This is a genomic window from Saccharothrix tamanrassetensis, assembly GCF_014203665.1.
GTDB classification, from domain to species: Bacteria; Actinomycetota; Actinomycetes; order Mycobacteriales; family Pseudonocardiaceae; genus Actinosynnema; species Actinosynnema tamanrassetense.
The window spans coordinates 1-115,343 of sequence record NZ_JACHJN010000012.1 but is presented as its reverse complement, the minus strand read 5'-3'; the positions used below and the strand labels follow the sequence as shown (position 1 = coordinate 115,343).

At 68.2% G+C, this 115,343-nt stretch carries 79 protein-coding genes, 1 tRNA gene and 1 pseudogene (1 of these 81 running past the window's edge); 32 read left to right on the top strand and 49 right to left on the bottom strand.

Annotated features, from left to right (window positions below):
- Positions 1 to 514 carry the 3' portion of a TetR-like C-terminal domain-containing protein gene (locus tag FHS29_RS31035; protein WP_184696843.1) on the top strand. It extends 74 nt beyond the left edge of the window, so 514 of the gene's 588 nt are visible here — the last part of the coding sequence; its start codon lies off the left edge, out of view; its stop codon occupies positions 512 to 514.
- Between the two features lie 137 nt (positions 515 to 651).
- Here FHS29_RS31035 and FHS29_RS31030 read toward each other — a convergent pair whose 3' ends face one another.
- Complete coding sequence (locus FHS29_RS31030) at positions 652 to 2,289, bottom strand: cation:proton antiporter (RefSeq protein WP_184696841.1); 1,638 nt, start codon at positions 2,287 to 2,289, stop codon at positions 652 to 654.
- 318 nt (positions 2,290 to 2,607) lie between these two features.
- Between FHS29_RS31030 and FHS29_RS31025 the strand changes: the two genes are divergently transcribed.
- Positions 2,608 to 4,806, top strand: a complete 2,199-nt coding sequence (locus tag FHS29_RS31025; protein WP_184696839.1) for an RICIN domain-containing protein — start codon at positions 2,608 to 2,610, stop codon at positions 4,804 to 4,806.
- 172 nt (positions 4,807 to 4,978) lie between these two features.
- Here FHS29_RS31025 and FHS29_RS31020 read toward each other — a convergent pair whose 3' ends face one another.
- From FHS29_RS31020 to FHS29_RS31005, 4 genes are all read right to left on the bottom strand, one after another.
- Entirely contained in the window at positions 4,979 to 5,374 is a 396-nt protein-coding gene (locus FHS29_RS31020; protein WP_184696837.1) for a hypothetical protein, read from the bottom strand.
- Positions 5,375 to 5,861: 487 nt separating this feature from the next.
- Positions 5,862 to 6,053 carry a DUF2795 domain-containing protein gene (locus tag FHS29_RS31015; protein ID WP_184696835.1) on the bottom strand — a complete coding sequence of 64 codons (192 nt, stop codon included), beginning with the start codon at positions 6,051 to 6,053 and terminating at the stop codon, positions 5,862 to 5,864.
- A 70-nt stretch (positions 6,054 to 6,123) separates the two neighbouring features.
- Positions 6,124 to 6,432 (bottom strand): DUF3140 domain-containing protein, encoded by a 309-nt coding sequence (locus FHS29_RS31010; protein WP_184696833.1) that lies wholly within the window; start codon positions 6,430 to 6,432, stop codon positions 6,124 to 6,126.
- A complete protein-coding gene (locus FHS29_RS31005; protein ID WP_184696831.1) occupies positions 6,429 to 6,644 on the bottom strand; it encodes a hypervirulence associated TUDOR domain-containing protein in 216 nt (71 codons plus the stop codon). The genes FHS29_RS31010 and FHS29_RS31005 overlap by 4 nt, the downstream gene beginning before the upstream one ends.
- A 188-nt stretch (positions 6,645 to 6,832) precedes the next feature.
- On the opposite strand from FHS29_RS31005, the gene FHS29_RS31000 reads away from it, so the two are divergent.
- Positions 6,833 to 8,551 (top strand): amidohydrolase, encoded by a 1,719-nt coding sequence (locus tag FHS29_RS31000; RefSeq protein WP_184696828.1) that lies wholly within the window; start codon positions 6,833 to 6,835, stop codon positions 8,549 to 8,551.
- 39 nt (positions 8,552 to 8,590) lie between these two features.
- Complete coding sequence (locus FHS29_RS30995; RefSeq protein WP_184696826.1) at positions 8,591 to 9,220, top strand: TetR/AcrR family transcriptional regulator; 630 nt, start codon at positions 8,591 to 8,593, stop codon at positions 9,218 to 9,220.
- A gap of 46 nt (positions 9,221 to 9,266) precedes the next feature.
- Here the strand turns inward: FHS29_RS30995 and FHS29_RS30990 are convergent, their stop codons facing one another.
- From FHS29_RS30990 to FHS29_RS30975, 4 genes are all read right to left on the bottom strand, one after another.
- Positions 9,267 to 10,571: a glycosyltransferase 87 family protein gene (locus tag FHS29_RS30990; RefSeq protein WP_184696824.1), complete on the bottom strand. Its 1,305-nt coding sequence runs from the start codon at positions 10,569 to 10,571 to the stop codon at positions 9,267 to 9,269.
- Complete coding sequence (locus tag FHS29_RS30985; protein ID WP_312865178.1) at positions 10,561 to 11,805, bottom strand: mannosyltransferase; 1,245 nt, start codon at positions 11,803 to 11,805, stop codon at positions 10,561 to 10,563. Before FHS29_RS30985 ends, FHS29_RS30990 begins: the two co-directional genes overlap by 11 nt.
- Positions 11,798 to 13,420 (bottom strand): polyprenol phosphomannose-dependent alpha 1,6 mannosyltransferase MptB, encoded by a 1,623-nt coding sequence (mptB, locus tag FHS29_RS30980; protein ID WP_184696820.1) that lies wholly within the window; start codon positions 13,418 to 13,420, stop codon positions 11,798 to 11,800. Before mptB ends, FHS29_RS30985 begins: the two co-directional genes overlap by 8 nt.
- Positions 13,421 to 13,995: 575 nt before the next feature.
- The gene (locus FHS29_RS30975) at positions 13,996 to 14,211 is read right to left on the bottom strand and encodes a hypothetical protein (protein ID WP_184696818.1); all 216 of its coding nucleotides are present in this window, start codon (positions 14,209 to 14,211) and stop codon (positions 13,996 to 13,998) included.
- A 748-nt stretch (positions 14,212 to 14,959) separates the two neighbouring features.
- Here FHS29_RS30975 and FHS29_RS30970 point away from each other — a divergent pair.
- Positions 14,960 to 15,100: a hypothetical protein gene (locus FHS29_RS30970; RefSeq protein WP_184696816.1), complete on the top strand. Its 141-nt coding sequence runs from the start codon at positions 14,960 to 14,962 to the stop codon at positions 15,098 to 15,100.
- Positions 15,101 to 15,779: 679 nt separating this feature from the next.
- On the opposite strand, the gene FHS29_RS30965 is transcribed toward FHS29_RS30970, so the two are convergent.
- The 5 genes from FHS29_RS30965 to FHS29_RS30945 all read right to left on the bottom strand — a co-directional run bounded on the left by FHS29_RS30965 (position 15,780) and on the right by FHS29_RS30945 (position 21,821).
- On the bottom strand, positions 15,780 to 18,269 hold the full coding sequence (locus FHS29_RS30965) for an excinuclease ABC subunit UvrA (protein WP_184696814.1): 2,490 nt from the start codon (positions 18,267 to 18,269) through the stop codon (positions 15,780 to 15,782).
- Between the two features lie 174 nt (positions 18,270 to 18,443).
- Positions 18,444 to 19,886, bottom strand: coding sequence for a hypothetical protein (locus FHS29_RS30960; RefSeq protein ID WP_184696812.1), 1,443 nt, complete (start codon positions 19,884 to 19,886; stop codon positions 18,444 to 18,446).
- Entirely contained in the window at positions 19,879 to 20,391 is a 513-nt protein-coding gene (locus tag FHS29_RS30955; RefSeq protein ID WP_184696809.1) for an RNA polymerase sigma factor, read from the bottom strand. The genes FHS29_RS30960 and FHS29_RS30955 overlap by 8 nt, the downstream gene beginning before the upstream one ends.
- Positions 20,392 to 20,472: 81 nt before the next feature.
- Positions 20,473 to 20,823: a VOC family protein gene (locus FHS29_RS30950; RefSeq protein WP_312865177.1), complete on the bottom strand. Its 351-nt coding sequence runs from the start codon at positions 20,821 to 20,823 to the stop codon at positions 20,473 to 20,475.
- Positions 20,824 to 21,005: 182 nt separating this feature from the next.
- Positions 21,006 to 21,821 (bottom strand): DUF6597 domain-containing transcriptional factor, encoded by an 816-nt coding sequence (locus FHS29_RS30945; RefSeq protein ID WP_184696805.1) that lies wholly within the window; start codon positions 21,819 to 21,821, stop codon positions 21,006 to 21,008.
- A gap of 411 nt (positions 21,822 to 22,232) precedes the next feature.
- Between FHS29_RS30945 and FHS29_RS30940 the strand changes: the two genes are divergently transcribed.
- The 3 genes from FHS29_RS30940 (at position 22,233) to FHS29_RS30930 (ending at position 26,883) form a co-directional block, all read left to right on the top strand.
- On the top strand, positions 22,233 to 24,839 hold the full coding sequence (locus FHS29_RS30940) for a glycoside hydrolase family 3 protein (RefSeq protein ID WP_184696803.1): 2,607 nt from the start codon (positions 22,233 to 22,235) through the stop codon (positions 24,837 to 24,839).
- A gap of 390 nt (positions 24,840 to 25,229) precedes the next feature.
- Entirely contained in the window at positions 25,230 to 25,694 is a 465-nt protein-coding gene (locus tag FHS29_RS30935; protein WP_184696800.1) for a cupin domain-containing protein, read from the top strand.
- 124 nt (positions 25,695 to 25,818) lie between these two features.
- The gene (locus FHS29_RS30930; protein WP_184696798.1) at positions 25,819 to 26,883 is read left to right on the top strand and encodes an ABC transporter substrate-binding protein; all 1,065 of its coding nucleotides are present in this window, start codon (positions 25,819 to 25,821) and stop codon (positions 26,881 to 26,883) included.
- Here the strand turns inward: FHS29_RS30930 and FHS29_RS30925 are convergent.
- From FHS29_RS30925 to FHS29_RS30905, 5 genes are all read right to left on the bottom strand, one after another.
- Positions 26,867 to 27,370, bottom strand: coding sequence for an allene oxide cyclase barrel-like domain-containing protein (locus FHS29_RS30925; RefSeq protein WP_184696796.1), 504 nt, complete (start codon positions 27,368 to 27,370; stop codon positions 26,867 to 26,869). The two genes, FHS29_RS30930 and FHS29_RS30925, sit on opposite strands and share 17 nt — an antisense overlap.
- A gap of 290 nt (positions 27,371 to 27,660) precedes the next feature.
- Entirely contained in the window at positions 27,661 to 28,113 is a 453-nt protein-coding gene (locus tag FHS29_RS30920; protein WP_184696794.1) for an STAS domain-containing protein, read from the bottom strand.
- A gap of 175 nt (positions 28,114 to 28,288) precedes the next feature.
- On the bottom strand, positions 28,289 to 29,299 hold the full coding sequence (locus FHS29_RS30915) for a YncE family protein (protein WP_184696792.1): 1,011 nt from the start codon (positions 29,297 to 29,299) through the stop codon (positions 28,289 to 28,291).
- Between the two features lie 127 nt (positions 29,300 to 29,426).
- Positions 29,427 to 29,918: a hypothetical protein gene (locus tag FHS29_RS30910; RefSeq protein WP_184696790.1), complete on the bottom strand. Its 492-nt coding sequence runs from the start codon at positions 29,916 to 29,918 to the stop codon at positions 29,427 to 29,429.
- 1 nt (position 29,919) lies between these two features.
- Positions 29,920 to 36,075: a golvesin C-terminal-like domain-containing protein gene (locus FHS29_RS30905; RefSeq protein ID WP_184696788.1), complete on the bottom strand. Its 6,156-nt coding sequence runs from the start codon at positions 36,073 to 36,075 to the stop codon at positions 29,920 to 29,922.
- Positions 36,076 to 36,600: 525 nt separating this feature from the next.
- Here FHS29_RS30905 and FHS29_RS30900 point away from each other — a divergent pair.
- Both FHS29_RS30900 and katG read left to right on the top strand, forming a co-directional pair.
- On the top strand, positions 36,601 to 37,050 hold the full coding sequence (locus FHS29_RS30900) for a Fur family transcriptional regulator (protein WP_184696786.1): 450 nt from the start codon (positions 36,601 to 36,603) through the stop codon (positions 37,048 to 37,050).
- The gene (gene katG, locus FHS29_RS30895) at positions 37,051 to 39,327 is read left to right on the top strand and encodes a catalase/peroxidase HPI (RefSeq protein ID WP_184696784.1); all 2,277 of its coding nucleotides are present in this window, start codon (positions 37,051 to 37,053) and stop codon (positions 39,325 to 39,327) included.
- A gap of 137 nt (positions 39,328 to 39,464) precedes the next feature.
- Here katG and FHS29_RS30890 read toward each other — a convergent pair whose 3' ends face one another.
- Positions 39,465 to 41,120: a catalase gene (locus FHS29_RS30890; RefSeq protein ID WP_184696782.1), complete on the bottom strand. Its 1,656-nt coding sequence runs from the start codon at positions 41,118 to 41,120 to the stop codon at positions 39,465 to 39,467.
- Positions 41,121 to 41,498: 378 nt separating this feature from the next.
- Between FHS29_RS30890 and FHS29_RS30885 the strand changes: the two genes are divergently transcribed.
- A complete protein-coding gene (locus FHS29_RS30885; protein WP_184696780.1) occupies positions 41,499 to 42,542 on the top strand; it encodes a chymotrypsin family serine protease in 1,044 nt (347 codons plus the stop codon).
- Positions 42,543 to 42,702: 160 nt separating this feature from the next.
- On the opposite strand, the gene FHS29_RS30880 is transcribed toward FHS29_RS30885, so the two are convergent.
- Entirely contained in the window at positions 42,703 to 43,281 is a 579-nt protein-coding gene (locus FHS29_RS30880; protein WP_184696778.1) for an RICIN domain-containing protein, read from the bottom strand.
- Positions 43,282 to 43,634: 353 nt separating this feature from the next.
- Positions 43,635 to 44,855, bottom strand: a complete 1,221-nt coding sequence (locus FHS29_RS30875) for a putative glycoside hydrolase family 15 protein (protein WP_184696776.1) — start codon at positions 44,853 to 44,855, stop codon at positions 43,635 to 43,637.
- Positions 44,856 to 45,261: 406 nt separating this feature from the next.
- Between FHS29_RS30875 and FHS29_RS30870 the strand changes: the two genes are divergently transcribed.
- Complete coding sequence (locus FHS29_RS30870; protein ID WP_184697157.1) at positions 45,262 to 46,284, top strand: serine hydrolase domain-containing protein; 1,023 nt, start codon at positions 45,262 to 45,264, stop codon at positions 46,282 to 46,284.
- A gap of 118 nt (positions 46,285 to 46,402) precedes the next feature.
- Here FHS29_RS30870 and FHS29_RS30865 read toward each other — a convergent pair whose 3' ends face one another.
- A complete protein-coding gene (locus FHS29_RS30865) occupies positions 46,403 to 46,834 on the bottom strand; it encodes a hypothetical protein (protein ID WP_184696774.1) in 432 nt (143 codons plus the stop codon).
- Positions 46,835 to 46,920: 86 nt separating this feature from the next.
- Complete coding sequence (locus tag FHS29_RS30860) at positions 46,921 to 48,120, bottom strand: AI-2E family transporter (RefSeq protein ID WP_184696771.1); 1,200 nt, start codon at positions 48,118 to 48,120, stop codon at positions 46,921 to 46,923.
- A 665-nt stretch (positions 48,121 to 48,785) separates the two neighbouring features.
- Between FHS29_RS30860 and FHS29_RS30855 the strand changes: the two genes are divergently transcribed.
- Positions 48,786 to 49,193: a hypothetical protein gene (locus FHS29_RS30855; protein WP_184696769.1), complete on the top strand. Its 408-nt coding sequence runs from the start codon at positions 48,786 to 48,788 to the stop codon at positions 49,191 to 49,193.
- A 375-nt stretch (positions 49,194 to 49,568) separates the two neighbouring features.
- On the opposite strand, the gene FHS29_RS38340 is transcribed toward FHS29_RS30855, so the two are convergent.
- Together FHS29_RS38340 and gad are read right to left on the bottom strand one after the other, a co-directional pair.
- Positions 49,569 to 50,747 (bottom strand): cytochrome P450, encoded by a 1,179-nt coding sequence (locus tag FHS29_RS38340; RefSeq protein ID WP_184696767.1) that lies wholly within the window; start codon positions 50,745 to 50,747, stop codon positions 49,569 to 49,571.
- A gap of 4 nt (positions 50,748 to 50,751) precedes the next feature.
- Positions 50,752 to 52,122, bottom strand: a complete 1,371-nt coding sequence (gad, locus tag FHS29_RS30845; protein ID WP_184696765.1) for a glutamate decarboxylase — start codon at positions 52,120 to 52,122, stop codon at positions 50,752 to 50,754.
- A 797-nt stretch (positions 52,123 to 52,919) separates the two neighbouring features.
- Here gad and FHS29_RS30840 point away from each other — a divergent pair.
- Together FHS29_RS30840 and FHS29_RS30835 are read left to right on the top strand one after the other, a co-directional pair.
- Positions 52,920 to 53,603, top strand: coding sequence for a response regulator transcription factor (locus FHS29_RS30840; RefSeq protein ID WP_184696763.1), 684 nt, complete (start codon positions 52,920 to 52,922; stop codon positions 53,601 to 53,603).
- A gap of 4 nt (positions 53,604 to 53,607) precedes the next feature.
- Positions 53,608 to 54,969 (top strand): sensor histidine kinase, encoded by a 1,362-nt coding sequence (locus FHS29_RS30835; RefSeq protein WP_312865176.1) that lies wholly within the window; start codon positions 53,608 to 53,610, stop codon positions 54,967 to 54,969.
- Positions 54,970 to 55,244: 275 nt separating this feature from the next.
- Here FHS29_RS30835 and FHS29_RS30830 read toward each other — a convergent pair whose 3' ends face one another.
- The 5 genes from FHS29_RS30830 to FHS29_RS30810 all read right to left on the bottom strand — a co-directional run bounded on the left by FHS29_RS30830 (position 55,245) and on the right by FHS29_RS30810 (position 63,620).
- Complete coding sequence (locus FHS29_RS30830; RefSeq protein WP_184696761.1) at positions 55,245 to 56,672, bottom strand: ArnT family glycosyltransferase; 1,428 nt, start codon at positions 56,670 to 56,672, stop codon at positions 55,245 to 55,247.
- 97 nt (positions 56,673 to 56,769) lie between these two features.
- The gene (locus FHS29_RS38335) at positions 56,770 to 60,294 is read right to left on the bottom strand and encodes a glycosyltransferase (RefSeq protein ID WP_184696759.1); all 3,525 of its coding nucleotides are present in this window, start codon (positions 60,292 to 60,294) and stop codon (positions 56,770 to 56,772) included.
- Entirely contained in the window at positions 60,291 to 61,721 is a 1,431-nt protein-coding gene (locus tag FHS29_RS30820) for a glycosyltransferase family 4 protein (RefSeq protein ID WP_184696757.1), read from the bottom strand. The genes FHS29_RS38335 and FHS29_RS30820 overlap by 4 nt, the downstream gene beginning before the upstream one ends.
- Positions 61,718 to 62,473, bottom strand: coding sequence for a glycosyltransferase (locus tag FHS29_RS30815; RefSeq protein WP_184696755.1), 756 nt, complete (start codon positions 62,471 to 62,473; stop codon positions 61,718 to 61,720). Before FHS29_RS30815 ends, FHS29_RS30820 begins: the two co-directional genes overlap by 4 nt.
- Before the next feature lie 643 nt (positions 62,474 to 63,116).
- On the bottom strand, positions 63,117 to 63,620 hold the full coding sequence (locus FHS29_RS30810) for a hypothetical protein (RefSeq protein ID WP_184696753.1): 504 nt from the start codon (positions 63,618 to 63,620) through the stop codon (positions 63,117 to 63,119).
- 322 nt (positions 63,621 to 63,942) lie between these two features.
- Here FHS29_RS30810 and FHS29_RS30805 point away from each other — a divergent pair, with 322 nt between their 5' ends.
- The 3 genes from FHS29_RS30805 to FHS29_RS30795 are packed head-to-tail and all read left to right on the top strand — an operon-like array spanning position 63,943 to position 64,942.
- Complete coding sequence (locus FHS29_RS30805) at positions 63,943 to 64,269, top strand: PadR family transcriptional regulator (protein ID WP_184696751.1); 327 nt, start codon at positions 63,943 to 63,945, stop codon at positions 64,267 to 64,269.
- Entirely contained in the window at positions 64,266 to 64,622 is a 357-nt protein-coding gene (locus tag FHS29_RS30800; RefSeq protein WP_184696749.1) for a DUF1048 domain-containing protein, read from the top strand. The genes FHS29_RS30805 and FHS29_RS30800 overlap by 4 nt, the downstream gene beginning before the upstream one ends.
- A 2-nt stretch (positions 64,623 to 64,624) precedes the next feature.
- Positions 64,625 to 64,942 carry a DUF1048 domain-containing protein gene (locus tag FHS29_RS30795; protein WP_184696747.1) on the top strand — a complete coding sequence of 106 codons (318 nt, stop codon included), beginning with the start codon at positions 64,625 to 64,627 and terminating at the stop codon, positions 64,940 to 64,942.
- A gap of 21 nt (positions 64,943 to 64,963) precedes the next feature.
- Here FHS29_RS30795 and FHS29_RS30790 read toward each other — a convergent pair whose 3' ends face one another.
- The 3 genes from FHS29_RS30790 to FHS29_RS37885 form a co-directional block, all read right to left on the bottom strand.
- Positions 64,964 to 66,439 (bottom strand): APC family permease, encoded by a 1,476-nt coding sequence (locus tag FHS29_RS30790; RefSeq protein WP_184696745.1) that lies wholly within the window; start codon positions 66,437 to 66,439, stop codon positions 64,964 to 64,966.
- 137 nt (positions 66,440 to 66,576) lie between these two features.
- Complete coding sequence (rox, locus tag FHS29_RS30785; protein ID WP_221456931.1) at positions 66,577 to 68,010, bottom strand: rifampin monooxygenase; 1,434 nt, start codon at positions 68,008 to 68,010, stop codon at positions 66,577 to 66,579.
- 407 nt (positions 68,011 to 68,417) lie between these two features.
- Positions 68,418 to 68,810, bottom strand: coding sequence for a response regulator transcription factor (locus tag FHS29_RS37885; protein WP_221456930.1), 393 nt, complete (start codon positions 68,808 to 68,810; stop codon positions 68,418 to 68,420).
- A 199-nt stretch (positions 68,811 to 69,009) separates the two neighbouring features.
- Here FHS29_RS37885 and FHS29_RS30775 point away from each other — a divergent pair, with 199 nt between their 5' ends.
- Positions 69,010 to 69,657: a hypothetical protein gene (locus FHS29_RS30775; RefSeq protein WP_184696738.1), complete on the top strand. Its 648-nt coding sequence runs from the start codon at positions 69,010 to 69,012 to the stop codon at positions 69,655 to 69,657.
- A gap of 50 nt (positions 69,658 to 69,707) precedes the next feature.
- Here FHS29_RS30775 and FHS29_RS30770 read toward each other — a convergent pair whose 3' ends face one another.
- A complete protein-coding gene (locus FHS29_RS30770; RefSeq protein ID WP_184696736.1) occupies positions 69,708 to 70,364 on the bottom strand; it encodes a hypothetical protein in 657 nt (218 codons plus the stop codon).
- A gap of 496 nt (positions 70,365 to 70,860) precedes the next feature.
- On the opposite strand from FHS29_RS30770, the gene FHS29_RS30765 reads away from it, so the two are divergent.
- The 5 genes from FHS29_RS30765 (at position 70,861) to FHS29_RS30745 (ending at position 76,460) form a co-directional block, all read left to right on the top strand.
- Positions 70,861 to 72,612 (top strand): flavin monoamine oxidase family protein, encoded by a 1,752-nt coding sequence (locus tag FHS29_RS30765; RefSeq protein WP_184696734.1) that lies wholly within the window; start codon positions 70,861 to 70,863, stop codon positions 72,610 to 72,612.
- A complete protein-coding gene (locus FHS29_RS30760; RefSeq protein ID WP_184696732.1) occupies positions 72,609 to 73,832 on the top strand; it encodes a metal-dependent hydrolase family protein in 1,224 nt (407 codons plus the stop codon). The genes FHS29_RS30765 and FHS29_RS30760 overlap by 4 nt, the downstream gene beginning before the upstream one ends.
- Before the next feature lie 500 nt (positions 73,833 to 74,332).
- A complete protein-coding gene (locus FHS29_RS30755) occupies positions 74,333 to 74,875 on the top strand; it encodes an SRPBCC family protein (protein ID WP_184696730.1) in 543 nt (180 codons plus the stop codon).
- Positions 74,872 to 76,047, top strand: a complete 1,176-nt coding sequence (locus FHS29_RS30750; RefSeq protein WP_184696728.1) for a zinc-dependent alcohol dehydrogenase — start codon at positions 74,872 to 74,874, stop codon at positions 76,045 to 76,047. Before FHS29_RS30755 ends, FHS29_RS30750 begins: the two co-directional genes overlap by 4 nt.
- Positions 76,048 to 76,377: 330 nt before the next feature.
- A tRNA-Leu gene (locus FHS29_RS30745) sits at positions 76,378 to 76,460 on the top strand.
- Here FHS29_RS30745 and FHS29_RS30740 read toward each other — a convergent pair.
- The 5 genes from FHS29_RS30740 to FHS29_RS30720 all read right to left on the bottom strand — a co-directional run bounded on the left by FHS29_RS30740 (position 76,442) and on the right by FHS29_RS30720 (position 81,694).
- Entirely contained in the window at positions 76,442 to 78,199 is a 1,758-nt protein-coding gene (locus FHS29_RS30740) for a recombinase family protein (RefSeq protein ID WP_184696726.1), read from the bottom strand. The genes FHS29_RS30745 and FHS29_RS30740 overlap by 19 nt on opposite strands.
- A gap of 138 nt (positions 78,200 to 78,337) precedes the next feature.
- Positions 78,338 to 80,428, bottom strand: coding sequence for a cell division protein FtsK (locus FHS29_RS30735; protein ID WP_184696724.1), 2,091 nt, complete (start codon positions 80,426 to 80,428; stop codon positions 78,338 to 78,340).
- Positions 80,425 to 81,039 carry a hypothetical protein gene (locus FHS29_RS30730; RefSeq protein ID WP_184696721.1) on the bottom strand — a complete coding sequence of 205 codons (615 nt, stop codon included), beginning with the start codon at positions 81,037 to 81,039 and terminating at the stop codon, positions 80,425 to 80,427. Before FHS29_RS30730 ends, FHS29_RS30735 begins: the two co-directional genes overlap by 4 nt.
- Positions 81,036 to 81,368: a hypothetical protein gene (locus FHS29_RS30725; protein ID WP_184696720.1), complete on the bottom strand. Its 333-nt coding sequence runs from the start codon at positions 81,366 to 81,368 to the stop codon at positions 81,036 to 81,038. Before FHS29_RS30725 ends, FHS29_RS30730 begins: the two co-directional genes overlap by 4 nt.
- Positions 81,365 to 81,694: a WhiB family transcriptional regulator gene (locus FHS29_RS30720; protein ID WP_184696718.1), complete on the bottom strand. Its 330-nt coding sequence runs from the start codon at positions 81,692 to 81,694 to the stop codon at positions 81,365 to 81,367. The genes FHS29_RS30725 and FHS29_RS30720 overlap by 4 nt, the downstream gene beginning before the upstream one ends.
- Positions 81,695 to 82,040: 346 nt before the next feature.
- Here FHS29_RS30720 and FHS29_RS30715 point away from each other — a divergent pair, with 346 nt between their 5' ends.
- The 3 genes from FHS29_RS30715 to FHS29_RS30705 all read left to right on the top strand — a co-directional run bounded on the left by FHS29_RS30715 (position 82,041) and on the right by FHS29_RS30705 (position 84,477).
- The gene (locus FHS29_RS30715; protein WP_184696715.1) at positions 82,041 to 82,424 is read left to right on the top strand and encodes a helix-turn-helix domain-containing protein; all 384 of its coding nucleotides are present in this window, start codon (positions 82,041 to 82,043) and stop codon (positions 82,422 to 82,424) included.
- Positions 82,425 to 82,561: 137 nt separating this feature from the next.
- Positions 82,562 to 84,130, top strand: coding sequence for a helix-turn-helix domain-containing protein (locus FHS29_RS30710; RefSeq protein WP_184696713.1), 1,569 nt, complete (start codon positions 82,562 to 82,564; stop codon positions 84,128 to 84,130).
- Positions 84,127 to 84,477: a signal peptidase I gene (locus tag FHS29_RS30705; RefSeq protein ID WP_312865175.1), complete on the top strand. Its 351-nt coding sequence runs from the start codon at positions 84,127 to 84,129 to the stop codon at positions 84,475 to 84,477. The genes FHS29_RS30710 and FHS29_RS30705 overlap by 4 nt, the downstream gene beginning before the upstream one ends.
- Here the strand turns inward: FHS29_RS30705 and FHS29_RS30700 are convergent.
- The 3 genes from FHS29_RS30700 to FHS29_RS30690 form a co-directional block, all read right to left on the bottom strand.
- On the bottom strand, positions 84,466 to 86,019 hold the full coding sequence (locus FHS29_RS30700; RefSeq protein ID WP_312865174.1) for a transcriptional regulator: 1,554 nt from the start codon (positions 86,017 to 86,019) through the stop codon (positions 84,466 to 84,468). The two genes, FHS29_RS30705 and FHS29_RS30700, sit on opposite strands and share 12 nt — an antisense overlap.
- A 352-nt stretch (positions 86,020 to 86,371) precedes the next feature.
- Positions 86,372 to 86,755, bottom strand: a complete 384-nt coding sequence (locus FHS29_RS30695; protein ID WP_184696709.1) for a hypothetical protein — start codon at positions 86,753 to 86,755, stop codon at positions 86,372 to 86,374.
- Positions 86,752 to 86,967, bottom strand: coding sequence for a hypothetical protein (locus FHS29_RS30690; RefSeq protein WP_184696707.1), 216 nt, complete (start codon positions 86,965 to 86,967; stop codon positions 86,752 to 86,754). The genes FHS29_RS30695 and FHS29_RS30690 overlap by 4 nt, the downstream gene beginning before the upstream one ends.
- A gap of 754 nt (positions 86,968 to 87,721) precedes the next feature.
- On the opposite strand from FHS29_RS30690, the gene FHS29_RS30685 reads away from it, so the two are divergent.
- Positions 87,722 to 88,300, top strand: coding sequence for a hypothetical protein (locus FHS29_RS30685; RefSeq protein WP_184696705.1), 579 nt, complete (start codon positions 87,722 to 87,724; stop codon positions 88,298 to 88,300).
- A 59-nt stretch (positions 88,301 to 88,359) separates the two neighbouring features.
- Here the strand turns inward: FHS29_RS30685 and FHS29_RS30680 are convergent, their stop codons facing one another.
- The 6 genes and pseudogenes from FHS29_RS30680 to vioC all read right to left on the bottom strand — a co-directional run bounded on the left by FHS29_RS30680 (position 88,360) and on the right by vioC (position 96,583).
- Positions 88,360 to 89,889 (bottom strand): reverse transcriptase domain-containing protein, encoded by a 1,530-nt coding sequence (locus tag FHS29_RS30680; protein WP_184696703.1) that lies wholly within the window; start codon positions 89,887 to 89,889, stop codon positions 88,360 to 88,362.
- A 209-nt stretch (positions 89,890 to 90,098) separates the two neighbouring features.
- Positions 90,099 to 91,706, bottom strand: a complete 1,608-nt coding sequence (locus FHS29_RS30675; protein ID WP_376774486.1) for a recombinase family protein — start codon at positions 91,704 to 91,706, stop codon at positions 90,099 to 90,101.
- 547 nt (positions 91,707 to 92,253) lie between these two features.
- Positions 92,254 to 93,514: pseudogene (locus FHS29_RS30670) on the bottom strand (IS701 family transposase); the annotation flags it as partial.
- Positions 93,515 to 93,613: 99 nt separating this feature from the next.
- Positions 93,614 to 94,735 (bottom strand): capreomycidine synthase, encoded by a 1,122-nt coding sequence (gene vioD / locus FHS29_RS30665; RefSeq protein WP_184696699.1) that lies wholly within the window; start codon positions 94,733 to 94,735, stop codon positions 93,614 to 93,616.
- Complete coding sequence (locus FHS29_RS30660; protein ID WP_184696697.1) at positions 94,725 to 95,375, bottom strand: Fe(II)-2OG oxygenase family protein; 651 nt, start codon at positions 95,373 to 95,375, stop codon at positions 94,725 to 94,727. Before FHS29_RS30660 ends, vioD begins: the two co-directional genes overlap by 11 nt.
- A gap of 170 nt (positions 95,376 to 95,545) precedes the next feature.
- On the bottom strand, positions 95,546 to 96,583 hold the full coding sequence (gene vioC / locus FHS29_RS30655) for an arginine beta-hydroxylase, Fe(II)/alpha-ketoglutarate-dependent (protein ID WP_184696695.1): 1,038 nt from the start codon (positions 96,581 to 96,583) through the stop codon (positions 95,546 to 95,548).
- Positions 96,584 to 97,558: 975 nt separating this feature from the next.
- Here vioC and FHS29_RS30650 point away from each other — a divergent pair.
- From FHS29_RS30650 to FHS29_RS30635, 4 genes are all read left to right on the top strand, one after another.
- Positions 97,559 to 98,647, top strand: coding sequence for a TauD/TfdA family dioxygenase (locus FHS29_RS30650; protein WP_184696693.1), 1,089 nt, complete (start codon positions 97,559 to 97,561; stop codon positions 98,645 to 98,647).
- Positions 98,632 to 99,849, top strand: coding sequence for an argininosuccinate synthase domain-containing protein (locus FHS29_RS30645; RefSeq protein ID WP_184696691.1), 1,218 nt, complete (start codon positions 98,632 to 98,634; stop codon positions 99,847 to 99,849). The genes FHS29_RS30650 and FHS29_RS30645 overlap by 16 nt, the downstream gene beginning before the upstream one ends.
- 2 nt (positions 99,850 to 99,851) lie before the next feature.
- Positions 99,852 to 100,559: a cyclase family protein gene (locus FHS29_RS30640; protein ID WP_221456916.1), complete on the top strand. Its 708-nt coding sequence runs from the start codon at positions 99,852 to 99,854 to the stop codon at positions 100,557 to 100,559.
- Between the two features lie 170 nt (positions 100,560 to 100,729).
- Complete coding sequence (locus FHS29_RS30635) at positions 100,730 to 114,667, top strand: non-ribosomal peptide synthetase (protein ID WP_184696687.1); 13,938 nt, start codon at positions 100,730 to 100,732, stop codon at positions 114,665 to 114,667.
- Positions 114,668 to 115,343 lie beyond the last annotated feature (676 nt).

Sequence of the window (115,343 nt, the reverse complement as noted above, 5' to 3'; positions counted from 1 at the left end):
GGCCGCAGCGCTGGAACTGGCCGCCGAACGCGAACTGGACACCATCACCATCGCCCACGTCGCGGAGCGGGCGACCATCAACAGGGCGACGGTCTACCAGCACTACCGGGACCGCGACGACCTGCTGCTGGACGCGATGGACGGCGAGCTGAGCCGGCTGGGCGGCCTGATCGCCCGCTGCCCGCTGGTCGTGCTGCCGGCGACGATGCCGCCGGAACTGGTCGAGGTGTTCCGCCACATCGAGTCCGCCCGGGTGCTGTACCGGCGGATGCTGGGCCCGTGCGGCTCCGCCCGGTTCATCGACCACCTGCACCGCCTGGTCGCCGAACAGGTGGTCCGCCAGCTCTCCGCCGACGGGAAGGCCGTGCGGGACGAGGAGACCGTCCGGCTGCGGGCCCACTGCGCGGCCGGCTCGTTCATCGGCCTGGTGCGTCACTGGCTGCTCGCCGAGACCGTGCTGCCGGCCGAGCACGCCGCCGCTAACGCCTGGACGGCGCTGGTGTCGGCACGCTGAACCGGAAGTCCGAACGCTTCGCTCGACGCCGAGCGCCGGCCGGGGCGGTGGACCGCACGAACACGCTTCCGCGGCGTCGGGCACCGTCCCTTCGAGCGGTGCACAGGACCGGGCCAGTCGCGCCTCGGCGCGGGTGATCACCCGGTCGGGCTGCCGCGCAGTTCGAGGGTGATCTGCTCCGCGTCGATGTTGCGCAGCGCGGCCGACAGCGCGTCGGCGTCGAACGCACCGTCGTCACGGGCGTCGAGCAGCGTGTCGCGTTGCGCCGCCAGCACTGCGAGGTGGTGCTGCTTGTCCGAGGTGCCTTCCTCGCGCGGGGTGCCGCGGGCCGCGTCGTCGAGCAGGGTCAGGATCTGCCGCCGCTCGGCGTCCTGCTCAGCCTGGTCGGCCTCGTCCGTCCGGCCCCGGAAGAGCCGCTTGACGAGGAGTCCCACCGTTCCGCCCTGCACCAGCAGCGACAGGGTGGCGACGGCGAAGGCGACGAAGACGAGCAGCGGCCGGTTCGGGGTGTTCTCCGGGAGGGTCTGCGCGGCGGCGACGGTGACCGCGCCGCGCATCCCCGCCCAGACCACGACGGTGCCTTCGCGGACGCCCAGTGGTTGGCGCAGCAGGTAGTCGATGTCGGCGAGCGAGCGGCGGACCCGCGTGGCGAAGCGCTGCAGGTCGCGTTGGGTGGGTGGACCACGGCGGGGGCCGCGTCGTCGCACCGCCGGCACCAGGTCACCGGCTTCGAGCCGTTCCCCCATGGCGGCGATGCGGGGTTGCAGCGCCTGCCCGTACAAGGCGCGCCGCCGCAGCGCCCACAGCAGGGGCGCGACGTAGGCCGCACGCACGACCAGCGTCACCGCGAGCGCTCCGGCCGCGATCCCGATCGCTGTGCCGAGGCCGGTGTGCTCGCGCTGCACTTCGCCGAGGATGGTGGACAACTGGAGTCCCATCCCGAGGAAGACCACGCCTTCGAGGACGAGTTCGACGCTGGCCCAGTTCTGCGCGTCCGACATCCGGTGCTGTGGCGGCAGTACCCGAGGCGCGCGGGAACCGGTGATCAGACCTGCCACGACGGCGGCGACGAGGCCGGAGCTGCCCAGCAGTTCGGCGGGGACGGCAGCCGCGAACGGGACGGTGAACGACAGGATCGTGTTCACGGTCGCGTCCTCCACCCGTCGGCGCACCGCCAGGTTCCCCAACCCGACGACGGCTCCGATGACGACGGCGATCACGATGGCGTACGCGAAGGTGCCCAGCGCGTCCCAGAAGGAGAACCCGGCTGCCGTGGCGACGACCGCCGTGCGCAGGAGCACCAGGGCGGTGGCGTCGTTGAGCAGGCTCTCGCCGTCGAGGATGACCACGGCCCGGCGCGGGATGCCGGTCCCCTTGATGATCGAGGTCGCGACCGCGTCGGTGGGGCTGACGATCGCGCCGAGGGCGACGCCCCACACGAACCCGAGACCGGGCACGAGCCAGGCGAACAGCGCACCCAGCACCAGGGCGCTCGCGACCACCAGCAGGACGGACAGGCCGCTGATGGCACGGAACTCCCGGCGGAAGTTCATGGCGGGCATGGACACCGCGGAGGCGTAGAGCAGCGGTGGCAACAGGCCTTGGAGGATCCACTCCGGGTCGATCTCGACGTCTTCGAGGACCGGAGCCAGTGCGACGACGATGCCCACCAGTACGAGGACGAGCGGGGCCGCGACACCCAGTCTCGGCGCGAGCACGGCTGCGGCGGCGATGATCACGAGCGCCAACACCGCGACTGCGACGACCTCCAGCACGCATCCTCCTCCGCGTTGTGCCCACCATGCTGGGACACAAGTCCGCTTCGCGCTCCCCGGCGACCAGTGCGGCAGTGCCACCCCTCCCCCACGCGCCAGGACGTCCCCCAACGCCCACCGCGCCACCGGTCACAACGTCGGCGGAAACGTCACGACAGCCCATCGCCGGCAACCGACCAGCGAAACGAAGAGGTGGGAAGTCCGGATGAATTCCACGTGGGCCGGACGATGCGGTAGCCGTAGCCTCGGGTAGCCGTGCGGCGCTTTCCGTCGTTAGGGTCGACGGATTCGCCGCACCGCAGCCAGGGAGGAATCCTGATGAGACGACGATTATTGCTCGCACCCGCAGCGACATTCGCCGTGTTGGCCGGCCTGACCGTAGTACCGACCGGCCCGCTCGGACCCGCCTACGCGTCCGCGTCGGCTACGAGGGTTGTCGCACAACATTCCGGCAAGTGCCTGGATGTGCGCGGAGGCCCGCAGGCCGTCCATGACGGCGCGGTCATCGAGCAATGGGAGTGCACCGGCGCGTCCAATCAGAACTGGACGTTGCGGGACGCGGGCGCCGGACGTATTCAGCTGGTTGCCCAGAACAGCGGCAAGTGCGTGCAACCGGTCGGCGGCGGCACGGCCAATGCCACCGGCTTGGAACAAAGGACTTGCGGCGACGCGACCACGCAGCTGTGGATCAAGCAGAGCACTGCCACGGCGGGCGGGTACCGCTTCGTACACGTGCCGAGCAACCGCTGCATCGACATCCAGCGCAGCGAACTGACCGATGGCGCACTGGCCGTGCTCCACGACTGCTCGGGAAAGCCGAACCAGACCTGGACGACCGGGGCGTCCCCGCAGCTGCCCGCGACGGTGGAAGTCCGCAACGGCGAGTACTGGGCGCTGCCGTCGCGGTATCCCGCCAAGAGCCCTCATGGCGGCCTCTATCAGATCTGGGGACCGGCGGTCAACTGGAGCCCGACCACCGACCTGCATTGGGTGGGGGCGTACTGGCGTGATCTCAACCCGTCCGAAGGGGTTTACCGGTGGGACCGGATCGAGAGCACGACCGGCGCCTACTCGTACAGCTTGAACCAGCTCGGCGCGGCCGGTAAGACGGCTCTGATCTGGACGATACTCGGAACGGTCGACGACACCGGCAAGTGGCACGCGCCGCAGTGGGTCATCGACAAGTGCGCGGCTGCCGGCACGCCGGTGAAAGTGATCAACAACGGCACGGCGGCGTGGGGCCTGGCGCTGTGGGACACCTGCCCGCGGCGCGAAGTGGTGCGTTTCATCACGGAGATGTTCAGCCGCTACCGAACGGACGCGCGGGTCAAGTACGCGTACGCGACGACGTTCAACGCCGGCGAGTTCTGGATGCCGAACAGCGTCTACCGCGACGCGGCCGGCAAGGGCTTGACCCCGGAGATCCTGAGGACCTACGCGAAGGACATCATCGACGCCTGGGCAACCGCGCTGGGCACGAAGAAAGTCGTCTGGACGAGTGCCGGCGAATGGAGTCTTCCGGGCGACACCGAGCCCGGCGCGCCGAAGTGGGTGGCCGACTACGCGCTCCGGACCCTGGGCACGCAGTTGCGTGAAGGGAACGGCGAAAGCGTCACAGCGCAGTTGCGGCAGCCGCTCATCGGCCAGGACACGGTGGTCGTCCAGCCGACTCCCATCGGTGCGCAACCCGGGCAGTCGCACTACTACCTGACGGCGAAGACGGTCCACGAGATCGGCCGCGAGGGTGTGTCGTTCTACGGCAACGAGTTCGAGATCGCGAATCTCGCCGGCGTGTTCGGCAACTACGACTACTACCGCATGGCAGTGTTGAACATGCTGCGCAAGGGTCACAACTGGGCGATCTTCCCACGTGAGTTGCGCACCGACGCCAACGACGCGACGCATCCGCAATTCGCGGCACTGCGCGACTACTTCCGCCAGAGCGCGGGCTATCCGGTGAACTCGTCGCCGGATGCCTGGGCCATGCTGCAGATGTTCTACGACGGCTGCTACAACGGCACCCGCCGGTACCACAACTACGAGAAGTTCCTCCTGCAGCGTGACGTCGAATCCGGCGGACGCACGGTGGTGGCCGAGCAACGCACCTGGGATCCGGACCAGTACGGCTTCTGCAAGGTCGGCGAGGGCGGGTCCACGCAACCTGCCGTGACCTACTTCGCGCGACGAACCGATCATGCGAGCGGCAACGACTACATCTACTTCGACGTGGACAGCCGGTTCGCGCCGACGACCGAGCGCACCTTCAGGGTTGCCGTCACCTACCGCGACACGGGCACCGCGAAGTGGAGCCTGCAATACAGCACGGCGAACACCGCGATCGTCTCCACACCGACGGTCACCAACACGAATTCCGGCGCACTGAAGACCGCGATCTTCAGCCTGTCGGATGCATCGTTCCGGGGTGCACAGCCAACAGCGATGGACTTCCGCCTCTACAACGGCGGATCGACCGACATCACCGTCCGCGGCGTGCGGTTGATCCGCGGCGGTCCCTGATCCGAGCTGATCGATCGGTCACGGGGTGGACCACAGCCGTCGCCGTGGTCCACCCCGACTCCGGCCCGCCACCCGGCGAGCAGCGCCCGCCAGGTCCGGGAAGCGCGGTAGGCAGCGGACCGCGGGTGTGCGGCGAGCGGCTGCCTGGCCTGCGGACAACCGAACCGGTCGTTCAGCCGGCGTTGAAGTTCTGCTCGACCTCGGCGGCCAGCCCTTCCAGCGCCCGTTCGAGGGCGTAGCGCACATCGTCGGCCGCGGCCTCGCCGTCGGTCTGCACGCACAGCTCCGCCTCGCTGGAGCCGGCGCCCCGGTCGGCCACCCGCAGGAAGCCGCGCCACCCGTCGCGGTCGACCGGATGCCACCGCAACTCGTGCTCCTCCGGGGTCACGCTGAACTCGTAGCGGCGTGCTTCGCCGTCCGCTCCCCCGTGCACGGCATCGGCCCCGTGCACCGGCCCCGGCAGCCACGACTCGGCGCGCGCGGGATCGGCGGCGGTGTTGAGCACGATGTCGGCGTCGGCGGCCATCGTGCGACTGCTCCGGTGGGTGTGGTTCTCGGTGTCGGGCACAGTGAGGTGGTACCCCGTCCGCGCCCGTCGAAAGATACCGGCGGACCTCCCCACCGGGAACGGTGACCGGGCTTTCCGGCCGCCGCGAACCGATCCACCCGCGACAAGTGGGATCCGCTCGCGGTTGGGTACTCCGGAACCCCGACCGCCGGTCGAGAGAAGGAGGAAGGTCATGGTTCAACCGAACCCGCCGACCCCGACGACCCCGCCATCCCCCGGTCCCGAACCCACTCCGGGGACGGAACCACCGGTTCCGCCGACGCCGAACCCGCCCGACCCCAGCGTGCCCGAACCGCCTCCGCCGAACCGCTGAGACCGGGAGCGCCTACGGCTGGGACGACGTGCCGACATCCGTGTCGGCACGTCGTCCGGCTTTTCCCGCTTGAAAGGCACACGCAGCCGCGCGCGCCGCGTTGTAGTGCCGTAGGTGATGTCCGCGCGTCGCTGCGTGATCGTGCGACAACGCAAGGACCCGGATGCCCGGGACCTAGTTCTGCTTGCCGATGGCTTCACTGACGTCGGCGGGCGAGTCGAAGTTGTCCTTGGACAGGTTGCGCAGGGCGTCCAGGATGTCGTCGTCGGCGCCCTGGGACTGGGCGGTGCCGACGATGTCGTCCTTGGTGGCGGGGTACTCGACACCCGAGAGGAACTTCTGGACCTGGATCGGATTGACAGTCATGGCCGGGGAGTACCCGGCTCGGTCCCCCGCACTCCACCCGGATCCGGCGAAGGCCCGGGTGGCGGCGACGTCAGTCTTTCAGGGGGTCGTGGCCCCAGTTCATCAGCGAGTAGCGCCACCTCGTGTGCTCCACGTCCCCGTCCGGGCGCTGCGCGAGGTGCCGGTGGACGTAGCCGACGACCTTGCGCCTGTGCGCCTGGTCGTCCTCGGTCAGCTCGCCCTTCTTCTTCCGCAGCAGCGCCACGATCCGCCGGCCGGACTCGTGCCCGACCGACTCGCCGCCGTCGGACTGCCCGACGGACTTGGACTCGTCGGTGCCCAACCACCGCTCCAGTTCCGTCGCCGTCATGTTCACGGCGTCGTCGAACTCGTCGCTCACGAGTCGTCCCCCAGGGCGGTCGGCTTGTGCACCGCGTCCTTGCCGCTCTTGTCGCTGCGGACGCGGTACTGCGGATCGTCCTCCGACGCGCGGACCTGCCTGCCCGCGGCCTCGGTGTCCTCGGTGATCTCCTCGACCACCTCGCCGTGCACCGTCTGCCCGTGACTGGACCAGGTGACCTTGTCACCCTTGTGGAACTTCTCCTCGCCCATAGGCGGATTCTGAGCCGTCCCGCCAGGCCACGCATGACGGCCACGTGCCGACCACGCGTGCGACGCGCCGCTTTCACCCACCGGGGTAGCCGGCGGGCGGCCACAACCCGAATGCCATACACCTTGTCTGGATGGAGTGTCCGAACATAGTATTCGATACCTCGTCAGCGTCGATGAGGAGGAACCGGATGACCAGGGATGACCGCGCCACGCTGTTCCACGGTGGCCGAGTAGTCACGATGCGCGAGGACGGTGCCGTCGCGGAGGCGATCGTCGTCCGGGAAGGCCGGGTCGTGGCCACCGGCACCGAGCAGGACATGCGTGCCGCCGCCGGCGACCAGGCCAGGACCGTCGACCTGGCGGGCGCCACCGTGATGCCCGGACTGATCGACACGCACCCGCACCTGATCCACTGGAACGGCATCAGGCGTTCGGTCGTGGACCTGTTCGACTGCCGAGACCACGGCGAGATCGCCGCGCGGATCAGCGCCGCCGCCGCGCGGACCCCCAAAGGGCAGTGGATCCGCTGCTCACCCATCGGGGAACCGCACTACTTCCTCCGTCGCTCCTACCGGGACCTGGCCGAAGGCGAGCTGCCGACCCGGCAGCTGCTGGACGCCGCGGCGCCGGACCACCCGGTCTGGATCCAGGCGTGGGCCCCGGTGAACCCGGCGGTGACCGTGCTGAACACGCGCGGGCTGTGGAACATCCAGGTCTCCCGGAACACCCCGGACCGCGTCGGCCGGGTCTCGATCGAGAAGGACGCCGACGGCGAGCCGACCGGCCGGCTGCTCGGGCCGGTGAACAACTACTACAACAACGAACCGTGGTGGGACTCCGTCCTGGCGCGGATCGACGGGGTGTCCCCGGAGGACTGGTACGAGGGGGCCAGGAGCGGGATGGCCGAGGCCAACCGCAGGGGCGTCACGGCCGTCTACGAGGGCCACATGATGGACTGGCCGCTCATCGACGTCTACCGCCAGCACGGCAACGCCGGCACGTTGACCACCCGCGTGCTGTGCACGCCGGACGCCGAGCCGCACGGCCTGCCGACGTCCGTCACGCTGACCGAGACCGAGCTGGTGCAGCGGCTGGAACTGGCCTACCGCGTGCAGGACCTCTCCGGTGACATGTTCCGGACGGAGAGCTTCCTGTGCACCCGGGGCGGACCGTTCAACCCGGGGATGATGGTCCTCAACCGGAGCCACCGGGGCCCCTACGGCGAGTGGACGAAGGGCCTGGAGTTCCTGCCGGAGTGGAAGGGCCGGCTCATGGTGGAGTTCGCGGCCGAGCGCGGGATGCGGATGAACCTCATCTCGGTGGCCGACCGCGAGCACGACATCGCGCTGGAACACCTGGAGACCGCCCGGCGCAAGTTCGGCGACTTCTCCGAACAGCAGTGGATCCTCCAGCACGCCTACTTCATGGACGACGAGCAGTGCCGCCGCTACCGGGACCTCGGCTTCCAGATCACCACCAGCATGTCCTTCTCCCACTTCAAGATGCACACCTTCCGGGAGCGGTTGGGCAGCGACTACCTCAAGAACCTGATCCCGCTGCGGCGCGAGCTCGACCACGGTTTCGACGTCGGTTGCGGCACCGACTGGGGACCGGCGAACGTGTTCGAGCACATCGCTTTCGCGCAGACCCACCGCGGCGTCTTCGGCGACCGCAACGACGGTCCGGCCCAGGTGATCGACCGGCAGCAGTCGCTGGCCGCCTGGACCCGGTCGGCCGCGCGAATCCTGCGCTGGAAGGGAATCGGCACCCTGGAGGCGGGCGGGCACGCCGACCTGATCGTCGTCGACCGCGATCCGCTCACCACTCCGACCGACGACCTCAAGGACACGAAGGTGCACCTGACCATGGTCGGCGGGCGTCCCGTGCACGACGAAGGCGTCCTTTAGGATCGGCGGCATGCTCCCCGGACAGGCGCGCGGATACTGATGGTGCCGAGGCGTGCGTCCCGTGGCGTTCAACGCGACGGATCGGTAGAGGTCGCCATCGTCGATGCGGTCGGCAGAATCCTGGCGGAGCGGTCCATCGAGGACGTGGCGGTTGCCGACATCCTCGGCGAGGCCGGGGTGTCGCGGGCGACGTTCTACTTCTACTTCGAGTCCAAGCACGCCGTCGTCGCCGCGTTGTTCGAGCGGATCCTCGGCGACGTGTACGCGGAGTTCGAGCGGAACTGGCTCGAAGTGGACGCCGCAGCCGGGGATGCCGCCGATTCCCTCTACACGGCACTGCGGGCGGTGTACCGGGTCTTCCTGGCACACGGCCCCGTGCTGCGCACCGTCGCCCGCGCCTACCCCGAGCAGCCGGAGCTGGCCCAAGCCTTCGAGAACATGATGGACCGCCTGATCTCCGGCGCGACGGCGAAGATCGTGGCCGACCGGACGGCCGGAGTCGCGCCGGCCGGCCACGACGCCCGTGAGCTCGCCACCACCCTGGTGTGGATGAACGAGCGCTGCTTCTACGTGAACTCGCTGCAGCCCGATCGCGGGTGGGCGTCCTCGGACGCCATGATCCGGTCGCTGGCCGACGTCTGGGCGTCCGCCATCTACCGGTCGGCCTGACCAGGCGACGTGCTCGCTCGACCGCCACCTGGTTCAGCCGACGCCGTCACGCTCCGACGCCGTCACGCTCCCGGCAGCGGGCGGGCGCGGTGTCACGCCCCTGCTCCAAGGGCGGCTCGGCAGCACGCGGCGCCTCCGCACCCCGGTTGAGGACGAACGCGATCCCGGCCAGGGTGAGCAGCGCGAGCGCCGGGTAGGCCCACCCGATGACGGAGAGGTAGCCGGGCCTGCTGATCGTCCAGATCGTCTGCTGCCGGTCGAGTTGGAAGGCGATCACGTCCAGGAACATGACCGGGCACCACAGCGCCAGCAGCCAGCGGCGCAGCCACGGCGTGCCGCGCGTGTGCAGCAGCCAGATTAGCAGCGGCGCCACCCACACCCAGTGGTGGTCCCACGAGATCGGCGACACGAGCAGTCCCAGGAACTGCACTATCACCACGCCGAGCAGCGCGTCACCCGACCGGACCGCCCGGCGCAGCGCGAAACCGGTGAGCACCGCCGCCACCACGACGGCGACGAGCCACGGCCAGGACGTGCCCACGTCGTAGCCGAGGGTGCGGGACAACGCGCTGCGCAGCGACTGGTTGTGCGCGGTGGCGATCGGGCCCACCCGGTCCGCGTCGCCCAGCAGGCCGAACCAGTAGTGCTTGGCCTGCTCCGGGTCGACGGCGAAGCCGAGACCGACGCTCAGCGCGAACGCCACCACCGACCACAGGGCCGCGGCGAACCTGCCGGTGGCGAGGTAGAACAGCCCGGAGATGGCCGGCACGAGCTTCACGCCCGCCGCGAAGCCGATCCCGGCGCCCGCGAGCCGCGAGTTCTCGGCCAGCATGGCCGCGAGCACGACGGCCGCCAGCACCAGGTTGATCTGTCCGAACTCGAACGTGTGGTAGACGGGCCGCATCCACAGCAGCACCGCGGTCCACAGCAGAGCGCGACGCCGCCACAGCGCGGCGTCCGCCGTCCAGCCCGCACCGGCCACGTGGCGCAGGGCGACGCGCACGATCCAGTACAGGCACAACGCGGACAGCAGCCGCCACGTCCACTGCGCCACGCCCCACGGCAGCAGGGTCATCGGCAGGAACACCAGCGCGCCGAACGGCGGGTAGGTGAACGGCAGCGGGAAGTCGGGCGGCGAGTGCGGCGAGGTGACCTGGTACAGGTCGTCGGTCAGCACGTGCGGGGCCAGCGCCCAGTACACGTACAGGTCGATCGTCTCGTTGCCGAACCCGGTGACGATGGTCCAGGTGCGGACCAGCGCGGAGACCACCAGCAGCCACGGGGCCAGCGCCAGCAGCCGCCGTTCCCAGTCCGCGAGCACCTTCCGGCGCGATGAGCGTTCAGCCGACACTGCGCCCGACTTTCGACGTCTCGGTGAGCGGCGGCCGTTCGTCCTGCTCCTGCGCACCGGTGTCGGTGCGGAGCAGTCTCGGCAGCACCGCGAGCGTGATCAGCCCGAGCAGCGGGTAGCACCACCCGAGCGCGGCCAGCGGCCACGGCCGGGGGATCTCCCAGATGCTCGGCTGCTGTTCGATCAGGAACGTGATCAGGTCCGAGCCGGTGACGACCAACCAGGCCGCGGCGAGGGACCAGGCGAGCGGGCCGCGGCGAGCCGCCCCGTAGCCGATCCACAGCACCAGGGGCACCACCCACACCCAGTGGTGGCTCCAGGAGATGGGCGAGAACAGCAGGCCGAACAGCTGCACGGCCACCACGGTCGCCAGCGTGTCACCCGCCCGCACCGCGGCACGCAGCGCGAACCCCGCCAGCACGGCGGACACCGCCACCGCGAGCAGCCACGGCCAGGACGTGCCGACGTCGTAGCCCAGGCTGCGCGACAACGCGCCCCGCAGCGACTGGTTGATCACGGACCCCACCGGCCCGACCCGGTCGGCCGCCCCGAGCAGTTCGAACCAGTAGCGCCACGAGTCGGCGGGCGAGGCGAGGAAGCCCACGGCCGCGGTGAGCGCGAATCCCGCCGCCGACCAGGCCGCCGCGGCGAACCTGCGGGTGACGAGGAAGTACAGCGACGAGATCGCGGGGGTCAGCTTCAGGCCCGCGGCGACACCGACGCCGAGCCCTGCCAACGCTTGGCGGGAGGCGACCATCGCGGCGAACACGCCGGCGATCAGCACCAGGTTGATCTGCCCGAAGTCGAGGGTCTTGCGGACCGGCTCGCACCACAGGGCCAGCGCCGTCCACAGCATCACCCGGCGTGACCAGGTGGCGTCCCACGGCTGCCCCGACCTGGCGGCCACCAGCCCCAACGCCGTCCGGACCAGCCACCCCAGGCACACCAGGGACAGCATCTGCCACAGGACGCGGGCGGCCAACCACGGCAGCCACGACAGCGGGATGAACACCAGCGCCGCGAACGGCGGGTAGGTGAACGGCAGCGGGAAGTCCGCGGTGAACGGCATGTCGACCGAGTACAGCCGGTCGCCGAGCAGGTTCGGCGCCAGGCTCCAGTAGACCTTGAGGTCGATCATGCCCCAGCCGTCCGGGCTGCCCAGCACCCAGGCGTACCGGCCCAGTGACAGCAGCAGCACCAACGGCGCGAACCGGAGCAGCCTGCGCTCAGCCACCGCTGTCCCCCTTGACCCCCGGCTCCGGGCGCGAGACTTCGTCCTGGAGCTGCCCGGCCGCCTCCGGCTCCTCGACAGGACCCTTGACGGCACCCTCGGCCACCTCCGACAGCACCGGCTCGGCGGCCGGGTTCAGCACCGGCAGCACCACCGCCCGCTCGGGCTCGCGCTGGAGCAGCGACATGCCCACCCACACGCCGATCGCCACCGTGACGGCCAGGTAGGACCACCACAGCACCGGGTTCATCGACCCGTAGTGCCACCGCGCGACGATCGTGCCGTCCGGCAGGGTCACCAGCACCATCCACACCGAGACACCGGCCGCGACGGCGAGCCACCGGTCCTTCCACGCGAACGCGGCGGCGATCGCCAGCGCCCAGGTGAAGTACCACGGCAGCACCGACGGGGCGAGCACGGTGGCGGCCAGCAGGGCGATCGCGGCGCGCCGGACCGCCTCCACGCCGCCCGCCCTGGCCTTCCACCACTGGTGGACGAGCACGGCGACCAGGACGTAGACCCCGGCCGGCCGGAAGAACTCGAGGAAGTCCTCGTGGGTGGCGCCGCCGTAGTGGCGCCCGATCGAGTAGAACGCGAGTTCGGCGACCGCGCAGGGCAGCGACATCCAGGTCAGCAGCGGCGTCTGGGACCGCAGCACGTCGATCCACCCCAGGTCGACGCCGGCCACCAGCGTGGACAGGCCGAACACGCCCACGAAGGCGGCACCGCCCACCGCGCACGCCTTGACGAAGCGGTGCCTGGCGGGACCGTCCAGCCGCGCCACCCACACCCACACCAGGAAGGGGATCACCAGCACCGCCGTGGCCTTGACGGCGGTCGCCAGGGCGATCACCGCGAACCCGCGCACGTGCTTGCCGTCCAGCACCATCAGCACGCCGACCGCCATCAGGCCGACCATCAGGATGTCGTTGTGCGCGCCGCCGATGCCCACCGCGATCACCAGCGGGTTGGCCACGGTCAGCCACAGCGCCACCGAGGCGCGCCCGCCGAGGTGCCGCGCCAGTCCCGGCGTCGCCCAGGCGAGCAGCAGGAGCCCGCAGAGCACGGCCAACCGCATGAGGACCACGCCGATGATCACGTTGTCGCCGATCACGGCGACCACCGACTTGGCCAGCAGGAGGAACAGCGGCCCGTACGGCGACGGTGTGTCCTGCCACAGCGACGCCACGTTCCCGCCCAGCGGGAGGGTCAGCGCGGACGCGCCGGTCGTGTAGGGGTCGAACCCGCGCAACGCGACCGCGCCCTGGGCCAGGTAGCTGTAGACGTCCCGGCTGTACAGCGGCGGCGCGATGATCAGCGGCGCGGTCCAGGCGGCGGCGGCCAGCGCCACCCCGCGACCGCCGATCTCGCCGGAGCGCACCATCCGGCCGAGCCGGATCCACGACACGACCATGAGCGCCAGCCCGGCGAACAGGACCGCGGTCGCGAGGTCACGGCCGTGGCCGTAGCGCATCACGTTCAGGAAGGTGCCGTTCAGGAACGGATCCCGGTGGACGACCGCGCCGGCGCCGACACCGCCGATGGTGATCAACAGCGCGCCGATCACGCCCGGTCTCACCACTCGCAGCGGAACCTGCCGGACCACCGTCTTCCACACGTTCGGACGGTCCACGAGGACAGTCGTCCCTTCGCCACCCGCGGCAACTCCAGCGGTCACGACCAGATCCGCCTCTTGGATCCGATGATCGGTCCTCGCGTGCGTCGCCCCTGCGAGATGGGGGCGGCGACGGCGGGGAGCTCAAGGACGTAGGAGGCCATGACTCGGAATGCTGGCACGATCGTCCATCCCGGATGACACGAACCCCATGTTTTGCTCCCCGGACGCGGGTGTGTGATTCCGCACCTCGGCCGACGCGCTGAAGGCGACCCCGCCGCCTCCACCAGTGCCGCTGGCCTGCTCCTGTGGCTTGCGTCACCAGAACGCGTTACACGGGCCCAGGCACGACCGTCCCGCCCGACAACCCGCTGCTGCCCGTCCGAAGATCACCCGATGTGACGACCGGCCCTTCCCCGGTCTCGGATGGTCGGTGGCGGTGACCTCGTGGGTGACACGGCTCAACCTGAGGTCGGCCCCGCGGGCGTAGCCGCGCAGCGCGAACGCGGTGTCGTCCATGTCCAACGTGACGCAAATCTGGGATGCCCGCCGGATCAGCGGGCATCCCAGATTCCTGATTAGCTGTCGGCCACCTCCGAGGCTGACTCCTCACCGGGCTCAGGAGACTCTTCGAGAGACTCCTTCTTATCGGCCTGCCGCTTGTCTCCGGAGGAATCCCGACTGTCGTCGGGTTCGGACTCCTTGTTCTTCCGCCGCTGGGCAGCTACATCAGCGTATGCAGAAACGACAGCGCCAAGAGCGGCAATTCCGGCGAACACTTCAACCAGGTTCATACACGGTCCCTAGATTACTTGGACCGCTACTCTCACCCGAAGAGAGAGGTTAGGTAATCCACTTCGGCGGAGTGGTTGCGGTCCATTCGGATTGGACTGAGGGGACCGCATGTCCAGGCGCTCGTGGAACACGTGGTTCAGCCAGGATTAATTCGCCTGGTGGACGACATGGCCGTGGAGGCACTAGAGGATGGGCAACGCGCGACACGCGCGCTGCTTTAACCGCCTCCAGCCGAGCGACTAAGTCTCTAAAAAAGTCTTCCCAAGCAGCTGCCTCCACCCGTAGAGCCACCAGGGCTCGCATGAGCAGAAGCGCAGTTTTAGCCTCATCGAGGTACCGTGAGTGATCGCCGCCATAAAGCTTCTCCGGGCCATCGAAAGTACCCATAGGATTTAGGTTGCCATGGAGGACAAGTTCACGGAGTCTACTCACTACACCCGGTCCAGCCCGATGCAGTAGATCCTCGGGTGTTAAAGATCGCAGGTCACCAGCCGTTATCCCGCTCAAGTAACCTACGGCCCATAGTGGAATCCGGGTCTTTTTCCTGAGACGCTTGGCGCGCGCACGATTCCCGCACAGCTCTTCTTGCCGCTTCTCGAACTCCTCAATCCGTCCGGCAGTCTTCCACACCTGCCGAGCGAAGTCCATGACTTCGCCGACCAGCATGAACCTGTATCCGTCGAGGGATTTGAGTTGCAAGGGAGAGCAGTTGGTATACTTCGCATATTCTGCCACAGAGTGGTCGAGATGTCCGACCTGCTCGATAATCCGCGAGCACATCTCGCCAAAAACTGTGCCGCGCAAACGACCGGCCAACGACTCGACCAGTGGGTTTACCCAGTGACCGTTATCCGCACCCGTTTCCGCACGGGCATCATCCCTGAATGATCGGCCCATGGCGGAGCCGTGCGCGATCATGTTTCGCTTACGGCAAGCTTCCTCTGCGACAACGGGCGCGATCGTATCCATCACAACCTTTGCATCGCGCACAGAAAACTGGTGCGCAAGCGGCTCGTAATGGTGCGGCGCCCATGTCGATGTCCACACGATCGGATCATACAACGAAGATCGAGCGCGGAGTGCAGCTAATTCATGTGATGAAGCACACTTATGAGCCTTACTCGGAATAGCTGGTCGGCTTCCACTCGCAGGCGTCCTAGGCTGCGCACCATCGACCCAAGAGCCTGCGCTTCCGAGAGACAGAGCACTTCTGCCCTTTGATGGTGAGATCAGCATGGGTAATCACCTCGACTCGCGAGAGGTGCGCGCGGTAGTAGCCAGATACGCGGAAGAGCAGCCGGGGTTTCAAGGCCCGCAGTCAGACGCGGGGCAGGCAGCACCTTCGTCGACCGCTGCGCACTGTCCGTGTCCCTCTTGAGGCCCGACGGCTCCAGTCCGGGTGGCCGCCGTTGCCGTGGGGGAGATCATCCAGTCGGTGCGGGAGCGTCGGTCGTCCGGAGTTCCGGTCCCATGCCGGCCCACTCCGCACGACCGACCCGTGCACCCGTACTGAAGGACCGCCGCACCGGTCGCGCAGTGGGATCGGTCCACCGCGCGACCGGGAGCGTCACCCTCCCAGCAGCGGTTCGCCGGAACGCACGCGGCGGAGGTAGGCGGCCGTCCCGCCCTCCCCGTCGGCGACGTCCGCCGGAGTGCCCTCGGCCACCACCCGCCCGCCCTGCGCGCCCGCACCGGGACCGAGGTCCACCAACCAGTCCGCCCCGGCGGCCAGGTGCAGGTCGTGCTCGGCCACGACAACGGTGTTCCCCGCCGCCAGCAGCACCTCGAACGCGTCGACCACGCGCTGGATGTCGGCCGGGTGCAGCCCGGACACCGGTTCGTCCATCACCACCAGCCCACGACCGGGACCGGCCTGGCCGCGCTGGATCGCCGACGCCAGTTTGAGCCGCTGCGCCTCGCCGCCGGACAGGTCCGTCGCGCTCTGCCCCAGCTGAAGGTAGCCCAGCCCGACCTGTTCCAGGGCCTGCAGGGTGGCCGCGAGCCGCTTCGGCGCGTCGAACCGCCGCACGGCCTCGGACACGGTCAGCCGCAGCACGTCGTCGACGGTCATGTCCCGGTAGGTCACGGTCAGCACGTCCGCGGTGAACCGACGCCCCTCGCACGCGTCGCAGGTGACCCAGATGTCCGGCAGGAAGTGCATGTTCACCAGCTTCCGCCCGTGCCCGGTGCACACCTCGCAACGCCCGCCGGACGCGTTGAACGAGAACGACGACGCGGTGAACCCCAGCTCACGGGCCCGGTCGGTGTCGGCGAACAGCTTGCGGATGAGGTCGAAGGCCTTGGTGTAGGTCGCCGGGTTGGAGCGGGGTGTGCGGCCGATCGGGTCCTGGTCGACCACCGCCACCCAGTCCACCCGCTCGACGTTCTCCACCCGGTGCACCGCTTCGCAGGCCTCGCCGGCCAGCGCCGCCCGCACGCCGCCGCCGAGCGCGTCGCGCAGCAGGCTGCTCTTGCCGCTGCCGCTGACCCCGGTCAGGCACACCAGTTTCCCGAGGGGGAACCGGACCGCGTCGGCGACCACGTTGTGCACCTTCACGTCGTGCAGCACCAGCCACTCGGTGCCCGCGTCGACCGGGCGCGGCGTGCGGTGCACCCGCGCCCCGCCGCCCCGCAGGTACCGGCCGGTGACCGAGCCCTCGGTGGCGGCGATCCCGGCGGGCGGTCCGGAGGCCAGCAGGCGACCTCCCTCGGTGCCCGCACCGGGCCCGATGTCGACCACCCAGTCCGCGTGGGCGATCAGCTCCGGGTCGTGCTCCACCAGCAGCACCGTGTTGCCCGCGTCGCGCAGCCCGGTGACGATCCGCAGCAGGTGCGCCTTGTCCGCCGGGTGCAGGCCGGTGCCCGGCTCGTCGAGCACGAACGTGATGCCGGTCAACTCGGTGCTCAGCTGCGCCGCCAGCCGTGTGCGCTGCACCTCGCCACCGGACAGCGACGCCGCGCTGCGGCTGAGCTGCACGTGCGCGACACCCAGCCGGTCCAACAGGTCCAGCCGCGCGACCAGGGCCGCCAGCAGCGGCTCGCCCACCTCGCGCGCCATGCCGGTCAGCTCCGCGTCGACCCGCGACACCCACTCGCGCACCTCGCGCACGTCGCAGTCGACCAGGCGCTCGTAGCTGGCCCCGGCCAGCGTCACGGTGCGGGCCGCGTCACCGAAACCCGTACCGCCGCACCGCTCGCACGGCGACTTGCGCAGGTAGGGCGCGTACCGCTGTTTCGCGCTCGGCGTGGCGGCGTTGGCCACCACCCGCTCCACCTCGGCCAGCGCGCCGATCATGGGTTGGCTGTCGCTGAACGACCAGCTGCCGGTCTTCGTCCTGTTCTCGGCGGTGAAGCTCGCGTCGATGACCTCGTCCCCGGTGCCGTGGAGCACCTCGTGCCGGAACTGCTCCGGCAGGTCCCGCCACGGCACGTCCAGGTCCACGCCGCGCTTCTCGGCCAGCGCCGGCACGAAGTGGTGCTCGGTCGAGCGCCACTTGGCGAACCACGGCGACGCGCCCGCGAACAGCGGCTTGGCCGGGTCGGTGATGATCAGGTCGACCGCCGCGCGCCACTCGCCGCCCGCGCCGTGGCAGCGCGGGCACGCGCCCTCCGGGCTGTGCTGGTCGAAGTGGGCGGTGGACAGCACCAGCCCCGGCTCGGCGAGCGAGGGCAGCCGCGAGTACAGCAGCCCCAGGTGGCCGTCGATGCCGGTGATGGTGGCGACGGTGGACCGCGGGTTGCCGTTCACCCGCCGCTGGTCGACCGCGAGGGTCGCGCCCAACCCGGTGATCCGGTCGACCTTGGGCCGGTCCCGCTGGGAGATGTACTGCCGCACGAACGGCGACAGCCCCTCCAGGTAGCGCTGCTGGGCCTCCGCGTGGATGGTGTCCAGCGCCAGTGACGTCTTGCCGCTTCCGCTGACCCCGGTGAACGCGACCAGCCGGCCGCGCGGGATGCGCACCGACACGTCGCGGAGGTTGTGCGTGCGCGCTCCCGTCACCTCGATGAACCCGTGCTCCCCCACCGCCGTCTCGGCCCCTGGTCCGAATGGCGACATCTTCTCGTCCCGCTTCCTGTTCCGTCGCGCGGATGTGTCCGGCAGATGACGACTGCCCCGTTCCCACCACAGGCACGGTCTTCGGCAAGCAGTGTGGGATTCGGGGACGACGCCCTGAGACGGACGAACCCTACTGTCGTCCGCAGGGCGCCATCAACGCCGATTACGACCTTGTCACTGGGCGTCGGGCAGCCCCAGGGTGCGGCACGTGCCCTCGCCGCCGGGGAACACCGCCGCCACCGTGGTCGGTTCCACACCGGGCACCCGCTCGGTGAGCACGCACGCGGCCAACGGCGGAACGGGGTGGTCACCCTGGTTCCTCCGACCGACCGTGCCGGTCGTCCACCCGTAGCGGTCGCTCTGCCAGGTCAGCGAGCACACCTCCACGGGACCGCGTTCCTTCTCGCCGATGTCCCGGGGAGTGGTCGGATCACCGGTCCCCACCGGCTCGGCCTTGTCGCGCAGGTCCGCCGACTTGAAGCACCACGCCCGGCCCCGCACCGCGGGCACCGCCGACGCGGGCGCCGCACCGGCGGCCTGCCCGGCCCCGAGGAACGCATGGGTGTGCTTGTCCGCGACGAACACCCCGGGGAACCACAGGTCGTACGCCAGCGTGGCGGGAAGCGGCACCGACGCGCCCAGCGCGCCCTCGCCGGCGGTCAACCCCACCGTCTCGCCGGCCAGCATCATCCCCGTCTGCGGATCGATCAGCAGGTAGAGCCGCTGCTTGGGAAACCGTTCACCGGGTAGCTCCGACACCGCGGACACCGCGACCGCGCGCCGCCCGGCCCGGTCCCGCGTTTCTCCCTCCACGGTGATCCCGGGCAACGAGGCCAGCATCCGCAGCGCGACGGCCGCGAACACCGGGTCGTCCGCGGCGCGGTCACCGGACACCGCCTGGAACCACTGGGCGGTCGACCGCTCGTCACCCGGACTCGTGGAGGTCCCCGACCGCACCTGCTTCAGCAGCCACTCGCGGACCTGTTCCGCCGACACCGTGCCGACCGGCGGCAGCGCATCTTCCTGCCGTTTCGCGGGATCGTCGACCGCCAGCGGCTCCCAGGCACCCCTGGAGGGATCGACCGAGACCCGCGTCCACCGGACCGCGCCGTCCCCACCGGTCCAGGACTGCGACCAGTCCTCCCCCAACCCCTGCCCGAGCAGCTTCCCCTCGGTGTCGACCGACGTGCTGAAGTTCCACTGCCGACCGACCCGGTACAGCCACGGCCCGGAGCCCGCGGGGCCCGGCTGCTTCTCCGCCAGCTCCGCCAACCCCGACAGCAGCACCTGCGGGTTGCGCTCCTCCCCCGGCGTGAACTGCAGGACGGGCACAGTCGTCGACTCCGGGCCCGACCCTCGGCGCGTGAACTGCCAACCGGCCGCCACCCCGACCAATAGGACCGTCACCACACCCGCGGCCAGCCACACCCCCCTCCGCGAGCGCGCGACGGGTGTCGCCCCCGCCGCCCGAACCGCGGCCTCCACCCGTTCCGGGTCCGGGACACCGTCGGGAGCGTCCAGCAGGGCAGCCCTCAACGCCTGCCCGAACCGCGCATCCCGGGCGGCAGCGGCGTCGACGGCCACGCGGTCCCGGCCCTGTCCGTCCCGCTCACCCATCGACCCCAGCCCCTTCCCTCGTCCCCAGCAGCACCCGCAGCCTGGCCAGCCCCCGCGAGGCCAGCGTCTTCACCGACCCGACCGAGCACCCCAGCAACCGGGCGGCGTCCCGCTCGCTGAGATCCAGCAGGAACCGCGCCGCGAGCACCTCCCGCTGCCTCGTCGACACCTGCCCCAACAGCCGCATCACCCGCGCCCGGTCCACCACCGGATCGGCCACGTCCGGCACGACGTCCGGCACGGCCGCGGCCAACTCCCGCCGCAACGAGCGCTCCCCGCGGCGCAACCCGTCCCGGAACACGTTCAGCACCGCCGCGTACACGTACGCGGCGGACAGCTCCGTCCGCTCCTTGCCGGCTCGCCGCAGGCACCGCGCGAGCGCCTCCTGCACCAGGTCGTACGCCCGGTCCCGGTCCCCACCGGTCAACGCGACCGCATACCGGAACCACCCCTCGTAGCCCGTGCGCACGAACTCCCCATAGCCGCCCTCATCGCCACTGGCCACCCGCTGCCCTTCACCCGGCCGGTCGTCTACCTCATGTAACCGACCTGACCGCCCGAAAGGTTGACACCGGTTCCGACGCGCTCACGAGAGGTGCGCGAGGACGTTGATGATCGTGCCGCCGGGGTCCTCGACGAAGAAGCGGCGCACACCCCACGGCTCGTCCCTGATGGGATACACCACGCGGAGACCTCGCTCCAGGGCCGCCGCGTGCGCGGCGTCGACGGCCGCCGGGTCGCCGAGGTCGAGGCCGAAGCTCGGGGCGGGGTCCTCCATCCCGGCCGGAGGGATGATGACCTGCGTCGACGGGTTGACCGGCGAAGCCAGCCCGAGCACGGGCTCCCGCATGACGACCTCCAGGCCCAGCACCTCGGTGTAGAACGCCTGTGAGGCAGGCAGATCGGTTCCCTGGGCGTATGCCACGATCCTCGTCACGGACAAAGCAACGACCTCCTCGGTTGCGCTGGTGGTACTCGACAGCAGTGATGGGCTGGTGCCGGCCGACGAAGCTGACCGGAGGCCGACCCGACGTCCGTGAGCCTCATGAATCGTTGTCGACCATGTCCACGAGCCTGCTGCGCAAGCGCGCACGGCGTCTTGGACGAATGCGAAACGGGCTACTGCGGCAGTGGCACGTGGTTGATCCGTCTTCCCCGGCCCCGCAGGTACGCGGTGGGCGACAGTCCGCTGTGGGCGTGGAAGTCGCGATCGAGGTGCGCTTGGTCGTAGTAGCCGCGCTCCACCGCGAAGGCCGACCAGCCGACCCGATCGACCCGGTCGATGCCGTCGAGCACCGAGCGGAAGCGCTGCAGACGCTGGTAGCCCTTGGGGCTGAGCCCGACTTCGGCGCGGAACACCTGCTGCACGCGGCGGGAGGTCAGTCCCAGCCGGTCACCGAGTTCGCCGACGCCGGGACGTTCAGGCATCCGGGAGAGCCACCCGGTCGCCGCGGCGACCAGCGGGTGAGCGGCCTGACCCGAGCCCGTCAACCGGTCGCTCAGCGCTGCTTCGAGCACCCGCAACTTGCCCGTCGCACCGGGTGCGGCGAGCACCTGCTCACGCACCCGCGTGGCGCCGAGGCCCCAGAGGTCCTCCAGGGCGACGTGGCGATCGGAGAGCTCGTGCAGCGGCACGTCGACCAAGGCCCGCGCCCGGCCGGGCCGGAACACCGCGCCGATGACGTGCGTCTGCTGCGTGGCCTCCAGGACGTAGGCGCGCCGGTACGGCCCGGCTACCAACGTGCCGGAATGACGTCGCCGCACACCGGCGTCGTCGGACATCCAGAAGGAGTCCGCGGCGAGATTGACCACGAGCTCGACCGTGCCGGTCGGCAGCCGCAGTTCCGCTCCCTGCCCCGGGCCTGCGGACTCGTGCAGCCAGAGCAAGGCCACGAACTCGCCCAAGTGCCCGCCGGGCGTCACTGAACTGAACATCGTGCGCAACACGGTACCCGTGCCGACAGTGGATCGAGACGACCCATCCTCAGTGGATCGAGGCGACGATGATCCGATCCACCACCGGGCCGCCCTCGCAAAGCCGAAGGCTCGTACGGCGGGCGCCCTGCGATGCCCGACACCGAGGTCCACCAGCCGTCCCACGAGGCCGAGTGCGGCAACAGCCCCCGTGACCTGCACCGGAAGGAGGCTTCCCGCTACGGCACACCCGCCGCCCGCCGCCGGCACCTGGCCGCGTCACACCCGGAAGACGACTCGGCTGCCTTCGGGGTGACGCCGTTAGCCCTAACACCTGCGAGGGAGCGCCCTGTTGTCGATCTTGACCGCGCCCCGGTGGTTTCGTGAGGATCGGGCAGCCATGCCGCCGCATGTCGATGAACGGACTTGCCGATGTCACGCAGACACCTGGGCGCCGTGCTCGCCGCGGTGCTCGCCGCCGGACTCATCAGCGCCGGCGCCGATGCCTCCCCGAAGGGACCGGTGGTGGGCGAGCCGCGCACCGAGAACGGGTGCGCCCGGATCGAGAAGTCGTTGCCGGTGCTGTCCGACTGGCCGAGAGTGGACAGCCGCGTCAAGTCGGGCGCGGGCGACGAGCAGAGGATCAGGAAGCTCCTCGGCTCGATGACGTTGGCCGAGAAGGTCGGCCAGATGACGCAGCCCGAGATCACCGCGATCACGCCGGACGAGGTGCGCGCGTACGGCATCGGCTCGGTCCTGAACAGCGCCGGTTCGTGGCCGGGTGGGGACAAGCACGCCACGCCCAGGGCGTGGCTCGACCTCGCCGACGCGTACTGGACCGCGTCCACCACCTCGCGCACCGGAATCCCGGTGCTCTGGGGCACCGGCGCGGTGCACGGCAACAACAACGTCCACGGCGCGACGATCTTCCCGCACAACATCGGTCTGGGCGCGGCACACGACCCGTGCCTGGTCCGCGACATCGGCGAGGCCACCGCAGAGCAGCTGCGCGCCACGGGCCAGGACTGGACGTTCGCGCCCACGTTGGCCGTGCCGCAGGACGACCGCTGGGGCCGCACGTACGAGGGGTACTCCGAGGACCCGCGGATCACCCGCGCGTACGGCTACGAGGCCGTGAAGGGCCTGCAGGGTTCGGACCGGCGGCGAGTGGACGTGCTGTCCACGGCCAAGTACTTCATCGGTGACGGCGGCACGCTCGGCGGTCGGGACCAGGGCGTGAACCCGTCCTCCGTCGCCGAGATGATCAACAAGCACGGTCAGGGCTACTACGGCGCGCTGGGGGCGGGCGCGCAGACCGTGATGGTGTCGCTCGGCAGCTGGGTGAACGCGGAACTCGGCATCGGCGAAGGCAAGCTGCACGGCAGCAGGTTGGCCCTGAACGACGTCCTCAAGGACAAGATGGGCTTCGACGGTCTCGTCGTGTCCGACTGGAACGGCATCGGCCAGGTCGCCGGTTGTTCGAACTACTCGTGCCCGCAGGCGATCAACGCGGGCATCGACGTGGCGATGGTCCCGACCGACTGGAAGGAGTTCATCGCCGGCACGGTGGCCCAGGTCGAGGGTGGGCAGATCCCGTTGGCGCGCATCGACGACGCGGTGACCCGGATCCTGCGGGTCAAGCTGCGGGCGGGTGTGCTGGACGGCGAGAAGCCCTCCGCGCGACCGGGCGCGGGGAACGAGAAGGCATTGGGAGCGCGCAAGGTCGCCCGTCAAGCGGTGCGCGAATCCCAGGTTCTGCTGAAGAACAACGGCGGCGTGTTGCCGTTGAAGCCGCACTCGAAGGTGCTGGTGGTCGGCAAGAGCGCGGACAGCCTCCAGAACCAGACCGGCGGCTGGACGTTGACCTGGCAGGGCACCGGAAACACCAACGCGGACTTCCCCCACGGCACCACCGTCCTCGGCGGCCTGCGCCAAGCGTTGGGCGAGGAGAACGTGACGTTCAGCGAAACCGGCGACGTGGACCCGGCCGGGTTCGACGCGGTCGTGGCGGTGATCGGGGAAACCCCGTACGCCGAGGGGACCGGCGACCTCGGCAGGCGCACCCTCGAAGCGGCCAAGCTGTATCCGCAGGACTTGGCCGTGCTGGACAAGGTGCGCGGTCGCGGCGCGCCGGTCGTGACGGTGTACCTGTCGGGCCGGCCGTTGTACGTCAACAAGGAACTGAACCGGTCCGACGCGTTCGTGGCGTCGTGGCTGCCCGGCACCGAGGGCGGCGGCATCGCGGACCTGTTGGTGCGCGGGCGTTACACCTACCCGGGCTTCACCGGGACACTGTCCTACTCGTGGCCACGCAGCGCCTGCCAGACCTCGCTCAACCCCGGGCAGGAGGGCTACGACCCGCTGTTCAAGCCGGGATACGGCTTGAAGTCGTGGCAGCGCACCACGATCGGGCAGTTGGACGAGACCTCGCCGCAAGCCGGGTGCGATGACGACGGCGGCGGTGGCACGGCGACCGAGGACCTGGAGTTGTTCGTGCGCAAGGACATCGCACCGTACCGGGGCTACCTGTCATCGCCGGACAACTGGGACGGCACCGAGATCGGTTCGGACGGCACGGCGGCGCACAGCACGGTCTCCGTCGTACCGGCGGACGTCAACGCGTCGGGCGACGCGTTGAAGGTCACGTGGACAGGCACCGGCCCGGGTCAGATCTACCTGGCGAACCCCGCCGGCGGTGCGGACCTGCGCGGCTACCTCAACGCGAACGCCGCGGTGGTGTTCGACGTGGTCGTGCACCAGCCTCCGACCAATCGGACGGCGCTGGGCGCGCACTGCTCGTGGCCGTGCCTCGCCGAGGTCAACGCCACCAAGGTGTTCACCGACCTGCCAGTGGGGCAGAAGGCGACCATGAAGATCCCGGTCTCCTGCCTGACGGCGGCCGGTCTGGACGCGGAGAAGGTCAACATCCCATTCCTGGTGTTCACCGACGGCCCGTTCCAGGCGTCGTTCGCGAACGTCCGCTGGGTGCCGAAGGCGGCCCAGGACCCGGACGCGAGAACCTGCGCCGAGCTGAGCTAGCCCCACGGGGCGGGGCTTTCCCGGGAAGCCCCGCCCCCGCTACGCCGCTTCTTCCGAGCCGACCGCACCACCGTCACCCGACCAGGCGCAGGTACCGGCGTCGTTCCTCTCCGACGACGAGAGCCACCCGCGCACGGTTTGCCGCGTCGCCTGATCGGGGTGGTACCCAACGGCACCACGTCGGTCTGCTCCTCACTGGTTACGTGTCAGGGGTTGTCCATCGTTGCGGTCAACAGGCTTCAGTGGTTGAATATTCAACAAGATTCGTGGTGGACGGTCGCCGATGCCGGGCCGTGCGTGGTGACGGTCGTGTCAGGTGACCACCGCCCAGCCGGGATCGACGCACACGCAGCCCTCGTGCGAGCGACCGGGGAGGGGAAGGGGTCTCGAATGAGCATTGCCTTAGTACGGAACCCGGGTGGCGGCAAGGTCTACCGCTACTACGACAACACGAACGAGCAGGTCGTGTCGACCGCCGAGACCAGCGGCGCGGTCAGCGTCCTGCGGCTCGTCATGCGCCGCGACGCCGCGCCACCACTGCACAGCCACAGTCGCGAGGACGAGAGCTGGGTGGTCTTATCGGGTCGAGTCCGCTTCTGGGTGGGATCGAACTCGCTCGACGAGTGCGACGTGCACGACGCCGAGGCCGGCGCCTACGTCTACGGACCGCGCTTCGTCCCCCACACGTTCCAACCCATCACGACGACCGCAGAGGTCCTGGTCATCAACAATCCCGGAGCCATCGAGGGCTACTTCCAGTCGATCGGACCCGCCGACGCGCGTCGCGACACGGAGCACGCCGACCTCCTGGCTCAGTATGGAGTGGTACTCCTCGACAACCCGCCGCCCGCCTGAAGATTGCCCGTGACCACGGGGACGTGTTCACCGGCTCAAGCTCCGCTGTCACCGGCCAACGCGGTCGGGGTGATGCGCGGGGATCGCCCGATCGTGGTGGCCGGGCGGTCGATACGGTGCCGCCGTGCCACGACCGCTGATCGGGGTCGTTCGCGCGGCGACCGGAAGGCTCGCGCCGCTGGGTGTGCCGCTGGACTTCGTCGCCCGTGCCCTGCCCTGGCCCGTTGACGTACTGGTGCGCGACAGCGCCTCGACCCCCGAAGGTGCCCGTGCCGCCGCGCTGTCGCTGGCGGACGCGGGCGTCCGGGTGGTGGTGACGTTGGGCGGCACGGAGACGCTGCCCGCGGTCGCGCGTGCGTGCACCGAGCGGGAAGTGCCGTGCGTGTCCACGACCCTGCCGTGGCAGGTGTTCGCCGACGAGGTGTTCGGCGACGCTCACCGGCCGGGGTGGGCGTTCCACTTCAGCTGGGGTCTGGATGACATCGCGGCGGTGTTCGCCGACCTGTGGGAACGCCTGGGCCCGGCCCTCACGGTGGGCTGCCTGTGGAACGACGGCACGCAGGGCCGGGCGCTGCGGCGCTGGTTCCGACCCGTCGCCGAGGCGCGCGGGCACCGGCTGGTGGACCTGTCCTACCGGGAGCACGGCGGTGAGCTGCCCGACCTGGCGGGCGTGGGCGTGGTGACCTCGGCCGCGACCGCGGGTGATCTCGCGACGGCCATCGGCCGGGTCCGGCCCCGGCTGGTCACCTGTTCGCGCTGGCTGACCTATCCGTTCGGGGTGGCCCGGCACGCGCTGCTGGACCGGGTCGCCACGATCGTCTACTGGACCCCCGACCTCGATCATCGCGGTGGCAGCGGCCGCGACCTGGCCACCGCCTACGAGACGGCGACCGGCTCGCCGTGGCTGCAACCCGTCGGTGTGGCGCACGCTGCGCTGGAGGTGGCCTGCCACGCGGTCGCCGCCTCGGCCACCCGCGCCGGCACGGCCGAGGTGCTGGCGGGCGCCAGGCTGGAGACGGCGGTCGGCTCGCTCGACTGGGCCGGTGGTCCCGTGCCGGGAGTGGCCCGGATCCCGCTGGCGGGCGGCCAGTGGCAGGCCGGGCCTCGGCCGGAGCTGGTGGTCGTGGACAACCGCCGCGCGCCGGTCGTGCCCGTCGGCGGTGAACTGCTGCTCAGCCCACCAGCGTGATGGTGAACCTGTAGACCGCGTCCGCCTTGCCCGCTGCGGTCGCCCTGGTGGCCTTGCCCTCACCGCGTGCGCCGGCGTACTTGCCGGTACCGCCGATGACCGCCATGGTCGTGTCACCGAAGCCGCCGGCCATCGACTTGTAGGCCCGCAGCGAGGACAGGTGCAGGTCACCGTCCGCCAGCCGGAAGGTGCTCGTGCAGTGCGCCGTCACCTCCGGGGGCACCGTCACCGACACCGCCAGCACGCCGCAGTGGGAGAACCCTTCGCCGACCTTGGCACCGCCCTGGCCGTCCATCAGTTCACCGCCGCTGACGAACCCACCACCCACCGAGATGTTCGCGGGTGCCGACATCAGCGTCCGCTTGGCCGTCAACTCCACCGTGGCCTCCCGGTCGACGACCTGATGGGCGCGCACGTCGACAACCTGATGGGCGCCCACGAGCGTCCCCGCCAACGTCAGCACCACCAGCCACGGTTGAACCCGCACCACGGACCTCCTCGGTCGGACCGACATCGCGTCTCCCGACGCTAGTTCCGCAGCGTGGTAGCGGTAATCGCTCGATGAGGTGGACGCGAACGGCTGATCCGACCGCACACCGGGTCCGCGCGGACACCGTCCGCTTGCACGTCCACCGGGAAACGCACCGATGGATGAAGGTCGGCGGCCCTACGGCTTGCGCGCTCGATCAGCGGCGTATCCGAAGGAACTTCGTCCTCGACGGACGGTGCTGAGGAGCCGACGGACCGACCGGTGCCCGGAGCGCTCGTCGGCCCCGGTCACACGCAGGAGGTCACAGCCCGCGCCGCCGCTTCACCGGGCGCGGTCGGCGCAGTCCACCTGTACGTCGAGAGCAACACCGGGTGGTCGCGTCGCGCGCCGGCCGCCTCCTCCGCCTCCGCGGGGAACTCGTGCAGTTCGAACAACGCCTCCGCGCCCTCCCGGCAGAGCACTCGGTGGACGACCGGTGAGACGACCAGGTGCAGCCGCGAACCGCGCGCCGCCAGCCGTCGACTCACCGCCACCAGCACCTCGACGGCCGCCGAGGAGAAGAACGAGAGGTCGCTGAGGTCCACCACGGCGCCACCCGCGCCCTCCACGAGCGCGTCCGCCGCCTCCCGGAGTGCGGGAACCGCCTCGGCGTCGACACACCCGCGCACCACCAGCACAGAGGTCGTTCCCGCCCGCTTGAGCGACACGACCACACCACCACCGGCCACCTGCAGAGACACGCCCACCCCCAGCACGCCACGGAACCGGATCGCCCGGCCTCGCCACCATTTCCCGGTTTCGGTCCGCCTCAAACCACAGCACGCGACCGGGCGCCCCGCTGATCGTGCGGGACGCCCGGAAGGTGGTCGGTTTCCTTGCCTCACCCGACGGATCGGGCGAGGCGAGAAAGCCCTGTCAGTCGGTCGGGTAGCGCTCGACCTCCAGGCGCGGTTCGGGGTCGTTGTTGTGGCGGGTGACCACGAACAGCGTGCGCTGGTCGGCCGACCAGGCCAGGCCGCGCGGCTGGACGGTCTCGCCGCTGTCCAGGGCGACGGTGTTCACCGGCGTGGCGCCGCCCACCTCGTAGACCAGGACGTCGTTGCCGTCGGTGGTCAGCGCGCCGGTCGCCACGTACGCGGCGTCCGGGGACAGCGAGACCGCCGACGGTCGCGGACGGGTCGCGTACGCGCCCCGGCGTGCCAGGTCGGCGGTCGCGAACGCCTCGACCCGGTCACGCGAGCCGGCCGCGCTGAACAGCGTCGCCCCGTCCGGCGTCACGTCGAGGTCGGTCAGGCCGGCCCCCACCGCGTCGGTGGTCGCACTCGCCGTCAACGTGCCGCCGGAGACGGTGTACACCTGCACCGACGACTGGCTCAGCGACAGCTGCCCGGCCACCAGCGGACCGGTGTCGGCGTTGGAGGACGCGAGCAGCGGGGCCCGCTGGAACCGCACCGCACCCTGCTGCTCACCCTGCACGGGTTGGCCGGCCGCCGGGTCCAGCCGGCCGATCTTGCCCGACCAGTTGCCGTCGACGCAGCCGTAGCCGAACCACACCACGCCACCGGTGCGGGCCAGGTGCGTCGGACACGTCCCCGCCCCTGTGGAGTACCGCGCGGTCTCCGCCAGGGTCGACGTGTCGATCACCGAGATGCCGTCGCCCGCCGACAGCGCCACGTACAGCCGGGTGCCGTCCGCGCTCAGCTCCAGGCCGTCGGCGCCGGGCTGGTTCTGGATCGTCGACCGGACCCGACCGGAGAAGTCGGCGACCACGATGCCGTTCGACGACGCGCCGCCCGAGACGAACACCCGCTGGTGCGCGCTGTCGACCGCGATGTCACCGAAGCCCGACAGCGGCAGCCGCTGCGCCGCCGACGCCGCCGGCACCACGGCCACCGCCGCGGCCGCCGCCAGGGCGACCGCGCCCAACCCTGTGAGAATGCCCCGTTTCACCATGCTGACCCCCTGTGTCGTTTCCGGACGAACGCGCGCCTCCCGCGCGCCGCGGTTCCGCACTGCCGGGCCGGCCGGTACCCCTACCGGCCGGCCCGGGCGCTCAGCGCGCCGTGCGAAGACATTCCTTGAGGACGTCCAGGACCCCTCGGGCGAACTCGTCCTCGGCCGGGTCCTCCGCGGTGACCAGGGTGACCGCGAAGGTCTCCGCGGACACCACCTCGGCCGGGTACGCGTCGGTCTCCGACTGCCCCTCCGCGCCCGTGGGCCACTCCTCGACGATCCTGACCTCCACCACGTCGGCCGCGCGGTTGTAGTACAGCGCGATCGGGCTCGCGCCATCGTCGTCCACGACGTAGCCCGACTCCTCCTGCGACCGTCGCATGCGGTCGTCGCGCACGAGGTAGACCTCGCCCTCCGGGTCGCCGAAGGAGACCTCCCCGGACCGCCACGGCAGGTAGCCGGCGTCCTGGTCGGCGCTGACCGAGACCAGCAGGTCCGGCCACTGCTCCGCGATCCGGTCGACGAACGCCCGGATGCTCCCGACCCGCACCCGGAAGCTCAGCAGGTGGGTGTCGAAACCGGTCAGTTCCACGTCACGGACTCCATCCGGCCCGGGGTCCGGCGTAGCGGACATCTGATCTGGGGACGGTCAGGTCGGTCGGGCTGTACTGGACGTAGGAGCCGCGCCCACCGCGCAGCGGCCGGATCTTGTGCTGGTCCACCATGAAGTCGATGACGTGCGTCGCCTTCGAGTTGACCATGCCGATCTTACCCAGGTCGACCTCGCCCGGCGACCTGGTGGTGACGTAGACGCCGTGCGGGTTGCCCTTCTTGGGGCTCGACGACTTGAAGGTCAGGTCCTTGCCCGACGTGATGCCGCCGAAGCTCTTCTTGTCGGTGTAGTGGAACACCCGGACCTTGCCGTCGCCGCCGCCGGAGGCGCCCGACGGTCCCCCGCCCTTGCCGCCGCCGGAGCCGCCGCCACCGCTGCGGCTCGCCGCGCCACCGCCGCCGTCAGCGGTCTTCGTGGCGCTGGTGCCGCCGCCGTTCGCGGCCTTGCCGCCGCCCGAACCCGCGCCGGAGGCCTTCTTGCCGCTCGACGCCGTACCGCCGGCCTTGCCACCGCCCCCGCCGGACGGCTTGCCGCCGCTCGCACTGCCCGCCTTGGGAGCCGGTTTCGGGGACGGGGCCGCCTTCGCGCCGTTGGAACCGGCGTCCGCCGCCTTGCTCGCGGTCTTCGCCGCGCTCTGCCCGGCACCGGAGGCCTTCGCCCCGCCCTGGGCCGCCTCGGCGCCCTTGACCGCGTACTTGCCCGCCTTGACCGCGGTCGCGCCCCACCCGGCGAAGGGCACCGCGGCGGCGGCCGACAGCGCCGCGTTCGCGTGGTCGCCCTCCGCGGCGTACCAGGCCGCGTTCGCCAGGTCGGCGGCCTCGCCGACGCCGGGGACCAGGCCCGCCACGTCGAGCGCGGCGTGGCCGAGGTCCTTGGCGTTGTCCTTGACCCAGTCGGCCGCGTCGTCCAGCCACCCGTGGCCGTCGATCTCCACCTGCGACAGCGGGTTGCCCGCGCCGAAGGCGTACCGGTTGTTGGTCCACGGGTCGGTGGTCAGGCCCAGGTCCGACAGCGCCCCGTTGTACAGGTCCAGGGTCAGGAACCGGTTCAGGCCCGGCGAGTAGTCCCGGAACCCCATGTCGTAGGTGCCGGTGCTCTTGTCGTGCCGGGCGGTGTTGAACCGGTAGGAGTTCTCCTCCGGCTTGTCCGGGTTGGCCTGGTCGGGCTTGTCCGCGCCGGAGAACTCCTTCTCGTCGTCCTTGCCGTAGGCGGTGTAGCCGTAGGTGGACTTGGTGTCGCCCTTGTCGTCGGTGACCTGCTCGACGTCGGAGTGCGGGTTGAACCCGTAGACCGAGTCCTCTTCCTTGCCGCCGTCGCCGTACTTGACCTGGGCGAGCAGCTCCCCGTCGTTGGAGTACTGGTAGGACTTGCGCAGCTTGCCGTTCTCGTCCTCGGCCAGCACCTGGTCGGACAGCCCGAGGTAGTGGAACGCGGTGGTCTTGTCGCCCTCGACCTTGGTCTGCTGCCGGTCCAGCGGGTCGTAGGTGTACTTGGTCGTCTTCGGCCCGGTGCCCTGGTCCTTGACGTGCTCGACCTTGCGGTCGAACCCGTCGTAGGTGTACTTCTCCAGCTGCTTGCCGCCCTGCCGCACCTGGTGCAGCCGGCCGAAAGCGTCGTAGTCGTAGTCCGCGCGCTGCCCGTTCGTGGTGGACGAGACCAGGCGGTTGCGGTCGTAGTCGAACGCGGTGTGGGCGCCGTCGATGCGCTGGTCCCACACGTTGCCGTTGTCGTCGTGCTTGTACTCCTCGGTGCGCTCCCCCTCGCCGCCCTTCTTCGTCACCTTGCGCACCCGGTCGCGCGGGTCGTAGGTGTAGTTCGCGTCGGCGTTGATGGTCGCGCCGTGGTTGTCGGCGTTCTGCTTCCTGCCGTCGTCGCGGACCTTGTTGGAGTTGGAGTCGTACTCCAGGTTGTGCTCGACGACGACCTGGTCGCTGTCCTTCTTCTTCTCCAGCTGCCGGCGCAGCAGCCCGTCGTGGTAGTAGGTGTAGTCGACGGTGTTGCCGTTGCTCTTGACGTGCCGGGCGATGTGGCCGCGCTCGGTGTAGGTGAAGGAGTTGACCTTGCCCTGGTCGCCGTCGTCCTTCTTGTTGGTGACCTTGGTGACCAGGTCGCGGGCGTTGTACTCGTAGAGCGAGGACTTGCCGTCGAACTTCGCGAACGTCAGGTTGTCGTTCTCGTCGTAGCGGTAGTCGGTGGTGTGCTTGACCGCGCCGGCCTTGAGCTCCTCGACCTTCTCGGCCATGTTCACGCCGTTGTAGGCGATCCGGTAGGCGTCGATCGGGGTGTTCGGCGTGGAGTCGGTCAGCTCGACCAGGTTGTCGTTCGCGTCGTACCGGTGCTCGAAGACCTTCTTCTCGTCGTCGGCGTCCGCGCTGTTGTCCCGCACCAGCTGCACCGCGTCGGCGGCCACGGTGCCGTCCGCCTTGCCGGACAGCGTGATGGTGCGGACCTGGCCCGCCGACATGGCGTACTTGCCCAGGCTGGTCCACTCACCGGCTCGCCTGGTCTGGTCCACGTGCGCGGTGCTCTTGCCGCCGTTGTGCTCGACGGTGTAGGTGGCGTCGGTGGCCGCCGCCCCGGGCTGGCGCACCAACACCTCGTAGGTGCCGTCGGTGGGGACGGCGGCCTTCCAGTCGAAGGTGGCGTCGTCGGCGTCGGTGGCGCGGTACTCGGCGCCCTGGAAGCCCTTCGCGGACTTCTCGTCGCGCCAGTCGCCCTTGGCCTGGGTACGGGTGCGGTCCGAGTCGTCGACCACGACCACGCTGCGGCCGACCGGGACGCCCTCGTCGGAGCGCTTCCTCAGCTTGCCGTCCGGGAAGTACTCCCAGGTCTCCACCCGCTGGGCGCCACCGCCGGCGCTGGTCACCGTGCGGTTGGCCTGCTGTCCGGTGGCGGTGTAGTCGTAGGCGGTCTTGATGTCCCACGGGTCGGTGGAGGTGCGCAGCCAGCCGTTGTCGAAGTACGTCTGCCTGGTGACGTTGCGAACCGACTCGCCGTGCGAGGGCGGTGCGCTGATCTCGACCGGGTCGCCCGCCTCGTTGTAGGTGCGGATGGTGCTGACCGGCGTCTTGTGCTCCGCGTCGTCCGGGTCGTAGGGCAGGATCTCCTCGCGCACCCGGTTCAGCTCGTCGTAGACGGTCTCGGCGACGAAGTCGTTCGGCTTGTCCGGGGTGTCCACGCCGCGCGGGTTGACCGTGCGGGTCAGGTTGCCCACCTGGTCGTACTCGTACCGGGTGGTGAAGTACCGGATCCTGCCGCCCTCGTCGCTGTGCGGCGAGCGGACCTCGGTCTGCATCCCGCGCTCGTCCAGCGTGATCAGGGTTTCGCGGCCCTGCTCGTCGGTGCTCGCCACCACGTTGCCGTCCAGGTCGTACCGCGTCCTGGTCGAGTGGCCGTCGGCGTCGACCGTCCCGGTCACCTGGTGGTTGGCGTCGAAGGTGTAGCGGGTGGTGTAGTCGTCCGGGTCGGGCGTCTTGTTCTTGCGGGCGTCGACCTCCTCGACGACGTTGCCGACGCCGTCGTACTCGACGGTGATCACGTTGCCGTGGCCGTCTTCGGACCGCACGAGCTGGTCGATCTCGTCGTAGGTGAACCGGTAGGCGAAGTCGTCCGGGTCCTGCGTGGTCAGCACGCCCTTGGGCTCGGTCTGCCGGATCAGGTTGCCGACCGCGTCGTAGGCGAACGTGGTGAGCTTCTCCGGTCCCCCGGCGTCGTCCTTGGGCGCGTAGACGCCGACCTGCTGGTCCATCTCGTCGTAGACCATGCGCGTCACCGCGCCGTTGGCCGCGGTGCTGGTCACCACGTTGTCGTTGCGGTCGTAGCGCGGGCCGGGCGTGACGATGTGGACGCCGGCCGCCTGGTCCTTCGGGACCTTGGTGTCCAGCGGGCGCTTGAAGATGTCGTAGGTGTAGGTGCTGGTCTTGCCGCGCTGGTCGGTGACCGAGGTGACGTTGCCGACGTCGTCGTAGCGGTAGGCCGTGGTGCAGTTGAGCGCGTCGGTGATCAGCCTCGGGTAGCCGTTGGCGTCGTAGTCGCTGTACGTGGTGGTGTTGCCGTTGGCGTCGGTCTGCTTGACCAGGTGGCCGAAACCGTCGTAGGAGTACCGCGACGTGTAGTCGTTCTGGTCCGGGGTCGCGGTGCCCTTCGGGTCGGTGACGGCGACCAGGTTGCCCTTGTCGTCGTAGACGAAGGTCCACTTCCGGCCCTCGGGCGTGACCTTCTCGACCAGGTCGGCGACGTACCCGTCCAGCTCGGTGCGGTAGCCCAGGCGGGTCGCCTGCCCGCCGGTCCGGTTGGCCTCGGCGTCCCGGATCTCCAGCGGGAAGCCGGTCTTCTGGTCGTAGGTCCAGGTCTGGGTGGCGCCGTTGTTCTCCACCAGCCGGACGACGTTGTTGTCGGCGTCCCAGTGCAGCTGCGTGGTCTCGTTGCGGGCGTTGACCAGTCGCTCGGTCCGGCCGTAGCCGTCGATCAGGGTGCGGGTGGTGTGCCCGTTGCCGTCGACCAGCGTGGAGTCGACCTTCGAGCCGCGGTCGCCGTCCGGGTCGGCGTAGTCCAGACCGGACGCCGAGCCGCGCCGGTCGGTGACCGTGCGGACGTTCCACTTGCGCAGCGCGTCACCGGAGTCGGTGAAGTAGTCCACCCGCGTGGTGCCGCCGTTCGGGTCCACCGTGGACAGCAGCTTGGCGTTGGACTCGTCGTAGAAGAACGTGAACGGCTTCGCGTCCGGGTTGCCCAGGCCGTCGACCACCTCGCCCAGGTGCCCCTTGTCGGTGTAGGTGAGCGCCACCACCCGACCGGACACGTCGGTGACCGACTTGAGCTTGTTGACGATGAACAGGTTGTCCAGGTTCGTGCCGGTCAGCTTCCGGCCGCCCACGATGTAGGAGAAGGCGTCGCCGCGCTGGTAGTAGTCCAGCGACAGCACGCGCCGCCCCGTGGCGTCGGTGACGTGCTTGAGCACACCGGTGTTGCGGTTGCCCAGCAGCGCCCGCTCGTAGGTGAACGACATGGTGTTGCCGCTCTTGTCCACCGTGGCCGTGTGGTAGCCCTGCGCGTCGAAGAAGAACTGCGTCCGCTCCGGTGTGGTGAACACCCACCGCCGGTCGGCCGAGCCGCCGGGCAGGTACCGCAGGTAGAGGTGCACGCCGGCGGGCGAGTCGTAGGTCCACTTCGCGCTGTCGCCGCTGTCGTGCTTGTTCAGCTCGAACTCGTGGCCGGTGCCGTCACCGTCGACGAGGGTCACCGAGGTCGGCCAACCGAGCAGCCCCGGCAGCAGACCGCCGAACTCCAGCGGGGTGCCCAGGCGGTTGAGCGTCGACGCCGTGACCGACCAGCCGTACCCGGCGTAGGCGTCCGAGGTGTCGGAGGAGTTGTAGGACAGCCGGACGAACCCGGCCAGCCCGCGGCTGGGGTTGGTCAGCACGTCGTAGTTCCACACGGCGTTGCCGGAGAACTGGTTGACCGACAGGTTCCCGCCCGCGCCGGTGGGCACCCCGGCGTAGGAGTAGAAGTGCTCCAGGCCGAGCTGGTCGGAGGTCGGCTTCTCGACGCGCACGTCGAGGTCCAGCGCGGGCACGCCGGCCGTCTCGGACAGCCACTTGCGGGTGCTGTTGTCGTAGACGTCCCAGTGCAGGGCGAACTGCTCGCGCTCGTTGCCGATGTCGGCGAGGGTCGGCGCTTTCACCCGCGCGTCCAGCGCCACGTTGGCGCCGGGCGCCAGGTTCGCGGGAAGGGCGGTGTCCAGCCGGTTCCCGGCCGTGGCGTCGCTGCCGTTGGGCAGCGTCCAGCGGTAGGACAACACGTGCCGGCCCGCCACCAGCGGCTGCGTCGTCGTGTTGGTGACGGTCACCCGCACCTGGTGCTCGTCGCCGGGGATCATCCGCCGCGGGGTGTCCGGGGCGGAGTACGCGGCGGCGGCCTGCTCGGCGCGGATCGCTCTGCTCTCCGGCGCCTGGGCGGACGAGTCGGCCGCCAGCGGCGAGGCCGCGACCTGTGTGCACCGCGGTGACGGCGGTGCGGCGATCCTGGCTCCCGGCTGGCCCGCGGCACCCGCGGCCGGCAACGGTGCCAGTCCGGCGGACACCAGTGCCGCCAGTGAAGTGGCAGACCAGAACAGACGTGCTTTCCCCTTGCTCACGCATCCCCCCGCGCCGTTGTTTCCAGGCGCGTTCACTTCACCGCTCGACCCGTGGGGTCGTCGGTCGGTGCGGGTACGCCTGGCGGATGTTCGTGGATCCCCCCCGAACACCCCTCGGTCACACGGGCCGCAGATCCCCACCCGTCGGCCCTCGTGGTCATTCAAACACAGCGGCTGCGCCGTGCAATGAGCCTTCCAGGTGACTTGTACTGACCGGAAAACGACTCAGAGTGGACCAGACCACCGCCGAGCACCCTCATGACCGCGGGTTCCCGGGTCGCGTCGGGGAGTCTCAACCGGCAGGGGTCGACGCCCCGATTGCAAGTCCATAATGGACAGTCGAGAAACGGGAGGTGACGGGTTGCGGCGGGCGGGTGCTCGTGCGGCTCCTGCCGGACGCCGCTCTCGTACCGCCAGGTCAGGCACCGGCTACGCGAGTCCGAACGGCGCGACACGGGCGTCCGGGACGGCGATGTGACGAAAGTAAACTTGATTCGTTCCAGACAAGCGCATTAAGGTCCTCCCGTGACGTCCGACTTCGAGGCGCAGCTGCGGGCGGTCTCGTTGCGCGTGACCCGGCCCCGGTTGGCGGTGCTCGCCGCGCTGCACGACCACCCCCACGTCGACACCGAGACGGTGATCGAACTGGTGCGGGTCGATCACCCGACGGTGTCCCACCAGGCGGTTTACGACGTGCTGAAGGCGTTGACCGACGCCGGTCTGGTGCGGCGCATCCAGCCTGCCGGCGCGAACGCCCGCTACGAGTCCCGGGTCGGGGACAACCACCACCACGTCGTGTGCCGCTCCTGCGGCGCGATCGCGGACGTCGACTGCGCAGTCGGCCACAGCCCCTGTCTCACCGCCTCGAACGACGACGGCTACGTGGTCGACGAGGCGGAGGTCGTCTTTTGGGGCACCTGCCCCGACTGCTCGGCCGAAAGCACCGCCAACGATCCACCAGTCGGAAGGAAGTAGATGAGCGACCCCAGGACAACGCCCCCCTCCAGCGCGCAGGGCGTGGACCAGAAGGCCGCGGAGGGCTGCCCGGTCGCGCACGACTCGGTGACCGCGCACGGCAGCGAGAGCGAGAACCCGGCGATCGACTCGCCGACCCCCAAGACGGGCGGCCGCCCGCGCACGAACCGGGACTGGTGGCCCAACCAGCTCGACCTCTCGGTGCTGCACGCCCACTCGCCGAAGGGCAACCCGCTGGGAGAGGGCTTCAGCTACGCCGAGGAGTTCGCCAAGCTCGACGTCGAGGCCCTCAAGCGGGACATCGCCGAGGTGCTCACCACCTCGCAGGACTGGTGGCCGGCCGACTTCGGCCACTACGGCGGCCTGATGATCCGGATGAGCTGGCACGCCGCGGGCACCTACCGCATCCACGACGGCCGCGGCGGTGCGGGCGACGGCGGTCAGCGGTTCGCCCCGCTCAACAGCTGGCCCGACAACGCCAACCTGGACAAGGCGCGCCGGCTGCTGTGGCCGGTCAAGCAGAAGTACGGCCAGAAGGTCTCGTGGGCCGACCTGCTCGTGCTCGCCGGCAACGTCGCCCTGGAGTCGATGGGCTTCAAGACCTTCGGCTTCGGCTTCGGTCGCGAGGACGTCTGGGAGCCGGAGGAGATCTTCTGGGGCCCGGAGGACGCCTGGCTCGGTGACGAGCGCTACGTCAGCGAGGCGGAGATGGCGCCCGAGGTCGGCGCCACCGAGATGGGTCTCATCTACGTCAACCCCGAAGGCCCGCGCGGCAACGCGGACCCGGCCGCGGCGGCGCACTTCATCCGGGAGACCTTCGGCCGGATGGCGATGAACGACGAGGAGACCGTGGCCCTCATCGCCGGCGGCCACACCTTCGGCAAGACCCACGGCGCCGGCGTCGCCGACGGCCACGTGGGTCCGGAGCCGGAGGCCGCCGGGCTGGAGAACCAGGGCCTGGGCTGGCTGAGCACCTACGGCAGCGGCAAGGGCGCCGACACGATCACCAGCGGTCTCGAGGTGACGTGGAGCGACCGGCCGACGCAGTGGAGCAACCGCTTCTTCGAGATCCTCTTCGGCCACGAGTGGGAGCTCACCAGGAGCCCCGGCGGCGCCAAGCAGTGGGTCGCCAAGGACGCCGAGGCGATCATCCCGGACGCCCACGACCCGTCCAGGAAGCACAAGCCGACCATGCTCACGACGGACCTGGCGCTGCGCGTCGACCCGACGTACGAGAAGATCTCGCGCCGCTTCCTGGAGAACCCCGACGAGTTCGCCCTGGCCTTCGCCAAGGCCTGGTACAAGCTGCTGCACCGCGACATGGGCCCGGTCAGCCGCTTCCTGGGACCGTGGGTGCCCGAGCCCCAGCTGTGGCAGGACCCGGTGCCGGCCGTCACCCACGAGCTCGTGGGCGAGACCGACATCGCCGCCCTCAAGGCGAAGGTCCTCGAATCCGGCCTCACCACCGCCCAGCTGGTCACCACCGCCTGGGCCTCCGCGGCGAGCTTCCGGGCCACCGACAAGCGCGGCGGCGCCAACGGCGCCCGGATCCGCCTCGAACCCCAGCGCAGCTGGGAGGTCAACCAGCCCGAGCAGCTCGCGACGGTCCTGGAGGCCCTCGAAGGCATCCAGCGGGAGTTCAACGACGCCGGTGGCGCGCAGGTCTCGCTCGCCGACCTGATCGTGCTGGCCGGCTCGGCCGCCGTCGAGAAGGCGGCGCGCGACGCCGGCTTCGAGGTGACCGTGCCGTTCCGACCGGGCCGCACCGACGCCGACCAGGAGCAGACCGACGTCGAGTCGTTCCGGGTCCTGGAGCCGCGCGCCGACGGGTTCCGCAACTACCTGCGTTCCGGCGAGAAGCTCCAGCCGGAGGTGCTGCTCGTCGACCGCGCCTACATGCTCGACCTGACGGCGCCGGAGATGACCGTCCTCGTCGGCGGCCTGCGCTCCCTCGGGACCAACTTCGGCGGCACCCGGCACGGTGTCCTCACCGACCGGCCCGGCGTGCTCACCAACGACTTCTTCGCCAACCTGCTCTCGCCGGGCACCCGGTGGAAGGCGTCGGAGTCCGAGGAGCACGTGTACGAGATCCGCGACGCGGCCACCGACGAGGTGAAGTGGACCGCCACCGCGGTCGACCTCATCTTCGGCTCCAACTCCCAGCTGCGGGCCGTCGCGGAGGTCTACGCCAGCCAGGACGCCCGCGAGAAGTTCGTGACCGACTTCGTCGCGGCGTGGAGCAAGGTCATGGAGCTCGACCGGTTCGACCACGCCTGAGCCGGCCGCACCGACGAGCCCGGCCGATCCACCGATCGGCCGGGCTCGCCCCTTGCCGACGGCCGTCCGCGCGGCGGCCGTACCGGGTGGCTACCCGTGCCACCCGGTACGGCCGGTGGTGCTCGACCTTCGCGCCCTCAGGCGAGTCGGACCCGCTCATCGGGCACGCAGTGCGTCATCTGCAGACCGGAGACGTCCCGGGGCCCGTTCGCACCGAGGTTCTCCAGGCGCTCGCGGTCCTCCTCCGTCAAGTCCTGGCTCGCCAACGGCCGGAGGTGGGCCACGTCCTGGGGCTTGACGCCGAGCCCCTCGCCGACCCGCAGGCCGAGGTCGTCCTCCACGAGGAGGAAGTGCCAGACCATGCGCTCCTGGATCGGCCGGTCGCACTGCGTCAGCAGCGTCACGAAGTTCTGCACGAGGTCGTCGCGTTCCCACTGCTCCATGAGCAGGTAGCGCTGCCCGGCCTGCTTGTAGTCGTTGGTGCGCGGGATGCGCTTGCGCGTCACCTGTCCCTCGATCACCGGCCCCTGGACGTCGTGCGTCGGGTACTCGGCCTCCCGCAACCCGCCGGTGATCGACGGTTCGTAGTTGACGTGCGGGTTCTCGCCCTCCCCGTCCACGTGGTAGGTCATCTGCCCGTCACGCTGGTTGGTGCGCACCTGCGCGTTCTTCGGCTGGTTGACCGGGAGCTGGAGGTAGTTCGGGCCGACCCGGTAGCGCTGGGTGTCGCTGTAGGAGAACGTGCGGCCCACGAGCATCTTGTCGTCGGAGAAGTCCAGGCCGTCGACCAGCACGCCGGTGCCGAACGCGATCTGCTCGTTCTCGGCGAAGAAGTTGCGCACGTTGCGGTCCAGCACCATGCGGCCGACCGGCTTGGCGGGGAACTCGTTCTCCGGCCACACCTTCGTGTCGTCCAGCGGGTCGAAGTCCAGTTCCGCGTGCTCCTCGTCGGTCATGACCTGCACCAGCAGCTCCCACTCGGGGTGGTCGCCGCGCTCGATCGACTCGTACAGGTCCTTCGTGGCGTGCCCCAGCTCGGTGGCCTGGATCACGGCGGCATCGGCCTCGGTCAGGCTCTTCACGCCGACCTTGGGCATCCAGTGGAACTTGACCAGGTGCGTGGCACCCTCGGCGTTGACCCACTTGTAGGTGTTCACGCCGAAGCCCTGCATGTGCCGGTAGTCCGCCGGGATGCCGCGCGGGCTGAAGAGGTTGACCAGCATGTGCATCGACTCCGGCGTCTGCGACATGAAGTCGAAGATGCGGTTCGGCTCCTGCCGGAACGTCACGGGGTCGGGCTTGAGCGCGTGGATGACGTCCGGGAACTTGATGGCGTCCCGGATGAAGAACACGGCCAGGTTGTTGCCGACCAGGTCCCAGTTGCCGTCCTCGGTGTAGAACTTCACCGCGAAGCCGCGCGGGTCGCGGGCGCACTCCGACGAGTCCCGCCCGCCGATCACGGTGGAGAACCGCACCGCCAGGTCGGTCCGCTTGCCGGCCTCCTGGAACAGCTTCGCCCGCGTGTAGGTCGAGATCGGCTCGTCGCCCCACCTCCCGTAGCTCTCGAAGTACCCGAACGCCACCGCACCCCGCGCGTGCACCACCCGCTCCGGGATGCGCTCCCGGTCGAAGTGGCTGATCTTCTCCAGGAACTGGTAGTTCTCCAGCGTGGCCGGTCCGCGCGGTCCCACCGTCCGCTGGTTCTGGTTGTCGTAGACCGGGTGCCCCTGCCGGTTGGTGAGGACCGGGCGGTCGTCGCCCGGCTCCGGCCCCTTGCTCGCGACGTCAGTCATGAAGTCTCGTGGTCCCTTCTGCACGCTCTGCCTCGGTACTCCTTTCGGCCTACCCGGGATCGAGGTCGACTAACGAGACGAGAGCGATTCATCGCGTGAACTCCGCGCACATGGCCGCCGATCCCTCGACGTCACCACCACCCGCCGGTCCGGGGCCGGCACCGCCCGGGTGCATTCCGACCGGTCGGTCGGACACGGCGACGCGGCCGGCGTGCGGACAGCGCCGCGGGTTCGGCCGGGATCACCGACGAACCGGCTGAATCACCCGTTCGAGTGATGTCCGGTATTAGGACCCGGGCCGTCGGCTCCTCCTCGCGACACCGACCGCGGCGCGTCGCCGCGTGGTCGACAGACCCCCAGCGCAGAGGAGACGTTGTCGTGCGCATCCCGTTCGTCCGCACCACCCTGGCCGCCGCAGCTTTGCTCGCCGTGGCCGTCACACCAGCCCGGAGCAGCACCGAGCCGGCCAAGGACGAGCTGCCCGGCCTGGCCTACGAGAGCGAGTACTACGAGCGTGTCCTGGCCGAGGAAGCCGCGTCGGCACCGGTGTTCGAGGTCGCACCCGAGGTCACCGCGGCGAAGAAGTCGATCCAGGCCAGAGTCCAAGCGTTCGTGGACGCCAACGGCACCCGCTACACCTTCGCGACCTCGTCCGATCCGACCCTCGGCAAGGTCGTCCTGGTGACCGACGCGCCCCGCGACGTCGTCTCCGGACTGGTCGGCGCCGACGCCGAGCACGTGAACGTCATCGGGAACGGCGTGACCGACACCAGCCGCAAGTACGACACCGCGCCCTTCTGGGGCGGCGCGGGACTCAAGTTCCCCGGCGAGGTTCCGTGCTCGTCCGGGTACGTGGTGCAGGACGGTGCAGCGAAGCGGTACATGGTCACCGTCGCCCACTGCTACCACGTCGTCAACCAGTCGGTGTGGGTGGAGCAGGCACCCGCCTTCGCCCAGAACGTCCCCGAGCACGTGGGCTGGGTGCTCAAGCAGGGCCTGGCGACCGGTCACGACATCGCCCTCATCGGCGGCAAGACCTACACCGGCCGCATCTACTCCGGCGGCACCAACAGCACCACCAGTCGCGCTGTGGCGACGGCCTCCGACCCGCTGGAGAACGTGTGGACCTACTGCCACAGCGGTCGGACGACCGGTGAGCAGTGCGGTCACGGCGTGGTCGACCTCGACGCGCAGTTCTGCTCCAGCTCCGGGTGCAAGCAGCCGGTCGCCAAGTTCAAGGGCGGGACGCTGAACGACGGCGGCGACTCCGGTGCCCCGTTCTACAGCAGGTTCGCCGACGGCAGCGTGGCCATCCGCGGGCACGTCATCGGCCGGGACTTCGGCGTCGACCAGGCCGGGTACGCGGAGAAGTACAGCAGGGTGAAGGCCAAGTACGGCGTCTCCATCGTGCCCGGCGCGTAGTCCGCTCAAGGGTTGTGCGCGGTTTGCACCTCGGCCGCGATCAGGGCGTCGAAGTCAAGGAGGAGTGGAGTGGAGCAGGCGAGGTGAAGGACGGCCGCAGGGCAGGCGCACCGTGCGCCTGCCCTGCGGAACTCGTCGTTCGGGCCTTGCTGTGCCGAGGTCAGGTGGTCACGAGGACCCACCGCTGGTTGAGCTGGTTGTTGCCCAGGCAGGTCCACTGCTGGGCCTTGGCCCCGTTGGCCGTGCCGACGCCTCGGATGTCAAGGCACTTGTTGCTGTGCAACGCTTTGATGGTGTAGAGGCCGTTGCCCGCGTAGTCGATGGACCACCGCTGGTTCGGTTGACCGGCGATGCAGTCCCACTGCCACACGTCGGCACCGTCGGCCTGGGACGCCCCGCTGACGTCGAGGCACTTCCCGCTGTGCTGGGCGACGATGTAGACCGCGCCGCCTCCCGCGTCCCGAAGCGTGAACTGCTGGTTGAGCTGGGCGAAGCCGAGGCAGTCCCACTGCTGTGCCGGGGCGCCGGTCGCCTGCGAAACCCCCTCGATGTCCAGGCACTTGAACGTGTGGGCCGGTTTGATGTTGTAGTACAGCGTCCCCTGTGCCGCCGGCTCCGCGCCGGACGGCCCGGCCAACGTGAAGCCGTCAGCCGCTGCGGATCCTGTGGTGATCGTCGCGCCCGCCAGCAGTGTGGCCGCGAACATGGCCACCAGTGCGATGATTCGTCTCACGAACATCTTGCGGATCTCCCCTTGTGTCGCCGGCCCCCACCTGGAGACCAGCGTTTGTCGGGTCAGCCACTGCCGGTACACCACCGCGCCACCGCGTGATCTGCTATGACGACAGGCGCCTGCGGTGTCCAAGCGCTTGTCCGCAACCCTGCGGCGTGGAGCGGTCGTACCGCCTTCGTCGTGGCTGTGCCGTTCCTGAGCGGCACGTGTCGACTGTGACCTGGGCACGACTCTCCGGGTATCCCCAAATCTCGGGGGTTGACGTGCCCCACGGGTCCTGGCCCGGAGCTTCAAAAAGGACGGTTGGCTGCCGGGCATCGCCCGGCAGCCAACCGTCCCCAGAACTGCTCCAAGTCGGGTCAGCAGGACTTCCGCAGGATCGCGCCGGACGTGCCCGGCAGCGAGACCGACGTGACGGACGAGCCCTTGGCGTCGGCATAAGTGCCACCCAGCTTCACCGTCACCGCGGAAGAACCGGTGCGGTTGGCGTTGACCACCACGGTGCCGCAGGCGAAGTCGCGGCGGAACACGTTGGTGCCGACCGACCGGTAGGCACCGGAGGGCGCGCCGAGCTTCCAGTCGTACTCCGGGTGCCACGGCGAGGCGTTGTCGTAGCGGTCGGTGTCGGCGAGTTCCGCGATCGCCGCCGTCTTCCCGGTGCCCATCAGGTAGCCGGCCAGGGCGTAGCGGAACGGCTGGTCGGCTCCTTGGTTGAAGTGGGGCTGCACCCAGGCGAGCTTGCCGCGTGCCTCGTTGGTGGCGATCTCGGCGACCTGCCGGCTCCACCCCTCCGGGTACTCCGACAGCAGGTTGGTGTCGTCGAAGGTGAGCCACCACTCGTCGAAGCCGCCGTCGAGGTGCTCGGTGTAGGCGTCCCACGCGCCGTCGTGCAGGCGGGCGTTGGACAGGTTGGCGACGGTCTTCAGACCCGCCGAGGTGAACGAGCCGCGGGTGTTGGCCAGCATCGACTTGTAGGCGTCCTGGAAGGCCGCGTCGGTGCGGTACTTCGCCGGGCACACACCCTCGTGGTAGGCGTCGCACGGGAACAGCGCGTTGTCCATGAAGACACCGTCGAAGCCGGAGGCTTTGCCGCTGGAGACGACGTTGTCCGCCCAGGCCTTCTGGTACGCGGCGTTGCCGACGTCCATCTGCCAGTGGCCGGAGTAGCCGCTGTATTCGAGGCGCTTCCCGTTGGCGTCCTTCAGGAACCACTCCGGGTGGTTGCGGTCGGCGTCGCAGTAGCCGACGCCGGCGGGGAGCTGCCGGTCGTCCACGCCGTCGCGGCAGGCGTAGCTGCGGGTCGAGCTGAGGTCTTTGTAGACGAACACCTGGACGGCCGGGTTGGCGTCCTTCAACGTGGGGATGAGCGACTCCTCCCACGCGTTGAGCACGATGTAGCTGCGCCGCTGGGCTTCGGTGCGCAGCATCTCGTCCGATGTGGGGCTGCTGTTGAGGTGCAGCCAGAACGAGCGGACGGACGGTGGCCCGGCGGTGGTGGCGAGTGCGGCGGGGACCGTGGTCATGGTGGTCGCGGCGATTGTGGTCGCGACGAGCAGTGGGACTGCCTTCAACCAGCGCATGGGGACTCCTTGCGGTGCGGCGCGCAGCGGAAAATGGCCGCGTTGGATCGCGCCGCGGTGTCACGGGAGAGGTGGGGTGCGAATGCCGCACCGGGGCGGCGCGGTAGGAGCGCCGCGGCGGTGGAGCGATTCGTGGAAACTTTTGTTACTAACGAGTACAGCCCTGGGTTACCGGCGAGTCAAGTAACGCGGCTCACAGGACGCGTAAAAATCTCACAAATGCCCGCAGCGCCCTGCGTGCCCCGGTGCGAAGGGGTCTGACCACCGCGAACGACGACCCGTGCACGTCGATGGCCCGGACCTGGACCAGCCTGCGGGGGCTGTTCGGACGTGTGGATCTCCCCAGCGGACCGGGCGACGGTCCTCATGTTCGGCCGCGACCGCCGTCCGTAGCGTCGGCCTCGTGATGATCAAATCCTTGGCACTCGCGGCGACGCTGGTGGCGGGCGGTGCCGCCCCCGCAGAGCAGTTGGACTCCTGGATCACCGCCCGCTGGGCCTCGGCCGCCGTGATGCGGGTGCACGACGGCGCGGGCACGTGGTCGCACGCGGCGGGCGAGGGGCACGTGAACGGGCACTTCCGCATCGGCAGCGTCACCAAGGCGTTCGTCGCGACGGTGGTGCTGCAACTGGTGGACGAGGGCCGGGTCGCCCTCGACCACCCGGTCTCCCGCTACGTCGAGGGCGTGCCGAAGGGCGACGTGATCACCGTGCGCCAGGTCCTGGACCACTCCAGCGGGCTCTACGACTACGCCCACGAAGTGGGCTGGTCCACCAACCGGTGGCGGGGCGCCGCCCGGTTCCGCTCCTACCAGCCGCGCGAACTGCTGGACGTCGCCTTCAGCCGGCCGTCGAACTTCGAGCCCGGCGAGGGCTGGAAGTACTCCAACACCAACTACGTCGTCGCCGGCCTGCTCGTCGAGAAGGTCACCGGAAGGCCCTACGGCGCGGAGGTGACCGACCGGATCATCAAGCCTCTGCGGCTCCGGCACACCAGCGTGCCCGGCAACCGACCCTGGCTGCCCCTCCCCCGCGCACGCGGCTACACCGCCGTGGACGGCCGCCTGGTCGACGCCACGCTGATGAACCCCTCACTGGACTGGGCCGCCGGCGAGATGATCTCCACCACCCGCGACCTCGGCCGGTTCCTCGACGCGCTGCTCGGCGGCCGGCTGATCAGCCCCGAGTCCCTGGCGGCGATGCGCACCACGAGGGAGACCGGCTCGATCTTCGCCTACGGCCTCGGTTTGCAGCGCTACGACCTGCCGTGCGGACAGTCGGTGTGGGGGCACGGCGGTGAGCTGATCGGCTACCTCACCTACGCCGTGCGCAGCGACGACGGCAGGACGGCAGTGCTGTCCTACAACCCGTTGCCGGGCAAGATGCCGGCCGAAGCTGTCATCGAGCTGTTCAGCGCCGTGTACTGCTAGTGCCGCATCCCGGAATCGAAGCGGGGCGTACGCCCGAGGACGATCGGTGAGGCGGTCCGGCAACGGATCTGCCTGATCGCCCGAACGGCACCCGCCTCATGGGGCGTCACGGCGTTCCCTAGTAGTCCAGTTCGAAGTCGCGGTGGTCGTCGGGGTCGACCGCCGCGACGAGCTTGTTCCCCGGTTTCAGGCTGGGGTCGTACCTGGCGTCGTGCTCGATCACGAACTCGGGCACGTCCGGGCCCTTGATCAGGAGCCGGACGCGGACCGTGGCGTCTTCGCTGATCGGCTCCATGGTCAGGACCACGGCGGTCGCGGGCAGACCCACCTCGTCCAGGCGCAGCAGCCGCCGCTTGGCGCGCGCGATACCGCGCCACACGGCGATGCCCAACGGCAGCAACAGCACGGTGAGCACGATGCCGACGGTGCCGCCGTCGTTGGCCGCGTAGACGATCGGTCCGGTGACCATCAACGCCACGGCGAAGAGGTGCAGGATCACGTTGTTGCCCCGGTTGGCCCCGCGTACTTCGACGAACCCGTCCTCCGCCATTCCGGCACCTTATGCGGGTCGTGGGTGCCGTGGGCCGAGTTGGCGCGAGTGCGGTCGGACGGCGGACGGCGTGCTGCGAACCCAACTCAGGCTTTGTCGAGGCGGGGAAAGGTGACCTCGCGCAGGATCAGCAGCACCGCCGCGGCGATGGGGATGGCCACCAGCGCGCCGATGACGCCGAGCAGCACGCCTCCCAGCAGCACGGCGACCACGGTGACCAGGGCCGGCACCTTGACCGCCCGGCCGATGATCCTGGGCACCAGGACGTAGTCCTCCAGCAGTTGGTAGACGACGAAGAACCCGATGGTGGCCAGGCCGACCGGCAGCGACACGGTGAACGCGACCAACGACACCACCACGGCGCTGAGGGTGGCACCGATGACGGGGATGAGGTCGAGCAGGGCGACGGTGACGGCCAGCAGCAGCGCATACGGCACGTCCAGCACCAGCAGCCAGAGGAAGGTGAGGCTGCCGGCGATCAGGGAGATGGTGAGGTTGCCCAGGACGTAGCCGCCGACCTTGGCGAAGATCTCGTCGCCGATCAGGATGACCCGGGGCCGCCGCGAGTGCGGCACCATCCGGTAGAGCCCCTGGCGGATGCGGGGCAGGTCGGCCAGGAAGTAGATGGTGAGCACCACCACGATGAGCAGGTCACCCAGGACGCCGAGCACGGCCTGGCCGGCACCCAGCGCGCCCTCCACCGACGCTTGGCCTTCGAGCAGCCGTCGCAGCTGGTCCTCGACGCCGAAGCGGTCGTTGAGCCGGCCGAGCGGGGAGCTGTCGTCGTGCAGCCGTTGCAGGTGGCCGGGCAGGTCCTCGGCGAACTCGCCGGCCTGCTCGACGATCACCGGTATCGCGGCGGCGAAGAAGCCGCCGACCAGGCCCAGCACGCCCACGAACACCGCGGTGACCGCGGCCCAGCGCGGCAGGCCGCGGCCGACCAGCCAGGACACCGCCGGTTCCAGGCCGATCGCGATGAACCACGCCAGGCCTATCAGCACCAGCATGTCCTGCGCGGTGACGATGATCTGCGCGAGCAGGTAGGTGGCCGCGACCCCGGCCGCCCCGAGCATGCCGACGAAGAACGGCGACCGCCGGTTGAGCGGCTTGCCGGGACGCCCCAACGGCTGCTGCGGCGTGCTGATCTCCGCCGCCACGGCCTCGGCCTCGGCCACCGGCCCTTCCTCGTCGTCACGGTGGGGCTGGGCCACCAACTCGTGATGCCCGTCCTCCGACGGGGACGGTGCTCCGCCGTCGTCGCCACGTGAGGAGTCCAACGGACCCATCGCATCTCCTTCGTCGAAGCCCGGACCGGACGCCAGCATCACCTACCCGGCACAGCACGCATCCACACAGGTTGTGCGGGCGTGCGGGGAAACGACCGCACCCGGTCGCCGGCCCGGTCCCGAGTCCGCCTGCACCCACTCCCCCAGCGACCGGAAGACAGGCGCGAAACCGGGCACAACCGCACTACGACAAGATTCGCCTCCAATTGAACAACATGTGCCCCACTCCACCAGAGTGACGTAGACCACACCAAGTTCTGGGAATCGTTCGGTATCGGGGACACCACCCCTTTGCAGCAGTTTGACCGCCCACGGCCACCTGGGCGGAGCACGACTGCGAATGGCCGAAACCAAGGTGATTCACCCTCGACCACTCCCCCGGTCGTCACTCCCGCGCACACAACCGGACGACCGAATGATCGGACGACTGGGGAATTCACACCGACGGAGGAGTTTGACCGCAATACCACTCCACAACGTCAAGTATTCGGGTACCGGACCGACTCGTTTCAACGGGTGATCGGCGTAAAGACGGACAGGCAAGCAGAGCAACTTCTATTCCAGGCGAGCACTCCCGGCGAATCTCCCTCTTTTCCACCTGCTCGCGGTCTGCTTGATTTGCCCTCGTCAGTTTCGACCCTTCCCCCGAGAAAAGGGAGACAGCGTTGTTCAAGCGCATCGCCACCGCCGCCACCGCCGTCACGTTCGCCGCCCTGGCCGCCGTCGGCACCGCCGGAACGGCCTCCGCCACCGGCACCCCGGACGCCTCCTGCATCAACTCCGACCCCACCGGCGTGGCCAACGTCATCGTGTGCACCATCAACACCGTCGTGCAGGTGCCGGTCGACCTGTCCGACGCGGTCATCACCATCGGTGACATCGCCAGTGGCAACGACATCGACGTCCTGACCAACGCCGAGCTCGACCTCGTCGAGGTCAACATCAAGGACGTCCTCAACAACCTGAACATCGAGGACAACCTCGTCTTCAAGCAGGCCGTCGTCGACGCCCTCAACAACGCCGACATCATCGACGACATCGACATCAGCAAGATCTTCGTCGACATCCTCTGATCACCGGACGCGGCTACCGGCGACTCATCTCCCGCCGACAGCCGCGCAGGAGGCCGGACGGCCGCCCACCAGGCGACCGCCCGGCCTCCTGTGCACTTCCGACCGGAATTGCGGCAACTTCGAGCCACCGCCGACGAGCCGTGCCAGAACCGGACCGACAACGCCTCGGCAACCCGCGGCGCGACGAGAACGAATCAATCTCGGCTGATTCCGCACCGTGCCGGTGAGCTGGTCGAGTCACCAGCGCCGGACATACCCGTCACCCGGATCACCGTCACCTGTCCATCCTGGTGAAACCCGACGCCGGACAGGCAGGCCTCCTCAGCGGAGGCCGACCGCGGAGTCGGCGGCGAGTTCCGCGAGCGGCGTCACCGTCTACGACGCCCTCCTCGCTGCCACGTCCCACACCGCGTCGAGCGACCCGGGCAGCCGCAGCTTCCAGCCGTGCGGCGCGGCGCGCCATCCGGGTGCCGGTCGCACGCCCGGCATCCGCTCCAGCAGCACGTCCAACGCGGTGCGCGCCGCGGCGGTGACCAGCGGGTGTGCCGGGCAGCCGTGCGGCCCGACGCCGAACCCGAGGTGCGTGCGGACGTCGCGGTGCAGGTCGAACCGGTCCGGGTCGGTGAACTGCGCCTCGTCCCGGTTGGCCGAGGCGATGGCGGCGGCGATCGTGCTGTCCGCCGGGATCTCCCGCCCGCCCAGGGTCACGACGCGCGTCGTGCGCCTGCCCAGCACGCCGACCGGTCCGCTCCACCGCAGCGCCTCGTACACCGCCGCGCCGAGCAGCGCCCGGTTCTCGCGGACCGCGGCGAGTTGGTCCGGCGCCGACCACAACGCCACCAGCGTCCAGCCCGCCAACCAGCCGGGCTCGACCACGCTCAGCGCGAGGTGCTTGAGCACCGGCAGCACGTCGGCGTCCGTCCGGGCCTCGCCACCACGCCGGTTCGCGTGCAGCAGGTGGGAGATCACCGATCCGTCCGGCCGGTCGCGCAGCCGGCGGACGACAGCGGTCAGCGCCGTGTCGTCGGCCATCGCCCCGGCGGCGTCGGCGTCCACCGCCGGGTCGCGTCCGAAGTTGTTCGCCACCTCGGTGAGCACTTTCCCCCAGCGGCGCAACGTGTCGACGCCCTCGGGGCCGACCCCGAGGTGGGTGGCCGCGGCGATCGCCGTGACCGGCTCGAAGTAGTCCGCGGCCAGGTCGCCGCCGCCCGCCGGGAACAGGTCGTCGGCGACCCGGTGCGCGACCGGCCGGGCGATGGTGTCCACGTAGTCGGTCACCCGGTGGGCGTCGTAGTCGTGCTGGAACGCCTCCCGCACGTCCTGGTGCGGCTGCCCTTCCCGGAACAGCATGGGCGCTCCACCGCACAGCCCGTGCATCGGCGACGCGGGCTGGTCCGTGGTGAACCGCTCGGTGTCCGTCAGCACGGTGTGGACGTCGTGCCAACCGGTCACCAGCCACTGGCGCGCCTCCGGCACCCGGGTGACCGGCTCCTCCCGGCGCAGTCGCGCGTAGGCCGGGTAGGGGTCGGTCTCCAGTTCCGAGATGCTGACCACGGCGTCAGTCCGCGAACGACATCGCGGTCGCCTCGGGCAGCGGGAACGGGTGGCTGCTCAGCCGGTCGGCGTGCTTGGCCAGGCTCTCCAGGAACTTCGTGGCGAGGTCGAGCGTGAACCCCTGCCGGCACACGACGCGGAGCACGTGCACGTGCTCCAGGTTCGGCGGCAGGCTGTACGCGGGCACGTGCCAGCCGTCGCTCTTGAGCGCCTCGGACAGGTGGTACACGGTGAAGCCCACGGCCTCCGGGTCGCGCAGGCGGAACGCCACGACCGGCAGGTCCTCGCCGTCGCTGATGATGTCGAACGGCCCGATGGCCTGGACGCCCTTCGCGACCTGCCGCGCGACCTCCTGGCACCGCTGCGCGATCATCTGGTAGCCCGCGAGCCCGTTGCGCAGGAACTGGTAGTACTGCGCGATCACGCCGGAGGCCGGTCGGGAGAAGTTGAGCGTGAACGTCGGGTGGTGGCCGCCGAGCACGTTGCAGTCGAAGATGAGCGACTCGGGCAGGTACTCGGGATCGCGCCACAGGCACCACCCGGACCCCGGGTAGACGAGGCCGAACTTGTGCCCGGACGCGTTGATCGACACCACCCTGGGCAGCGCGAAGTCCCAGGCGAAGTCGACGTCCAGGAACGGCGCGACGAACCCGCCGCTGGCCGCGTCGACGTGCAGCGGCACGTCGACGCCCCGGTCCGCCGCCACGCCGTCGAGCGCGGCCGAGATCTCCGCGACCGGGTCGTAGCGCCCGTCCTGGGTGCTGCCGAGCACCGCGACGACGCCGATCGTGTTCTCGTCGACCGCCTCGGCGGTGAGCGCCGGGTCGAGAATCGTGCGGTTCTCCGCGAGCGGCACCATCCGGGCTTCCACGTCCCAGAAGTTGCAGAACTTCGGCCAGCAGACGTGGACGTGGGTGCCGAACACCATGTTCGGCTTGCCGGTGCCGCCCCGCTCGCGCCAGCGTCGCAGCATGGCCAGCCCGGCGAGCATGGCCGCCTCCGAACTGCCGCTGGTGGAGCAGCCGATGAACCGCCCGTCGTCCTCGTGCCACAGGTTCGCGAGCGCGTTGATGCACTCCTGCTCGATCTCGGAACTGGCCGGGTACTCCTCGCGGTTCATGAGGTTGATGGGTGCGGTGTCCGCGTAGATCCGCTCCAGCTCCGGTTCGGCGGCCGTCGTGCAGAACGTGGCGAGGTTGAGGGCCGCGCGGCCGTCGAGCAACAGCCTCGAGTGCACGATGCCCGCCGCGACGCCCGCCGGCATCGGCTTCTCGGGGAGCCTCCCCTTCGGGATGACGTCGTCGTCGACGCGCTGGGCGAAGACGGGGGCGATCTGCAGGTCCTGCTCGTCGGTGATCACGCGCTGCAAACTCATGGCGACCTCATTCTCCAGGGCTTCCGAGGAACGACATGAGGTCTATCGCGATATTCGGAGCAATGGTTAGCCACTGTTCAGGTGAATCCCCCTCCACCGGCAGGTGATGAACGTTTTACTCGTATTTTCGTCGGATCGGGCAGGTACCAGGATGAAACCGTTCCCCGGTCACTCGACAATCCAACACGAAAGAGCGAATACGGTAGGTTCGGCAGCAGAACGTGGTGGACCGCCGCCCACCGCTACCCCATTTCGGCGCTATCGCCGTACTGCGGCCTGACATGCGCAGAGTCACCGGACCGCCTGCATCTGGCGGTCGGGCGACCCGTCGCGGTCCGCTGCCGGGCCGACCACGTGCACGATCGGCACCCGGCCGCGGACGGTCGGGTTCAGTCGGCGCAGCGGAGGCAGTTGTGCGGCCCGACCCGCCGCTCCCGACCGCGCCAACCGGCTCGAAAAGCTTGCGCCCACAAGGATTTCCAGTCCGGCGGCAGGTCGTCGGTCTGGAACGTGCGGCCGCAGTCGTCGCAGATCAGGATGACTGTGGCCGGGTCGTGGTCAGCGGGGATCGCGGTCACAGCGGTTATGCCGACTTTCGTGGCCGGGTGCGGGTACGGGGAAGGCGCCGACCGCCTGCGCGGCCGACGCCTGGTTCTGCACCTGGGAATCCTGGCGGAACCGCGGTCCGATGTGACCGATAGCGACGCCGGGGGACCTTGCGATCAGCTTACGATCGCCGCCCGGCACGGCGGGCCGGTGGAGGACGACTCCGACCCGGGGGCGAGGATCGACGGGCCATGGACTACTCCGTACTGCTGGTCGAGGACGACGAGCACATCAGGCTCGCGCTCGGTCTGGCGCTGGGCGACGAGGGTTTCGCGGTCTCCGACGCCGTGTCGGGCGAGGACGCGCTGCGGATGCTCGGCCAGTCCGCCTTCGACGTCGTCCTGCTCGACCTCGTGCTCCCCGGCGTCGACGGGCTGGAGGTGTGCCAAACGCTCCGGGCCCGTGGCGACCTGCCGATCATCATCGTCACCGCCCGCACCGACACCGCCGACGTCATCGCGGGTCTGGAGGCGGGCGCGGACGACTACGTCACCAAGCCCCTGGTCGCCGGTGAACTCGCGGCCCGCATCCGCGCGCTGCTGCGCCGACGCGGCGGCGGGCGCCAGGACGAGGTGCTGAGGTTCGGCGGTCTGGAGATCCGGCCGGACGTGGGCACCGTGCACCAGTCGGGCCAGGAGGTGCACCTGACCAGGACCGAGTTCCGGCTGCTGGTCGAACTCGCGTCGGCGGCGGGCCGGATCGTGACCCGCGAACAGCTGTTGCAACGCGTGTGGGGCTACGACTACTTCGGCGACACCAGGCTGCTCGACGTGCACATCCGCAGGCTCCGCCGCAAAGTCGAACCCGACCCGGACGACCCGACCCTCGTGGTGACCGTGCGGGGCGCGGGCTACCGGATCGACCCGGACCGGTGACGCCGTGCTGCGGCTGACGCTGCGCTGGCGGGTGGCGATGGTGCTCGGGCTGGGCTCCCTGCTGCTGACCAGCACCCTCGCGATCGCGATCTGGAACCTGGCGTCGGGCTACATGCTCCGCCAGCGCGAGCAGAGCGGTGTCCGGCAGGCGGAGGTCAACGCCCGGCTGGTCGCCGAGTCGCTGCGCACCGGTTCCGGAGGGCTCAACGAGCTGCTGACCGGCCTGGCCACCAGCCAGGACTCGACCGTGCTGCTGTTCCGCCCCGGTCAGGTGCTCACCAGCGGCCGGCAGGTCGACCCGACCAGGCTGCCGCCGCGGCTGCTGGAGCTGGGCCGGCGGGGTGTCCCGGCGGCCCAACGGCTGATCGTGGACGGCGTCCCGGTCCTCGCCGTCACGCTGCCGATGAGTTCGGCCGGCGGCGCGTACGTGGAACTCGCGCCCATGGTGCAGCTGGATCGCACGTTCCGGTTCCTCAGCGGCCTGCTCGTGGCGTGCGCGGTGGTCAGCGGACTGCTCGGCGTCGCGCTCGGCTTCTGGGCGAGCAGGCGCGCGCTGCGTCCGCTCACCGAGCTGACCAACGCCGCTTCCCGCATCGCGGGCGGCGACCTGCGGGCCCGCCTGCCCGCCCAGGCCGACCCCGACCTGACGCCGCTCGCCACCACGTTCAACGTCACCGCGGACGCCCTGGAACAGCGCGTGATCAAGGACGCCCGGTTCGCCGGCGACGTCAGCCACGAACTGCGCTCCCCGTTGACCACCATGGTCAACGCCGCCGCCGTCCTGCACCGCCGCCGCGCCGAAGTCCCCGGCACAGCCGGAAAGGCGCTGGAACTCCTCACCTCCGAGATCGACCGCTTCGCCCGGATGGTGGTCGACCTGCTGGAGATCTCCCGGACCGACCAGCGGGCCGACGACACCACCCTGGAACCGATCGACCTGGCGGTCCTCGTGGAGAACGTCATCGCCGCACGACCCGGCCGGGCGGTAGCGGTGGAGGCGGACGCGCCCGCGCCGCAGGTGCTCGGCGACCGGCGGCGGCTGGATCGGGTGGTGGCCAACCTGCTGGACAACGCCGACCGCCACGCCGGAGGCGCGGTCCGGGTGGCCGTGCTCAGCCGACGGGGCATGGCGAGGCTGGAGGTCGACGACGGCGGGCCGGGCGTGCCCGCCGCACTGCGCGACCGGATCTTCGACCGGTTCGACCGCGGCGCGCGGGCGGGCAGCCGGGGCGGCGACACCGGCAGCGGCCTCGGGCTGGCGCTGGTCGCCCAGCACGTGCAGCGGCACGGCGGAACCGCACGGGTCGAGCAGCGGCCTGGCGGCGGAGCGCGGTTCATCGTCGAGATCCCCGAGGCCGACCGATGAGAACCGCGGCAGTCGTCGTCCTCATGGCGGGCGCACTCACCGCGTGCGGCGTCACCGCCCAAGACGAACCGCAACCGCTCGTGACCTCCACGGCCAACCCGGCGTCCACACCCACACTCACCCAGCGCCCCGACCCACCGTCGTCGAGTTCCTCTCCCCCGCCTCCCCCTTCCACCACGACGGCCACACCGCCGTCGGTCTCACCGGCCTCCGGAGTGGTCGTCAGTCCGTAGCCAGGTCCACTACCAGGTGGTTCTCCGTCGTCAGCTTCCGCGTCATGACCCGACGCCTTGAACGGCGGCCTTGTCCAAGGTGGCGGGGTCGATTCGCCACAGGACGGTGTCGCCGTTGGTAGGGCCGGTGAAGGTGGCAAGGGGTGTGGCGTTGCCACGCAGCCAGGTGATGACGGAAATCTTGGCGTAGCTGTATCCCTGTTCCGTGTACAGGTCGTGGGTCAGGATGTAGGTGGCACCGTTGTCGCGCAGCGCCGGCGCGGAGGGCCAGACGCCGAACCTGGGGTCATCGGCGAAGGCCCATTGAGCCGTGTTGGAGGTGACGCCGACCTTGGCATCGGCGGGCAGGTTGTGGCGGACCCAGTCGCGGACGGCTTGGATGCTGTTGTCCTGAGTGGTCTCGACGCGGATGCCCAGTGCCATGGTGAGCACGATCAGGCATGCCAGGCCGACCGCTCCGGGTTTGACCAGGCGGGGGTGGCTGTCGCGGAGTTCCGCCGCGGCAGCACCGAGGGCCAGGGTTCCGGTGACGATGACGCCGTATCCGTACTGTTCCTCGAAGGTGCCGAAGGCCGCGGCGTAGATGCCGAGTGCTCCCATTGCCACAGCGCACATCCCGACCAGTCGTCGAGCGGGGTGCGCGCTGCGTGCCGCGACCACCCCGACGACGGGGCACGCGGCGAGCAGGAGGTAGCTGGTGCCGAAGTACCCGATCTGGTCGATGAGACGGCCGACGAGGTTCGGGGTGTCGGGTGCGTTGAAGCCGGTGGTCTGGGTGAGGCCGATCATGCGTTCGACGCCGTCGAGCTTGGCGTGGCCCCACGCACCCAACAGCCCGTTGAACAGAACAACGACGAGATACAGCAGATAGGGCACGGCTCCGGCGGCGAGCACGACCGCCGCCTCCCTGACGTGCAGGGTCTGCTTCCACACCACCGCCAGGACGAGGGGCACGGCGGCGAGCACGACCGTGGCGTCCTTGGTCAGCACACCGCAGCCCAGCAGGAGTCCTGCCGCGATCGCGGTTCCCGTCGGGACGCGACCTCTGCCGCTCATGGCCCGGACGAGGAGCAGGTATCCGGCCAGGGTGACCGCGATGGCGGGCGTCTCCAGGAAGAGCCTGCTGTTGTTGCGCAGCACGAAGGGGTCGAACGCGAGGATCGTCGCGCAGCCCGCGGCGATGCCGGTGCCGGAGACACGACTGATCAGCAGGAAACCGAGTGCGACGGTCACGGCGCCCAGAACGGCGTTGCCCCAGCGCAGCGCCAGTGCGAGGTCCATGTCGTTCCCCGACAGGCCGAAAAGGTCGATGAGCAGGCCGTTGAACAGGAAGCCGCCGGGTGGGTGCAGGAAGAAGGGGTGGCCGTCGAGGTGCGGCAACCGGCCTTGGGACACGGTGAGGCCCAGTCGCGCGTAGACCATCTCGTCGACCCAGAGGTCGAAGGAGCGGGTCAGGCCGAGGGCTCGCACCGCCAAGGCGACGATGCCGAAACCTGTCGCGATGAGCAGCGGTGCGTGCTTGCGCCGCAGTCCTTCGGTGTGGGTCAGGAGGGACGTTGTCACGGGTTCACCGCCTTGCGGAGGGCAGCGTGGTGGGCGTGGTGATCGCGTCGAGCCAGGCGATGAGTTCCCGACCATCGTCGGCTGTGGTCAGCCGGTGGTCTTCGATGAGCGCGCGGGTCTCGGGTTCCCAGGCCAAGCCCGTGCACGGTGTTCCGGTGGACAGGGCGAAGACGAGAGCGTGGAAGCGCACACCCAGGACGGCGTCGGAGCGGGCGATGGCGGCTTTGGCGATCCGTGGTGGCAGGCCGGGGCCGACGACGGGCAGAGCCAAGCCGGCCGCGTCCGCGATGTGGGCTGCCAGGGCGGCGTCGGTGCGGGTGGGTCGGCGGTCGCGGTCGGACAGGGCGATGGCGGCCACCGTTCCGCCGTTGGTCGTCCATCGGCGGGCGGCGGCGGCGAAGGTGTCGATCATCCGGTTTGTGCGGGTGTCGTCGATGCCCGCTCCCGGTGCGAGCAGCAGGAGCGGCCGGTTCGGGTCGACGCCGGCGCGACGCAGTTCCTCCTCCACCAATTCCGGATCGGCGGGTGCGAGTTGCCAGGCGAGGTCTCCGACGCAGGGCACGTCGGCGGTCGAGTCGAGAACGCGGAGGGACGACACGTCCCGGACGGTGACACGGCCTCGGGCGGCGGCGCGGCGAAGCTGGTGGAGCACGTGACGAGGTGACCCATCGGAGACGCCGATCCCGACGTAGACGACATCGCGGCCGGTGTGCCGGCCTGCTGCGGCGACGTGCGGCAGGAGCCGGACCAGGGATGGGCCGGGACCGTACGCACCGCCGCCGACCACGACAAGGCCGTCGCTGTCGGCGATCGCCCGCAGGGCGTGCCTGAGCGTCAGCGGACGAGCGGCGACGTCGTGCAACGCGGTGATCCGGTCCGGGTTGCGGGACAGGACGGTGGGGCGGGCGTCGGTGTCGAGGCCGGCCAGTACCGCGGCGAGTTGGGCCTCTTCACCGGTGTCGCCGTTGCCGAAGTCGCCGATCACGACCGGTCGTGGCGGGCGGCGGCCGGCGCGACGGCGGCCGAGGTCGGCCAGTTGTGCCCGGACGGTGTGCGCGGGGTCGGTGACGGGCTTCCCGTGGACGGCTCGGTGGTAGAACTCCGCCTGGCGTTGCGCGAGCGCGTCCCAGTCGTAGGTCTCGGCGAACGAGCGGGCGCGGCGGATGCGGTCGTCGGTCTTGGGTGTGCGGTGCAAGCGGATCAGCGCCTCGGTGAAGGCGGGCACGTCGAACGGGGCGACCAGTTCACCGCTGTGGCCCGGCACGACCTCGCGCAGGCAAGGGATGTCGAACGCGAGCACGGGAGTGCCGGTGGCGAGTGCTTCGACGGCGACGATGCCGAAGGTCTCGAACCGGGACGGGACGACGACCAGCCGGGCACGGGCGAGCAGGTCGTACTTGTCCTGCCCGGCGACCCAGCCGGTGAAGCGGACGCGGTCGGCGATGCCGAGGTCGGCGACCATGTCCCGCAGCCTTCGCTCGCCGGGTCCGGTACCGGCGACGACCAAAGTTCCGGTGACGTGGTGACGGGCCGAGGCCCAGGCGTGCAGCAGCAGGTCGAGACCTTTCTGCACGAACTCCAGTCGTCCTATGTAGACGATGTCAGCGCCGTCGGAGGGCGTGGCGGCGAAGGCCAGTGGGTCCACCCCGTTGCCGATGATCTCGACGTGCGCGCGGGGGTTCATGGCGGTCAACCGGTCGGCGACGCCTCGGGACACGGCGACCAGTCGCCGGTGGTGACGCACACCGAACCGTTCGACCAAGTGGAACGGGAGGTGGTACTGGCGGGCTTTGTCGCGGGCGTTGAGCCATTGGACGACACCGACCGTCGGCCGGCCGGTCCACAGTGGAGCGGCCATCGTGGAGACGGGTGCGAAGAAGTCCTCGACGACGAGGTCGGCGGCGTGCCTGCGCGCGGCGAAGGGGAGCACCACGGCGTAGCCGACGACTCGCCCGATGAGGGTCCTCCCCCTGCCCAGACCGACGTGCACGTAGCGGACGCCGTCCTGGACGCGGTCGTGGCAGCCGGGGAACCTCGTGGTCAGCACGGTGACCCGGTGGCCTGCGGCGACCAGCCTCTTGTCGATTTCGTGGGTGCGCAGGGAACCTCCGCCCGAGCCGGGCATGTCCGGGTCCTCGAACCCCAGGTGCAGGATGTCCAGGAACTCCCCCGGCCTCCGGCGCGGTTCTCGACGGGGCCACAGCGCCACCAGTACCGCGACGACCGCGACGCACAGCCACAACGGTGTCGAGAAACCGGCCGCCAGCAGCGCCACGGTGAGCACGGCGACCGACATCGCGGCACGCGGAAGCGCCCGAACCGCGTGGGCGGGCAGGAATCGCCGAACGAGCACCGCGCACACCAACGCGGCGATGGAGGTGCCGAGGGCAACGCCGACCGCAAGCCCCGTCGTGGCTGCGGTGTACCAGCCCGCGCACATGCTGCCCGTGACCACCACGGTCGCCACGGCGAGCGCGGCACGACACCTGGCGTGTGCGCCCACGCCAAGCAACACCATGACCAGGGCGCTGATCGCCCCGAACGAGAACCCGGCGACAGCCAGCCAGGGCAGCAGGCCGATCGCGTCGGAGTACCGGTCCGGCAGGACGGTCAGGACCAGCGCCGACGGCACGGTGGCGACGATCGCGGTGACAGGAAGGGCGAGCCGGGTGAACGACCGGAGCATCGCGCCTACCACCTCGGGTGCCTGCTCGGGAGCGGTGTTGCGCAACAGCGGGAAACCGGTCAGCGCGGCTGCGGCCGCCACGTAGACCGGGCCTTTGGCCATCACCGCCAGCGCCTGGTAGCTGGCCCCGGCCGTCGAGTCGCCGTCGATCGCGGCCACGAGCACGACGTCGCACCCGATCAGGACGGACAACGTGAACTGCGTGGAGGCGAGCACGCCGGTCTCGCCCCACCGGGTCCGATCGCGCATGAGGCCCGGCCGCCAGGCAAGGTCGCCGCGCATGGTCATCACGCCCGTCCAGACCACGACGACCGTGCCGACGACGAACCCGCCGACCGCGCCCGCCGCGCCGAGTCCCAGCGCGACGGCGGCCACACTCGCCACCAGCCGCAGCACGACCTCGGCGACGGAGGCCACGGCGTAGCGACCGAACCGCGCTTCCCCTTGCAGCCATCCCCACACCGGGGAGATGGCGAACACCGCGAACCCGGCCGCGCCGAGCGCGACGGCCACGCCGGGTGTGCTCAGGACCAGGCCGAGACCGGTCAGCACCACGGCGGTGACCACCCCTCCGAGCAACGCCACGAGCACCGCGAAACCCGTGCTGTCGCGCCGGGTCTCCGAGCCAGCGGGACAGGCCCGCACCGCGCGGGCCAGGGGCAGCGGCACCATGGCCGCGGCGGCGACTCCGGCGGTGGTCAGCAGCGACTGGGCGGCGCTGTAGTCGACGAACTGCGCGGGTGTCAGCAGGTTCGCCATGAGCAGGGTGGCGAGGTAGCCGGCGACGCCGACCAGCCCGGCGGAGGCGGTCACGAGCGCCCCCGCGCGGTGGATGCCGTTCACGCCCGCCTCGCCTCCTCGCGGGTGGGCGTCAGGCGAACCGGCAGACCGGCCGGGCCGGCGAGCAGGTCGTAGCGGTCGGCCAGGCGCACGTGCTCGACGGTCAGGCCGATCCGTTCGGCCACGCGTGGCGCGTCGAAGTCGTCGCAGCCGCCCAGCAGCACGGTCGTGGCACCGTCGCGGTGGGTGGTGATCTCGTCGGTGGCGCGCAGCCGCCCGATGACGGGTGTGGCGCCCGGCGCGCAGCGGACGACGGTGGCGATGTCGGGTCGGGCAGTACGGTGACAGCAGGTCTGCTGCCCGGCCGCCTGCTGCAGGATCACGCCGGCCAGGAGTTCGGCGCTGCGCTCCCAGGTGAAGCAGCCCGCCCACGCCCGGCACCGGTCGGCGAACGCGGCGGCAGCGTCGGGGTCCGCCAGGTCCGAGAGCATGTCGACAACGGCTGCGGGCAGGTCGTCGGCGTCGTCCACCAGACGACCGGTGCGGCCGTCGATGACCGAATCGCGCACACCGGGGGCGTCCACGGCCAGGCACGGCACTCCCCTGCCGGCCGCTTCGATGATGGAGCACCCCCAGCCCTCACCCGCCGAGGTGGACACGGTCAGCCAGGCACGGCCGAGGATCTCGTCCCGGACCGCGTCCGGCTGCCACCCGTGGAAGGTCACCACCTCGTGCAGGCTCAGACGTGCGGCCAGGGCGCGCAGGCGGGGCAGTTCGACGCCGTCGCCGACGATGTCGACGCGCAGGCCCGGCAACCGGGCCGCCACCGACGGCAGCGCCGACAACAGGAGGTCCAGTCGCTTGTGCGGGACCAGTCGGCTGACCACCGCGATCGTCGGGTCGGGATCGCGCGGTCCGGTCGCGCCCGCCGGGGTGGCGGTGCCGTTGGGCACGATCGAGATCGGTCCGCGCAACCCCAGGCGCTGCCGCAGTCGGGTGCGGGTGGACGGCGAGACCGCCACCGTCAGACGGCGCCCGTACACCCGGCGCGCCACCGGCCCCTCCAGGAAGCGGCCCACCGCCGCCATCGGCGCGGAGAACCGATCGGCGAACTGGTCCTGGTGCACGTGGTGCACCACCTGAACCACGGGCACGCTCCGGCCGACGAACACCGGGGCGAAGAACGGGATCCCGTTCTGGCAGTCGACGATCGCGTCGAACCCGCCCCTCTCGCGCAGCAACCGCCACGCCACCCTCGGGTACACCGACAACACGCCCCCGGCGCGCACCACGTCGATGCCGTCGATCACCTCGTGGGCGGGCAGCGGGTCCGGACGCGCGGTCAGCCACGTCACCCGCACTCCCGCCTCGACCCAGCGGCGGGCGATGTGGTGCATGTACAACTCCGCGCCACCGGCCTGCGGATGACGGATGTCCCGCCAGTTCAACACCGCCAAGTGCTTGCCGCGCAGTCGTTCCACGTTGGTCATGCCACACCCGGCCGGTACAGGCGCAGCAGCGACACGAACGAGGCCACGCCGTCACGCACGGGGTGGAAGGTCGAATGCGCGTCGTCGGTCCACGCCACCGGGATCTCCACGACCTGCCGACCCGCCGCCTGCACTTGGCGCAGGAGCTCCACGTCGAAGGCGAAACCCGTGACACGGCACCGCCGCAACGCCGCGTGCACCACGTCCCGCTGGAAGAACTTGAACCCGCACTGCGTATCGCGCACCCCTACCACCAACGGTCGCGCCAACGCCCGGAACACCGCACCGCCCAGGCGTCGCCCCAACGGCTGGGCGCGCACGAACCGCGCGCCCGGCGCGTGCCGCGAGGCCACCACCGCCGGCGCGCCCCATCTCAGTCGGGACATCACCTCGGTCAACGTGTCCAACGGCGTGGACAGATCCGCGTCCACGAACCCCACGAACGCCGCCGTCCCCACCAGCAGACCCCGCCGCACCGCGGCACCCTTGCCGGCACGGGAACACCCGATCACCGCGAGGTCCACCCCGCCGGTCTCGACACCTCTCACCACCTCGGCCGTTTCGTCGACGCTGCCGTTGTCCACCACGACGATCCGCGTGCGCCACGGACGCTCGTCGAGGTAGGCGACCGCCTCACGCAGGGTGTGGGGCAACCGCGCCGCTTCGTTGTAGGCGGGGATCACGATCTCCAGGTCGACCACCCGACGAACGGGCCCGACCGCGCCGGGCAAGCCGAGAACACATCTCGACATGGGCATGTGCATCCTATTCCAGGTAGCAGGGAAAGATCGCATCACGAATTCGATCAAGGGCTCCGGACCGCTATCGCCAGCTAGATAACCGGCGCACCACACCGATAAACACCGACCGCGGCGCGATAAGGGCGAATCAACGCTTCGACTTCGATCAAAGGCCGGACGATCAACCCAGGTCACCCGCCATGAGATCGACCACGCGGACCCCGCCGACCGAGTATGCCCGCCCACGCGGGTCGACCGAGGTGATCCCGCCCGACCGATCGAGCCGGATGTCGACCGAACAGCACTTACACAGTTTTCCGCATGAGATGTTGAAAACAAGCGGAATCAGACTTTCACAGCATCCGTGAGCCGAATGTTATTCACGGTGCAAATAGCGGTTCCGCAGATCGGCGGGCCGGCACTCGCGCAGCCGCCGGGCAGCGGCAGTCGTATTCGACGTGGAATAAGAGCGGGACGGCCCGGTGGTCGCGCCGATGCGTTGCCAGTCGGTGCGGTCGTCTGCGGCCCTCGGCCTCACGCGGGCGGTGGCGAGGAATCCGAGCACCGGCCCGGAGTCCGTCGGCCCCCCGGCGGCGTCGAACCCGTGGAGACGTGTCGCACACGGCGGTGTCCACCGCCGTGAGGCGTACTGGACTCAGTCCAGCCCGGCGCGCTTCCGGTAGTCCGCGTAGTCGTCGGCGACCACCCGGTACGCCCGTTCGACGACATCCCGCAGCCCGGCCGGACCGACTTCCACCACCTTCAGTTCGCCTTCACGGTGCCGCGCGGTCAGCCACATCCGGTCACCGAACCGGAACAGGAAAGAGCAGAACGGGAACGTGATCTCGCCCCACTCCAGGAACGACAGCCGCTCCTCCCAGGACGCCAAGACCTGGTCGTGCTCGCTTTCGGCGACCAGGCGCTCGTGCAGCGCCCACGGGTCGGAGCCGAGCAGTGCCGTGTGCGGCGCCAGATCGGGCCAGTCGTCGAGCGCGCGCAGTGTCAACTCCACCCGGAGCAGGAAGTTCGGCACGTACACCTCGTCGTCCTGGAACGTGAGGTTCTCGCCGCCGACGTAGATCTTGACAGAGCGCAGTTGTGCGTGGCCGACCTCGGTGGGCCCCACCAGGACCCCGAATCGCGCCCGATCACCGATCAACGAACCCCTCCAGCTGTTCCAGCAGATACGCACCGTACCGAAACGACGCATCTTCCCTCTGAGCACTTGCCGCAGAGCATTCCCGCCCGAGGCAAATCCACGCAGTGCAGTGCCCTCGGCCGGCGGACACCCCCGGCGGCGACCTCGACATCGTCAGCGCCCTTCCCGTCGCCACGGAGGGCTCGGGCATGGCACCGTCCTCGTCTTCGACGACGAGATCCGCGGTCTGGACGCGCTGCGTGCCGGGCATGACCGCTACTAAGTGATACGTTGTAGCTGTACTCGGTGGTACCGAGTACCGGACGATCGAAGAGGATCCACGGTGGACGACCTGACGGAGATGCTGAAGGGCACGCTCGAGGGCTGCGTGCTCGAGATCATCGGCAGCGAGGAGACCTACGGGTACGCCATCACGCGTCGGCTGAACGAACTCGGGTTCACCGACGTCGTCGAGGGGACGGTGTACACCATCCTGCTGCGACTGGAGAAGAACGGGCTCGTCCAGGTGACGAAACGACCGTCCGGGGTGGGCCCGCCGAGGAAGTTCTACGCGCTCAACGACGCGGGGCACGAACAGCTGGCGACGTTCTGGGCGAAATGGGAGTACGTCGCAGCACGGATCGACAAGCTCAGGGAGGGCGGGAGATGAACCTCTGGAAGGCCATCACAGGCAGTGATCTCACCAGGGAGTGGAAGACGTTCGAAGTCCGGGCCGCAGCGCTGCCGGCGGACTACCGGGTGGCATGGGAAGAGATCAAGGGTCACCTCTTCCCCTACTCGGACTTCACGGGTCGGAACCTGCAGCCGATTCTCGACGGTGCCCTGAGACTGCTCGAAGAGACGGCGGCCGATGGGCAGGGCATCCACGAGGTGCTGGGTGACGACATCAAGGGCTTCTGCGCGGCGCTGGCCGGTGGAGCGGGGAGCCGGAGCTACCGCGACCGGTGGCGCGAGCAGTTGAACGACAACGTCGCGAGGAAATTGGCCCGGCTGGGAGGCTGACCGTGCGCATCCAGGACATCATCGAGGGCAAGAAGCAGTGGCGGGCACACGTGGCGCGGGTCAAGGCGCTCCCGCCGGACTACCGGATCGTCTACAAGGAGATGCAGAGGTACCTCTTCAAGATCGGACCGGTCGACTTGCCGGACGGGTCCTTGTTCTCGGGGATCGTCGACTTCTTCGAGGAGGGCGTCGCGGCGGGCAAGGGAGTCCTGGAACTCATCGGTGACGACGTCGCCGCCTTCTGCGACGAGCTGGTCGAGGACTCGCGCACCTACGCCGACATCTACCAGGAGTCCGTCAGCGGAAGGAAGGCACGGTAGGCCGGCCCGGAGCATCGCTGATCAGCCGCCGGTATCCGCCGGCGAGCGGTCGAGCGGGGCCGGGTCGCGTTCCAGGTCGGTGCTCAGCGCCTGGTAGACCGACGGGCGGTGGCGGCGCAGCCACCAGGCCGCCGCGAGACCCGCCGCCGCGACGAGCGGCAGCAGCCACGGCAACCGGGCGATCACCGGGTTGTCCGAGCCCGCCAGCGTGGGGAAGTTCGCGATCGCCAGCCCGACGATGACGGCCAGGCCGAGCGCCCCCAGGCCGGGTGCGAGCGCCGTCCGCGCGAACCGGCGGTCGCCGACCCGGCGGAAGTGGACCACGATCGCCACCGCCGCGAGGAACTGCAGCACCAGGATGCCGAGCGTGCCGAGGCCGGTCATGCTCGCGGTCAGCGCGGTCACCGGATCGAGGCCGGCCAGCCGGAAGGCCAGTGCGACCAGCGAGGCGAACAGCAACTGCGCGATCGCGGCATTCCGTGGCACGCCGGTGCCCGGGTGGGTGCGGCCCAGCCGCCGCGGCAGCACGCCGACCCGGCCCAGCGCGTACAGGTAGCGGGTGGCCGAGTTGTGCAGCGCCAGCAGTGCGGCGAACAGGCTGACGACGAGCAGCACGGTCATCACCTTGGTCAACGTGTCGCCGAGGTGTTCCCGTGCCACGGAGAAGACCAGGTCCCCGGTCGGCAGGTGCGCGAGGGCGACGTCCTGGGCCTGCGCGACGCCGATCGCGCTGACCACGGCCCAGGTGGTGAACGCGGCGAAGATCCCGATGAACCCGATCGCGAGGTAGGTCGCCCTCGGGATCGTCCGGTGCGGGTCTTTCGCCTCCTCGCCGAACAGCGCCGTGGCCTCGAACCCGATGAACGCGTTCGCGGCGAACAACAGGGCCAGCCCGCCCGCACCCTGCACCACCACCGAGGGGTCGAACACGGACAGCGAGAAGCCGTGCCGGACCAGCACGCTGATGTCCAGCAACAGCAGGATCGACACCTCCAGGACCAGGCAGACCGCGAGCACCCGGGCGCTGACGCCGATGCCCCGCCGGCCGAGCAGGAACACCAGCACCACAGACAGCGCGCTCCACACGATCCAGTCGAGGTCCGGTCCGAACACCTCCGCGATGCCGGTGGAGGTGAAGAACCCGCTGGTGCCGATCGCACCGGCCACGAAGCAGTTGTAGCCCAGCATCGCGATGAACCCCGCGACCAACCCGAAGGCCTTGCCCAGCCCGCGCACGACGAAGGCGTAGAAGCCACCGGCGTTGGTGAGGCTCTTCGACATCTGCGCATAGCCCACCGCGAACAGCAACAGCACCACCGTCGCCGCGATGAACGCCACGACCATGCCGCCGCCGTTGCCGAGCGCGATGCCGAGGGCCGCGATCACCACCATCCCGGTCAACGGCGCGACCGCGGCCAGCACCAGGAAGACGATGCCGGGCACTCCGAGTACGTTGCGCGCCAGCGCCGTGTCGTCCCGAGACTCGCTGCGACTCATGGCTGGCGAGTATCCAACCGCCGACCGGGGCCGTACTTGCCGTAGCGCGCACACGTCTTGCTTCTACGCGACCTTCGCACCGCAGCGAACCACCCGGCGATCACCGCGACGCCGTCGATCACGGCTCGGGCTGTGGCTCAGGCGAATCGGTCGGCGGGCTCGCCGAACCAGCGGGAGAGGTGGTCTTCCAGGTTCTGCTGATCTTCGCCGATCCAGGCGACGTGGCCGTCGGGGCGTAGCAGGACGCACGGAACGTCCAGTTCCGCAGTGGGATCCGCGAGGTAGTCGACCCGGTCCGACCAACCGCCGACGGTCAGGCGTCCGGTGCGGTCCAGCAGCAGGCCGCGGCCGCGATGGAGCAGTTCGTAGAGCCGGCCCCCTTTCACGTCGATGTCGCGCAGGCGGCGGCCGAGCAGGTCGGGGCCTGCGCCGAAGTCGTAGCGGATACCGATCGCGGTGATCTTCTCGATCAGCCGGCGGTTCACCTCGTCGATGTCCATCAGTTCGGTGAGCAGCCTGCGCACGGCCTGCGGGCCCGGTTCGGTGGACAGCAGTTCCACCTGGGCGCGGGTGTTGTCCAGCACGTCCTCAGCGACCGGATGACGTTCGGCCTGGTAGGTGTCCAGCAGTGCTTCCGGCGCCCAACCGCGGACCTGTGCGGCCAGCTTCCAGCCGAGGTTGAACGCGTCCTGAACGCCCAGGTTGAGGCCCTGTCCACCGATGGGTGGATGGATGTGCGCGGCATCGCCGGCCAGCAGCACCCGCCCGACCCGATAGCGTTCGGCCAGCCGGGTGGCATCCCCGAAGCGGGACAGCCAGCGCGGGGAGTGCACGCCGAAGTCGGTTCCGGCGATGGCGCGCAGCTGTTGCCTGAAATCCTCGAGGGTGGGCGGTTCCACGCGATCGCCGACTCCCGCGGCGGGGACTACGACGCGATAGATCCCCGCACCGAAGGGCCTGAGATCGAAAGACCTGTCGGTCTCGTGGATCTCGGCCACCTTGGCGGTGATCTCCTCCTGCGGCGCACCCAGGTGCATCTCGCCCATCAGCGTCTCGGTCCGCGCGGGCTCGCCGGGGAAGCCGACGCCGAGCAGTTTGCGCACCGTGCTGCGCCCGCCGTCACAGCCGACGAGATAACGCGAACGCAGCTGTCCGCCGTCGGCCAGCTCGACGGTCACACCCTTGTCGTCCTGCTCGAAACCGGCCACCGCGCAACCGCGCCGGACCTGCGCACCCAGTCGGACCGCATGTTCTTCGAGGAGGCGGACGATGACCGGCTGCGGGATGCCCAGCAGATAGGTGTGCGCGGAGTCCAGGCCCTTGGGCACGGGTTTGGTGATGGCGGCGAAGAATCCGCCGGCCGGGCGCTGTCTTCCGTGTTCGAGGATGCGCTCCAGCAGTCCGCGCATCGCCATCAGCTCGATGGTGCGGATGTGCAGACCGACTATGCGGACGAACGACACGGGCTCGGTCGCCTGTTCCAGGACGAGCACCCGCACGTCGTGCAGCCGCAGTTCGGCGGCCAGCACCGCGCCAGTCGGCCCGCAACCGGCGATGATCACGTCGAACATGAGCGGCGCGCGATCAGCGCCGGGGCCCGGTGACCGGAGGCCGGGGACGTCGCCCGCGGTGAAGTCGCGCTCGACCGCATCGTTCGACGACGGCTCGGAGGTGAACTGCCGAGAGTCCATGGGTGTTGCCTTTCGGGAGTGCCTTGTTGGCGAGGCGCTCCCGGCGACACCTACGTCAATCGCCCGACCGTGACAGGAAGGAGAGCACCCACATCGATACAGCGTTCATGGGTCTCACCTCCTGGGGCGGTGTCAAGGTCCACTGCAAGCTACAAGCCTGGGCAACCCCACGTCCAACCTTTTCCGCCACGCGACCACGACTCCGGACGGGCCCGTGCGTTGCAGGCCGAATCCGCGTGGCGGCCCGGCTGGTTCGGTCACGGCCGGGCCGAACCGACCGATCGCTGTCAGCACGACCGGTCGATTGTCCGGCGGTGCGCGGCCGAGCACCTCGGGCACAGCCAACGAGGTGGGGAGTTGCCGTTCAGCTGAGCGGCCGCTTCGCCGCGCGTGGTCACGCCGAGCTTGTTGAAGATGCTGTGCAGGTGCGATTTCACCGTGCGCTCCGAGATGTGGAGGTGCCGGGCGATGGACCGGTTCGGCATGCCCGTCCCCATCAGAGTGATCACCTGCGTCTCCCTCGGGGTCAGGCTGGGAGCCGAACTCGCCGCCGAGGGCGCGACATCCTGCTGGCGCGTCTCCAGAATGCGGTGAACCTGGTTCCACGCCTCGGACGCGAGTCGTTGCAACTCGAGTGCTCTGGCCAGTGCCCGGTGGAAGTCGTCCTGCGGTGATGGCATCCAGACCGTCCCGAACGTCCCGTGGTCGCGCGCGGCTACGTTCCGCAACCTTAATGTTTACTTTAAGTAGCAGGCAGCCGCTGAACGGGTTGTCGACCAAGACCGCCCCGACGGACTCGTCCGGTATTAGGGCAAAGGTTCGATGGCGGGGCCCGAACCCCTGGATAGGGTCGAGTGAAACTGGACCCGGAGGTGCGGGATGGGCGGCAGTCAACTGGTCGAGAGCTTTGTCGTACCCGTTCACGAGCACGTACGGGAGAACGGGCTCCTCGCCGCGGCGAAGGCGAATCAAGTCGGAACCGACCAGCTCAGGCGGTTCCTGCTGGCCGAGTTCCAGGCGCAGGAAGCCGAGTTCACCACCTACGCCACCCTGGTCGCGCGCTTCCACCACGAAGTCCCGGGCAGCTTTTTCGTGTTCATCGCGAACACGTTGATGGAGGTGCGCCGCCTCCTGGTCGCGGATGTCGCGCGGTCCGTCGGACTGGTTCCGGACGAAATGCGGCAGGCTCCCATCTCACCGGAAGTGAAACGCTTCACCGAATTCATCTCGTGGGTCGCACTGCACGCCGGCGCGGGCGAGGCGGCGCTGCTCGCCCGCACCGACTTCCTGCTCTGGTGCGGCGTGTGCGAGCCGCTCGCCGAGGCGTTGGCCGACACCGGAGCCCCGTCCGAGGTGCAGGCCTACGTCCGGCAGTACGCCGAGGTGCCGCCCGAGGTATCGGACGGCGCGGCGGAGGTGATCGACTTCGGCCTGGCGACGGGCGAGCGCGAGGAGTGGATCACCCGCAGCGCCCCGGCGGTAGAGCCGCTGCTGCGCGGGTTCTGGCGTTTCGTCGTCACCGGCTGAGCAGGGGCGCACGGCCCCTTGCGGTCCACGGGACCTTCGCGCGGAGTCGGTCAACCGGCCGCGATGTAGTGCCAGTAGTCGGACAGCAAGTCCGGAATCTCTTCGGCACTGCGGGTGACCCACCGCTCCGGTTCGCCTTGGGCGAGGCCGTACTCGACCACCTCCGGCAGTCGCTGTTGCAACTCGGCGGGTTCGGCGGAGTAGTTCTCCAGGTACGCGACCAGCGGGTCCGGCACGTTGTCGAGTTCACGCAAGGCGCTGACGAGTTCGGCCGCCACCGGGCAGAACAGCTGGAAGTCGGTGTGCAGTTCCATCGCCGCTTCAGCAGGCCCCGCGTGCGATGCGACCCAGGACACCGCCTGGTTGAGCTGGGTGACGGCCTTCGGCAGGTCGGAGTGGCGCAGTTCGTCGACGTTCAGTCCCACGGCAGGGGCCACGGCGTCGGCCAGCAGTCGCCGCTGCGAGATGAACAGGGTTGCCACGAAGGCGAACAGACCGGCCGGCACCTCGTGGCGGAACCGGTCGATCAGCGAGCCGTAGCGGGGTATCTCGGCCTGCTGGGTGAGGAACTCCCCGATCACCAGCCGTTGGAGGTGCTGCGGGTGGACGCGGCCCTCTCGCGCGGCGGCGAGCAGTTCGTTGCTCTGCACCTGTTGTTTGATCGGCAGCAGTGCCTGGTAGTTGTGGATGATTTCGGTGGCTTTCACCATGACCTTCCTCCTGGTCGCACATGTAACGGCAGACCGGGTGACGCTGACTCAAGCCTAGAACGCCGGTGCGACAACGGATATACAACCTCTGCCCTAGGTCGTCAGCGACGCCCACGGCTCGTTTCCCTGCGCGGCGCGAGAACAGTGACCAACGACCGTACACATTGGACCGAGTGCGTCAATCCGTTGGCGTAGAAGTGTTGCGACACACGAGGGATATTGGTCCGCACTTCTGAGCGGTGCTGGACCAAGCGTCCGAGCCGCTGTTACTTTGTGGTGGACGAACACGTCACCCTCCCCCTCCACACAGCTGCGCGAGCAGTTGGCAACCCCCGGCAAGTCCGGTTGTGGTCCGCATCGGCCGATCAGGTGCCGGGAAGACTTGTGTTGTAACCGTTTCGCGAAACCAAGCAACATCCCAGCCGACCGGTCCGCGTACCGCGACGGGATGGTCGGTGCGTCCACGCGTGTGGACGCGACGGAAGGACAGACCGTGACCGAACCGCGTGCCACCGACTTGCAGGTCGACTTCCCATTCGACTACACCGACTACGTGTCGGGCGGGCGGCGCATCGGTCGGCTCCCCGACCACGCGCTGGGCTCCCCCGTGGCCGTGGTGGGTGCCGGTGGCAGCGGCTTGACCGCCGCCTACGAACTGCTGCGGATCGGTTGCCGTCCGATCGTCTACGAGGCGGAGACCGAGCCGGGAGGCCCCGGCGGACGCAGGCTCGGCGGGCGCATGTTCTCCCGCCGGCTGTCAGCCGCGGACAGCGCCGTGGTCGAGTTGGGGTGCATGCGCTTCCCCGACTCGGCGCGCCTGCTTCGCCACTACACCGAGGAGTTCGGCCTGCGGTGGAAGCCCTTCCGCGACGAGTACGCCGCCGACGTCACGCCCCGGACCGTGCTCGACCTCGACGGGACGAGTTACACGGTGAGCACCATCAAGGACTTGTACTCCGCGCACCCCCGGTTCGGTGACGCCCACAGCAGGTGGGAGGCGGCGCTGCACCGCATAGGGGTGTTCGAACTGCAGGAGGCGTTGGGCGCACGCGACCGGGAGCGTGCGAGGCGGCTGTGGTCCGACCTGGCGCACCGCTTCGAGGAGTGGAGCTTCTACCGGTTCCTGCGTGACCCCGGTGGGGTCGGCCTGAGCCGTTCCGACGCGCACCTGGTGGGGACTGCGGGCGTGGCCACCACGGTGTGGGACGCGTTCTACGACCTGTCGTTCCTGGAGACGCTCCGGATGCTGCTGACCACCGAAGGCTCGACGATGTACCTGCTGGAGAAGGGGATCAGCGCCCTCGCGGACGCGTTCTGGAACCGGCGGACCACCGGGCCCGACGGAACCTCGACCAGCCTCGCGGAGGTCAACCGGGGTGCGCCCCGCCCGGCGGTGACCGCGCTGGAGGTCGGCGCGGACCACGCGCAGGGGGTGGTCGTGCACTGCGAGGACGGCACCAGCCAGTGGTACCCCGCCGCCGTGTTCACGCCGCAGCTGCACATCCTGGAGACCGGTGTCGAGGTTCGTCCGCTGAACGGGGTTCAGCCGTTCGGGCCGCGCCTGCGGAGTGCGATCCGCAGGCTCAGCTACTGGCAGTCCGCCAAGACGGTCCTGGTGACCCCCTTGCCGTTCTGGGAGGGCAGCAGCATGGACGGCGTCACCATCACCGACCGCCTGCCCAGGGCGACCTACACGTTCGACTACGGCGAGCCACCGGAACCCGGCGGCGCGCGCGGCGTTCTCGTGCTCAGCTTCACCTGGTCCCAGGATTCCATGAAGCTGGCTTCGTCCACTGTGGAGGACCGGGTAGCGGCCCTGGTCCGCGAACTGGCCGACATCCACCCGGACATGGCTGAACAACTGCACAGGCAGGCGAAAACCGCCGCAGCGTGCACCATCTCCTGGGAGAACGAGCGGAACTTCCACGGCTACTGCCGGTTCGCCCGCCCCGGCGAGTACACCTACCAGTGGGACCTGTTCGCCAACTTCGTCAAGAACTTCACCGGCTCCCCGCCGGTGCCCGGCGAACCGCCGACACCGCTGTTCCTGGCCGGGGACGACGTGGCCTGGTCGCCGGGATGGCTCGACCACGCCATGGCTTCCGGCCTCAACGCCGCCTGGGGTGTGCTGCGCTGCCTGGGAGGCACCACCACTCCGGACAACCCCGGACCGGGCGACCTGTGGAACCACGAGCACTACCGCCCCCTCACCTTGCCCGACGGCACCGAAGCCGATCACCGATGACGGAAGCCGGCAGGCATGACGACATCGTGATCATCGCCGACCGCCTGTGGGACGGCGACCAACTCCACGCCGACGGACACGCCCGGGTCCTGGTGCGCGGCGGATGCGTCGAAGCCGTCGGTCGGGACGTCGACACGGCATGGGCGACCACCACCGTGGTGCTGCCCGGCCACACACTGCTGCCCGGCCTCATCGACTGCCACGTGCACGTGCTCGACGAGTCCCTGGTGACCGAGCCCATCGGTGTCCAGATCCTATGGGCACTGCCCGCGATGCGTGACCTGCTGGACAACGGGTTCACCACGGTCCGCGACCTCGGCAGCGGCGACTACCCGGGAGGCGTCGACCTGCGTCGCGCCCAAGCCGAAGGCGTCGTCGTCGGACCGCGCCTGATCACCGCGCCGAACATGCTGTCCGCTCGCGGCGGCCACGGGGAGAAGGAACCGGACCTGGCCACCCGATACGGCCTCCAGGTCGGCACCCTCGGTGACGGTGTCGACGAAGTGGTGCGCCGAGTGCGTGAACAGGCGCGGGCGGGCGCCGACTGGATCAAGTTCGCCGCCAGCGGCGGCTTCTCCTCCCCCGCGGACGACCCGGCGACGGTGACCTACTCCCGGAGCGAGATGGACGCGCTGGTCGGCACGGCGCACGACCTCGGTCTGCCCTGCGCGGTGCACGCGTTCAACGACGAGGCCGTACGCCGCGCCGTGCTCGCGGGCGTGGACTCGGTGGAACACGCCAACCTGGCCGGTGCGGAGACCTTCGAGTTGCTGGCCGACCGCGGCGTGCCCCTGGTGCCCACCCTGCACGCCCAGGCCCACTTCCTCGGCCGACTCGACGACGACGAGTTCTGGACGACCAAACCCCCAGTAGTACGCACGAAGTACCGCACGCACGCCGACCGCATCCGTAAATCCGCGCAGCTGCTCGCGGACAGCGAGGTCGCCTTGGCGTTCGGCACGGACGCCAGCACGTTCCCCCACGCCGAGAACTGGCGCGAGTTCGCAGACATGACCCAGGTCGGCATCCCACCCGCACGCGTGCTGCGCGCCGCCACCAGCGCTGCGGCTGACCTGCTGAAACGCCCGGAACTCGGACGCCTGCGCCCCGGCTGCGTGGCAGACCTGGTCGCCGTACCCGGCAACCCGCTCACCACGATGTCCGTGATGGGGCAGGTCGACTTCGTGATGCAAAACGGCCACATCCACCTCCGCCCATGAGGTAGGAAACACGCGTTCAGCGGTGAACCGGCGGTGACCTGAGCCGGGTGGTCCGGTGGGGCCGCAACCAGCCCGACGACGGTCTACGGGCGGTGTTCGCTGCGGGTCATCAGAACTCCTCACCGGTAGTCGCGCACAGTCGCCGCACCGGCGTTCCCAGGTCCGGGCGCCCACCTGCCCCACGCCGACGCGCACGTCCCGGATCCGCGGTCGAAGACCTGAATCGGGTGCCATCGCCCCCATTGGTCGATCGGCGGGTTAGGCGGAATTCCGGTGGGTAGTCCGGTTCGAGTAAGACGCACCCCGGTTTGGGCGACGCGATGGACCCGACCGCGCTCGGGATGGCCATCACCCACCGTGCGGGCGGCCGTCGGCGGCTCGTCGGTGCCACCGGTTTTGTCCGTCGGATGCGCCGGACCTGCCGACCGCCGTGCAGGCCACCCGAGCCAACAAGATCGGCTCCGTGCCAGTGGTGCGGAGCTCACGCCAAGTGAGGATCCATGGAACTGACGGCTACGACCACCATTCGCAAACCCCCGCCGGAGGTCTACGCGTTCTGGCGCGACCTGGAGAACCTCCCGACGTTCATGGCGCACCTCGAAGAGGTCCGCACCACCGGTGACCGGACGAGCCACTGGGTCGCCGATGCCCCGTTCGGCAAGAACGTCGAGTGGGACGCGGAGATCATCGACGAGAGGCCCACCGAGAAGATCAGGTGGCAGTCGACCGGCGACGCCGACGTGCCCAACACCGGTGCGGTCTGGTTCGTGCCCGCCCCGGACGGCGTGAGCACCGAGGTGCACGTCGTCCTGGTGTACGAGATCCCGGGCGGCGCAATCGGCAAGGCGGTCGCGAAGTACTTCGGCGAGGAACCGCACCAGCAGCTCGACGACGACCTGCGCCGGCTCAAGCAGGTGCTGGAGACCGGCGAGGTCGTCCGGTCCGACGGCGCCCCTTGGGGCAAGCGGGCGCGCGGGGAGTTCCCGCAGCGTCCGGCGCAGCCGCTGTCGGACGCCGAACTGGAGAAGGGAGCGGACGCGTGAAGGCGAACACCTGGGCGGGCCGCAACAAGGTCGAGGTCCGTGACGTGCCGGACCCGAAGATCCTGAACGACCGCGATGCCATCGTCCGGATCACCTCCACCGCGATCTGCGGCTCGGACCTGCACCTGGTCGACGGCTACGTGCCCACCATGCAGGACGGCGACATCCTGGGGCACGAGTTCATGGGCGAGGTGATCGAGGTCGGCCGGGGCGTCGATCCGGGACGGCTGCGCGTCGGGGACCGGGTCGTCGTGCCGTTCCCGATCAGCTGCGGCGCGTGCGGCGCCTGCTCCGCCGAGCTGTACTCCTGCTGCGAGAACTCGAACCCGAACGCGGGGATCGCGGAGAAGATGTTCGGACACCCGGTCGCGGGGATCTTCGGCTACTCGCACCTGACCGGCGGCTTCGCCGGCGGTCAGGCGCAGTACGCGCGGGTGCCGTTCGCCGACGTCGGCCCGTTGAAGATCGAGTCGGACCTGACCGACGAGCAGGTGCTGTTCCTCTCCGACATCCTGCCCACCGGCTACATGGGTGCCGAGATGTGCGACATCCAGTCCAGCGACGTGGTGGCGGTCTGGGGTGCGGGACCGGTCGGCCAGTTCGCCATGGACAGCGCCCGGGTCCTCGGCGCCGCGAAGGTCATCGCCATCGACAAGGAGCCCTACCGGCTGCGAATGGCGGAACGGGCGGGCCACACGCCGGTCAACTTCGAAGAGGTCGACGTGCGCTCCCGGCTGCTGGAACTGACCGGCGGGCGCGGACCGGACAAGTGCATCGACGCGGTCGGCCTGGAAGCCACCCACGGCAGCGCACACATCGCCGCGTACGACCGGGTCAAGCAGGCCGTGCGGTCGGAGACCGAACGCCCCCACGCGCTGCGCCAGGCGATCTTGTCGTGCCGCAGCGGCGGCGTGGTCTCGGTGATCGGCGTGTACGGCGGCCTGCTGGACAAGTTCCCCGCCGGCGCGTGGATGAACCGGTCGCTGACCCTGCGGACCGGGCAATGCCACGTGCAGCGCTACATGAAGCCGCTGCTGGAGCGCATCGAGCGCGGGGAGATCGACCCGACCCGGATCATCACCCACACCCTGGCGCTGGACGAGGCAGAACGCGGCTTCGAACTCTTCAAGAACAAGCAGGACGACTGCGAGAAGGTCGTCCTCAAACCCTGACGGCCATCCGCGTCCGGCCACCGGAGCAAGCACGGTGGCCGGACGCGGCAGCTATTCGGCCACCGCCGCCTTGGGCACGTACGGGCGGCGGATGGCCTGACGGCGGCCGACGTGCACGCCATGATCGACCCGCTGGGAGACGTCGGAGCGGCGTCCGACCTGTTCACGGCATGGCGGGGCCACGTCCGAGGCGCCCCGCCGACATCCCGCACGAACACCCACTGCCCCGCCGTGAACAGCGGAAACGCGCACAACCGGCGTCACAGCCACCCCGATTTGGACCACGAAATACGATCATGTAATCTATGGCCACACCACGGCGAGAGCCGGGTCCGGGTGGCGGAATGGCAGACGCGCTAGCTTGAGGTGCTAGTCCCCGAAAGGGGGTGGGGGTTCAAGTCCCCCCTCGGACACGAGCACTATTCACATAGCCCACTGGCTTGATCATCACATCAGCCACGTGGGCTTTGTCTTTGTAGAGAACTTGCAGGTCAAGACCCTGGTAGACCTTGAGCAGACTCTCCGTCTTGGTGTCCTTGAGCGCCGCTCCGACGTCTCCCAGCGAGTCGATCATGGCGTGCACTCCGGCCGCTGTGAGGGTGTCCGGCGGTGGAGTGCCCTCCAGTTCGGCCTTGGCCGCCGCCCGCACCGCTTGTGCCTCGTTCATGGGCTCTACCAGCGCCATCGGGTCAATTCCCGCCTTGATCGCTGCCTGGTAGCGACTCAGCTCCTGTTCTGACTTCGCCAGCCGCTTTCGCGCCGAATCGTGGTTCGTGGGGGTCACAGTCCCCTGTGAGTCGACCAACGCCGCCACAGTCCGGTCGACGTTCCTCGGGTCGAACAGCCCGCCCAACCACTTGTTGATCGCCACCAAGAGCACATCCTCACGGAGGTAGATCGTCGGCGGGTGGATGCCCAGCGCGGACGAACCGTTCGGCAACGTCCTTGCCGGGCACCGGTAGTACATCCCGCGCGCACGAGGACTGGCTTCCATCTTCCGTTCACAGACCGTGCACCGCAGCCGACCCCGGAACAGGTAGGTCTGTTTCGTCGGCCGCTCGGCGCGCTCTGTCTTTCGGGCCGTCTTCAGCCCGCCAGCGGACTTCGCCTTGCGGAGCAACTGCGCTTGCGTGAACTCCTCCACGCTGACGATCTCCGGGTGCGCCTGCCTACGTGAGCGGACGACGCGGTCAGCGCTCGCGCGCCGGAACCGGATCACGTTCCCGGCCGCCACGTCGTCCGGGTCGAGCAGCATCTCCTGACGCATCCAGCGCCCGAAGAACGCATAGCCGGTGTACCGGGGGTTGTCGAGAATCGCGCGCACGGTGCTGCCCTGCCAACCGTCACCGGGCCGGTGCGGGTTCTGATCCGGCCGCCGCGCCGAAGGACACGGAATCCGGTCCCGGTTCAACCCGGTGGCAATCGCCCGATCACCCCGGCCGTTCAGGTACTCGGCGAAGATCCGCCGCACCACCCACGCCGATCCCTCGTCAATCGCCAACACCCGCAACCGGTAGCCCTCAACAGCCTTGCGCGGGTTCGGATGCGGTCCGCCATCCACGGTCTCGTACCCGTACGGCGCGCGCCCGCCCTGGTGTCGCCCTTCGTTGAGCACCTGAGCATCCATAGCCGCCCGCACCCGCGCCTGGACGTGCTGACGCTCGGACTCACTCATGCCACCGAGCACACTCATCAGCATCTTGTGCGACGGGTTGCGCGGGTCGTACTTGCCGCCCAACTCCGGCACCCACAGATCCACCCCGTACGCGGCGAACCGGGGCGCGATCAACGAGAACTGATTGCCGAACCAGCACCGCGTGCCCTCACCCACGACCACGGCGTTCCATCCGCGATACGGGTTCTTCAACGCCGCCAACAACCGTGACGCCTCATCCCGCCGATCCCAGGGCACGGACCGCGACTGCCCGATATCGAAGAACTCCTCCACGATCACCCCGCCGAACGGCTCCACGAACTTCCGCCCGTTGCCGAACTGCCACCCGCGCGAAGTCTCCGGATCCTGGTTGTCCTCGGTCGAGCACCGGCCGTAACCCGCCATCGGCCCGATGCCATCCTCGACCGCGTCAGCCACTTCGATACCAAGCAGCTCGTCCAGCGTCGCCCACGGGTCTCGGCTGATTTCAGCAGTCACGGTCGCCCCCTGCCCGAGGTCCGTCCAAGACCTCCACGGTGGTCAGTTCGACCAGTATGGCAAGCAGAGCACGGCTGGTCACGGGCGTGAGCGGCGGTAGCGCGTCCGGCAGGTTCACCGTAACGTCCTCACCTGCGCTCATGGCTGTCCAGACCCCGGCGAGCCGATTTCATCGCCCACCCGATCGACAGCAGCACGGATGTCCGCCGTGAGGTAGCCACGGACCCTCCGCGCGCCGTCACCATCGGGCACGTACTGCCGCAACGGGCGGCAACCCAGCTCGCCCATCTCCCGCCCGAACGTGCCCGCCTCGACCTCCAGCGCCTCCACCAACTCGGCGGTAGGCACGAACTCCCGTTCGTCCAGGTCGTCCCCGAGGTAGTCCACAACGGCCGCCAACGGTTCGGGCAACTCGACCACCCACCCGTCAGCCGTTCCGCTCCCCAGCACCTGCACCAATGCCGCAGCATCAACCGACCGCACGGCATCGTCACCAACAGCGTGACCGGCCAGCGTCCCGGCCGCCTCCCGCAGCGCACGTCCCCGGTCGCAGATCAGCCGCCAGTCAGCGTTCGGCATGTAGTACGTCCGCACGGTCATGGCGACCATGTCAGCCCCAGCGTCCGTCTCACCGTCCGGCCGCAGGATGCCGACGCCCTTGTGACTCGGCAGCAGGGTCGAAGCGTCGAACCCACGCGTGTTCATCTGCTCGCCCAGCACGATGTTGGAGTCCCGCCAGTCCATCACCCGCAACGCGAACCGCGACCCCAACACCGCCCGCAACCGCGACGGAATGGTGTTCGAGTCTGGCCGCTGCGTTGCCAGGATGACCACCACACCAGCCGCCGGACCCTTGCGAACCAGGTAGGTCAACAAGTCCGCGATGTACGCGCCGAGCGTGGTCTTCTTGCCGCCCACCTGTTCCCGAGTCGGGTTCTCAAGGAAGACCTGAACCTCATCAATGATCACCGCCGTGATCGGCATCCCAAGGTCCACATCCCGCGAAATGGCCGGGGTGATCTTCGACTCGGGGCACACCTCATCGTCCAATGTGGCCATCCGCGCGTACCGAGACTGCACCTCTGCCACCAGCTCAACGAGGTGGTCCCGCACGGCGTAGGCGTGTGGCAGCTCGTCCCCGCACACGTACCGGTACGCGAGCTGTTCGGCTGCATCCCAGTCCTTGCCACCCTTGCCGTCGAACACATACAGCCGCGCGTACGGGTCCAGCACCAACCCAGCGGTAGCAAGCCGAGCAGCAAAGGTCTTGCCCTGCCTAGGTATCGCGCCCACAAGCAACGACGTCCACACCAATGGAAGATCAATCCGCCGGTTCCGCGCGTCTCGCCCGAACGGCGCCGGCCGCCATGCGTCCCACCACTCCACATCCAGCAGCGGAGTCCGCACCGGCGGACCGGCGTACGGGTCCTCATCCGCCACCCACAGGAACACCCGCCCGGCATGACCCCCACGACCACGCACGCGCTCAACGATGAGCTGAACCTCATCCACCGCCAGCGCCGACGCCAGCGCGTCCCGATTCTTGATCACATCGGCCGCCTTGCGCGTAGCCGGCAGGTCGACCGTCATAGCCCAACCGTCACCCGTCCGCCTGGCCCGCTCGACCAGCCGCAAGGCTTCGTCCTTGCCGATCAACTTCGCGTCCCGGAAGGCGTCCACCAACACCTGAGGGTTCATCGTCCACATCAGCGTGCGCGGCCCGGCGAGCACCGCCTTCCGCCCCGGCGAACCGTCCTTCCTCCGTCCAGTGACCGCCAACGCCACCGACGCAACACCCACCGCAGCCCACAGCACCAGCCACCCGTAGATCACATACGCCACAATCAGCGCCGCTGAGGTGGCAGCCACAACCACCCCGGTCACCTTCCAACGAAACAGTGTCAGTGCCCGGATCTCAACGAACTTGTCCGCCAACTTCTCCGACTGCTCCGCAGCCTCCCGATAGTCGCGCACCCGCACCCAACGCCGCCACGCACGAACCGCAACCACCGTTCCGCGACAAACCCCACCGAGGAACCGCCCCGGCAGCCGCATCAACCACCCGACTGCATCCCTTGCGGCATAACACAAACCTTCCCGAGACTTCAACGCCTGCGGGACACCAGACCAGCGTTGCCACCCGTTCCGCGATCGCTTGGCGAGCTGTGCCTGATCGGCAACCAACTCACCCTCATAGACAGGCCCCGTAGGAACCAGGTCACCACTCATGACCGGCCCCCTTCCTCGGTCAGCGTCGCCGCGAGCCGAGAGGACAACCCTCGCGAGCACCCGGTCACCTCACGAACCCACGCAGGCGTCACGACCACGTCCGGCGTGCGCGCTGCCCGCGCCACTTCGAGGTAGTCCGCGAAGGACGTCCTCGGCACAGGTGGAGTCGGCTCCTTCGGGCCAGTCGGCGCGGCGTTCGTCACCGCTGCGCCAAGCTTGTCCCGCAGCTCGGTCACTGCCTCAGCCGCAACGAACACAACCAGCGGCGGCACAGAGTGCAGCACCACGAGCGCAGCCGAACCGGCCATGAACGCACCCCAGGTGTTCATGACGTACGTGGCCGCAAGCGTGAACCACTTCGCGCCCCGCACCCATCCACCCATCCGCACGCCGTACCGAGCGGTCACCTGCTCAGCCCGCAGGATGGCCAACAACACCAGCGACACCATCGGGTCCAGCAGCCAAGCCGCAGACCACGCCAACGACCACACCGCCGCACCGGCCGCCGCGAACTGCTGGACGTTGGTCATCGTGAACGCCAGCCCCAGCAAGATCCCGGTCCAACACAACCGGTCCACCTGCACCGCCACCCGCTCAACCGACTCACTCATCGCCGCTCACCTCGGCCACGGCGCGGTTCATAGGTAGTGATCATCAGCGCCCGCGTCAACGTGTAGGACGCGAACAGCGCAGGCACCACGAGCACGGCCAAGAGCAGCCAACCATCCCCGCGATAGGTGACAACCACCCACTGAACGACCACGATCAACCCCGCGTTGATCACCACTCGACCGGCCAGCGACACCAACCGCACACCGCTTCGCGCAGCACGAGCGGTCGCCTTGGCCCGACGAACACCCGCCCGCCACACCAACAGCAGCACCAGGACCACGCCGAGCCCGGCCAACACCTGGACAGGCGTCACGCTGAGGGCGTTCATGAACGCGGCCCCCTCTCGGCGCGTTCACCACGTTGGAGCCAGTGCGGGTACAACTCCCGCCGGTCATCGGCCGACAACGCACCCCACACCCCAACGGTGTCCTCACCGGCCGTGCGCAACTCCAGTTCCAAGCACTCGTCCCGCACCGGGCAGCCGGCACACATCCGCGCGGCCAACTCCCGATCGGTCATCTCCTCATCGGCCCACGGCGGCACGTCCGTGAACGCCCACATGCACAAGCCATCACGCTCGACCAAGTCGGCGAGCAGGGCGGTAGGCACCCACCGAAGCCGATCAAGCTCCCAGGCAATAAAGATCAGGTTCACGGCGTACCCCCGGAACCGGGCTCACCGAGCAGCCGAACCAGCACGTTCGCCGGCACGACGTACCGGCCGCGCCGACACACCAGGCGAACCGTCCCCACCCGGACCGCGCGGTGAACGGTGGACGGCTCGACACCGAGCAGCCAAGCGGCCTGACGAACGGTGTAGCCGGAAGAAGGCAAAGAAGTCCTCATGAGAGAAGCCCTTCGATTGATGAGCTGACGATTTCAGCTCTAAAAAGGTGATTTAGGCGCACTTGATGACGCGTTTGATCAGGCGTTGCGTGTACGCACGACGCAACAGCGGAAGGCGGCTAATCTCAGCGCTGAGGCGGAGCGCGGAGGAATACGTGTCGGAGGACTGGGCGGCAGTCGCCAAGGCGATCAACCAGCGGGTGAACGAGCTGGGCTGGCGTCAACGGGAGCTTGCGGAACGCTCGCACGTCTCCCAAGCCATAGTCCGCGAGGTCCAACACCACACAGTCGAACGCCGCCGCAGCCCGCGAACCCTTGAGTCCCTCTCGACAGCGCTCGGCTGGCACCCGCAACACCTCGACGCGGTGCTGCACAACCGAAGGCCACCAGAAGCCGACGAACCTGTGACAGACCCGGCCGACAGCCTGTGGTCCCGTTTGGACAGCGTTGAGCAACGGCTGAGCGAGATCACCGAACGCCTCGACGACCTCAAGTCGGACCTCGCGACCGTGATCGAACATGTCCGCGAACGCCGGTAGCCCAATGCGTTTCCGCTGGTTAGACCGCTTGTTTCCCATGCCGCTAATTCCACTGCGATTCGCGGCTGGAACCCATGCACCACCGATGCACAACCAGTGCAGGTTCAATGCATATCGCGCGCGGGGGTAGCGACGAGATGAGCTTGAACGACGGCTGGACCGGCCGAACCGCGTCCGCCCTCCAAGCCGCTTTGCGCCTCACTCATGAGGCGTTCGCCGAACACCTCGGCGTAGGCGTCCGCACGGTCGCGTCCTGGCACCAGAAGCCGGACCTACGGCCGAAGTCCGAGATGCAACAGCTCCTCGACACGGCACTGGACCGCGCGGCCCCACCGGTCAAGGCCCGGTTCGCCGCACTCGCCAACGAACCGGCCCTAGACCTCCCGGAAGGCGCGGCGGCCGACGCCGAAGTGCGACTGAGCGCAGACCCGACCATCGTCGCCGCGCTCGATTGGCTGGACGAACACGCCCACTGGGAGCCAGGAACCGCCCGCCGGGAAGTCGCCGCGCGGCTCGTGCGCCTGGACGTTGGGGCACTGCACGACCGAGGCGTCCGGCGCGGCCGGGTCAACCAGCGCGACACGGCCCGAGCGCTTGCCGACTACTACGGCGAACCCACCGACGACCACGGCCGCTACACAGCCCGATTCGGCACCGTCGAAGCGTCCACCACGGTCCTCACCCGCCCAGACTGGCTCGACCTCGACTGCCCCCTACTGCCCAGCCACGACCGCCTCAAGCTCACGGGCGTAACCCCGGACGATGATCTAGCGATGGACGAGGAGACCGCCGGGCGTGCAGCTCAGCGGTTGGCCGAAACGCTGGCACTGGGAAACCGCATGGTCAACATGCCCCTGTTCCGGCTGCTGGACGTAGGCGTGCGCAAGCACGCGATCGCGGGTTCCGTTGGCGTGACGAGCTTTGTGGGATACGTGGTGACGATGGACCTGCTCGAAGGCGAGCTGGTCGACGCGCTCACCACCGGCCAACCCACTTCCCGCGGAACGCTGCCCCTGCGTGACGCCTACCTACCGGACCTCGCCGGCGCCCTCAACGTGTCCGACCGAATGTGCGCCGGCGGCGCCCTCGCCCTTACAGCCATCGCACGCCCGGCCGACCCCTTCCGAGGCGCAGCGGACTACCTCCTGCTGGTGCAGGAACGCTCAGGCCACGTGATCAACGCCGCACGCCGCTTGGCCGTCATCCCGAAAGGCTTCCACCAGCCACTGACGGACTTCCGCGCCGACGCACAGATCGGCGCAACGCTCCGCCGTGAGATGGAAGAGGAGCTGTTCGGCCGCGAAGACATCGACAACACCGTGGGAGAGCAGCGCCACGCCGACCCCATGCACCCCAGCCGCCTGTCCGAGCCGATGCGCTGGCTCATGTCCGGCCCCGGTCGCCTACGCATGGAGTGCACCGGCTTCGGGCTCAACCTGGTGAGCGGCAACTTCGAGTTCGCCAGCCTGGTCGTCATCGAAGACGAGGAGTTTTGGACCCGCTACGGCGGTCAGGTTCGAGCCAACTGGGAGTCCTCGAACCTGCGCCAGTACTCCAGCCTGGACGCCGAGCTGCTGGAAGAACTCGGCAACGACGTAGCGTGGAGCAACGAAGGGCTGTTCGCGCTCATGCAAGGTCTCCGCCGACTACGCGAGATCGGCGGAGACCGCGTCAACCTGCCAACCATCGAATGGGAGATCAAGTGACCGCCAACTGGCAGGCTGGAAACGCCACCGAGGACGGCAGCGACACGCGCGGCTGGCTGGTCGGCCACTTCATCGACCCGTCACAGGGCATCCGCTCTCAGAAGGACGTAGAGGTCAAGTGGGCCAACCACCCAGCCGGTGACAAGCGCCCGGACTGGACAGCGGACGACCAGCGGACCACCCTGGTTTTCCTTGTGCAGGGCCACTTCCGAGTAGACACCACCGAGGGCAACTCCACCATGACGCGCCCCGGCGACTACATCATGTGGGGTCCAGGCGTCGACCACTCGTGGGAAGCCTTGGCGGACTCCACTGTCATGACCGTCCGCTGGCCGTCACAGACCTGACAGCTCAACGGCCGGCAAGTCCACCCGCGTCCCACCGATCTCCCGAAGCCGCCGAAGTCCTTGGAGCAACGCGAACAGCCCTTCGTTGCTCCAAGACTCGCGCGCCACCAGATCGTCAACCAGCTCGCCGTCAAGGCTCGAATAGAGCTGCAACCCAGCCGCTTCCCAGTTCGCCTCAACCTGACCGCCAAACCGTGGCCAGAACTCCTCATCCTCGATGACGACCAGGCTGGCGAACTCATAGTTCCCACTCACCAGGTTGAACCCAAACCCAGTGCACTCCATCCGCATCCGGCCGGGCTCCTCAGCAAGCCAACGCATCGGCGCTGACCAACGCCCCGGATGCATCGGCGAAGCCGCACGACTCTCCCCGGTAGTGGTATCCACCTCCGCGCGCCCAAACAGCTCCTCTTCCATCTCCCGAAGCAGCGTCGCGCTCACCGCCACATCACCCCGAACGTCGTTGAGCCGCTGATGAAAGCCCTTCGGGATGACCGCAAGCCGTCCAGCCGCATTGAGCACATGCTCAGACCGCTCCTGCACCAGCAGCGCGTAGTCAGGCTCACCCCGAAACCGATCACGGGGCCGCGCGATGGCACACAGCGCCAGCACCCCACCTGCACACGTACGCGCCGGCAAGTCGAGCACGGCCCCCAGATCCGGCAGGTACTCATCCCGCAACGGCAAGCCGCCATGACGCCGGCTAACAGCGTCAACCAGTTCGCCTTCAAGAAGATCAACCGTCAGCGCGTACTCAACGAACGGCACCAACCCCACCGTGCCCACCAGCGGGTCGCCCTGCTCGATCTCCAACAGCCGGTACAGCGGAAGGTTCGCCACCCGCACCCCTAGTGCGGCCGACTCGGCAAGCTTCGAAGCCGCCGCGTGAGCCATCGCACCACCCAGCTCAGGCCGCGCAGTCTCCTTGTCCCACAACAACCTCATCCGCTCGCTACCGTCTGCCAGCGGTCGAACCGCAGCCCACCACTCCGGCGCACCGAAGATCGTCGTCTTAACGCCCTGATCGCCGAGCCGAACCCGGTACGTGTCGTACCCGTCCACCCCATCGCGGTAGTAGTGAGCCAGCGTCCGCACAAGTTGCCGACGCCCAACCCTGCCCCGCGTCGCGCGCCGATCGAGCAAGGCACCAGACTCCAACCCGGACAGTCCAGACCGGACCTCAGCGCGACTCGTGCCAGCCGACCACCCGGCCCGATCGTCCAGCCAGTCAAGCGCCGCCGCGAACTCAACGTCCGCGCGGACAGGCGGCTCAGCAGTCGCGATCCTCGCCAGACCATCGTCCGGCGAAGGCACGGCCAGCAGCTCCTCAATGCTGACCTCAAAGATGCTCTCCAACAGCCGAGCGGTCACCTGCCGAACCGGCCCCAACGGCTCCCCAGACGACTTGCGCCCGGCCGCCAGGCGCTGAAGGTGCCGAAGCCCCAACGTGCCCGGTTCACCGCGCTCACGGGCGAACGTCTCGGCGTACTCGGCGAACTCCTCCAAGGTCATCCGCCGCTCACGAATCTTCTGCTCAAGCACCGTGCGAGGCGTCCGCATAGCCCCGCCTCCCATCACGTCAGACCAAGATCAGAGCTGACTGAGCGCTGACCACCTCTTGATTTCAGTCTGACATGCCCAGGCGTACTTGATTCCAAGCCATGCCCGTAGAGATCAGATAGGCGTCCCCGCAGCCGTCCCGCGTGTCCCGCCGACCACCATCGCGGGACACCTCTCAAATCCGCACTGAACAGCGCAAACACCCCTTCGGGACACTGGGACGCGTACCCGTAACCCCGTCCCGACGTGCACAAAACGGCTGTGGGCGGCACATCCAAAGATGCACCGCCCACAGCCGTCCCGTCCCACCCACTCCAACAGCGGAACGGTGCCCCTACCTCATGAGCAACTTCTGAACCACCAAGTCAGGCGTCACCCACACAACCCGCGCCGCCACCTCGTCCGACTTGCCGTAAGGCTTGAGCGCTTCCTCCGCCGTCTCGAACGTGCCGCAGGCCTTCCCATCCGCCGACACCACGTGCACCCACTCGTCGGCAGACACCCCGTAGCCCATCACCCGAGCGATCTCCGGGTTCGCCACCTCGTACTCCACCACAGTGAACAAGCTGGGAGCCGACGCCATGACCATGTCCACCACCGCCGGGTCATACACCTCAGAACTGAGGAACCCCGCAGCACGCCGAGCCTCCGCCACCTGCTCCTCCGTCACGCCGTCCCCGGACTCCACCGAAGCCGTCACAGCCGCTATGCCCATCACGTTCCCTCCATACGATGCCGACCAACAGACGACGGCCCCTCAAGCGCAGCCAGAAGCTCTTCCCGCGCCCAAACAGCCGCCGCAGCGCTCTCCACGCACTGCCGCACATACCGCCGACCAAGGGCGACGACGTAGAGCGGAGGCAACACCAACCAGACGAGGAACAACACGATCCCGCCCACGTCGATGCTCAAAGCACTCCACATCTTCACCGCCTCCTCCTCCAACTGAATGCAGTGACGAAACTATGCAGTATTTGCACCTATTGGGATGACACGCGCATGGCATGTGACGACATAAGGTGACCCGGAAGTCGTGAGGTTCGGGAGCGTGAAGATGGTTATATGACGCCCCAATGACCGTGCTTGATTGCGTTGATGAAGTTCTGTTGTGAACACCTAGCTCTTGAAGAAGATCTCCAAAAGATATCGTCGTCACTAGCCGCAAGGCTTGGAATTACCTGGGTTGAGACGTCGGTCTCCGATCCGTGCGCCAGACTATTCCGTACGGCAGTCGCGCATTCCCATATGTGGCTTGCATTCGGAGCGGCAGACTTGAGCCCCGCTGGTATGGGGTAAATCCCCGTGACGAGTTCATTTCCCAATGATTCCGGGAGGCTTCCAAAAAGATAGCCCAGGCGTTCGTTGAGGCGATAGTCGCCTCGACCGTCGATCCAACGAGTTAGCCACTTGTGATCGCGATTCTCGATGGAAGAGCAAGTTTTAGCGTGTCAAGTATTCCTTTCTTCTGGGATCGGTGTTCGCTGACTGGTACTGCACCCTGACCGAACCGTTCGCCGTGGAAGCTCTCCAAACTAGGAATCGTGAACATACTATCTGAAAGTCGCCGCCTAGTCGCAGGCCAGGAGATGACTCATCCGAAGCATATCCTGCCCGAGCGATTCACGTGCCCGACAGAAGCTTGTACACTACGCTCAACGGCAACAGCATAACGCGTGGAGATACCGTGAACGCTTCATGGCTAGCAGCAAGTGCAACAGTTTGCGCAACCGTACTGGCGGCACTATTTGCTTACATCAATACCAACAGAGTTCATCAGGCCCAGGAACGCCTCAAATGGATCAACGCCCAACTTGGCGAATTCTATGGTCCTCTCTATTCCATCGCACTGGCCGGAGAGGTTGCGTGGAAGCAATTTCGCATTCAGGTTCGCCCGGAGGGAGGGTATCTATTTGACTATGATCTCACCGAAGACGAGAAGCGGGAGTGGACACGTTGGATGAGCACTGTGATCATGCCAGCCAACAGGAGAATGTACGAGATTATAGTTACAAAATCGCACCTACTTGTGGGCGATGAAATGCCTCCGCTATTCCTACGCTTTTGCGCTCACGTTGCCAGCTACGAGGTACTCATCAAAAACTGGGAACAGAACGACTATTCGATAATCAACTCGCAAATCAAGTTCCCACAGGGTTACCGCGAGCAGATTTCTGAAACTTTCCTTTCCCTGAAGCGTCAGCAGCAGGACCTCCTGCAGCGCGTAGAACCTAGTCGTCGTCGCAGACTGCGCAGCTCGAAGTAAGATCACTAAGTTCACGACCCCACTTAGCGATCAAATCTGGAGTCTACCAATAAAGAAGTTCAGTCCGCGTAGCTCGCTATTACCTTCAATGCACGAAAGTCGGTCACTTCTAGCATCTTAAGCGTTGCATCGTTTTCCTGAATTTGCCCTAGCCACTTTCTTATAGTCGCACGCTTCTCACCAGCGCCCAGCGCAGCTAGCGCCATAACGCGAACAGAATGGGGCGTGCTGATATTCCTCATAGATGAACGCGCGATCGCACGGAGTTCAATGGGATCCCAAGCCGAAAGCCGTTGGCATGAAAGTGCCAGTTGAGGAAGTGAGGAGTTGGCGTCTGAAGCCATCCGTGCGAAAAAATCCCTCGTCCTCTTTTGTGGCTTCCTCCCACTAGAGAACATGCGGCCATACTGTGCAATGGACCATTGAAACGCCGCCCAGGGACTATTAACATATTCAAGATACCAATCCTGAAGGTCCCCCGCGTGAAAGTTTTCTTTAAACAATGGTGCTAGAACATCAGCACCATGGGGCATTCGATTAGCAGAGCTAAGCAGATCTTGCACTCGATAATTGATTCGATGATCGCGCATGCGCTTGGACATGAATTTCAGCGCTGTTCTGCTTGCCTTCTCAGGTGAGTCAAGAACGTTCTCAATAAGTTCTTCGAGCGGCTTTGACTTGCCGACAAATAGCGCTCCGTCAACAGCACTATGTTCGACCTCGCGTGCCTCCTTTGCGACATCCGACCCTTCCAACACATCCGTTTTTGCGGAGTTGAGGTTCAACCCTAGCGTTTGAGCAACCTGCTGCAGGTCTATCTGCGCTTGACGGGCTATACCCGGATCTTTGACGAACAGCCATATATCATCCATCCATCGCGCGAAGCTTTCATATCTAACCTTACTACTGATTACCCGGGGTAGCGGCTTCGCATATACATGCAGGACATCGTCAAGAGCGCTTAGGAACATGTTTGCCAGTGCTGACGACGCAGTCGAGCGCTGAGGAATGCCCGATCGATCAGGTATCTCACTGAAGCCTTCCAGCATCGATACGAGCCGTTTAGAAACTGCGCCCGATGACGACTGCTCTTCGATTTGATCGGCAAGCATTTGAACCGGAATGCTCGCAAAACACGACACGATATCTGTCTTTAGAGCGACAGGATACACACCTGCTAGCGAGCTCAAATGCGCACGATAGAGATTCCACTGCGTCTTGTTACGCGAGAAGACTCCGTTCTTCGGTTCAACTGCATGGAGTCGCCACCCAAAGGAACTTGGGCTAAGTTTGCCAATAAGATCAACGCTGAGTCGATCGATCAGCGCCTGGTAAGTAATCCTATCCAGCGGATCTAGAACCACAGCCGGTCTCGATCCCCAGTTTTCCTTTGGAACGTCAATCAGGGACACTTGACGTGATCGGACGGCCTTACAATTCTCCACAAAGAGATCCTGTTTCTTGCCCAGCAAGAACCCAAGCTCTGGCCAGCCCCAAGGATCACGATGCCAGTCGCCTGTGAATTCGTGACGCACATTCGCCGTGGCTTTCTCGATGTCTAGCGCCCTAAGCCAGTCAACAGCACCCATCAGCAAATTATCTCAAACGTGTACTCATCTGTCGCCAGCAGGGGTGGGCGAGGCTACGCTCAGCAGCATCCGGTTTACTGGAGTCGATGCGAACTGAACATGGCTCGAAGATGTTCGTTCGCGCCACTTGCGCATGCTAGATCAAGCCGTGTGGATAGTGAACAAGTCGCTCCTCGGACACATAATTTGCCCCACGATGTAATTCCAGGTCAGCTGGGTTGCGTCGTGGGGTTTCGTGTTTCCGGCATCGCGTCGAGCCTACCTGTTGGGCCTCGCTCGTGGGGGGTATGCCGGTGTGACGGCAGAAGGAGCGGGCGGCGCCCGGCTCTGCGCGCGGAGACCTGGTGACGGTGACCGTCCGGGTTGTCGTACGACGATGGGTCGTCTCTGCGGGCCTGGGAAGCGTCGCGGAAGTGGGCGGTGCTGAGGGCGGTGCCGTGGATCCTGGCGCGGTGGTGCCGTCGCTGTGGCGCGGCGGGGCGGCTCGGGCGGGTTTGTGCCTGGCGAGGTTGTCGCATGGGGTGGTGTGCGATCCGAGCCGTTGCGCTGTCGCTCTGGCATGTGGGTGTCTCGGGCTGGTCGGCTTCCGAGGCGACCGTATGGCTCAGGGCCAGGAGGAGTTGTCCGCCTGCTTCGTGGCCGGTGTTCGAGGACGAGGCCCGGGCCGGTCGTGGTGTGGGGCGTCGGCGTGGTGTGCGCGCTCGGGTGGTGGTGCGGTCGAGCACAGTGACGCCGCCGGCATCGCAGCGGAAGGTCAGGTCGAGCTCGTCGACCAGCTGTGCGGTGTGGTCGGCGTCGGGGTTGTCGGCGATGCCTGCGGCGGTGAGGTGCGCGGCGATGCGGGCGAACAGGTGGTCTTCGCGGAGGTAGAGGTTGCGCGGTGTGTCCGCGGGGCGCGTGTGGGCGGTGGTGTGGCCGTGGCGGCATCGGTAGGCGGGGCGGCCGTGGGAGCGGTGGGAGTCCATCTTCCTCCCGCACAACCCGCACTGGAGTCGACCTGCCAACAGATAGACGTATTCACCGCCGTCGTCGTCGGCCCGACTGTTGCTCTGTCTGGTGGCCTGGATGGTCTGAGCGGTGACGAAGTCCTGTTCGGACACCAGTGGCACGTGGGCGATGCGGGTCGAGATCGCCCAGGCGTGCTGCTCGTTGCGGACGCTGGCGCGTCGACCACTGGGCGAGCGGGTGGCGCGGTCGGCGCTGGTGCGGTTCCACACCTGGTGGCCGGTGTACCGCGGATTGCCCAGGATCTCCACCACGGTGCGCAGCGACCAGCCAGGATCGACACGACCCGCGTTGCGTTCCGAGGTCGCGTGCGATGGGCTTGGCACTGCCTGTTCGTTGAGATGGCGGGCGATGCCCGCGGCGCTGTGCCCGGACAGACGCAAGGAGAAGATCAGTTTCACCACGGGCGCCGTGCCCGGTTTGGGGAGGAGCCGCTGCTGCCGCACCCCGCGCCGCGCTAGTGCCCGGTTCGGGTGTGGTCCGGCGTCGACGAGTCGGTACCCGTAGGGCGGTCTGCCGCCAAGGTAGCGGCCCTGCTCGACGGTCTGCATGCGCATGGCGGTGACGACCCGGTGCCTGGAGCGCAGCACCTCCGTCAGGGAGCGCTTCGCGAGCAGCGCCAGCAGTGCCTCGTGCGTGGGGTTGTCGAAGTCCACCGGCCCTTCGGCCTCCGGCAACCACAGCTGCACTCCGTACCGCTCCAGCACAGCCCGGAGTTCTCGGACTTGGGCGCCGTCGAGGAAGGCGCGCTCGTACTCGCCGACCACCAACGCGTCGACCCGGTCCGCGTTGGCCGCGATGTAGCGCAGCATTGCCGCGGCCCGAGGCCGCAGGTGCCATGGGACCTGCCGGGAGCATCCGACTTCGAAGTACTCGCCCACGATCACGCCGTGCTCTCGGGTGAGTCTGCGGCCGATGTCCAGTTGCCATGCCCGGGAGGTGCGCGGGTCCTGGTGCCTGGTGTTCGCGGGTGGAGGCTCGACCGTAGAACAGGAACCGCAGACTCCCCACAGGAGCAGCATCCATCGCAGGGATGCCCGGTGCGGCGGTGGCGGCGATCCACTCGGCGAGCGTGGTGGGACGTGACAAGGTAGACACGGTCATGGCGCGGCTCTCGACGTCGGAGCTGATGCTGGACTCTGAGATGACGAGGTGTCCTCGTCGCGATGACAGGAAAGGCCCGAGATACGCCCGGTTGGCGCAGCCTTGAGCACTGTCGGCGGGTTCTGGCATCCGCGACTAGTAGGGCTTTGTCAGGTGCTGTTGACCTGGGTCTTCTGTGGGTCGGCTGTGGCCTGGACTGGTTGTCGGCAGATGTGGCAGATGCCGGTCCAGGCCGCGAGTTATGCCTGGAGTTGGCGCAGGACGGCGTAGAGGGTCAGTCCTGCGCAGCGGCTTTGGGGTGCGGCGCAGCTGCGTGCAGATGGCTTGCGCTACGGAGGCGAGGGTGACGTGGCGGTGCCAGTCGGTCCAGGAGCGGCCTTCGAAGTGGTCCAGGCCGAGGCCGTCCTTGAGCTCGCGGTAGTCGTGTTCGATGCGCCAGCGGATCTTGGCGATCCTGACCAGGTCGCGCAGCCGGATGTCGGCGGGCAGGGCGGACAGCCAGTAGTCGGTGGGTTCGGGTTCGCCGGTGGACCATTCGGCCGGCAGCCAGCACCACTCGAGCAGGCTGCCGTCGGAGGCGCTGGGGATGTTGCAGTCGGCCGGGCGTACCCGCAGCGCGAGGAAGCGGGAACGCATGGTCGCGGTCGGGTTGCCGATGTGCTTGAGGGAGCCGTGGCGCCAGACCACGAACCGCCCGGCCGAGCGTCCGGCCGCCGTCACGACGGTCTTGGCGATGACGGGCTTGTCGAGGAAAATCGTCTTCATCGACGGGCGCCCGGTGCCGGGCCAGGTCGGCGGGACCGGGGCGGTGTCGGCGGGGTGGACGCTGGTGGAGGTCAGACCGCAGCCGGTCAGCCCTGGCGGAAGGCGGTGGCGTCGCCGTAGGCGGCGTCGGCGATTACCGGCCGCTGCGGCAGGCCTCAGCCGAGCAGTTCGTCGATCATGTCCAGCGCCAGGCGCCACTTGCTGCCGTCCGCCTTTTCTCCCGGTGCCGCACCCGGTCCGGGATCGCGCAGCGGGTCCGCTTCCGGACGATCTCCGCAGCTGTCGACTCGTCGTCGGTCTTGGTGTCGTCCCAGGACTCGGGCAGGAACAACCGCCAATCCGGCGCGGCCGAGGCCCAGTCGGTGACGGCGTGCACACTGACCCCGACCTGGCAGGTGCCCCGCTTGCCCAGGGCGCCGCAGTACCTCCGCGCCGCCCCCGGCGAGGAGGTCCCGTCCTCAGGAAAGCCGGTGTCGGCCGCGGCCAACGCGTCCGGGTCGACGAACTCCGCCGCCCACACCGCCGATCGTCGGCGGACCTCGGTGTGGTCTCAGGTCGAGGTCGTGACGAACTGCTGGAGCTGCCGATGGTCGACACCCAGGCGCTCGGATATGGGCTGCTTCGACTTGCGCTTGTCGTCCAGCAACAGTCCACGGAGATACAACTCGCCCTTGCCCCGCTGCTCACGACGAACGAAGCCGCCGAACACCTCCGCAGCAAGGTCCTCGATCACCGGGCGAACCAGCGCTATCTGCCCCGGCCCCACCCATCAAGAAGATCACACCCGCGACACAGCCCAGCACCCGACCTAACAAAGCCCTACGGACAGATGCGTGGGAAATCGGATGTGTCATGACGAGCCCTCGCTTTCCGAGAGCAGTTCGGAGAACGCGTGCAGCCCTCTAGCCAGATCGACGCTGTCGCCACCGAAACCGAGTCGCACATGGCCGGGATGGTGAAAACACTCACCGGGCACGAGCAGAACCCCGTGCTCACGCATAAGCCGGTGACAGAACGCTATCGTATCCGGTATCGAGCGGAGTCGGGGGAATACGACCACACCGGCCGCCGGCCGCGCGTACGAGACAACTCGTTGGTGTGCGCCCATCCACTCGTCGACGACTTCGCGGTTACGGGCCGCCACCTGAAGCCGTGGGAGGAGCAGGCGATCCGCCGAGGCAACTACCTGACGGGCTACGAACTCAACGAGGGGAGACAATGCCAACGTGGTGTAGTCGCGTGTCGTCACACAGTGCTTCACGATTTCCGATGGGCCGATAGCCCAACCGAGCCGCAAGCCAGGCAGCCCGTATGACTTCGACAGTGTCCCGAAACTGATTCCCCGGTCGTAAAGTATAGACACGGCCGGGAGGGACGGCGCATCGTAGACAAGGTCCTCGAACGCCCCGTCCCAGAGCAGATAGGAGCCATACCGCTGCGCGATCTCCACTAGTTCACGCTGCTCCGCGTGGGTCAAAGTGACGCCGGTCGGGTTGTGCGGGAAGTTGACGACGATCATTTTGGTGCGTGCGGTGACGAGCCGCCGCAGCTCTTCGAGATCCGGCTGGAACTGCTCTTCGGATCGCAGATGCCATCGCCTGACACGGCAGCCGAGGGCATCCACGGTCGAAATCAGCGAGTGGTATGCGGGCTCAACGACGACCACTTCATCACCCGGGCCAAGGATCGAGGCAAATACCAGAAGTTGAGCCTCCGTCGAACCGTTGGCAACGATCACCTCCGACGCCGCCCCCGAACCCCACCGGCTCGCGATGAGCGACCGGAGCTCTAACGAGCCAGCCGATGGACTGTCTCTGAACGACACGCGGTCCAACTCTTCTGGCTCGATCCCGAGTAGCGAGCGGAGCTGTGCGAAGTCATACGGCTCTACTCCGCTAGAGCTGATGTCTGTCGACGCCTCGAAGTAATAGTCGCGCAGCCAGTCTTCAAGAGGTGCTGGTCTAAAGAGCACAGTGTCCTCCCAGGATTCGACTGAGCAGGTCCCCGTGTCGACCTCGCGACTTCCCACGGAAGGCGACTGCGCGTTCGATCGAGTTGTGCTGCGAAAGATGCGATTTATCAGGTGTTATCCGGAAGCGGGGTTCGAAGAGTGCCGAAGCGTCGTGTTCATCCAGCTCTAAACCATCGGCCCTCGCTACCGTCGTGACCTTTTCTGTGGGGTTACGGACACAGGCTAGAAGGACCGACTCCGGGCGACACGAGGGAAAGGCGTCACCGGTGTGCCAGCCCAGTGGGACGTCTGGAGCGATGCTCAACTGATTACCCTCGTCTTCCTTGATGGGTAGTACGTCCTGGGTGATCCTGCCGTTCTGTTGTGTCGCCCAACCAAAAGCGTCGCCAAGGAGGGCAGCATAGAGGGCCAGCAGCAGATCATGTCCGGCGACGACGGGGAAGGAAGCCGGTTCCAGCGGCCGGGGTCGGCCGATCACATCATCGTCGACTGGGTGCCCTGCAATGACGCCGTAGCCCGATTCCTGCCGACGGAACGCGTCGACGTACTCCTGCAGCCGCGGCGGTAGTCGGCGGGCGTGGACCGGAGCGTTGAGTAAGAATTCCTGATCCTCCGCGTTGCGGTGACGACGCCGCAGCATGGCGGAAATGTGGGAATGGGTCCGCTTCTTAGCGACCAGCCGACGATGCCGGCGCAGGATCGTGCCTGGCGTGACCAGGCGATGAAGACCGCGGCTCCCTTGAGTCCAAGCAACTGTCCCGTCGCGTAGCTGGGGGACGCGGCAAGGTTGGTCAACACAGACAACGTCGTTTATCCGATCAGTCGGGAGGCGGCCGTCGCGCGCATGTCCCGAGATTTCCGAAGGTCAGTCGTCACGTTGACGCGTTTGAGCCAGCGGTCAGTACCGTCGTAGCGGGCGGTGAAGGGCGCTCGACCGTGCACGGCGCGGTGGTTGTTCACGAAAAGGAAGTCACCCTGTTCCAGCACTATGTTCCGGAGATTGCGATCTATGACCTCGACGAGAGCTCGGAACGCGCGGTTGGCGTCCAAGTCCTCCTCGGGAATCTCCATGAAGTACGGATCGAGCCGCAGATAGGGATCGGTCGGCGATCCGAAGAGCACCGCCACCGGCCTGTGGTCCGTGGTGAGGCGCTCGATGTTCGCGAAACGCCGCCGGTCGGAGGCGGACACCGAGGAGTTGTTCCCAGGTCGATGCGACTCGTCCGGGACGATCCGAAACCGCTCCTGGAAGAGGAGGCCCAGGTCTTCCGGAGACAATGCTGAAACATCCAGTTCAGCCACGGTGGTCGCGACACGGTCCGGATTTCGCAGTGACGCCAGGATGAGATAGTCGCCCCGGTACGGGTGGAAGGCGTCCTCGGTGTGCCACGTCAGCAGCTCTCTGCTGCCCGAGCCGAGCTGCTCGTACTCGTGCTCCTTGATCGGGAAGGTGTTGTGGACGAGGTGACCATCTTGCTGGGTGACCCACCCGAACGGCTCACCAAGCAGCGCCGCGTACAGCAGAAGTAGGATTTCCTCCGGGAACTCGGGCCCTGGGCGTGCCATACCTCGCCAGTCCGCTGGGGTGGGGCCAATCCGCGCGGCATCCATCACGTGGCCCTTGACGATGCAGAAGCCTCGTCTGTCGGCAAGCGCAAAACGGCGGAGAAAACGCTGTGCCCGCAGTGGCAGCTTCGACGCATGGAAGGGCAAGTCGCACAGGAGATCCTCATCATCGACCGACGAGTAGCGTTGAGCCAGGGACGTGGCCAACTCCGCCGCCGCCTTCGCCTCCGCTGGCGTGAGGATGGCTACCTCGTCGGATGCTTCCGCAGAGCTGGATCTCATCATCTCCTCCGTAGGGTGTTCAACCCTGGAGCTCCGGTGGACTCGGGAGGTCCGAGCAGCCGCTCAGCGATCGGCAGCGCCTGGCCTGCCCGCTCGCAACTCGATGTGAACCCTAGCGAGGGGCGTTGCCAACTCGAGCTAAAGGGTCATGGGGGCATGATCGAGGTCGGGGCCTGGAGAACGACCCTTCCGTGAATGCTAGGGCGCGATCGGCTGAGCGTCCAGCGCGTCCGGTTACGAGATGTGGGTGAAGTCCGGGATACCAGCGTCGGTAGTCATGGGTGAGGGTGTCGTTGGGGGGGCGCGTTCTTCGAGCTGCAGGTACGGCAGCACCCTGTCGTGAAACAACTCTCGCCAACCGTCACGTCGATAGCCTGGTGTGTACGCCCCGACAGGGTGAATCGCGAGCTTCTTCTAGCTGGTCTATGGGCCGTTTGAAGGCCTGAGTTCAGGCCGCGGATGGCCAGGGACAAATGTGGGTCGGTTTTAATCCGTCGCATGGTGGCGGCGATCTGGGAGTGGCCGGCTTGGCGGAGCAGACCAGTCGCTGGGTTACGTAGACTGACCACGATGCGTAGTCGGGTGGCTTTCGGGCCCGCGAGGCATCCTTTCGGTGGCGTTGGCGGGATCCGCACATACCGGCGGAATCAACCCGCTTGATGATCTACAAGAGTCGCGGGCGCACGCTGCGGAGCCCCATCTACCCCTCGCTAAGGGCATGGGACCTGCCCGGCGGCGACCGCGTGCACCACCTGCCCGGCACCGCTGGTGACGTTCTCCGGGGGCCATGGCCTGCTGCGTGGATGTCACCGCCACTGCTCGGTGCTGACCTGAAGGCGAGGTGCGGCCCGGTATGCCCCTACACGACCGGTATTCCCCATGACCAGGCTCCGCGAACCCGAGCATGCTCGATCACTACATCGGACCATTGCGTGACGCTGGACTCGAAGGAGGGGGTTACTTATAGTAAACAGCGTGGCTACCGGGAGTGGTCTCAGATCGCTGGATGACGTTGCGGTTTCGCTGACTGATGCCGAGCATGACTCGATTCGAGAGGAACTGGGCAAGCGCGCCCGCGCGCAGCTAGCCCTGCCGCTCGACAACGAGGAGCTGCTCTCGGAAGCCAGACTCGCAGCGAGCCTGCTGCCCGACCGACTGCTCCGCGCGCTGCGCCGGTTCCGCCGCCACGGCAACAGCGCGGGGGCGATGCTCATCCGGAACATGCCCATCGACTCCCGACTCCCCGCCACTCCGCAGGACGGATACCTGGGGCATTGGAGCGAACTTCCAGTCACGACCTACGCCCAGCTCACGGTAGCCTCGGTGGTCGGCGATATCATCGCCTACGCCGATGAGAAGGCGGGCAACCTGATCCAGGAGATCGTCCCGATCAAGGGCGCGGAGGCGCGTCAGGAGAACTCGGGGACCGTCTACCTGGAACTGCACACCGAGAACGGCTTCCACCCGAACAAGCCCGACTTCATCACGCTGTTCTGCCTGCGGCCCGACCACGCGAAGAATAGTCACACCCTCGTGGGCGCCGTGGCCGAGGTGCTGCCCACGTTGTCAGCCGAGTGCGTGGCCACCTTGCGCAGGCCACAGTTCCGCCTGCGGGTGAGCAGCTCGTTCGGCGACCACGGGACACACCGGCTGACCCAGCCGGTCGCAGTGATCTCCGGCGCGGCCGACTCCCCGGAGTTCCTCGTGGACTTCCACGCCATGGAACCGCTCACCGACGATGCGGGTACGGCGCTGGAAGAGTTGAAGCGGGCGCTGCAGACCTCACTGCGGGGTGTCAGGCTTGATGCCGGCGATCTGCTCGTGATCGACAACCGTGTAGCCGTCCACGGCCGCACACCGTTCGCCGCCGTCTACGACGAGACGGACCGCTGGCTTCGGCGCTGCTTCGCTGTGTCGGACATCCGGCGCTCGCAGAGGGTCCGCGCTCCGGGGTCTCGAGTGTGCGACCCGCTGAACATCATCTGCTTCTCGCTCTACCCGGCAGACGCATCCGCCGCCGGGCCTCACACCCGAGCGGAGAACCAGGGATGCATCACTTCCTGACGAGCCTGGAGGAGATGGCCGAGCGACCTCCTCGCCACATGCTTCTGCTCTACTCCGGTGGGTTGGACGGGACCTACCTCCTCCAGCGGTTGCGGGACATGAACATCGCCGTGACCGCGCTCAACGTGCGTATCGGCGAGTCGGAGCCGTGCAGCACGGCTGAGGAGCAGGCACGTATGTTCGGTGTCCGAATCCGTGACGTGGACGTGACGGAGCAGTTCTTCGCCGAATTCCTCCCTGCGGCCGTGCACGCGGACGCCTACTACCAGGCGCAATTCCCGGTCGGTTCCACGCTCACCAGGCCACTCATGGCCCGGACCGCGGTGCAGGTGGCCTCGGAACTCGGTTGCGACGTAATCGGCCACACTTCGACTTACATGCAGAACAGCGCCATCCGGCTCAGCGGGTCGATCACCGCGCTGGCGCCCGACATCGGCGTCGCCGCGCCGTTCCTCGGCTCCGACCTGTCTAGGTCGGAGAAGCTCACCGCGCTGCAGGGCGTCGGGATCTCCTTCCCCGAAGGCATCCACAGCATCGACAGCAATCCGTGGACGCGGGTCATCGAGTGCGGGTCCTTGGAGAGTCCGGAGAACTACCTCGACGAAAGCGTATTCCGATGGACCCGTGACGTCAGCAGCGCCCCTGATGAACCGATGGAGATCAGCCTCACGTTCGACAGGGGCCTCCCTGTAGACATCGACGGCACGGTAATCGCGCTCGGCGACCTCGTGGAAAGGCTGAACGCACTCGGCGGCGAGCACGGCGTCGGCCGGTTCTCCGGTCTGGAGGACACACCGTTCGGAGTGAAGAACCACGAGATCCGCGAAGCCCCCGCCGCGACCATCATCATCAAGGCGCACCAGGTTCTGGCCAACGCCGTCTGCACGCCCCAGGAGCACGCGTTGCGTGGGACCATCGCCCGCGAATGGACCACCACAGTCGTACACGGCGGGTGGTTCAGCAACCTCGGCGAGAGCTTGGCGAGGTGCCTCGCCGACCTGGACCGCCCGCTGGCCGGGACCGTGCGTCTGCGGCTGCACAAGGGGTCACTCACGGTCTTGAGCGTGAACTCACCGAACGGGCTCTACTACACCCGGCTCGGCCAGGCGTTCCACGAGTGGATGAACGAGTATTCGTACACGCCCTGGTTGTCGCTGGCGACCTATCCCAGCCGACTGCGACGATCCGGCAAGGTGGAATGAGCATGGGTAAACGGATCCTCGCCGATCTGTCCCACGTGGTGCGACACGGGATGACCACCTACCCGGGGCTGCCGGGGCCAGTGATCGAGGACCATATGTCCAGGGTGGATTCCCGCAGCAAGTACGCCCCTGGGACCGAGTTCCAGATCGGACGCATCACACTGGTGGCGAACACAGGCACCTACGTCGACGCACCATTCCACCGGTTCGAGGGCGGCGCCGACCTCTCCGAGGCGCCCCTGTCGCGGTTCGTCGACCTGGAAGGTGTCGCTGTTTCTGCGGTGTCTCGGCCATCGGGCTCGGGCAGCATCGGCCCGGAGGTCTTCGAGGGGCTGGACGTGACCCACCGCGCCGTTCTCGTGCACACCGGGTGGGACCAGCACTGGGAGACCCCGCAATACGGCGCGGACGGCCACCCGTTCCTGTCCGCGGCGGCTGTTGAGTGGCTGGTGGCCCAGCGCCCCGCAGTGGTGGGAATCGACTCCGTCAACATCGACAACATGCTCGACCTGACGCGGCCGGCGCACACCGGGCTGCTCGAGGCGGAAATCCCGGTCGTCGAGCACCTGACCGGGCTGCAGCAGGTAGTGGGCATGCGATTCCGCTTCCACGCCGCCCCGATCGCGGTCGCCGGAATGGGCACCTTCTCGGTTCGGGCGTACGCGCTCATCGACGACCAAGGTGACGACCACGCGCGAGAGCCAGGATAACCCCAGCAGTATACGAAGGTCGTGGACCGTGGAAAAGCGCCACCTCGATCCCAGACCAACGAAGAGATCGACGCCTCGGCCCGGGAGATGATCGGCCAGGTGCCGAGCGCGCATCTTATCGGGACAGTGCGGTCTTTGGTTCGGTACGTGCGAGGATCGGGGAGGCAACGTTGTCCGGCAGTGAGGCTACTGCCCTGCCGTTGTCGGCAGGGCAACGTGGAATTTGGCGTGCTGAACAACAGTTGAACACACGTGATCGGGTCCACAAGATCGGTGAATACGTAGAGATACTGGGGCCGATTGACCCGAGGTTGTTCGAGGCGGCGCTGCGACGGGTTATCGCGGAGGTCGACTCGCTGCATGTCCGATTCGTCGAGGGCGGCGGCGGACCAGAGCAGGTTCTTGAGTCGTCATCGGATTGGCCCCTATCGATCGTCGATATCAGTGAAGACCCTGATCCTCACACGGCTGCGCAAGCATGGATGACGGCCGACATGGCGCGGCCGATGGATCTCGCCCGAGGCCCCCTGTTCAGCTACGCGTTGATCAAGTTGGGACCTAGCCGATTCTTTTGGTATCACGTCTATCATCAAATAGTGATGGACGCGTTCGGTTACTCCCTCATCGCGCGACGAGTGGCGGAAGTCTATACGGAACTCGCACGCTGGGGGACGTGTTCTCCCAATGGGTTCGGTTCGCTACGCCGGCTACTGGACATTGATTCTGATTACCGTGCGTCGAAGCGATTCGGGCAAGACCGAGCATACTGGACAGAGCGTCTCGCCGACCCGCCAGAGCCGATCAGGATCGCTGATCGACCATTGCGTACGCCGGAAAGTCGCGTTCATCTGTCGACCTTTCCCACGCTGCCCAGGGTGGATAGTTTCCAGATAGCGTCGCGTCGGACTGGAGTACGATGGTCTCGGGTTGTCATCGCGGTGACAGCGTTTTATGTGCATCGCCTGACGGGCGCACAGGATGTGGTTGTCAGCTTACCGGTCACGGCTCGGCAGGATGCTGTTCTCAAGGGTATACCGGGCATGGTCGCAAACGTGTTGCCGCTACGATTGCCGGTACGTCCGGACATGAGTATGCCCGAACTTACAAGACGAGTGACAGAGGGAGTCGACGAGTTATTAGCGCATCAGCGCTATCGGGGTGAGGATCTCCACCGGGATCTTCACCTACCCGGCGAAGTCGGGACACATTTCTCCCCGACGATCAATATTATGTCTTTCGACTACGATCTGCGCTTCGCTGGATACCGTAGCGCGATTCACAACATATCCCCCGGCTCTATCAATGATCTGACGATTTCCGTTTGGGGCAGGAGGGACGGTTCAGGACTACGGATTGGATTGCATGCGCAACCGGAAGCCTGCAGCGCTGACGACCTGGCCACCCATCAGCAGCGTCTAGTGCATCTTTTGGGAACCATTGCGGTCGACGACCCCGACCGCTCGATCAGCCGCATCGACCTTCTCACCACTCAGGAACGCCGCCAGCTGCTGATCGAGCACAACGACACCGCTTACCCGTTCCCGCCCACCAGCCTGCCAGGATTGGTCGAAGCTCAGGTGAGGGCCACCCCTGACGCGGTCGCTGTGGTGTTCGAGGACACTTCCTGGACCTACCGGCAACTCAACTCCCGGGCGAACCGGCTCGCCCACGCACTGATAGCCCGGGGTGTGGGCCCAGAACAGATCGTGGCACTTGCGTTGCCCCGCTCACCGGAGCTCATCATCGCACTGCTGGCGGTACTCAAAACCGGCGCCGCCTACCTACCCCTGGACCCGGACTACCCGCCGGCGCGGATCAACCTCATGCTCGATGACGCACAACCGGCACTCCTCCTGGCCGACACGCAGACGCTGGCGTGTGTCGCCGACAACACCGCCACACCACGGTTTTTGATCGACGACTCCGACACCCTGGCAATGCTGGACGAACACCCGGACGCCGACCCCGTCGACTCCGACCGCACCACCCCACTCACACCACAACACCCCGTCTACGTCATCTACACCTCCGGCTCGACCGGCGCCCCCAAAGCCGTCGTGATGCCCGCCGGTGGGTTGGTGAACCTGTTGCTGTCGCTCCAGCGATCCTCTGCGAGTGGCCCGGGCAGCAGGGTCGCGCAGTTCGCCGCGATCAGCTTCGACGTGTCGGCGCAGGAGATCCTGTCCACGCTGGCGTTCGGGAAGACGTTGGTGGTTCCCACCAACGAGGTTCGGCGCGACGCGCGACTGTTGGTGGACTGGCTGGATCGGCACCAGGTGGAGGAACTGCTCGCTCCGAACCTCGTGGTCGAGGCGCTTGCCCAGGCTGCCATCGAGGACGGGCGTGATCTCGCGCGGTTACGTGTCATCGCCCAGTCCGGTGCGGCGTTGACGGCGGGCCGCCAAGTCCGAGATTTCTACCGCCGTCAGCCGCATCGGCGGTTGCAGAACCAATACGGGCCCACCGAAACCCATACGATCACCGCCTACACCCTGCCTGCCGACGTCGCTGGCTGGCCACTGCACCCGCCGATTGGCCGGCTGTTCAGCAACACCCGGGCGTATGTGCTGGATTCCGAATTGTGTGCAGTTCCGGTCGGAGTTCCTGGCGAATTGTATATCGCTGGTGTCCAGCTGGCGCGTGGCTATCTGGGTCGGGCGGGGTTGACCGCGCAGCGTTTCGTGGCGGACCCGTTCGGTGTGGCGGGCGAGCGGATGTACCGGACAGGAGATGTCGTCCGGTGGCGCGGCGACGGAGCCCTGGAGTTCGTAGGCCGCGCTGATGACCAGGTCAAGATCCGCGGATACCGGATCGAGCCGGGCGAGATCGCTGCCGTGCTCGCCACGCACCCCGAAGTCACGCAGGCCGCGGTCATCGCCCGGGAAGACCGGCCCGGAGACAAACGACTGGTCGCTTATGCCGTGGTCGCCAATGAGGATCTGCAGCCGGATTCGTTGCGGGAGTTCCTGCGGCAACGGCTCCCGGAGCACATGATGCCTGCCGTGGTGCTGGTGGACAGTTTGCCGTTGACACCGAATAGGAAACTGGATCGTAGGGCGTTGCCGGCCCTCGATTACTCGGCGGCAAGGTCGGGACGAGCGCCGAGGAGCCCGCAGGAGCAGCTGCTCGCTGAATTGTTCGCCGAAGTGCTGGGGTTGCCCAGGGTCGGTGTCGACGGGGACTTGTTCGAGTTGGGTGGGCATTCGCTGGTGGCGACTCGGCTGATCGCCCGAATCCGCGCCACCTTCGGTGTGGAGCTGGAGTTGCGCGCCCTGTTCGAAACCTCCACGCCAGCCGGTCTGACCGGGCGATTGGATGACGCCGGGCCGGCCAGATTGGCGCTGACGCGGTATCAGCGTCCGGATGTGGTGCCGTTGTCCTTCGCGCAACGCCGGTTGTGGTTCCTCCACCAGCTGGAAGGCCCCAGCGCCACCTATCACGTCCCGTGGACGTTGCGCCTGTCCGGGGAGGTGGACCGCCCAGCGCTACACGCTGCGCTCGGTGATGTGATGGCCCGTCACGAGAGTCTACGGACGGTCTTCCCGCAGGTAGAAGGCACACCATGCCAACTGGTCCTGGACGCGCGGGCGGCCCGGCCATCGCTGAGGGAGACTGAGACGACCGAGGCGGCGCTACCGGAGAGGCTGGCCACCGCAGTCCGGCGCGGGTTCGACCTCGCCACCGAGCCGCCCCTGCGGGCCGAGCTGTTCACACTCGCACCTGACGAGCATGTGCTGCTGGTGGTACTGCACCACATCGCCAGCGACGGCTGGTCGATGGACCCACTGTCACGAGACCTGGCCGCCGCCTACACCGCCCGTCGTCAAGGTCAGGAGCCGGAGTGGGCGCCGCTGCCGGTGCAGTACGCCGACTACACACTGTGGCAACACCAGCTTCTCGGTGACCAGAGCGACCCGGACAGTATGGTCGCCACCCAGCTGGCCTACTGGACCCAGGCGCTGGCTGGACTGCCCGAACAGCTCCATCTACCCACCGACCGTCCCCGCCCGGCGGTGGCCTCACACCGGGGCGGTCAGGTGCCTGTGCGGCTGGACGCGCGGCTGCACGAGGAACTGACCGGGCTGGCCCGCCGCAATGGGGCGAGTGTGTTCATGGTGTTGCAGGCCGGGCTGGCCGCGCTGCTGTCCCGGCTCGGCGCCGGCGAGGACATCCCCTTGGGCAGCCCCATCGCCGGGCGCACCGACCAAGCGTCGGACGAGCTGGTCGGGTTCTTCGTCAACACCCTGGTGTTGCGCACCGACACCTCCGGGAACCCCACCTTCACCCAGCTGCTGGCCCGGGTCCGGACCACTGCGCTGAGTGCCTACTCGAACCAGGACGTGCCGTTCGAATATCTCGTTGAGACCCTCAACCCGGCCCGTTCCCTGGCCCGCCACCCCCTGTTCCAGGTCATGCTCACCATGCAGAACGCCCCCGAGGTCGGTGTCGACCTGCCCGGACTGCGGCTCACCCCGGAGCAGATCGACACCGAGGTCGCCATGTTCGACCTGCACTTCGCCCTGTCCGAGCGGCACAACACCCACGGCGCACCCCAGGGCATCGAAGGGGTCGTGGAGTACGCCACCGACCTGTTCGACCCGACCACCGTCGAGACCATCACCACCCGCTGGGTGCGCCTGCTCCACGCCGTGGCCGCCGACCCGAATCGACCGATCGGCCGGATCGACATCCTCGCCCCCACCGAGCGCCATCACCTGCTGCACACCGGGACCGACACCGCCGACCCGGCCCCTGCGACAACCCTGCCAGAACTGTTCCAAACCCAGGCCGCGGCCACCCCGCACGCGATCGCAGTGATCTGCGGGGACACCACCCTCACCTACGCTCAGCTCAACACCCGAGCCAACCAGCTCGCCCACGCGCTCCTCGGCCGGGGGGTGGGCCCCGAGCAGATCATCGCGCTGGCCCTGCCCCGCTCGGTGGACATGGTCGTGGCGATCTTGGCGGTGCTCAAAGCCGGGGCCGCCTACCTGCCCTTGGACCCCGACTACCCACCCGCACATCTGGCCTTCATGTTCACCGACGCCCACCCCGCCCTGGTGCTCACCCACATCCGCACCGCAGCCCGCATCCCCCAGGACATCACCACACCGCAATGGGTGATCGACCATCCCGACACCACCGAAATGCTGGGCGAATACCCGGACACCGACCCCACCGACACTGATCGCACCACCTCCCTCCTCCCACAACATCCCGCCTACGTCATCTACACCTCCGGCAGCACCGGCACCCCCAAAGGCGTCGTTGTGGCTCACCAGAACATCGTCAATCTCGTGATCTGGGCGGTGTCCGACATGGGCTCTGAGCGGCTGGCCCGGGTGTTGGCCTCGACGTCGCTGAACTTCGATGTGTCGGTCTTCGAGATTTTTGGTCCGTTGACCTGCGGCGGCAGCATCGAAGTGGTGCGGAATCTGCTTTCGTTGCTTGAACGCCCGCGGAAGAGGTGGAGCGGAAGCCTGGTCAGTGCGGTGCCCTCGGCGTTGACTCAGGTGTTGGCGCACGGTGGGGTGGAAATCGAGGCCGATGTCGTGGTGTTGGCTGGGGAAAGCCTGACTGCGCAGGGGGCGCGCGACATCCAGGTAGCGATTCCGGGCTGCCAGGTGGCCAACCTCTACGGCCCGACCGAGGCGACGGTGTATGCCACTGCATGGTACAGCGAGGGGGCAATTCGCACCGCACCGCCGATTGGTCGGCCGGTTTTCAATACGCGGTTGTATGTGCTTGATGGCCATCTTCAGTTGGTGCCGCCTGGTGTGGTGGGTGAGTTGTATATCGCCGGTGCCCAGCTGGCGCGTGGCTATCTGGGTCGGGCGGGGTTGACCGCGCAGCGTTTCGTGGCGGACCCGTTCGGCGTCGCGGGCGAGCGGATGTACCGGACAGGAGATGTCGTCCGGTGGCGCGGCGACGGAGCCCTGGAGTTCGTAGGCCGCGCTGATGACCAGGTCAAGATCCGCGGATACCGGATCGAGCCGGGCGAGATCGCTGCCGTGCTCGCCACGCACCCCGGGGTCACGCAGGCCGCGGTCATCGCCCGGGAAGACCGGCCCGGAGACAAACGACTGGTCGCTTATGCCGTGGTCGCCAATGAGGATCTGCAGCCGGATTCGTTGCGGGAGTTCCTGCGGCAACGGCTCCCGGAGCACATGGTGCCTGCGGCGGTGGTGATCCTGGAGGCGCTGCCGGTCACCCCGAACGGCAAAACCGACCGCAAGGCGCTACCAGCCCCCGAATACGGGTCCTCCGGTGCGGACCGGACACCGCAGACTCCACGCGAGCGGCTCCTCACCGAACTGTTCGCCGAGGTACTCGGCGCGGCTGCCGTCGGAGTCGACGACGATTTCTTCACCGTGGGCGGGGACAGCATCCTCTCGATCCGGCTGGTCGCCCGGGCCCGGGCGGCGGGAGTGGTGTTCACCGTGCGGGAGGTGTTCGAACACCGCACCGTCGCCGCCCTGGCCCAGATCGCCGACGACCTCACCGAAGTGGTGATCGAGGAGCCCGGCACAGGAACCGGAACGGTGACGCCCACGCCGATCATGCACTGGCTGGGCGAACACGGTCACCAGTTCGACCGATTCCACCAATCGATGCTGCTGGTGGTCTCCCCGGATCTGAGGGTGGAGCACCTCCAGACCGCGGTGTCGGCCGTGCTCGACCACCACGACGGACTGCGTTCCCGGCTGACCCACCGCGCCGGCGACCCCGGCGGAGGGTGGACCTGGGAGATCACCCCACCGGGCACCGTCACGACCACGCAAACGGTGCGCCGTGTCGACGCGACCGGTCTGGACCCTGAGCCGTTGCGGGCGGTCATCGCGCGGGAGAGCGCCGCAGCGGCGGCTCGGTTGGAACCCGAAACCGGGATGCTGATCCAGTTGGTGTGGTTTGACGCCGGACCCGACCGCACCGGTCGGCTGCTCGTGATGGTGCACCACCTGGTCATCGACGGGGTGTCCTGGCGGATCCTCGTACCCGACCTGGAGAGCGCCTGGCAGGCAGCCACCACCGGACACCGCCCCCAACTCGACCCGGTGGGGACCTCACTGCGCCGCTGGTCCCAACACCTGCAAGCCCAAGCCCACAACCCCACCCGGACAGCCGAACTCCAACTATGGACCCAGATACTGAAAGGACCAGACCCGCAGCAGCACGGTCAACGGCCCGAACCCACCGACCGCGCCACCCCCGAAGGACAGCCGGAGCCCGCCGACCGTACCGCCCCCGAAGGACATCTGAGGACGACTCTGCCGCCGGAGGTCACCGCACCATTGCTGAGCAGCGTCCCGGCAGCATTCCACGGCGGGATCAACGACATCCTGCTCACCGCGCTCGCACTGGCCCACGGGCACCACACCGGGTCGGACTGCAGTGCAGTTCTGGTGGACGTGGAAGGCCACGGCCGTGAGGAGGGGATCGCCGAAGGGGTCGACCTGTCGCGCACCCTGGGCTGGTTCACCAGCTTGTACCCGGTCCGTCTGGACCCCGGAACGCTGTCCTGGGACGAGGTCCGCGCCGCCGGACCGGGACTGGGACAAGCGGTCAAACGAATCAAAGAACAGCTCCGCGCGCTGCCTGATCACGGGATCGGCTACGGCCTGCTGCGCTACCTGAACCCCCACACCGCCCCGGTGCTCGCCACCCTGCCCAACCCACGAATCTGCTTCAACTACCTGGGACGCTTCCCCACCCTCGCGACCACCGAAACCGGAACCACCGAAATCGGTGATGCAGGGTGGGTCGCGGCCCCCGAAGCCGACATCCTCGACGGCGACACCGATCCCGGCATGGCACCCACCCACGAGGTCGAGATCAACGCGGTCGTCCGCCACCACCCTGACGGCCCACGGCTGGACGTGGAATGGAGCTGGGCCCCCGGAAACTGGTCCCGAACCGACGTCGAACGGCTGGCCGAACACTGGTCCCAAGCGCTGCACGCCCTCGTCACCCACACCACCCAACCCGACGCAGGCGGACACACCCCAAGCGACTTCCCCCTCCTCACACTGACCCAACACCAGGTCGAACACCTCGAAGCCATCAACCCAACAGGCCTGACCGACGTACTACCACTGTCCCCAATGCAAGAAGGACTGCTGTTCCACACCCTCTACGACCCCCACGGCCCCGACGTGTACATGGTGCGGACCGTCTATGACTTGCACGGCCCCCTGGACACCGCGCGGCTGCGCACCGCCGTGGCGGGTCTGTTGGAACGCCACCCCAACCTGCGTGCCGGCTTCTACCGCCTCGACTCCGGAGAGGCCGTGCAGCTCATCCCTCGCCACGTCACGCTGCCCTGGGAACAGAGCGACTTGCGAGGGCTGGACGCGGCCGAGGCTGAGGCCCGGGTGGCGTGGATGACGGCCAACGATCGTGCCCGCCGCTTCGACCTGTCCTGCCCGCCGCTGCTGCGCTTCACGCTGCTCCACCTGGGCCCCGAACACCACCGTCTGATCATGACCAACCACCACATCCTCCTGGATGGCTGGTCGACGCCGGTCCTGATCCGGGAACTGTTCACCCTCTACGCCCGCCAGGGTGACACCAGTGTGTTGTCGCGGGTCACCCCCTACCGGGACTACCTGGCCTGGCTCTCCCGACAGGATCGATCAGCGGCCGCGGCGGCTTGGCGCCACGCGTTGAGCGGGCTGACCGGACCCACCCGGTTGGCTCCGGTCGACCCCCACCGGGTACCGGTGGTCCCGCAATGGATCACCCTCACGGTCCCCGCTGAGCTCACCAGTGCCTTGCACGACCAAGCCCGCCGCCACGGTCTGACCCTGAACACCATCATGCAAGCCGCGTGGGCTGTCTTGCTGGGCCAGTTGAGCGGAAGCCGCGATGTGGTCTTCGGAGCGGTGGTCTCCGGCCGACCCCCTCACCTCGCCGGGGTCGAAACCATGATCGGGCTGTTCACCAACATGGTGCCGGTCCGGGTTCAGTTGGACCCCGCCGAAACGCTGATCGACATGCTCACCCGACTCCAACACGAACAATCGCGCCTGACCGCTCACCAGCACCTCAGCCTCACCCAAATCCACCACCAGGCCGGATTCGGTGAACTGTTCGACACCGCCATGTCGTTCGAGAACTACCCGCTCACCCACGACACTCTCCCCAGCCCTCACACCGGATTGCGGATCACCTCCCTCGACGACCACGATGCCACCCACTACCCCCTTAGCCTGGTCGCCTGCCCGGGATCTGGGAACCTACAGCTACGGCTGGACTACCGCCCCGACCTGTTCCAGCGGGCGGGCATCGAAAATCTCGCCGCCCGACTGATCCGCTTCCTCGAAACGGTGACCGGCAACTCGAACCAACCCCTCGGGACGGTGCAGCTCCTCGCCCCCACCGAACGCCACCAAGTCCTGGTGGAATGGAATGACACCGCCCACCCGATGCCCAGCGTGGCGCTACCGGAACTGTTCGAACATCAAGTAACCCGTATCCCTCACAACACCGCCCTCGTCTTCCAGGACACCGCTCTGTCCTACACAGAGCTCAACACCAAGGCGAACCGGCTCGCCCACCTCCTCATCGAATGCGGAATCGGTCCCGAGCAGTTCGTCGCCCTGGCCCTGGCCCGCTCGGTCGACATGGTCGTGGCGATCTTGGCGGTGCTCAAAGCCGGGGCCGCCTACCTCCCCTTGGACCCCGACTACCCCCACCAGCGCATCACCTTCGTACTCGCCGACACCGTGCCCGCCCTGCTGATCACCACCACGACGACCGGTCTGCCCGACACCCCCGGTCTGCCCCGGCTCGTCCTCGACGACCCCGACACCCTGATGGCCTTGGACGAGCACACCGGCACCGATCCCACCGACGCCGACCGCACCACCCCGCTGCTTGCCGCTCACCCCGCATACCTCATCTACACCTCGGGCTCCACTGGTCGACCGAAGGGCGTGGTGATCCCGCACCAGGCGGTGGTCAACCGAATGCTGTGGATGCAGGAAGCGGTGCCGCTGCACGAGCGTGACACGGTGCTGCACAGGACGTCATTCACGTTCGACGCCTCGGTATGGGAGTTGTTCGCGCCGTTGATCGCGGGGGCGCGGGTGCTGCTGGCGTCCCACGAGGACCAACGTGATGTGAGCACTCTGGCTCGGCTGGTCGCACGGAACAACGTCACCGTGATGGAGGTGGCGCCCTTCTTGCTGGCCCCGCTGCTGCAACAACCAGCCGTCGAGGACTGGCACGCGTTGCGGCGGCTGTATGTCGCCGGTGAGGCTTTTGCCGGCCACCTCTTGATGGAGTGCCGTAACCGCCTGGGCTCGACTGCCATCTACAACCTCTACGGTCCCACCGAGACCTGCGTCGACGCCACCCTCCACGCGTGCCGGGACAGCGACGCCACGACCGCGATCCCCATTGGTCGGCCGGTTTTCAATACGCGGTTGTATGTGCTTGATGGCAATCTTCAACTGGTGCCGCCCGGTGTGGTGGGTGAGTTGTACATCGCCGGTGCCCAGCTGGCGCGTGGCTATCTGGGTCGGGCGGGGTTGACCGCGCAGCGTTTCGTGGCGGACCCGTTCGGCGTCGCGGGCGAGCGGATGTACCGGACGGGAGATGTCGTCCGTTGGCGCGATGACGGGGCCCTGGAGTTCATTGGCCGGGCTGATGACCAGGTCAAGATCCGCGGATACCGGATCGAGCCGGGCGAGATCGCTGCCGTGCTCGCCACGCACCCCGAAGTCACGCAGGCCGCCGTCATAGCCCGGGAAGACCGGCCCGGCGACACACGACTGGTCGCTTATGCCGTAGTCGCCAATAAGGATCTGCAGCCGAATTCGCTGCGGGACTTCCTGCGCCAGCGGCTTCCGGAACACATGGTGCCTGCCGCGGTGGTGCTCATGGAGGCGCTGCCGGTCACCCCGAACGGCAAAACCGACCGCAAGGCGCTACCGGCCCCCGAATACGGGTCCTCCGGTGCGGGCCGGACACCCCGGACACCGCGTGAGCGACTCCTCACCGAACTGTTCGCCGAGGTACTCGGCGCCGCCGCGGTCGGAGTCGATGACGATTTCTTCACCGTCGGCGGGGACAGCATCCTTTCGATTGGGTTGGTCGCCCGGGCCCGGGCGGCGGGGATGGTGTTCACCGTGCGGGAGGTGTTCGAACACCGCACCGTCGCCGCCCTGGCCCAGATCGCCGGCGACCTTGCCGGGGTGGCGGCCGAAGAGCCCGGCACAGGGGTCGGGGTGGTGGCGCCTACGCCGATCATGTGTTGGTTGGGTGAGCATGGTGACCAGTTCGACCGATTTCACCAGTCGATGCTGCTGGTGGTCCCCCCGGATCTGGGGGTGGAGCACCTCCAGGCCGCGGTGTCGGCCGTGCTCGACCACCACGACGGGCTGCGTTCCCGGCTGGCCTATCGGGCCGGCGACCCCGGCGGAGGGTGGACGTGGGAGATCACCCCACCGGGCACGGTCACGGCCGCGGGAATGGTGCACCGTGTCGACGTGACCGGTCTGGACCCTGAGCGGTTGCGGGTGGTCATCGCGCGGGAGAGCGCCGCAGCGGCGGCTCGGTTGGAACCCCGGACAGGGGTCCTGGTGCAGTTGGTGTGGTTCGACGCCGGACCCGACCGCACCGGTCGGCTGCTCGTGATGGTGCACCACCTGGTCATCGACGGGGTGTCCTGGCGGATCCTGGTGCCGGACCTGGAGAGCGCCTGGCAGGCAGCCACCACCGGACACCGCCCCCAACTAGAGCCGGTCGGAACCTCACTGCGCCGCTGGTCCCAACACCTGCAGGCCCAAGCCCACGACCCCACCCGGACAGCCGAACTCCAACTATGGACCCAGATGCTCAAAGGACTGGATCCGCGGCGGCCCGGTCAGTTCGTCGACCAAACCGCCCCTGAGGAGCATCTGAGGACGACTCTACCGCCCGAGGTCACCGCACCACTGCTGAGCAGCGTCCCGGCCGCGTTCCACGGCGGGGTCAACGACATCCTGCTCACCGCACTCGCCCTCGCATTGGTCCACGGGCACCACACCGGGCCAGGCTCCAGTGCGGTGCTGGTGGAGGTTGAGGGCCACGGCCGTGAAGAAGGGATCGCCAAGGGGGTCGACCTGTCGCGCACGCTGGGCTGGTTCACCAGCTTGTATCCGGTCCGCCTAGACCCCGGAACGCTGTCCTGGGACGAAATCCGCGCCGGTGGACCGGGACTGGGACAAGCGGTCAAACGGGTCAAGGAACAGCTCCGCGCGCTGCCTGATCACGGGATCGGGTACGGCCTGCTGCGCTACCTCAACCCCCACACCGGCCCGGTGCTCGCCACCCTGCCCAGCCCGCAAGTCCGCTTCAACTACCTGGGACGCTTCCCCACCCTCGCGACCACCGGGGCCGGAACCACTGAAACGAGTGACGCGGGATGGGTGGCGGCCCCCGAAGCCGACGTCCTGGACGGTGACACCGATCCCGGCATAGCGCTGACTCACGGCGTGGAGATCAACGCGGTGGTCCGTGACTACCCCGACGGCCCACGGCTGGACGTGGAATGGAGCTGGATCCCGGGAAACTGGTCTCGATCCGCCGTTGAGAGGCTGGCCGAGTACTGGTCCGAAGCGCTGCACGCCCTCGTCACCCACACCACCCAACCCGACGCAGGCGGACACACCCCAAGCGACTTCCCCCTGCTCAAACTGACCCAACACCAGGTCGAACACCTCGAAGCCATCAGCCCATCAGGTGTGACCGACGTACTGCCACTGTCCCCAATGCAAGAGGATCTGCTGGCATACGAGCTTTACGAAGAACCAGTCCCGGATGCGTACATGACCCAGTTGGTGGTCGAGCTGCGTGGAGCGCTGGACATCGGCGCGTTGCGGGCGGCAGCCCAAACCTTGCTGCGTCGTCACCCCAACCTGCGTGCCGGCTTCTGGTACGACGGGCTGGACGAGCCGGTGCAGTTCGTGCCGGGCGATGTCCGGCTGCCTTGGTCGGAGAGAAACCTCAGGAGCATGCCAAGGCACGAGCACGCGAGCGAGGTCACGCGGTTGCTGGCGGCCGACCGAGCGCGCCGGTTTGCCCTGACCGAAGCTCCGTTGATGCGTTTCACCGTGCTGCGCCTGGGCCCACAGCTACACCAGCTGGTGTGGACGGCGCATCACATCCTGGTGGACGGCTGGTCGGTGCCCGTGTTGCTGGATGAGCTGATCTCCTTGTACCGGCTGCCAGATGAGAGCAGGTTGACGTCGCCGACGCCATATCGGCAGTACCTGACCTGGCTGAGGGCACAGGATCGGGCTCAGGCCGAACGGGTGTGGCGGGACATGTTGGCAGGATTGGAGCATCCGACCCTGGTGACACTGCCGGAGCCCACCCGACGGCCCGAGCCGCCGCAACACGTCGCGGTTGAGTTGTCCGAGAAGGTGACCCTGGACCTCCAACAGCGAGCACGTCAGCACGGTCTGACGATGAACACCATGGTCCAGGGCGCTTGGGCCCTTGTACTGGGGCAGCTGACAAATCGTGATGATGTGGTGTTCGGAACCACCCTCTCCGGTCGCGCGCCGGAGATCGCCGGTGTCGCGACGATGGTCGGGTTTCTCATGAACACCCTGCCGGTGCGGGTGCGGTGGGATCCGGCCGAGAACCTCGCGCAGATGCTGGCACGAGTGCAGGACTTCCAGGCGATGATGACCCAGCATCAGAATGTCCGCCTGGTCGATCTTCACCGGTTGACCGGCATGGGCGAACTGTTCGACACGGTGACGGTATTCGCGAACTACCCGAACAGCCCCCAGACAGCAGCCAACGGGTTGCGGGCCACCGTAACCGAGGACCATGACGCCTGGCACTACCCGCTTCGTCTGATCGCGGTGCCAGGGCCGAAGTTGGCACTGGAGCTATGGTATAGGCCCGATCGACTCGGCCACGACCCCGCACGGCAGATCACTCGACGCGTAGCACAGCTGGTGGAGACGATGGCGGCGGATCTCGCACTACCCATTGGAGAGATCAATGGCCGCTTGTTCGAGGAGCCTCCTCCCACAAAAACACAAGGCCTCGATTCGACAACCCGGAGAGGCAAATCAACCATGACAAATTCCTGTGAGGACCCTGAGTAGGGTGGGAGGCCGACCAAAACCGCGGTGCGACATGAGGTCGCAGGGCGCCATGAAGCGGCGTGAACCGAGGGAGGTGCGAGACATCTCGCTAGGGCCTCCTGCGCCTACCCGCCAGACGACCCTGGGAAGTGGCGTGGCTACAGCAGTGGGCTACTCGGCTGATCGAGCAGGCTCGAGAGGGCACCTGCTATTCGGCTCGCGCTGGCGCGAGCTCGACCGGAGGAGGCAACACGGCCATACCGATCCCCGGCTACGCCCGAGGCTGGCGCAAACAGCGGCGTGATGCGGACAGGGCGGGTCTCCGTCCTCCGGTGGGGACCGACAAGACACCACGGACACGCCGACGGGCAACGCATCGACTTCAAGCTAGGCCGATCAGGTGATGACCGTCGGGTTCACGCTGTCGGCCGAGATGGTCACCAGGGTCCGGTGGCGAGGCCGCGCGTGACACCTCCAAGCACGTCGCACTGACGAGACCACCGGTGAACCGGCACACCGCAGCACGCTTCGACGGCGATCAGCAGGCGGTTCCCTTCCCCAACACTGCAGGAATGCTCGAACCTGCGCACCTCCGTCCCACTTTAAGAGCTGGTCTCACGTGGTGGTTTTGGTGAGCTGTTTGAAGCAGATGAGGGTGGCGGCGAGGGTGGCGAAGGCGCAGTAGTTGTCGGCGTGG

Bases quoted from the DNA above. Each gene is read 5' to 3' on its own strand.
- FHS29_RS30865 (WP_184696774.1), bottom strand. From the start codon at position 46,834: ATGGCGGAGGACGGGTTCGTCGAAGTACGCGGGGCCAACCGGGGCAAC.
- FHS29_RS30645 (WP_184696691.1), top strand. From the start codon at position 98,632: ATGCATCACTTCCTGACGAGCCTGGAGGAGATGGCCGAGCGACCTCCT.
- FHS29_RS31000 (WP_184696828.1), top strand. From the start codon at position 6,833: ATGACCAGGGATGACCGCGCCACGCTGTTCCACGGTGGCCGAGTAGTC.
- FHS29_RS31005 (WP_184696831.1), bottom strand. From the start codon at position 6,644: ATGGGCGAGGAGAAGTTCCACAAGGGTGACAAGGTCACCTGGTCCAGT.
- FHS29_RS30890 (WP_184696782.1), bottom strand. From the start codon at position 41,120: ATGACTGACGTCGCGAGCAAGGGGCCGGAGCCGGGCGACGACCGCCCG.
- FHS29_RS30940 (WP_184696803.1), top strand. From the start codon at position 22,233: ATGTCACGCAGACACCTGGGCGCCGTGCTCGCCGCGGTGCTCGCCGCC.
- FHS29_RS30975 (WP_184696818.1), bottom strand. From the start codon at position 14,211: ATGAACCTGGTTGAAGTGTTCGCCGGAATTGCCGCTCTTGGCGCTGTC.
- FHS29_RS30760 (WP_184696732.1), top strand. From the start codon at position 72,609: ATGACGGAAGCCGGCAGGCATGACGACATCGTGATCATCGCCGACCGC.
- FHS29_RS30710 (WP_184696713.1), top strand. From the start codon at position 82,562: ATGAGCTTGAACGACGGCTGGACCGGCCGAACCGCGTCCGCCCTCCAA.
- FHS29_RS30995 (WP_184696826.1), top strand. From the start codon at position 8,591: ATGGTGCCGAGGCGTGCGTCCCGTGGCGTTCAACGCGACGGATCGGTA.
- FHS29_RS30730 (WP_184696721.1), bottom strand. From the start codon at position 81,039: ATGAGTGAGTCGGTTGAGCGGGTGGCGGTGCAGGTGGACCGGTTGTGT.
- FHS29_RS30775 (WP_184696738.1), top strand. From the start codon at position 69,010: ATGGGCGGCAGTCAACTGGTCGAGAGCTTTGTCGTACCCGTTCACGAG.
- FHS29_RS30800 (WP_184696749.1), top strand. From the start codon at position 64,266: ATGAACCTCTGGAAGGCCATCACAGGCAGTGATCTCACCAGGGAGTGG.
- FHS29_RS30640 (WP_221456916.1), top strand. From the start codon at position 99,852: ATGGGTAAACGGATCCTCGCCGATCTGTCCCACGTGGTGCGACACGGG.
- katG (WP_184696784.1), top strand. From the start codon at position 37,051: ATGAGCGACCCCAGGACAACGCCCCCCTCCAGCGCGCAGGGCGTGGAC.
- FHS29_RS30790 (WP_184696745.1), bottom strand. From the start codon at position 66,439: ATGAGTCGCAGCGAGTCTCGGGACGACACGGCGCTGGCGCGCAACGTA.
- FHS29_RS30875 (WP_184696776.1), bottom strand. From the start codon at position 44,855: ATGCGCTGGTTGAAGGCAGTCCCACTGCTCGTCGCGACCACAATCGCC.
- FHS29_RS30755 (WP_184696730.1), top strand. From the start codon at position 74,333: ATGGAACTGACGGCTACGACCACCATTCGCAAACCCCCGCCGGAGGTC.
- FHS29_RS31015 (WP_184696835.1), bottom strand. From the start codon at position 6,053: ATGACTGTCAATCCGATCCAGGTCCAGAAGTTCCTCTCGGGTGTCGAG.
- FHS29_RS30680 (WP_184696703.1), bottom strand. From the start codon at position 89,889: ATGGGTGCTGTTGACTGGCTTAGGGCGCTAGACATCGAGAAAGCCACG.
- FHS29_RS30945 (WP_184696805.1), bottom strand. From the start codon at position 21,821: ATGTTCAGTTCAGTGACGCCCGGCGGGCACTTGGGCGAGTTCGTGGCC.
- FHS29_RS30820 (WP_184696757.1), bottom strand. From the start codon at position 61,721: ATGACCAACGTGGAACGACTGCGCGGCAAGCACTTGGCGGTGTTGAAC.
- FHS29_RS30660 (WP_184696697.1), bottom strand. From the start codon at position 95,375: ATGCTGCGGCGTCGTCACCGCAACGCGGAGGATCAGGAATTCTTACTC.
- FHS29_RS30960 (WP_184696812.1), bottom strand. From the start codon at position 19,886: ATGGGTGAGCGGGACGGACAGGGCCGGGACCGCGTGGCCGTCGACGCC.
- FHS29_RS30880 (WP_184696778.1), bottom strand. From the start codon at position 43,281: ATGTTCGTGAGACGAATCATCGCACTGGTGGCCATGTTCGCGGCCACA.
- FHS29_RS31025 (WP_184696839.1), top strand. From the start codon at position 2,608: ATGAGACGACGATTATTGCTCGCACCCGCAGCGACATTCGCCGTGTTG.
- FHS29_RS30965 (WP_184696814.1), bottom strand. From the start codon at position 18,269: ATGTCGCCATTCGGACCAGGGGCCGAGACGGCGGTGGGGGAGCACGGG.
- FHS29_RS30675 (WP_376774486.1), bottom strand. From the start codon at position 91,706: ATGCTGCGCTACATCGCGGCCAACGCGGACCGGGTCGACGCGTTGGTG.
- FHS29_RS30970 (WP_184696816.1), top strand. From the start codon at position 14,960: ATGTCCGACCTGCTCGATAATCCGCGAGCACATCTCGCCAAAAACTGT.
- FHS29_RS30840 (WP_184696763.1), top strand. From the start codon at position 52,920: ATGGACTACTCCGTACTGCTGGTCGAGGACGACGAGCACATCAGGCTC.
- FHS29_RS30725 (WP_184696720.1), bottom strand. From the start codon at position 81,368: ATGAACGCCCTCAGCGTGACGCCTGTCCAGGTGTTGGCCGGGCTCGGC.
- gad (WP_184696765.1), bottom strand. From the start codon at position 52,122: ATGAGTTTGCAGCGCGTGATCACCGACGAGCAGGACCTGCAGATCGCC.
- FHS29_RS30860 (WP_184696771.1), bottom strand. From the start codon at position 48,120: ATGGGTCCGTTGGACTCCTCACGTGGCGACGACGGCGGAGCACCGTCC.
- FHS29_RS30735 (WP_184696724.1), bottom strand. From the start codon at position 80,428: ATGAGTGGTGACCTGGTTCCTACGGGGCCTGTCTATGAGGGTGAGTTG.
- vioC (WP_184696695.1), bottom strand. From the start codon at position 96,583: ATGAGATCCAGCTCTGCGGAAGCATCCGACGAGGTAGCCATCCTCACG.
- FHS29_RS30815 (WP_184696755.1), bottom strand. From the start codon at position 62,473: ATGTCGAGATGTGTTCTCGGCTTGCCCGGCGCGGTCGGGCCCGTTCGT.
- FHS29_RS37885 (WP_221456930.1), bottom strand. From the start codon at position 68,810: ATGCCATCACCGCAGGACGACTTCCACCGGGCACTGGCCAGAGCACTC.
- FHS29_RS30935 (WP_184696800.1), top strand. From the start codon at position 25,230: ATGAGCATTGCCTTAGTACGGAACCCGGGTGGCGGCAAGGTCTACCGC.
- rox (WP_221456931.1), bottom strand. From the start codon at position 68,010: ATGTTCGACGTGATCATCGCCGGTTGCGGGCCGACTGGCGCGGTGCTG.
- FHS29_RS30870 (WP_184697157.1), top strand. From the start codon at position 45,262: ATGATCAAATCCTTGGCACTCGCGGCGACGCTGGTGGCGGGCGGTGCC.